Raw genomic sequence first — 114231 nt, 5'->3', positions numbered from 1 at the left:
CGGAACGGCATCCGACGGCGGGTCACCTTCCAGAAGCTGCCGACCGTCGTCCCCGCCGCGCTCGGCGACACCGCCGGCTGCCTGGGCGCGGGGCTCCTGGCCCGCGACCTCCTCGACGCCGCCGGATCCACCGATCCCACCCACTCTGATCCCGCCCACTCTGATCCCACCCGCTCTGATCCCACCCGCTCTGATCCCATCGGTCGCACCGATCCCACCACCCCAGCCGCCCCCACCGGCTCCGCCGGTCCCACCGACCTCTCGGAGGTAACCGCCTGATGGCTCCCCACTTGGTTCTCGCAGGTGCTCGGGTGGTACTGCCCACCGGGGTGGTGGACGACGGGCGCGTGGTCGTCGAGGGCACGAAGATCGCGGCCACGGCCACCGAGGACGCCGATGTCCTCGACGTGACCGGCCACTGGCTGGTCCCGGGTTTCGTCGACATCCACAACCACGGCGGTGGCGGAGCGTCGTTCTCCGGCACGGCGCAGGACGTGCTGACCGCCGTCCGCACCCACCGCGAGCACGGCACCACCACCCTGGTCGCCTCCACCGTCACCGACGAGATGGACCTGCTGGTACGGCAGGCGGGACTGCTGAGCGAACTGGCCGAGCAGGGCGACATCGCCGGCATCCACTTCGAGGGACCGTTCATCTCGCCGTGCCGCAAGGGCGCGCACTCCGAGGAACTGCTGCGCGACCCGGACCCGTCCGAGGTCCGCAAGCTGATCGACGCGGCGCGCGGCACGGCGAAGATGGTCACCCTCGCCGCCGAACTTCCGGGCGGCGTGGACTCCGTACGGCTGCTCGCCGAACACGGTGTGATCGCCGCGATCGGGCACACGGACGCCGACTACGAGCAGACGGTCGAGGCGATCGGCGCGGGCGCCACGGTCGCCACCCACCTCTTCAACGCCATGCCCGCCCTGGGCCACCGCGCACCCGGCCCGATCGCCGCGCTACTGGAGGACGAGCGCGTGACGGTGGAACTGATCAACGACGGCACACACCTCCACCCCGCCGCGCTGGAGCTGGCCTTCCACCACGCAGGTCCGGGCCGGGTGGCTTTCATCACCGACGCGATGGACGCGGCCGGCTCCGGCGACGGCCGCTACCTGCTCGGCCCGCTGGAGGTCGAGGTGCGCGAGGGCGTGGCCCGGCTGGTGCACGGTGGCTCGATCGCGGGCTCCACGCTCACCCTGGACCGCGCGTTCAAGCGGGCAGTGACCATCGACAGGCTGCCGGTGCAGGACGCGGTGACGGCGTTGTCCGCCAACCCGGCCCGCCTACTCGGCCTCGCCGACCGCATCGGCTCCCTGGAGCCCGGCAAGGACGCCGACCTGGTCCTGCTGGACGCGGACTTCGACCTCAAGGGCGTGATGCGCCGGGGCGAATGGGTGGTCGCTCCCCAACTGGCCTGATCCGTCCGTCTTCTTCCCCGGCAGCGGCCGACCCGTGACTGGGCCGGCCGCTGTCTCTTTGGCATGATCGTGACCCCGGAAACCGATGACGGACGCACGGACTTCGAGGGAGGTCGGCCCGGGTGATCCTGACGGTCACACTGAACACCGCTCTCGACATCACCTATCGCGTACGCGCGCTGCGACCGCGCACCTCGCACCGCGTCTCGGCGGTCACCGAGCGGGCGGGTGGCAAAGGGGTGAACGTGGCCCGGGTCCTGGCCGCCCTCGGACACGAGGTGACGGTCACCGGGTTCGCGGGTGGCACCACCGGGCGCACCGTGCGCGACCGGCTTGCCGGCACCCCCCGGCTGGCGGACGCGCTGGTGCCGGTCGCCGGTCAGACCCGGCGGACGATCGCCGTCGTGGACCACGTCTCTGGTGACACCACCCAGTTGAACGAGCCCGGTCCGCAGATCTCACCGGTCGAGTGGGGCGACTTCCTGGACCGGTACGAGGAACTGCTGTCCAGCGCCTCGGCCGTGGCCCTGTGCGGCAGCCTGCCGCCAGGGGTGCCGGTCGGCGCGTACGCGAACCTCGTCCGCGGCGCCCGGGCGCGCGGCATACCCGTGCTGCTCGACACCAGCGGCGCACCGCTGCGGCGCGGGGTGGCCGCCCGCCCCGACATCATCAAGCCGAACTCCGACGAGCTCGCCGAACTCACCGGCGCCCACGAGCCGTTGCGGGCGACGCAGGACGCGCGGCGCCGAGGGGCCCATACGGTCGTGGCTTCCCTCGGCCCAAAGGGGCTGCTCGCCGTGACACCGGAGGGCCGCTGGCACGCCGTGCCGCCAGCCCGGTTCCGCGGCAACCCGACCGGCGCGGGCGACTCGGTGGTCGCGGGTCTACTGTCCGGACTGGTGGAGCACCTGACCTGGCCGGCGCGCCTGACCCGCGCGGTCGCACTTTCGGCGGCGACCGTACGGGCCCCCGTGGCGGGCGAGTTCGACCGGGAGACGTATGAGGAACTGCTGCCGCGGATCGCAGTGACCGAGGAGGCCAGCGCAGCCTAGTGCCGCAACAGGCACTAGCCGTTCCGCTTGACGTGGCCCTTCTTGATCCAGAGCTGGTCGATCAGGACGTTGCACTTGTCGCCGGGCTGGCAGGAGATGGAGATGGTGTTGGGGCCCTTCTTCAGGGTCGGCCACACGTAGGACGTGGTCCAGCCCTTGGCGAAGTCGCCGTCGGCGGCGCTCCGGTAGTTCTTCAGGCCCAGCTTGCTGCCGAACGGCTTGCCGTTGATGGTGACCGACATCGACTGGTCGCTGCCAGCCGCGCTGTAGTTGACGAAGAGCGTGTACGGGCCGTCCTCGGGGAGGTCGTTGACCGTCCAGGTCACTGAGGCACCGACCTGGTTCAGCCCGCCCACATAGCTGCCGTCCGCGGACCGCGCGCCGGACACGTCCGAGGCCACCCCGGCACCGCCGGCCAGTTGGAGGCCCTTGTCGGAGCCGTCAGCCTTCGGTAGCTCACCTGGTTGCGCCGAGTCGCTGCCCGACGGGCTCGGGGAGGGGTTCTGGGACTGGGCCGGGGTCGTGTCCGCCTGGTTGCCCGACGTGCCGTCGCCCGAGTTGCCGTTGAACACCGCGACACCGATGCCGATGACGACCGCCGCGACTACCGCGACCGCACCGATCAGCAGGCCCTTGGTGTTCGGACCGCTCCGGCCGCCGGCACCGGGGGGCGGGGCGCTCTGGCGGCCGGCCGGACCACCGGACAGCGTCTCGGGCGCCTGGTAGTGGGCGTTCGGCTGACCGTAGGCGCCCTGCTGCTGCGGGACGGACGGCTGGCCGTGCGGCGCCTGCGGCTGGCCGTACTGGCGCTCGCCGACCGTGCGCACCCTGCTGACCGAGTTCGGGTAGCCGTAGCCGCCGGACGGTGGCTGGGCTCCCCGGGCCTGGCCGTCTGCGTACAGGTAGCCGAACGGGTCGTCGTCCTCGGGCGTGCTCGCGCCGTTGTCGCCGGGCGTCATGCCTAGGTACTCCTCAACAGGTGCGGGCGGATGCGGGTACGGGTTGGAATGGCGAGCCTACCCGCTCCGGCTGGGCCAAACGGATGCTTCAGCCCGCACCAACTCGCTGACCTGCGGCTTATCCGGCGCGCCGATGCTGTTTGGGACGAGATCGTTTCTCTACGTACATCCGCTCGTCAGCGGACTTCAGCACTTCGTCCGCCGTCATCCCGCAGTGCGCCCAGCCGATGCCGAAACTCGCACCCACCCGGACGGCCCGGCCCTCGGCGCGGATCGGCTGAATGATCTCGTTGCGCAGCCGTACGGCGAGGTCCTGGGCGTCGGCCCGGCCGAGCCCGTCGGCGAGGATCACGAACTCGTCGCCGCCGAGTCGGGCGACCGTGTCCCCGTCCCGTACTCCTCCGGACAGGCGTCGTGCCACCTCGATGAGGACGGCGTCGCCCGCATTGTGACCGAAACGGTCGTTGATCGACTTGAAGCCGTCGAGGTCGCAGAAGAGGACCGCGAGGCCCTTGGTGCCGTCGTCACGACCGTCCTCGGGAGCGACGGTGTGCACGTGGTGGTCGTACGTGTCGTACGCCTCCGCGCCGGCCGTGAAGTCAAAGCCGTGGCCGGTCGGGGCGTCGAGCGCGGGGTGGCCGTAGGCCGCGTCCAGGGACTCCAGGACCCCGGGCTGGGTAGGGCGCCGGCACAGGCGGGCGGACAGGCGGGAGCGCAGTTCGGCGGAGTTCGGCAGGCCGGTCAGCGAGTCGTGGGAGGCGCGGTGGGCGAGTTGCAGTTCACGACGCTTGCGCTCCTCTATGTCCTCGACGTGGGTGAGTAGGAAGCGGGGACCGTCTGCGGCGTCCGCGACAACACTGTTGCGCAGCGACACCCAGACGTAGGTGCCGTCCCGGCGGCCCAGGCGCAGCTCGGCCCGGCCGCCCTCGGCGGAGGTCCTGAGCAGTGTGCCGACGTCCTCGGGGTGGACGAGGTCGGCGAAGGAGTAGCGGCGCATCGCGGAGGCAGGACGGCCCAACAGACGGCACAGGGCGTCGTTGCTGCGCAGGATGCGGCCGTGCTGGTCGCCACCCATCTCGGCGATGGCCATGCCGGAGGGGGCGTACTCGAAGGCCTGCCGGAAGGATTCCTCGCTGGCGCGCAGGGCCTGCTGCTCGCGCTCCAGGCGGACGAGAGCACGCTGCATATTGGCACGCAGACGCGCGTTGCTGATCGCAATGGCGGCCTGGAAGGTGTACATCTGCAGCGCCTCGCGGCCCCAAGCGCCGGGACGGCGGCCGTTGCGCGGACGGTCGACGGATATGACGCCGAGCAGTTCCCCCGACGATCCTCCTGACAAACCGGGGGTGTACATGGGCGCGAAGAGGCGGTCGGAAGGATGCCACTCGTCCTCGAAGCGGGGTTCGGGCCCGTCCGTGTACCACTGCGGAACGTCGTCGTCGTCGAGAACCCAGCCCTCGGTGTGAGGTATGAACACCAGGTCACCCCAGCGTTCGCCCATGCTCAGCCGCCGGTCCCAGGACTCCCGGGAGCCGGCGCGGCCGGTGATCAGCGCCTCGGCGGCGGGATTGCCGGAGAGCGCGGCGACGACGAGGTCACCGTCGGGGCGAACGAGGTTCACGCACGCCAGCTCGTAGCCGAGGGCGTGGACCGCGCCATCGGCGACCGTCTGCAGGGTGTCCGCCAGACTGCGTGCCGTGTTCATGTCGGCCATGGCCTGGTGCAGCTGCCGCAGGGACGCAAGGCGGACATACGGCTCCGACTCGGTCTCCATGCTCGCCCTCCCCCCGAGTCCTCGCAGCGAATCAAGGGTTGTCGTCGGCGCTTCTTCGCGGCGGATTCCAGGTGCTCTTGCGACCTCCCCGCCACTGAATCACAGCGCGCTGCCCACTCGGTACACAGGGTCAACAATTCCCGCCCCTTGTGACTCAAGTCACAGGAAAACGTGAACAATTGAGTGGAGTTTCTGCGTTTGTTATGTACATTTCCTGAACGCAAATTACAAGAGTGTGTGCATATGTTGAACACAGCCCCCTCCGTGTGCGGCATGCACCTCTGGTCCGCGGCATGCACCTCTGGTCCTAGGACCCGGCTCGGGCGGAGGTCCGATGCGTCCCGTGATGATCCAGGGCTAGCGTTTCCGACGTGCTGAAGACGCCCTACCCCATCACTCCCGCCGCTTCCGGGCATGCTGAGGGGGTGAGCAACGACGAGTTCCGGGCCGCGATGTCCCGGCTCGCGGCAGGCGTGGTCCTGGTGACCGCGCAAGAACCGCCGCTGGACCCGGAAGACCCAGGGGCGCCGGGGGTCGAGGACGTCGGCATGACCGCCACCGCCTTCCTGTCGGTCTCCCTCGACCCGCCCCTGGTCCTGGTCAGTCTGCGCGAGGGCTCCCGCATGGACGACCTGCTCGCCGAGCAGCCGTTGTGGGCGGTGTCGGTCCTCGCCGACAGCCAGCGGCACATCGCCGGCCGCTTCGCCATGAAGGGCCGCATCAGCGACCGCCTGCTCTTCCAGGACATCCCCTGCGCCCGTGGCGAGGCCACCGGCGCCCCCCTGGTGGACGGCGCGCTGGCCACCTTGGAGTGCCGTACCGAACAGCGGGTGGCGGCCGGGGACCACACCCTCGTCATCGGCCGCGTCCTGACCGCGCAGGTCCCCGGCTCGCAGGGCGGCCCACTGCTCTACTTCCGGAGCAGGTACCGCCAGCTGGGCTGAGCCGGGGCGGCGAAGCCGTGACTGGTCCCGCCCACCGATCGGATACCACCGAGCAGACACCGCCGAGCAGACACCGCCGGCAGGTACCTCGGGGCTCCACTGCTCAGGCCGGCTCGATGCTCAGCTCCGCCAGTCGGGCCGGGTCGGTGACGACGTCGATGCCGGCGATGCGGTCGGCCGCGAAGGTGAAGGTCAGGACGCGTTCCGGACGGCCGTCGGTGAGCACGACCAGGGCCGTGGCACCGTCGACCAGCGCCGGAAGCGCGACGCCGGCCAGGTGGCCGAAACTCGCCGCGGTGGCGGCGACATCCGTCGCGCCGATGGTCACACCGGCCTCGCCACGGGCCACTACCTCCGGGTCGAGAACCGCCAGCAGCCCGTCGAAGTCCCCGTCCCGCGCGGCGGCCAGAAAGGCGTCCACCACCTCGCGCTGCCGCACCAGATCGGCCTCCGGCGCATCGGCTCCTCGTACCCGGCGGCGGGCCCGGCTGGCGAGCTGACGGGCCGCGGCCGGGCTGCGGCCGAGGATGCCGCCGATCTCCTCGAACGGCACCCCGAACAGATCGTGCAGCACGAACGCCAGTCGCTCGGCGGGCGAGAGCGTCTCCAGCACGACGAGAAGGGCCGACCCGACCGAGTCGGCGCGCAGGGCGTCCTGCGCGGGATCCGGTTCGGCAGAGGGAGCCGGACTCCAGGTGTCCAGGGGCTGCTCGCCCCGCGAGCGGCGCGACCGCAACATGTCCAGACAGACCCGGCCGACGACGGTCGTCAACCAGCCCGCGAGGTTCTGCACCTCCCGGGTGTCGGACCGGCTCAACCGGAACCACGCCTCCTGCACCGCGTCCTCGGCCTCGGCGACCGAGCCCAGCATGCGATGGGCGACGGCTCGCAAGTGCCCCCGGTACTCCTCGAACCGCTCGGCGAGGAAGTCCTCGCGGTGTTGGTCGCCGTGGCGGTGCTGGTCGCCGTCGCTCATGGGCGTGACCGTCCCTCCGTCGCGTTCAGTGTTCCGTCACCGCACTGACGGCCCGGGTGGCGCAGACGTGACCAACCTGGCCGGGCCGCCTCATCCCCAGTCCCGCCGTGAGCGGCCCCGCTTCGTCTCCGCACGGTGCTTCTTCTCCCGCAACCGGCGTTCGTTGATGCCGCGCGGAATCCGGGACGGCTTGCGGGGCTTGGGTGGCGGCGCGGTGACCTCCGCCAGCAGGGCGGCGAGGCGTACGGCGGCGGCCTCACGGTTGCGCCACTGAGAACGGTGCTCGGATGCCCGGACGCTGACGACTCCGCCGACCAGCCGCCCGGCCAGCCGCTGCAGCGCGCGCTCCTTCCACACCGGGGGAAGGGCCTCGGTGTTCGCCAGGTCGAATCGCAACTCCACCTGGGAGTCGCTGGTGTTGACGTGCTGACCTCCGGGCCCGGACGACCTGGAGAAACGCCACATCAACTCGGCCTCGGGAAGGGAGACAGAGCCGCGGATGACGTAGGGACCGGACATGCCCCCATGTTCCCCGCCGAGCCCGGTCCGCGTCACCCTGATTTCCGGCTTGGTAAAAAAGGTAAAGGGGCCAGGAACCACCGGGACCCCTCTCGACGTTCTTCCCCGTGAAGGTAGCTTCGTCGACGCACATGCGCAGGGACATCTAAGGAAGGGACTCCCAACATGGCTGTAAGCCTGTCCAAGGGTGGCAACGTCTCGCTCACCAAGGAGGCTCCGGGCCTGAACGCCGTCACCGTGGGCCTCGGCTGGGACGTCCGCACCACCACCGGCACGGACTTCGACCTCGACGCCTCCGCCATCGCGGTCAACGCGCAGGGCAAGGTCCACTCGGACGCCCACTTCGTCTTCTTCAACAACAAGCAGACGCCGGACAACACCATCGTCCACACCGGCGACAACCGCACCGGTGAGGGCGCCGGCGACGACGAGGCGATCAACGTCAACCTCGCCGGGCTCCCGGCAGAGATCGACAAGATCGTCTTCCCTGTCTCCATCTACGACGCCGAGAACCGCGGCCAGAACTTCGGCCAGGTCCGCAACGCGTACATCCGCATCGTCAACCAGGCCGGCGGCGCCGAGATCGCCCGCTACGACCTGTCCGAGGACGCGGCCACCGAGACCGCCATGGTCTTCGGCGAGCTGTACCGCAACGGTGCGGAGTGGAAGTTCCGTGCGGTGGGCCAGGGTTACGCCTCAGGTCTGGTGGGCATCGCCCAGGACTTCGGCGTCAACGTCTGACGAACGCCGGGTGCAGGGCGGAGGCCTCGGGCCGCGGGTGGCGACCCCGGCCCGAGGCCTCCTGCGCTCCCGGCAACAACGCCGGTGACGTCCCGCGACATCCGCGGATAGGTTGCCTCTGTGATCCTGCAGCCCCTTTCCGCCCCCCAGGAAGTCCCGGCCCGGCTCCTGAGCGAACTCACCGCGCTGTACGCGTCCAACAGCGAGTTGCACGGGCTCGGGAACGGCTTCCCCAACCCTGACGGCATCCGCCCGGAGCAGGTGGCGAAGGTGCTGCCCGACGAGCTCGCCGTGCCGGACTCCGAAGTGCTGCTGGCCCGTACCGAAGACGGACGGCTCGTCGGGCTCTCCGTCACACTGGCCCACCACCCGGACCCCGCCGACCCGGACCCCTGGATCGGGCTGCTCATGGTGCACGCGGCCGAGCACGGCGAGCACGGGAAGGAGTACGGCCGCACCTTCGCGGAACTCGTCGAGAACCGATTCCGCACTCGGGGCCGCACCGCCATACGGCTCGCCGTGCTCGACGACGACCCCGAGGGCCTGTCCTTCTGGAACGCCCTGGGTTACGCGGTGATCGGCCACGACCAGGCCCTCGGCCTGCCCCGCACCGTACTGCGCAAGTCCCTGCGCACACCCCGGCGGGCGGCCCGGATCGCCGTCGTGGCACCGGACGGGGCGGTGCTGCTGTTCCGGTACGACAACGTCGAGGTCGGTGTGCACTGGGCGCTGCCCGGCGGGGGGCTGGAACCGGGCGAGGGGCCGCGCGAGGGTGCCCGGCGTGAGCTGGCCGAGGAGACCGGCTGGACCGACCTGGAACCGGGTCCCCTGCTGCACACCTGGGAACACGACTTCACCCACTCGGGAATCCCCGTACGCCAGCACGAGCGCATCTACGTCAGCCGCGGTCCTCGTCGGGATCCGGCCGGACCCCACCTCGCCGCCGCGCACGCCGCCGACGCCATCCTGACCTGGCGTTGGTGGAGCAGACGCGAACTGGCCGAGGAGGCGGAACCGGTGTGGCCGCCGGGGCTCGCCCGACTGCTGGACGAGTGGGAGGACTGAGCCACCGACGGAGTGGACGACGCTGGCCGGTACGGGGCTGGGTGCGCTGGTCGGTGTGGGTTCGACACTGTTCGCCGACCGGGTGCGCTGGCGGCGCGAGGCCGCTGAACGGGCCCGGCGCGAACGCCGGGAGATCTACGTCGGCTGTCTGACCAGGTACCGGCTGGCGTACGAGGGTATGCACACAGCCGCCGACCGGCACCGCGAGGCGCCCCCGGCGGACCGCGAGACGGCGGTGCGGGAGGCATTCCGCAACTCGGGCTGCGACGAGGTGCGGGAGAGCGTACTGCTGTGCGCCCCGCAGGAAATGGCGACCGTCGTCGAGGACGTCTACGCGACCCTGCGGGAGCTGCTGGAGGTGCTCGCGGCCGGCGAACCGGCCCTGGACTCCGCCGAATTCCAGGAGCACCGGATGAAACACGCGCGGGCCGTCTGGGCCGCCCGGACCGCGATGCGGGCGGAGCTGTCCTCCTAGGGGTGTGACACTCCACGCCCCAAAGACGCTGGCCATAGGGGAAGTTGACTGCCCCCACGACGTCCGCATAACGGATTTCGTGGCATGGATTTCGGACACGAACAAGTAAACTTTTGTCGGCGCTCTGTCAAAGATGCGGGTGGAGGTGCCACTCTCTCCTGACCCGCCGCACCTGTGCATTTCCTGTGATCCGACCTGTGTCTCCACCCCACGAGACCAGTCCGAAGGAGATCGAGTGAGACAGCAGCCCCACGCCGCCCGCACCTCCGGTACTCCCCGCAAGACCGCCGTGCGCGCCGCCGCTCTGGTTGGCTCGGCGGCGATGGTCGTCCTCGCACTGCAGAACGGCCCGGCGAACGCCGCCCCCGCATCACACCCCTCCGGCGCCGCCGCGGTGGCGCTCAACGCTCCGGCCCGCGCCGCGGCCATCAAGTCGGCCCAGCAGCACGCCGACGGGGCGGCCCGCACACTCGGCCTCGGCGCCAAGGAGAAGCTGGTCGTCCAGGACGTGGTCGAGGACGCGGACGGTACCGTCCACACCCGCTACGAGCGCACCTACGCCGGTCTGCCCGTGCTCGGCGGCGACCTGGTCACCCACGTGGCGAAGAACGGTGCGCTCAAGGGCGTGAGCAAGGCGACCAAGGCCCGGATATCCGTACCGACCACCGCCGCTGCCGTCTCCCCGGCGAGCGCGAGGAAGGCGGCCGTCAAGGCCGCCGGCACCGCCGAGGCCAGCGCCTCGACCGCCCGCAAGGTCGTCTGGGCGGCCGGCGCCAAGCCGGTTCTCGCCTACGAGTCCGTCGTCAAGGGCGTCCAGCACGACGGCACCCCGAGCGAACGGCACGTCATCACCGACGCCACCGACGGCAAGGAGCTCTACTCCTACGAGGCCATCGACACCGGCACGGGCACCAGCCAGTACAGCGGCAAGGTCACCATCGGCACCACCGCATCCGCCTCCGGCGGCTACGACCTGATCGACTCAGGCCGCGGCGGCCACACGACGTACGACCTGAACGGCGGCACGAGCGGCACCGGCACCCTCTTCCACGACGCCGACGACATCTGGGGCGACGGCACCGTGAACAATCGTCAGACCGCGGCCGTCGACGCCGCCTACGGCGCCGCCGTGACCTGGGACTTCTACAAGTCCGCGTTCAACCGCAACGGCATCGCGGGCGACGGCAGGGCCGCCTACTCCCGCGTCCACTACGGCAACGCCTACGTCAACGCCTTCTGGGACGACAGCTGCTTCTGCATGACCTACGGCGACGGCACGAACAACACCGACCCGCTGACCTCGCTCGACGTCGCCGGCCACGAGATGAGCCACGGCCTGACCGCGGCCACCGCCGGGCTCAAGTACAGCCGTGAGTCCGGCGGTCTGAACGAGGCGACCTCCGACATCTTCGGCACCTCGGTGGAGTTCTTCGCCAACAACCCCGCTGATCCGGGTGACTACCTGATCGGTGAGAAGATCGACATCAACGGCGACGGCACTCCGCTGCGCTACATGGACAAGCCCAGCAAGGACGGCAACTCCGCCGACTACTGGTCGCGCAGGGTCGGTCACCTCAACGTGCACTACTCGTCCGGTGTCGCCAACCACTTCTTCTACCTGCTGTCCGAAGGCAGCGGCGCGAAGACGATCAACGGGGTCTCCTACAACTCCCCGACCTACGACGGTTCCACGGTCACCGGCATCGGCCGGGACAAGGCCGACCAGATTTGGTACAAGGCCCTGACCACGTACTTCACCTCCTCCACCGACTACGCGGGCGCCCGATCCGGCACCCTGCAGGCCGCGGCCGACCTGTACGGCTCGGGCAGCGCGGAGTACAAGGCTGTGGCGGCGGCCTGGACGGCGGTCAACGTCAACTAGTCGCACCGTCTGGCCAGTACAGACACGGCAGTACCTCGGCCGGGCCGTCCGTCACGGGCGGTCCGGCTTGCCGTCCCCGTAGAGCCAGTCCTTCCAGATTCCGCCGAAGTCCTCGTCCGGAGCCTTGTGCTCCACGTACGAGGTGAAGTCGGCGGTACTCGCACTGCCGTGACGGCGGGCGGCGGCCCAGCCCTGGAGGATGTCGTAGAAGGTGTCGTCACCGACCTTCTGCCGGATCTTCTGCAGGACCATTGCACCGCGCTCGTAGACGGGACTGTCGGAGATGTGCGCGGCGCTGGTCGGCTTCGCGGGCGGGAAGGCCCAGACGGCCGCGTCGTCGCCGTCGTAGAGGTCCTCGAAGGTCTGCTGCGCACTCGGTCCGCCGTGGTCCTCCTGCCACAGCCACTCGGCGTAGGTGGCACAACCCTCGTTGAGCCACATGTCCCGCCAGGACAGGGGCGTGACCGAGTCGCCGTACCACTGGTGGGCGAGCTCGTGCACGAGGGTGCCGATGTCCGGGGCGCCGGGGAAGACCGGCCGGTTCTGGGTCTCCAGGGCGTAACCGGCGTCGTCCGTCCGGTCGACGATCGCGCCGGCGGAGGAGAAGGGGTACGGACCGAAGGTGGACTCCTCCCATGCGAGAACCTCGGGAATCCTGGCGAGCACCTTGTCGCTCGCCGTGGCCTGCGTGGGATCGACGGCGGTGACGATGGGCAGGCCGTGCGGGCCTGTGGTGCGGGTGATGTCGTAGTGGCCGACGGCGACCGTGGCCAGGTAGCTCGCCATGGGCTGGGCGGTGTGCCAGGAGTAGGACGTCCGGCCGTCGTGGGTGTGCCGACCGGTCAGCTCTCCGTTGGAGACGGCCTGGAGGCCCTTCGGGACGCTGACGGTGATGTCGTAGGTGGCCTTGTCGCCGGGGTGGTGGTTGCCGGGGAACCAGGCCATGGAGCCGACCGGTTCGCCGAGTCCGAGCGCGCCGTCGGCGGTGGGCAGCCAGCCCTCCTCAGAGCCGTCGGGGTCGGTGAGGGTCCGCGGGGTGCCCGAGTAGTGGACGGTCGTGCTGAAGGTCTCGCCCCCGGCGAGGTCGTCGTGCGGGCGGATGGTGAGTTCCTGGCCGGTGCGGTTCCAGCGGGCGCTGGCACCCTCGACGGTGACCGAGTCGACGTGGAGTCCGACGAGGTCGAGGTCGAACGCGGACAGGTCCTGCTTGGCCCGTGCGGTGATGACCGCCGTGCCCGTGAGGTGACGGGTGGCGGGGGTGTAGTCGAGGGTGAGGGCGTAGTGAGCGACGTCGTAGCCGCCGTTGCCGGCCTTGGGGAAGTACGGATCGTGTACGCCGGGGGCGCCCGCGGTGCCATGCCCTCCGCCGTCGCACGCGGTGCCAGTCAGTGTCAGGGCGAGGAGCACGGCCGCGGATGGCACAGGGCGCATGGATCTGGACACGTCAGCGATCTTAGGCAGGCGACCTCCGGAGACGGCCGGGCCGGGGAACGTGACACCATCTCCCCGTGCTCGACATCGGCTACGCCCTCTCCAACCGCTTCCCGGACCCGCCGCAGACCGACTACCGCCGCGCGGACGTCCACGCGCTGCGGCACGACCTGTTCTGCGGAGACGTGTACCTCGCGGACACCGAGACGGACCGGGAGCTGGCCACGGCCTGGGGATGGGTGCCGGTGCTGGACTTCGCGTGGGCACTGTGCGACATCGTGGAGCGGCTCGACCGGGACCCGCTGGGGTCCCGTGCCGCCCGGCCGCAGCGGGCGGAGCTGGACTTCACCGAGTCCACCGACCGGATGCTCTTCGAGCGCCGTTTCGGCTGGGTCGACATCACCTCCGACTGGGCGCCGGCCGAGGAGTCCCCGCTGCACTTCCCCCACACAGAACTCCGCCGCGAAGCCCGCGACTTCCTGCACGACCTGATCGCGGACCTGACCGACCTCCACGAGGACCTGGCGGAGAACCCCGCGCTCTGGACGCTCCAGGCCCGCTTCCCCAGGGTGCCGTGACCTTCCCCGGGACCAGTAGACGGAACCAGTAGAACCGTCAGCGGCGGGGCCCGGCCCTCCCCCTGGCCCCCACGGCCCATCCCTTGGACCGCTCGGCCCTCCCCCTGGATACCTCAGTCCTCCACCCGGATGCCCAGCGCAGCCGCCAACTGCGGGGCCAGATCGAAGAGCTGACCGGTGCTGATCACCGCGCCGGAAAGCCGGTCGAGTCCTCGCACGATCTCCAGCGAAGCCGCCCCGCGCAGGTCCACGTCGGTCAGCGTCGCGCCGCCGAAGTCGGCGCCCTTCACGGCGCAGCCGACGAACTCCACGCGCTCCAGGCGCGCGCCGGCGAAGTCCGGCTCGACCAGGACGCACGATTCGAAGACGACGTCTCTGAGCCGGGCCTCGCGCAGGTTGAGGTAATCGATCTTGCCACCGCGGACCACGACCCTCTCCAGTACCGCGCCGTGCATCTGGGTGCCGCCCAGGCGCGGGTCGACCAGCTCGACGTCCCGGAACGTGGACTCGGCGAGGTGTGTGCCGACACCCCGCAGCCCGGTCAGGACCGAGTCCAGCACCCGGGTCCGGCGCAGCCCCGTGCCCTCCACCGCGCACCCCGTCAGCGCGCAGTCCATGAACCGCGCACCCACGCCGTCCTGCCCAGACAGGTCTAGCTCCCGCAGCTCCAGCCCGTCGTAGTCACCGTCCGGCTCCAGCTCGCCCCCGGGCCACGGCTCCAGTGGCGGCAGCCGCACCTCTGGTCGCCGCGCGCCCTTCACCCCCGCCCGGGCTCTTGCCCGGCTCACCGGGCCGCCGCCCGTAGCTCTCCTCACCATGCCCCCCATGCTGCACCCCGCCACTGACAATCCACCCCCGTCCCCGCCCCGGTACCAACCGGCTGGGTTGGTCATGACAGCCCTAGGCCGTCACGAACGGTGCCGAGCGGTCACGAACGGTCGCGCGACCGCCACACACACCCGGATGCAATACGTCCCGATTCATGGTGTTCTGGCCAGATGAGTACCGGCCGAACGGGTGACCTCGGGGCAGCGGCCGGGACCACGGCGGACGGAGCCGATCCGCACCGCTGGTGGGGCCTGGTCGTGATCGCCCTCGCCCAGCTGATGGTCGTGCTGGACGCGACGATCGTGAACATCGCACTCCCCTCCGCCCAGCGCGCCCTCCACATGTCCGACGGCAACCGGCAATGGGTGATCACCGCCTACACCCTCGCCTTCGGCGGGCTGCTCCTGTTGGGCGGCCGGATCGCCGACCTCGTGGGTCGCAAGCGCACCTTCGTGGTCGGGCTCATCGGCTTCGCCGCCGCCTCCGCGCTCGGCGGCACGGCCACCACCTCCGGCATGCTCTTCGGCGCCCGTGCACTGCAGGGCGCCTTCGCCGCCGTCCTGGCGCCGTCGGCGCTGAGCCTGCTGACCACCACGTTCACCGACCCGCGCGAACGGGGCAGGGCCTTCGGCATCTACGGTGCCCTCGCCGGCAGCGGTTCGGCGATCGGCTTCATCGTCGGCGGTCTGCTCACCGAATACCTGAACTGGCGCTGGTGCCTGTACGTGAACGTGCCCATCGCCGCCCTCGCGGTCCTCGGCGCCTTCAACCTGCTGCACGACCGCCCCGGTCACGACGAGGTCCGTCTCGACGTTCCCGGCGCGGTGCTCGGCTGCGGCGGACTCGTGGCGATCGTGTACGGCTTCAGCGAAGCCGAGCCGCGCGGTTGGACCGACCCGCTGGTCCTGGCCCTGTTCGCGACCGGCGTGGTCCTGCTGGTCGCGTTCGTCTGGTGGCAGAACAGGGCTCCCAGCCCCCTCCTCCCGCTGCACATCGTCCGGGACCGCAACCGCGCCGGCTGCTTCCTGACGATGATGCTCGCGATCATCGGTATGTTCGGGCTCTTCCTGTTCATGACCTACTACCTGCAGGTCATCCTCGGCTACTCCCCGGTCAAGGCAGGTCTGGGCTTCCTGCCGCTGACCATCGCGATCATCATCGGCTCCACGCAGATCTCCGCCCGGCTGCTGCACCATGTGGCCCCGCGCCTGCTGATGGTCCCCGGCATGCTCCTCGCCGCCGCGGGCCTGATGCTCCTGACCGGGATGACGGTCCACTCCTCCTACGCCGGAGAGATCCTCCCCGCCCTGGTGCTGTTGGGCCTCGGCATGGGCCTGACCTTCATGCCGGTGTTCGCCACGGCCACCGCCGGGGTCGCCCCGCGCGACTCCGGGGTCACTTCCGCGACCGTCAACACCTCCCAGCAGGTGGGCGGCTCGATCGGCACGGCCCTGCTCAACACCATCGCCACCACCAGCAGCGCCGCGTACATCACGGCCCACCTGCGCAGCCCCGGCGCCCAGAAGTCGGCCGTGGTGCCGGCGGGCGTAGTGCACGGATACACGGTGGCCATCTGGTGGGCAGCCGGCGTGATGCTCCTCGCGGCCCTGACGGCGGGCCTGATGGTGACGGCCAGGGCACCCAAGCACGGAACACAGTCCGGTGCGCCAGTGCCGGAGTCAGTGGGCTGAACCGCCCAGCTCCGCCAACGCCCCGTCGGTGAGCCGATACACCGTCCACTCATCCTGTGGCCGGGCGCCGAGCGCCTCGTAGAAGCCGATCGCGGGCCGGTTCCAGTTCAGCACCGACCATTCCAGGCGCTGGTAGCCCCGCTCCACGCAGATGCGGGCCAGCTCGGCCAGCAGGGCCCGGCCGTGGCCGCCGCCGCGCGCGCCGGGCCGGACGTACAGGTCCTCCAGGTAGACGCCGTGGACCCCGCGCCAGGTGGAGAAGTTGAGGAACCACAGCGCGAAACCGACCGGTTCGCCGCTCTCCTCGTCCACCGCCATGTGCGCGAACGCGGCCGGCCGCTCCCCGAACAGCGCCTCCCGCAGTTGCTCCTCGCTCGCGCGGGCTTCCTCCGGGGCCTTCTCGTACTCGGCGAGCTCGCGGATCAGGGTATGGATGACGGGGACGTCGGCAAGGGTCGCGGCACGAATCATGCGGAGAGGCTAACCGGCCGTCGCCCGGGCGGGTGATCCGGACGAGCGGGTGATCCGGACGGATACCAAGTCCAGCGGCCCCGGCACGCCCGGATGCCGACCGGACGCACCGGCCGGGCAGTGCGTCCGCACCGGTCAGTGCCGTCCCGCAACCCGGTCGGCCGCACGCGCCAGGCGGGAGGACTCCATGCCGGGGCGGAGGCGTTCACGCTGGTCCGCGGCGCGGTAGGTGGCGTACAGGCCCTGTACACCCAGCCAGCGCCAGGGTTCCGGCTCCCACTTGCGCACCTTGTGGTTCACCCACGGCAGGTCGGTCAGCTCGGTCCGGCCGCCCTGCCCCGAGTCTTGTTGGACCAGGTCGCGCAGAGTGCGGGCGGCCAGGTTGGCGGTAGCCACGCCGGAGCCGACGTAGCCGCCCGCCCACCCGAGCCCGGTGGAACGGTCCAGGGTCACGGTCGCGCACCAGTCACGCGGGACCCCGAGGACACCCGACCACGCGTACTCCACCCGCAGCCCGGCCAGCGACGGGAAGAAGCGGGTCAGGATCTCCCGCAGCGCCTCGATCGTGGCCTCCTGGGTACGGCCGTCGTTGTCGGTGCGGGAACCGAAGCGGTACGGCACCCCACGGCCGCCAAGCGCGATCCGGCCGTCGACCGTGCGCTGCGCGTACATGTAGGCATGCGCCATGTCACCAAGGGTCTCGCGGCCATCCCAGCCGATCCCCGCCCACTGTTCCCCGGTCAGCGGCTCGGTGGCGATCATCGAAGAGTTCATCGGCAGCCAGGTCCGCTTCTGGCCCTTCAGGGACGCGGTGAAGCCCTCGGTGCAGCGCAGGACGTACGGAGCACGGACGGTGCCGTACGGGGTGACGGCGTGCTTGGGCCGGATCTCCGTCACCGGCGTCGACTCGTGGACGGTCACTCCGAGCCCCTCCACGACACCCGCGAGCCCCTTCACCAGCTTCACCGGGTGCAGCCGGGCCCCGTGCGGGGTCCAGGCCGAACCGACGGCGTCGGCGATCCTGATCCGTTCCGCCGTCTCCCGGGCTCCGTACAGCTCCCGGTCCTTCTCGCCGTACGCCAGCTCGTGCTCGTGGAAGGCCCGCAGCCGGGCCAGCTGGGCGGGAGTGGTCGCCACTTCGAGAACGCCCCCGCGGTGCACGTCGGCCTCGATGCCCTCCGCCCCGGCCACGGTGATCACCTCGGCCACGGTGTCGTTCATCGCCCGCTGCAGGCGTACGGCTGCCTCGTGGCCGTGCAGTTTCGCGTACCGGTCACGGCCCGCGACGCCGTTGTAGAGCCAGCCGCCGTTGCGGCCGGAGGCACCGTACCCGCAGAACTTCTGCTCCAGGACCGTGATGCGGAGGAAGGGGGCCGCCTTCTTCAGGTAGTACGCGGTCCACAGGCCCGTGTATCCGCCGCCGACGATCACCACGTCCGCCGACGCGTCCCCGGACAGCGGCTCCCGCACCACCGGCAGACCGTCGTCCGCGAACCAGAAGGAGACACCGCCGTTGACGGCACTGCTCGCTGAGCTGCTCATGGCCGGGACGCTAACCCCTCAGGGCGGCCAGTGTCTCCTTCGGATTCCATGCTTTTCCGCGCCCTCTGGTCAGCGGATAGCAGGCCAGTCCGATCAGCACGGAGACAAAGTGCCCGAAGTCGGTGAAGGTCGGCCCGGACGCCAGCGGAAGCCCGAAGTTGGCCAGCACCACGAGCAGGTACCCGTACCGCCAGGGTGAGGCGATCCGGTAGGTGAGCACCGCCACGACCCCGGCCAGCGCGTAACTCACCCCGATGTCCAGGGTGTTGACCGCCGAAGGCGGGGCGATGCCGTCCTGGATCGCCAGCAACAGGCCCAGTTCGCTGATCAGCGAGGCCAGGACGTGCGCGAGCGCGCACACCGCCAGCCAGCGGGCCGTGCCCAGCCAGCGCTCGGCCGGCGCGTGGAACACCGTGTACAGGAAGGCGTACGGCACCCAGTGTCCGCCGTCGATCCACATGGCACTCGCCACCAACACGCGTACCGGGGTGCGCGACAGCTCGTGGATGTTGGTCGACCGCTGCCGCAGAAAGTGCTGCTCGAACTGCGGCGACATGTGGTGCAGGGCGACGGTCGTGACGAAAAGGACCAACAGCCACACGTACGTGCCGGGGGCACTGCAGATGTACCTCCACACAGCGCGCGCGCCCCGGTTGATTCGCATGAGCCGATTCACGCACGCCAGTATCGTCCGGAGCGGGATCGACATCCCCGGCGAACCGGTACGGCACAGCAGGTCCACGGCGGACCCGTGACGACGCCCCGGGCCTGGCCTGGTCTTCGAGCAGCGCCGTCGGTCGCCGCACCCGCCGCCGCCCCGCAGCGACCGGCCGAACGGCGCCCAGATCCCCCGGGGTCGGCTCAACCCGCCTGCGGCCGGGCCAGGCCGTGGTCGTAGGCGAAGATCACCGCCTGGATGCGGTCACGTGCTCCGATCTTGGACAGGACGCGGCCGACATGGGTCTTCACCGTGGATTCCGACAGCACGAAGCGGGTGGCGATCTCGCCGTTGGACCAGCCCTTGCCGATGGCGACGAGGATTTGGCGTTCGCGGTCGGTGAGGGACGCCAGTCTCGGATCCGCGGCAGAGCCGTCGACGTCGGCGGGCACGAGCCGGGCGAATTCGTGCAGCAGGCGACGGGTGAGGGCGGGGGCGATCACCGCGTCGCCGGCAGCCACGGCACGGATACCCGCGAGGAGTTCCTCGGGACGGGCGTCCTTGAGGAGGAAGCCGCTGGCCCCGGCGCGCAGGGCCGCATAGACGTACTCGTCGAGGTCGAAGGTGGTCAGGACCAGGACCCTGGAACGGTCGCCGGCGGCGACGATGCGGCGGGTGGCCTCGATGCCGTCCATGCCCGGCATGCGTACGTCCATGAGGACGACGTCGGGGCGGAGTCCGGCAGCCTTGCGGACGGCCTCGGTTCCCTGCGCGGCCTCGCCGACCACCTCCGTCTCGGGTACGGAGTCGAGGAGCATGCGGAAGCCGTACCTCTGAAGCGGCTGGTCGTCCACGATGAGCACGGTGGTCACCGAGCAGCACCGCCCCGGGGAGCGAGGTCGAGTGCGACCCGCACCGTCCAGCCGGCGCCGGCCGGGCCAGCGCTGATGTGCCCTCCGTAGAGCGCCGCCCGTTCTCGCATGCCCACCAGGCCGTGTCCTTCCTCGTTCGCCGTGCGGGGTCGGCCAACCGGGGCGGGCGGGCCGAAGTCCTCGACGGTGACCGTCAACCGAGTGTCCTCCACGACGATCGCCAGGTTCGCGCGGGTGCCGGCGCCGGCGTGTTTGAGGGTGTTCGTCAGGGCCTCCTGCACGATGCGGTAGACCGTCAGCTGCACCCCGCTGTCGAGGGCGTCGATGTCTCCGGCGGTTCGGTAGACGACCTCCAGGCCGGCGGACCGTACCCCCTCGCACAGCGCGTCGATGTCCGTGAGACCGGGCTGCGGGCTCAGTTCCGGCTCGGTCCGCGGACCGTCCGCCGCACGCAGTACCCCGAGCACCCGCCGCAGTTCACTCAGAGCCTGGCGACCGGTGTCACCGATGAGGTGCAGGGCTTCCTTCCCCCGCTCCGGGGAGGCGGCAGTGGCATAGGCGCCCGCGTCGGCGAGTGTGATGATGACGGACAGGTTGTGGCCGACGATGTCGTGCATCTCGCGGGCCACCCGCGCCCGCTCGGCCGCGACGGCGAGCCTGCCCCGCTGGTCGCGTTCGATCTCCAGCCGGGCTGCGCGATCGCGCAGCCCGGCCAGTTGCGCCCGCCGGATGCGGATCATCAGGCCGAGCGCAAGAGCCGCCGTTGCCGTACTGAGCAGGAAGAAGAGCGCGTCCCACACCGGCACCGCCGCCGAAACCTGCGCCGCGACCAGGCCCAGCGCGCCCGCCATGGCCGCACAGGCCCACGGCAGCTGCCGCAGCCGCCCGTGCAGGGCCAGGCTGTACAGGGCGACGAAGAGGGCGACGTCCGCACGGAGCGCGGCGCCGAGCGACCACTGGAGGACGAACACGGCCGTGATGGCACCGAAGGCGACGGCGGGTGCCCGGCGTCGCCACAGCAGCGGCAGCACCAGCCCCGCTTGCAGGGCAAGCATGCCTGCCACCGGCAGCCGGGTGTGGGCCAGGCGGAAGCGGCGCGGGCCATTGCCGTCGCCGTCCCCACCGATCGCGCCGACCGCGTGCAGCAAGTCCGGCATGCAGAACATCAGGAAGACCAGGGCCACCACTGCGGTGTCCAGTACCCACGGACGGGCCTGGTCGGCGTGCCTAAGCCGCTGGCCGGCCCGGCCGAGCCGGGCGACCAGCGGCCCCATGGCGCTGAGGTCTTCGGGGGTCACGGTGGTCACGGAGGTCACCGACCCATGATGCGGGTGACTGCCGCTCACACGTCGCTGCGCACCAGCCGGTACGCCGCCCCGGCCAGCGCCAGCACCGTCCAGCCGAGGAAGACCAGCAGCCCCGCACCGGGCGACAGGGTGGTCGAGTCGTGCGTGAGGGCGAAGATCGACTCACCCGCGTGGCTCGGTAGGTAGGGGTCGATGTTCCCCTGCCACGAGCTGGGCAGCAGGGAGACCAGCCCCGGTACGAGCATGAGGGCGGCCACGAGCACCGAGATGCCACCGGCCACCGACCGCAGCAGCGCACCCAGAGCGGCGCCGATCACACCGACCAGGCCCAGGTAGAGCCCCGCGCCCAGCAGGCTGCGGGCGACGCCGGCGTGACCGAGGCCCATGGCAGCGGGCGTGCCGGAGACGATCTGGCTGCCGATGAGGAAGGCGACGAACGCGCCGACGGTCCCGACCACCAGCGCGACCAGCCCGTACACCGCCGCCTTGGACCACAGCACGGGCAGCCGGCGCGGCACCGCGGCCAGCGTCGAGCGGATCATGCCGGTGGAGTACTCGCCCGCCGTGACCAGTACGCCGAGCACGCCGAGGGCCAACTGCGCGAAGTTCGTGCCGAAGAGGGACAGGCTCACCGCCGTCGCGGTGGCGAAGTCACCGCGCATGTGGCGGCCGGAGTCGAGATTGGACTTGTAGTGGCTCGCGGCGATGACGCCGAAGGCGATGAGGAACAGCAGGCCCAGGCCGAGGGTGATCCAGGTGGAGCGCAGGGACCAGAGCTTGGCCCACTCCGAGGACAGCACCCGCCGCCCGGTCACCCGGTAGGTGGGCCGGGCCGACGCGGCCGGGGCGGTCTCGGGAGTCTCGGGGTTTGCCGTGAGGGTGCTCATGCCGCGCTCCCAGAGGTCTCGGTGCCGGTCGTGGAACCGTGGTACTCCACGGCGTCCCTGGTCAGTTCCATGAATGCCTCCTCCAGCGACACCGCCTTCGTAGTCAGCTCGAACAGGGGGATCCCGTGCTCGGCCGCCTTCAGCCCGATCTCGCGGGCGGACAGCCCGGACACCTGCAGCTCCTCCGAGCCGATGCGTCCGGTGATCTCCACGTCCGGTCCGGCCAGTACGTCCCGCAGCCGCGCGGGGTCGTCCGTCGCGACCTGCACGGTGTCGCCACCCGCCTCGCGGACCAGGTCCTGCACGGTCGTGTCGGCCAGCAGCCGGCCACGCCCGACGATGATCAGGTGGTCCGCGACCAGTGACACCTCGCTCATCAGGTGCGAGGAGACGAACACCGTCCGTCCCTCGGACGCGAGGGAGGTGAGCAGGTTCCGGATCCAAAGGACGCCCTCGGGGTCCAGTCCGTTGACGGGTTCATCCAGCATCACCGTCTGCGGATCGCCGAGCAGGGCCGCCGCGATGCCGAGCCGCTGCCCCATGCCGAGGGAGAAGGCGCCGGCCCGCTTCTTCGCGACGCTGCTGAGCCCGGCGAGTTCGACGACCTCGTCGACCCGGCGGCGCGGAATGCCGTGGGTGAGCGCAAGGGCACGGAGGTGGTTGTAGGCCGAGCGGCCCGGATGGATGGACTTCGCCTCCAGGAGCGCCCCGACCTCCTGCAGCGGTGCCTGGTGACGGGCGTAACGCTGGCCGTTCACCGTGACGGAACCGCTCGTCGGCGCGTCCAGCCCGACGATCATGCGCATCGTCGTGGACTTGCCCGCACCGTTGGGCCCCAGGAAGCCGGTCACCGTGCCCGGCTTCACGGTGAAGTCCAGACCGTCGACGGCTGTCTTCTCCCCGTACCTCTTGGTGAGCCGCTGTGCCTCGATCATTCGCATTCTCTCTTTCGGACTCCGGCGCCCGAAACGCCCGACGCCTCCTTGACCACGCTAGGTCCGCGTCTTCCAAATCCGGTGGTACCGGGGACTGAACAGTGGGGAGCAGGTGGTACCGGGGTACTACGACCGGGTGCCGTCTACGACCCGGTGCCGTGTGCTCGGAGCGGCTGTGAGCCCGCGCAGCGGCCCTCTGGCACCGGTAGGAGCAGCCTTGACGCCGGTCAGGGACGCCCTTGACGCCGGTCAGGACGCGGGAGCCGATGGGTACGCACGGGGGGCAGGTGACCGCCGTCCGCGCACCACCCTGCTGGCGGCCGTCTTCTGCAGCAGTCCGTAGGCGAGGACCGGCAGGAGCAGGTGCGGTTTGTCGGGCAGCGTGGTCGTGATCAGGACCGCGCTCGCGCTGCTGTTGTTCATGCCGCAGGCCAGCGTGAGGGACGACGCGGCAGGGGCGTCCAGTCTCAGCAGGCGGCCGGCGCAGCGGCCGGCCGCGAAGGACAGCAGGCAGACCAGGGTTGCCACGGCCAGTGCGGCGGCGAACAGCAACGGGCGTGGCCGAGCCAGGAAGGAGCCGAAGGCGCCGCTGGCGTTGACGTAGGTCAGGACGAGCGAGCCGTACAGGGCGACGGGTACGACGGTGCCGAGCAGCCGGCTGAGCCGCGGCACGGACAGCGCCAGGCGGCACAGGATGCCCGCCGCGCACGGCAGGACCACGCCCAGGAGGGCGAATCCGCCGTGGGTGGCGTGCACGGTCCGGGTGAGGGTGTCCGCGTAGTCGTCGCTGAGGAGCGGCATCAGGGCCCTGATGACCAAGGGGATGGTGAGGGGGCTGAGCAGGGTGGAAGCGAGGACGAGCCCCACCATGGTCGGCTGGTCGCCGTCGCCCTTGCCGGTCCACACGGTGGCCCCGGCGGCGACGGGCATCGCCACGATCAGGATCATCGCGGTGACCAGTCCGCTGCCGCCATCGGAGTCGGGAGTCTCGCGCAGCAGGAACGCGACGACTGGAATGGCCAGCAGCGGGATCGTCAAGTGCAGCGCGAGGCCGGCCAGCAGGGCGATCGGGCGTCGCAGCAGGCCGCCCAGCGCATGTACGGGCACCTGGAGCCCGGCCGAGAAGAGCACCAGGGAGAGCAGCAGGGGTGCGGTGGACAGGGGCAGGTGGAACGTGCCGCCGAGGGAGAGCGAGTGGGTCCGGCGCAGCCACAGTCCGGGGCCCGGCAAGAACAGCGCGGCAGCGTAGGACAGGACGACCGCGCGGCCGAGCCGACGTCGCAACCAGTTGGCGGCCCGGTCAACAGGCGGCTGGGAGGTGGGCGGCTGGGAGGTGGTTCGAGGGGCCAAAGCGTCCTTCTTCCGTCACACGGGCAGAGGCGGGAAGGAACGCCGGTATGTGCAAGGGCACGTAAATGATCATGTTCGTGGTGCTCCCGCGGGACGAGCGGCGTGCTCGGTGCCGCAGGGCCGTGCAGGGCGGAGTCGTCGGTGGATGCCCCTTCACCTTCAAGGGCGGAACGGCCGGCGGCGCGGCCGTGTGCGGCGGTGGGGGCATGCTGGAGCCTTTCCCGACGACGGAGACGGGCCTGGGCGGACGGACGGAAACGATTGACTACACAAAAGTAGACGGTCCACTGAGCTCCAGGCCATCGGTGGCCGCGCCGAGTGCCGCAGCGGAGGGCGCCCTTTCGAGTGAAGGCCACCCGTGGTCACGCAGCCGGCCGACCTCAAAGCCGCGTTCCGCGCAGGTGTCGAGGATGCGAGGCAGGGCGCCCAGGGCCGACTGCCAGGCGCCCGGGGCCGAGGTGCAGTCGGAGTCGTGGAGCAGGATGGTTCCGCCGCCGTCCAGATCGCGCGCGACCGTGCGGTGGACGGACTCCGGGGTGGCCCGGGCCGTCCAGTCCTCCCCCCAGCAGGTCCACAACACCGGAGTGAGGCCGAGCCGCCGGGCCGCGAGGTGGGCCGCGGTCGACATGACGCCGTAGGGCGGCCGGAACAACCTGGGCTGGCGCCCGGTGATCCTGGCGACGGTGTCGCGGGCACGGGCCAGGTCGTCGTGGGTGGCGCGGGGGCCGCGCAGCAGCAGCGGGCGGTGCAGCCAGCCGTGGACACCGATCTCGTGACCCGCGCTGGCGATCTCTCGGACCAGGCCGGGCGAGCTGTGCGCCTGCCCGCCCAGCAGGAAGAAGGTGGCACGCACCCCGCGCTCGGCGAGCAGCCGCAGGAAGAGCGGAGTGGAGCGAGGGTCCGGTCCGTCGTCGAAGGTCAGAGCGACGTGGTCCGGACGGCCTCGGCCCGCAAGGTGGGGCATGAGGCGGTTGCGCAGCGGTCCGAAGGTGGAGACCACCGGTGCGGCATGGGCGGCGGCGAGTGCGGGCAGGGCGGCCAGTGCGGCCGTGCGGAGGGGGCCGGCGAGGGTCATGAGTGGCGGCCTTCCGTCCGGGGGGCGTGATGCGGGGCGTGGTCGTCCAGGTCGAGGCCGTGGCCGATGGCGTGCGCCAGCCCCGGGCCGTCGTACGTCGTCGCGATTCCGATGCCGACGGCGCACGCCCATACAGCGCATGCGATCGCGACCGTGGTGCCGAGCCGGCGGGGCGTGGGGCGTCGGCGCGCCTCGGGCCCTGGGCTGGGCTGCAGCCCCGAGTGGTGCACGCGGGCTATCTCGGCCGCCGGGCCTCCACCTGGTGCCCCGGCGAACAGGGCGAGGCCCGTCGCACGCTGGCGTGGCCCGCGCGGGCCCTCGATCAGGTCGTGCAGCGCGGCCTTCAGGTCGGCAGGATCGCGGATCCACACCGCCGCCCCGGCTTCGTCCAGGGCAGCGGCGTTGGTCAGGCCGTGGCCGGGTATGCAGCGGTAGCTGGCGACCGGCAGGCCCGCGGCGAACGCCTCCAAGGAGGTGAGTCCGCCGGCGTTCTGGACCAGTACGTCGGCGGCGTGCATCAGGCCGGGCATGTCGTCCACCCAGCCGTACGTGTGCTCGATGCCGTCCGCGCGCAACTGTTCGGCCAGGGCCTCGTTGCGGCCGCAGACGACGACCGGCACGGCGGCGCCGCACTCACGCACTTCCCGGGCCACCTTCCGGACCGGTCCAACGCCCCAGGAGCCGGCGACCAACAGGGCGAGCGGACTGCGCGGCGGCAGCCCGAACCTGGCCCGCGCGCGATCGCGTTCCCGTCCGGCGCAGGGCGTGAACCGCGGGCCGGTGACCGGTCCGCAGACTCGCACATCCCGGGCGCCGACGGCCCGCGCCTGGGCGGCGGGCACGGCGTGGGCCGCGAGGTGGACGTCAACGCCGTCCGCCACCCACAGCGGGTGCACGGAGAAGTCGGTCAGGTAGGTGAGGACCGGCACGGCCAGCCGTCCGGACAGGCGCAGGTTTCCCAGTACTCGGCTGGCTCCGGGATAGGTGGAGACGACCGCGCCGGTTCCCGGGGCGAGGGCGCGCAGCACCCGGTCCTCGGCGGAGCGCAGCAGTGCCCGCGCTGCCGGGCCACCGCCTCGGGCGCGCTCGGTGCTGGCGTAGATCCGCTGGTAGAGCCAAGGAGCGCGGACCAGCATCCGGTGGTACCCGTCCTGGACGCCTCGGCCGAGTCGGGCGGGCAGCAGGTCCAGCAGATCATGCCGGTCGACGGTGAAGCCGTCCGCGGTCAGGCGGCGGGCGAGTTCGCCGGCGGCGCCGTCGTGCCCCGCGCCGATGCTCGCGGAAATGATCGCGATCCGGCCCGAGGGTGTCGCTTCACCTCTCGGACGTGGCACGGCACCTGCGGGCACCGTCCTGGGAAGGGTGCGTCCGGCGTGGGGCATGGGTCGGTCCTCCGCGCGTCGGGAGAGCTGGGAACTCTACAAGATGTAGTAGTTCGCGTTTCGAAGCCCGGAGCATACCTCCTACAACTAGTAGGAGACGGCCGGGTAGCCTCTCTTGCCGAAGGCGAAGAAAGGCGGACAGTGAGCGACCCGACGGACGAGAACGTCCCCGGCGGATCCGGCAGGCGGGCGCGGGGCGAACTGGAGAGCGACGTCCTGGCCGCGCTGTGGGCCGCCGACGGCCCGCTGACCGCCCGCCAGGTTCTCGACCGACTGTCCGGCGACCTGGCGTACACCACCGTGCTGACCATCCTGTCCCGCCTCTACGAGAAGGGCATGCTCGTACGGAACCGGGAAGGCCGCGGATACGCCTACACACCGGTCCGCGACGAGGCGTCGCACACGGCCCGACGCATGCGATCGCTGCTGGAGGAAGGTACCGACCGCGAGGCCGTGCTGACCCGCTTCGTGTCCGAACTCTCCGCGCAGGAAGAACAGTTGCTGCAGCAACTGCTCTCCAGACACGAAGCCCGCGACGAGCGTTCCGACCGGAGGCAGTGAGCGCCGGTGCTGATCAGCGTCTACGTACCCTTCGTCATCACGGCCGTCCTGACGCTGATCGCGCCGCGTCTCGCACGGCGGCTGACGCCGCGCCCCGCCGCCTGGGCCCTGGCCTGCATCGCACTCGTCACGGCGGTCGGCTGGACCGGCTCGCTCGCCCTGCTGGCGTTCACCGGCATCGCGCAGATCCCCGAGGTCGCGGCCGAGGGCCACTGGTCCGTGACCGCGCTGCGCGCCGAAGACCCGGTGGACGTCGTCGTCGCAGCCGTCAGCGCGCTCGTCCTGGCCGCAAGCGTCGTTTCGCTCGGCGTGGCCGCCCTCCGCCAGGTCCAGCAGATCGTCCGGGCCAAACGGGAGTGCGCAGCACTAAGGGGCGACACGGAGCTGGCCGTCGTCGACGACGCCGCTCCGCTGGCGTTCGCCCTGCCCGGAGCACCCGGACGGATCGTGGTCTCCCGGGGCATGCTGCGCTGCCTCGGCGACGACGAGCGCGAGGCCCTGCTGGCGCACGAGCGGACCCACCTCCGCGGCAGACACCACCTCTTCCTGAGCCTGTGGCGGCTCACGACGGCCCTGAACCCGCTGCTGCGCCCCCTCGCCGACACTGGCGCCTTCGTGTTGGAGCGCTGGGCCGACGAGGAGGCCGCCGTGCGGGTCGGCGACCGCGCGGTCGTCGCCCGCGCGGTCGGCCGCGCCGCCCTCGCGTCCGCCGGAGCGCCCCGCCCCGCCCTTGCCGTGACCGGCGGGGAGGTGCCTCAGCGGGTACGGGCCCTGCTGGCGCCGCCTCCCGCCCGCCGCAGCCTGCCGTTCCTGGCCAACGCTCTCTTGCTGGCCGTGTGCTGCGCGTGCCTGGCCAACGCGGCATCCGACAGCGATCGCATGGTCGACAGCGCGAAGCGAGCACAGTGCGCCGCCCTGGCAGGCACCACAAGTGCGTGGCCGCCGGGTGATCACCGGCACCGGCACGGTCCCGGCTCCTACTGCCACCCTCATCACCGGGGCGAGCGCGCCGGACACCGCCCCTGGGCCGCGGCAGCGTCGTGAACCTGGCACCCATGTCACTGCCCGTTACGGGTGCGGACTCCACCGTCCCTCACGGCGGAGCGGTTCGGCGACCTGGCGCAGCCGGTTGTTGTAGCCGGGTCGCTGGGGCAGGTACGGGAAGAGACGCCGCAGGTGGCAGCGAGCGTGGCGGAGCCACGCCGGTTTTCGCACAGAGCGCGGTCGCAAGGGAGTCCAAGTCGGGCGTCACCACCAAGTCGTGGGCTCCCCCGCCCTGGTGTGCCGGGACGGACCGAGCGTTGTCGGTGGCGACAGATAGCGTGCGCGGACCAAATGGTGCAACGCGATGGGGGAGGTACGGATGGAGTTCTGGATCGAGCGAGGCGCTCTCGCCGAGGCCGTGGCCTGGGCGGCCAGGTCGTTGCCCGCACGTTCGCCCGTGCCTGTGTTGGGCGGCTTGATACTGGACGCGGCGGAGGGACGGCTGCGTATCTCAGGCTTCGACTACGAGGCGTCCGCGACCATCGAGGTCCCGGCGGAGACACTGACAGCCGGTCGAGTGCTCGTGCTCGGGCGCAGACTGCTGGATATCTGCCGGGTATTGCCCGATGAGATGGTGACGTGCGCGCTGGAAGGACGGCGTTTCACGATGGAAGGGGGCGGTACGCGCTTTGGGCTGTCGACCTTGCCCATGCAGGAGTATCCGGCCCTTCCCGAGCTTCCCGCCTTTCGCGGAACGTTGGATGCGGCAGAATTCGCAGCGGCGGTCGCACAGGTCGTGATAGCCGCTGGCCGTGACGACTCCCTCCCGGTGCTCACAGGGATCCAGCTCCGGTTGGATGGCGAGTCCATGACGTTGGCCGCTACGGACCGGTACCGGTATGCCGTGCGTGTGGTGCCGTGGAAGCCGGATGGGGCGGCTTCCGACGCGGTGGAGGTAGTGGTTCCCGGCCGCAGGCTGACCGAGATCTCCCGTGCGCTGGCGAAGTCGGGGCTGATCCGCATCGGGCTGAACGGCACGGGTGGCGCGGGCGGTGGCTTGATCGCCTTCGAGGGAACCGGGATGCATACCACACTGCGGTTGCTGGAGGGGCGACTGCCGCGCTACGACAAGTTGTTCACGCTGGACAGCCCGGCAGTCGCGGTCGCCGAACGGGAGGCGCTCGCCGACGCGGTCCGCCGTGTCGCGGTCGTCGCGGAGCCGAACAGCCCGATCCGGCTCGGCTTCTCCGCCCAGGGAACCGTCCTCCTGCAAGCGGGGTACGAAGACGACATCGCTTCGCAGCAGCTCGCGGCCACGTTGGCCGACGCCGATGACCTGGTTGTCGCCTTCAACCCCGCGTACTTGCTGGAAGCCCTCAGCTCCTTCAACGCCTCCCAAGTGCGCTTTGAACTTCTGGGCCCCGGCCAGCGAGCACTACTCAGTGGCGTCCCGGACGAGGATGATGCGGCACGCGAAGACCACCGTCATCTCCTCATCTCAGTACGGCAACTGAGCTGACGAACAGCCGGAGCGACCCATTGGAATAGATCATCTAGAAGACTGCTGAAGATCTTGTCGTGGGCTGTCCAGCCGTAGGTCGGACAGCCCTTTGAACCGCCCCGTGTCAGGTAGAGACTCGATTCCGTGAAAGGATTGAGTCATGGCACGACCCTCCCGTTACCCGCTTGAGCTGCGCCGTCGCGCGGTGCGCATGGTTGCCGAAGTGCGCGGCGACTACCCGAACGAGACGGCCGCCCTGCAGGCGGTGGTGGACAAGCTCGACATTGGTTCCCGCGAGACGCTGCGGAACTGGGTGAAGCAGTACGAGATCGACGCGGGGCAGCGTCCAGGGACGACGACGGAGGAGTCCGCCCAGCTCAAGGCGTTGAAGAAGGAGAATGCTGAGCTGAAGCGGGCGAACGAGATCCTGAAGGCCGCGGCGAGTTTCTTCGCGGCCGAGCTCGACCGGCCATACACGCGCTCGTAGCGTTCATCGACGAGCACCGGGACCGCTTCGGCGGGGTCGAGCCGATCTGCAGAACGCTCACCGCACACGACTGCCAGATCGCCCCTTCCACGTACTACGCCCATAAGAAACGCCTCGAAACCCCCTCTGCCCGTTCCGTGCGTGACGAGGAGCTCAAGGAGAGGATCCACGAGGTCTACACGTCCAACTACCGTGTCTACGGAGCGAGGAAGATCTGGCGCGAGCTGAACCGGCAGGGGCATGCGGTGGCCCGCTGCACCGTCGAGCGCCTGATGCGCGAGCTCGGCATCCAGGGCGCGGTGCGCGGCAAACGCGTCATCACCACGATCCCCGGCGGGCAGGCCGAGCGGGCCCCCGACCTTGTCGACCGCGAGTTCGTCGCCGGCGCCCCAAACCGCTGCTGGGTAGCCGACTTCACGCACGTGAAGACCTTCGCCGGCGTCGTCTATGTCGCGTTCGTCGTGGACACCTTCTCGCGCCGGATCGTGGGCTGGTCGGCCGCCACGGTGAAGGAGACGGTGTTCGTGCTGGACGCCCTGGAGATGGCGATCTGGCAGCGCGACCGGGACCAACACCCCATACAGCCAGGCGAGTTGGTACACCATTCGGACGCCGGGTCGCAGTACACGAGCTTCCGCCTCGCCGAGCACCTGGACGCCGCCGGCATCGCGGCGAGCATCGGATCCGTCGGTGACGCGTACGACAACGCCCTGATGGAGTCCACGATCGGCCTGTACAAAACCGAGCTGATCAAACCCCAGCGACCCTGGAAGACGCTCTCCCAGGTCGAGCTGGCCACCGCCGAGTGGATCGACTGGTACAACCACCGCGTGCGCCACGAGGCGCTAGGAGATCGTGTGCGGGTGCGAATCCCCACCGCCGGACCGCCGTAGAGGCCCGGTTGAAGCTGGAGGCAGTCCAACTCAGGGAACGCTGAGGAGGGCGGGAAGCAGCCTCGACAACGTCGGGACGAGTCGGCACTGCCAGACGGCTCGGGTCCGGCTAGCAAGGCCAGAAGGCGTAACGAAAGTGAATCAGCGTCCGAAGTCCCGTAACAGTACCTCCCGGCTCCAACCTGGCGGATATGGGCCGGGGTTGCAGTACGCGACCCGTCCTCCAAGGAGATGGGCCGACTCTGAAGCCGCCCGCGGTGAAACGGCTCAGAGGCCACGCTGAATACCTGCGGTGTAGGCGTGGCGATGCTGCCGGGATAGAGCTGGACGCCGACCTGGCCGAACGACTCCTAGTGAACGTGGGAACCACTCCCGGTCGCCCTCTCGCCGGACATCCGGTGCGGTGATGGGCAGGCCCGTTGTCGGCTGTTGGCCGTGGAGTGGGGCGGAGGCCCCGTAGTAGTCCGAGCGCGCGAAAGGCGCGTACACGGCGAAGGGGGCCAGCAAGTCAGCAGGGAGGGAACTGGAATGCCGGGAGGGCGTTGGTGAATACCGACGAACTGGAGTGGGCCTTGATGAAGGCCGAGCGCCGGGTACTGGAGATCCAGACCAAGCTGCACCGTTGGGCCGTAGATGATCCTCATCGGCGGTTTGACGACCTGTACAACCTCGTGACCGACCCCGCGTTCTTGCTTGTCGCATGGGACCGGGTTCGGAGTAACAGGGGAGCCAAAACCGCTGGGGTGGACGGCCGTACGGCTGCGTCCATTTCGCTGCAGCAGGGCGTCGAGGGTTTTCTCGGCGCGCTGCGTTCCTCTCTGAAGGATCGCAGTTTCCTGCCGCTTCCGGCACGGGAGCGACTGATTCCGAAACCGGGGTCGACAAAGCGTCGACGCCTGGGAATCAGTACGATCCGCGATCGGGTGGTGCAAGCATCCCTGAAGCTGGTGATGGAACCAATCTTTGAGGCAGATTTTCTTCCGTGCTCGTACGGATTCCGCCCCAACTATCGGATCCACGACGCGGTGTCCGAGGTAAGACACTTGACTTCCCACTCTTACGAATGGGTGGTTGAGGGTGACATCCGGGCCTGCTTCGACGAGATTGCCCATCCGGCCCTTATGGACCGGGTGCGCCTTCGGATCGGGGACAGACGCGTCCTGGTGCTGGTGAAAGCCTTTCTGAAAGCGGGCATCCTCACGGAACACGGCTCGTTGAAGGAGAGTAGATCCGGTACTCCGCAAGGTTCGATCCTGTCGCCGTTGCTCAGCAACGTCGCCCTCGCCGTCCTGGACGAGCACTTCGCCCAGGCGCCAGGAGGGCCAGCGTCTACACCTAACGAGCGAGCGAAGCGCCGTCGCCGCGGTCTGCCTAATTACCGGCTCTGCCGGTACGCGGACGACTGGGTGATTGCGGTTACTGGCACGAAGGAAGACGCCTACACCCTCAAGGAAGAGGCAGCACAGGTGCTCAGCAGAATGGGGCTGCACCTGTCAGAGGAGAAGACCCTAATCACCCACATCAATGAGGGCGTGGACTTCCTGGGGTGGCGCATCCAACGCCATCGCAAGAAGGGCACGGACCGATGGTACGTCTACACCTACCCAGCCAAGAAGGCACTTCACGCCGTCATGGCCAAGGTCAAGACGATCTGCCGACAGGTCAACACAAACCAACCATTGGACGAACTCCTACGCCGACTCAACTCGGTGTTGCGAGGTTGGACCATGTTCTTCCGGCCGGGGGTGTCTAGCGCTACCTTCCAATACCTGAGCGCCTACGCATGGCGTCGGGTCATCAAATGGATTCGTAGCAAGCACCGCCGAATGAACTGGAAGGAACTGCGTCGCCGTTACTGCGGTGGCGAATGGTGGCCCAGAGGGCAGGAACGGGATCTATTTGACCCGGCAAAGGTGCGCACTACGCGTTACCGCTACCGAGGATCACGAATTCCGTCCCCCTGGCCGCTGGCGATAGCATGAGGACCGGACGCGGGCCCGAACTGGGGCTTGTGGAGAGCCCGTTGCGTTGACGAGGCGCACGGCGGGTTCGGAAGGCGGTCCGGGGAAACGGGCTGGTCGAAAGGCCAGTACCGCGCCCCGGGCCGACCTTACCGACTCCACGGTGAGATAGGGCACATCCCGCCCGTCGAATACGAAGCCAACTACTACACCGAACTCAAAAAACCCCAGGTCATCACCACGATCTGAGATCTCTACCGAACCCGGGGCGGTTCACTTCTTGCTTATGCGGTGGCCGGGGTGAGGTGCCAGCTGCCGTTGGCCCTGGTGAGTCCGAGGTTGATCAGTCGGCGGAGGTTGAGGGCGGCGGCGCGGTGGTGGAGCCAGACGTTGTTGGCGATGACGCCGCGGTAGGGGACCCGGCGGTTTCCCTTGGCGACCAGCCAGGCGATGGCACGTTCGACTGGGGGCCGCCATCTGCGGTATTCGTCCTGCCAGACGGGGTCGGTGGCAGCCTGGTGGCGGGCTGCGGTGAGCAGTTCGTGCTGGGGGTGGACGTTGAGGGTGCGCCCGGTCTTGGAGGTGGTGCAGCGTCCGCGCAGGGGGCAGTCGGTGCACATGCGCTTGAACTGGGCGGTGCGAGCACCGTCCGCTTTGACCTGTCCGAGGTTGGCGGTGTGTCCGGCCGGGCAGGTCGCGGTGCCGGCCGCCGAGTCGACGTGGAAGTCGTCGATGGTGAAGCCGCCGGGGATGGCCTGCCGCAGCGGCGGCGGCTTGATCACCAGGGTGTGGCCGTCGGCCTGCAGGTGTGCGCGCAGGTCGCCGGTGCCGTATGCGGAGTCGCCGAGCACGGTTAACTCCTGGCCCTCGTCCTCGTCGGCCAGCAGATCGCAGGCGACGGCGGCCTCGTGGTTGTCGGGGCCGTAGCCGCTGGTGAGGGCAACCGCGGTGAACAGCCCGGTCTCCGGCTCGAAGGACGCATGCCCTTTGAAGCCGTCCTGGTGGCGGGTTCGGTTTTTGTGGATGTGCCGCGCGTCCGCATCGACGGTGGACACGGTCCGGTCCGCGACCGTGCGCTGGGCGATGCGCCAGCGTCCGTCGCGTCCGTCGGAGTCCTCGGCCGGCTCCACGTCCTGGCCCGCGACCAGGGCCAGCAGGCCCACCGCGTTCGCCGCCCTCTCGCCCAGTTCCTGTTCGGGCAGGTGACCGAGCAGGTTGAGGGCGTCGGTGACCAGCGCGTCGACCAGCGCGGCGCGGGCGGCCTCGTCGTCCCAGGCGATCCTCGGCTTGCCGGGGTCGGTGCGGTAGCTGTCAAGTCAAATGAAACGTATGTGCGGCTATGAGTTGTGTTGCTGTGGTTCACGCCGCCTGGCGGGGTCGTTGATCCATGCCTGCTGGGGAATCGTCGGTGGTGCGGGGCGGCGGTTGAAGCGTTCGGGATGCTGCTCGAAGGCGGCTGTGAGGGTGGCCGCCCGCTGCTCGCGGACGAGTTCGGCGGTGCCGAAGTGGACGCTGGCGGGGGTGTGGTAGCCGATCCCGGAATGCCTGTGCACGTGGTTGTAGTGCGAGATGAACGCGTCCATCCACTCCCGCGCGTGGGCGAGGGAATCGAAGCGTTCTGGGTAGTCCGGCTGGTACTTCGTGGTGCGGAACTGGCTCTCGCTGAACGGGTTGTCGTTGCTGACCCTGGGCCTGGAGTGGCTACGGGTCACGCCGAGGTCGAGGAGCATCTGGGAGACCTGCTTGGACGTCATGGAGGTGCCGCGGTCGGCGTGCACGGTGTGCGGCACGATCCCGTTGCGGTCGATCGCCTCACGGATCAACTCCTCGGCCCGCGCGGCGGATTCGGCCGCCTCGACGGTGTGGCCGACGGCGTAGCGGGAGTAGATGTCCAGGATGACGTAGCCGTGGTACCAGATTCCCTTCGCCGGGCCGGCCAGGCACGTGATGTCCCAACTCCATACCTGCGAGGGGCCGTCGGCCACGAGCTCGGGAACCGTGTGGGGCGGGTGGGTGGCCTGACGGCGGCGTTCACCGTCCTGCCCGGCCTCCTTCAGGATCCGGTACATGGTGCGCTCGGAGCAGTGATAGCGGCCGTCGTCCAGTTCCCGGGCGTAGATCTGCGCGGGTGGCAGGTCCACGTACTCGGGCCGGTTCATCAGCTCCAGTACCGCCTGCCGCTCGGTGTCCGACAAGGCGTTGACCGGCGTGGGCCTCGGCGCCTTGGGTCTGGGCGGGGCCGGGTTCAGCCGCCGGTGATGGGTGGCCCGGGAGCGTCCGGCGATCCGGCACGCCGCCACGATGCCCAGGTACGGGGTCAGCTCCTCCACGGCCTCGTGGAGGAGCGGCTCCAGGGCGTCCTTCAGTCCGCGCTCTTGGAGAGTGCTTCCAAGAGCGCGTGTGTTTTTCCCAGCACCTCCAGCGCGGCATCCCGCTTCGCAACCTCCTTCTCCAGCCGCTCCACCTGACGCCGCAGCTTGTCGTTCTCGGCCTCGGCGGGGTGCTTCTTCGGGCGGGTGGGGCTGGTGCGGTGGTCGGTCAGCTTCTCCAGCGCGCCGGCGTCTCTGGCCTGACGCCACTCGATGACGTGGGAGTGGTACAGCCTCTCCCGGCGCAGAATCGCGCCCTTGTCTCCGGCGGGGGCGGCGTCGTACTCGGCGACGATGCGCAACTTGTACTCGGCCGAGAAGCGACGACGCTTCGGCCGCGGAGCGGGAACCTGCTCGGAAGAATTGGTACGGGACATGCGGATGGGTGCTCCTGTCGTGCACGCCCACAATATCTGATCATTTCAGGGCGTCTCACCCAACGGTGTCAGAGAGGGGTGTAGTCGTGTGCCGTGCACCACTGCTCCGCGGTCTCCTGCGCGCCGGGGACCTCACGGATCACCCGTCGGGCGGCGGAGATGATCTGGGTGACGGTGTCCTGGGTGGCCACCGCGTCATCGAGGACGGTGGAGTCCAGTGCCCGCCGCTGCTTGCCCTTGAGCACGCCGGTCCCGGCCACGACCTCTTTGACCTTGGTGAAGATCCGCGTCGGGTCGGCCGAGTGACGCAGCCGGCGCCGGAAGTACGTCAGCAGCGACGGGTCGAAAGCGGTGTCGTACAGGCCGAGCCCGCAGGCGGCCTTCCACCGCAGGTCACACCGCAACTCCTGGACTGTCTCGAAGTCCGACAGCCCGTGCAGGCTCTGCAGCACCACCGTCACGGCCAGGACCTGCGGCGGCAGACTCGGACGGCCGTTGGACGAGGGGTACATGTCGGTGAACATTCCTGGCGGGAACAGCACCTCGCGATGCTCGGCGAGGAACGCGAACACACTCCCTGCCGGGATCAACTCCCGGCAGGTCTCCCACACATCCGGCCCGACCATCTCTCCGGCCCATTCCCCCTGCATGCCTACAAGACTGGCCCCGACTCCACCGAGCCGGGGCCAGAACCCGAGATTTTCAGCAGTCTTCTAGCTAGTGCCGCATCAGACCACGTCCGCCCCGCAGAACCGCTGGAAAACTCGTCGAAGGAGCCACTCCGGCGCGGCCGAGGATGGTCTCTTTCTGGTCCCTGATCGATGTTTGGACGGACGCGGAGTCGGGGTCTGGAGTGGATTCCTTCCCTTTGCGCTCCGGAGGCCGCAACAGCGTCGGTCGGCGGCCAGGACATCGCCGTGGCGGGCGTTGACGTTTATTCCCCGCTCGATCCGGTGGGCTTGTGGTGCAGGTCTGTGGCCGCGTTACAGCTCGCTGTCCTCACATGCGGGTTGGTGATCGACCGGAAGCGACAGCCTATGAGCGCTGGAGGGGATGAACGCGGGGGTGGACCTTGGCCACCGTCTTCAGGTGCCAGGCGTGCAACGCGTCCCTCTCAGTGAGCCCGCGACGTGCGGAGGCCGTTGCCGCACATCTCGGGCAGGGAGCACAGGGCTGTTGCAAAGTCTTTTGATCTTGCGTGAGAGCGCTGGTCAGGCAAGGCCGAGGAGGTCCAGTGGTCGGCGGAAGCCGTCGTAGGACATCTCGCGGAGTCCGGCCGCGATGTTCGCGTGGCCGGAGGCTCGCAGTGTGTTGATCGCGAAGCTGCGGAGGGTGGCCATGTTGTCCGGGCCGTGTCCGGTTCGGACCGTGGAGGCGTCCTCGGCGAAGGCGGTGTCTCGGACGAAGTGGAGACGGTTCTCGATGATCCACTGCGAACGGACGATCTTCGCGATGCGCTCGGGGGAGGCTTCGCGGCTGGCCAGGTCCGTGATGACGTAGACCGTCTCGCGGCTGCGTTTGCCGGTCTTGCGCTGAGTGCGGTGCCGGACGATCTTCGCGACCTGGACCGCGTGGGGGAAGTCGACGCCGAGGTCGGTGATGGTCAGGGCCTGCACGACGCGGGTCTCCAGGCGTCCGTGGGCATCGGTGCGGTCGTAGAACTTCGCACTCGCCTTCTCCCAGGGCAGGGTGGCGAGTTGGCGGTGCAGGTTCTTCTGGTTGCGCTTCACGGTGAAGGCGTAGTGCGCCTTCTTCTCCTCGACGAGGAACCGGGCGTGATCGCGCTGGCAGTGCAGGGCATCCGCGGAGACCGTGACGCCGGTCAGGTCGTAGGGCGCCAGCAAGGCATCAAAGCAGGTGATTTCGTTCGTCTTGCCGGGGACCCGCAGTTGGGTGACGGTCAGGCCGGCGCCGGTGATCGCGGCCAGCAGATGGGCGGCCGGGATCTCGCCGTGGCGCGAGCCGCGGGCGCTCTTGCCATCCACCGCGAGGGTGTCCGCCCCGGCCGGATCGGATCCGAGCAGGTCGGCGAGCCCGCCGGGGCAGGCGGCGTTCAGGACGCGGCGGATGGTCGCCGCACTCGGCGCGATGCGCACGTTCAAGACCGTCGTGGCGCGGGCGCCGAGCCGGGCGAGCGTGTCCTGCGGGGCGCTCGCTGCCCACTGGCCGATCGCGGCGAAGGAACGGGCTCCGGTCAGCACCGCCGAGCAGGCCACCAGCAGCACGCTCACGAACGAGTGACGCTTCCCGCGCCGATGCCGGGGGTCGGCCAAGGTCCGCAGCCGCAGGGCCAGCGGTCCGATCAACCGGTGCTGACGGGTGGGCGACTTGATCAGACAGACGGTGGCAGACTGACGGCACATCGAAGCTCCGGGCGGTGCGGGCGACTTGATCGGTCACCGGCATCAACCGGAGCTTCGTTGCGTACGGACCGGGCCGACCGCGCATCGTCATACCGTCGCGACCTGCGCACTCACGTGATCACCGGGACTTTGAAACCGCCCTGGCAGGGAGCACCCTCTGAACGGCGTGACCGGGGTTGAACGAGGCAGAGGACTGAGACGGTGGCGTTGGGGGAGGTTATTTCACTCCTCCCCTGGTGTGATGAGGCGATCGGTGCTCTCAGCTCGTCCATCCCGACCACGCAGCGAGCCAGATGGCGGAAGGCTCTCACCCTGAGACCCGATATATCCGTCCATAGCCTCCCGAGACAGAACGACCACCGGGCAAAATGGGCTCATGACAAAGCTGTCCGTACGGTCGATCTGTCGTCCCCCCTCTGGTTCGGTGTTGTCGTTGTGGTCACAGAACTCCGTGCTGTCGATCGGCTCAGTAGGATCGGTCCTTTCCGTGGGTTCTGTCGGTTCTGCTGTGTCAGTCGGCTCGATCGGAAGTGCCCTGTCGGTCGGCTCGATTGGTTCTGCTCTGTCGCTGATCTCAACCGGCTCGTGGCTGAGCACAGGATCGTTGTTTTCCGCGCAGTCGCGGTGGTCCGTGCTGTCCTGGCGTTCCTCTCGCGGTTTCCTGGCCGCGGGAGGGCTGGGGGCAGTGACCGGAGGCGCACTGCTGTTGACCCAGATGCTGCACAAGGCCGACGCCGGCACCCAATAACCCTGATTGGGTGAAAAGATGTTTCGCTCGGCTACTCCAACGGGTCCGAGGCTGTTGAGGATCGAGCGGCCGCCGATGCCGATAGACCGGATGGGGCACAAGCATGGGGCTGACGACGTCTCTGCTGTCGGCGTACTGGCTGAGGGGATCCCGTCCATCATGGGCTTTGAGGAGGTGCCGGTGGGCCAAGCGCAGGAGTGGTCTGCCGGGGAGCGACTGGTTGCTGAGCATCTTCAGGTGCCCGCGCTCGAAGGGCCGCCGTGCTGCACATCGCCTCCCACCACACCTACGGTGTCCCGCGCGTCCACGCCGAACTGCGCCATTTGGGCCGACAGGTGAACCGCAAGCGCGTTGCCCGCGTGATGCGTGAGCGCGACATCCGCGGCATCAACCGGCGCAAGAGGCGTTCACTGCCCCGGTCGCTGGAGAACTTCGCCGCCGCCAACCGGCGCTATCACCTTCGGCGTGGCCTGGTGCGCGTTCGCCGCCTGGTTCCTCGTCCACATCCTCACCTGACACAACGCCCCCTGTACGGCCCATGTCGGCCGTACAGGGGGCGTTCTTTGCTGTTCCCGGGGCATTGACGGCAGCCGTACCCTGACCCCACCGGCACCGGTACCCGAGGGGGCACGCGTGGACCTGTCAGCAGACCTCAGCACCGGCGAGCGTATCCGCGTACTGCGGGAGTCCCGCGGCATGTCCCGGGCCTCCCTGGCCCAGCTCTGCGGACGCGGCACCGACTGGCTGAAGAAGATCGAGTCCGGCGAACGGGAGCTGCGGTCGCACACGTTGCTGCTGCGCCTCGCCGCCGCCCTCCAGGTGCACGACCTGGCAGCGCTCACCGGCCGGGACAGCGGGCCCGCGGCGAGTGTCCCGCTCGGCCGCCTCGCCCACCCGGCCATGCCCGCAATCTGAGCTACCGTCATGCAACGCAGCCTCACCAGCAGCACACCATCACCGGCTGATCCCGCGATCCTGCAGGGCCGGGTGGACCAGACGTGGCACCTGTGGCACACCTCGGAACACAACCGCACCGAGGTCGGCGCGCTACTCCCGGACCTGATCCGGGACGCCGAGACTGCCGTGCGCGCCCTCGACGGCGAGCAGCGCCGCGCCGCACTGGTCGCCCTTTCCGACGTCTACCGGCTCACCGGGCAAGCCACCGCCTACGTCGCCCCCGCCGAGATGGCATGGGTAGTCGCCGACCGTGCCCTGTCCGCCGCGCAGGCCGCCGACCAGCCGGCCGCGAAAGCTGCCGCAGCCTGGAACTTGGGCAACATCCTGCGCGAGACCTCATATCCAGAGGATGCGCTGCGCGTCGTCACCGAGGCCGCCGACCTGATCCGGCCGCACCTCGACGGCGCGCCGGACGACTGGCGCGGCATCTACGGCGCCCTGCAGCTCCACGCGGCCGTCACCGTCGCCCGCGAGGGACGCGACGGCGACGCCTGGCGCTACTGGGACCGCGGCGACCAGGTCGCCAAGAACCTCCCTGCCAACTACGTGCACCCCTGCACCGTGTTCGGGAGGGCCAACGTGGATTTCCATGCCGTGTCCGTCGCAACCGACCTGCAGCGAGCGCAGAAGGCCCTCGGCCTGGCAGCCGACTTGGACCCGGACACGATGCCCTCTCGTGAGCGGCGGGCCCGCCTGTGGGTCGAAGTCGCTCGCGGCCACCTCCAGCGCGGCGACACCACGGCCGCCCTGCACGTCATGCAGATGGCGCACCGCATCGGTGCGGAAACCGTCGCCTACACCCCGTCTGCCCGCACTGTGGCCGCCGAACTGTGGCGTGGCGCCCCCAGGTCGATGCGGCAAGAGGCCGGCCGGCTCGCCGAGATGGTGGGCGTGAGCACCGGCTGAACAAGGGGGACAGTCTGGGACAGGGGGACGAACTGTCCCCCTTCTCTCTTGCCCGCGGCCCTACGGTGACGCTCCGCACGCAGTCACCTACGGAAACGGGGCAGCATGCTTCCCAATTGATTGCACGCGTCCGTGCGCCGCCACGAACCGCTGACCAATCCAGCACTGGCATACGCCGTGAGGCTGAGGGCATGACTCCGAATCGAACACCCGTTCACCCGAACGGGTGATTACCTGCCGCGACCTGCTTTGTTAGACAGGTGATGCAGTCGACGTAGCCGCTCTGCGTCGGCCTCAGACGTGCCGGGCCACCAGGACGGTGCCCCCCTCTTGGCGGTGCCCCGGCACACGACGGCCCCCGTTCCCCTCATGGGAGGACCGGGGTCGTTCGGTATGTCGGCCGTGGCCGTGACCTGCCGAAACAGCAAGATCATTTAGGGGTTATTTGGGAGATCGGCTCTAGCAGTGGGGGTGTAGCCAGCCTGTAGCCAGAGCAGGAGACGCCGAACGAGGAAGAGGCCCCGAACCCTCCCTGACCTGAGATTTCCGGGGCCTTGGCCTGCTACTTCTCGGAGCCCCCTGTCGGATTCGAACCGACGACCTTCGCTTTACAAGTGGGATCGAATCCTTGCCAGGTGGTGCTCGAAGCTGCCGCGTGGTGCTGTTTCGCCTGATCAGCGCCACGCGGCGGCCTGCTCCATCCGCCTCATGACGCCTCGTGCCGGGCGGTCCGCTCACGCATCGCTCACGCATGAAGGGGATGTCACCGGCGGCGTCGGCAAGCTTCAAGACGTGGGAGAGCAGAGTTCTCTTCGAGTACCGAAGGCGGCTGCCGACACGGCGCGAATGGCAGCAGTCCACGCACACGGCGGGACTGTCGGGCCGACTGCGAAGTCCGCTCCGGCGTCGTGGCCACGTTCATCGATGCACCGGGCGCGGGGCTCCGGACGCCGCGCTCCCTGGCTCCACGCAGGGCACGCCACCAGCAGGGCTCGACCGTCAGCCCTGCGATGGGCATCTGTTGCCGTCTGCGCCCTTCCCAGGTCACAGGCCGTGGGCCTTCCTTCTCCGCCGGCTGGCCGGCAACTCTTCCACATCGTCTCCGAGTTCAAGTTGCGGAGCGATATCGAGCCAGGCTTTTACTTCACGCACTATATCCCTGCCGGTGACCTTCTCTTGAAACCAAGACAATTCCGCCAGGAGAACAATTGCCGCGAGGAGCTCTGCTCCACCTTCGAAGCTGACCGCTCTATCGAACGGTCCCCGAGCCCCTGCGCGCTAGCATGTCGCCGATCGGCACGGCGTTCGACGTGCAGGGACGGACTGCTTCGGCGTCTTCCCGGAGGAGGACATGACCCGTCGCACTGTCGTCGGTGCCCCAGCCGTAGACGATTCCTCCGTCCGCGACAGAACCACGCTGGGTGATGTGCCTCGGCGGCATCCACCCCAACTCCTGAAGAGAGGCGCTGCGTTCCAATGCACGCTGGGTGACTCAAAATAGGTGAGAGCCACCCAGCGTGTATCGGCTAGTCCAACTCGGTGAGTCGCAGTTGGCTCAGGATAGCCACATCCTGGAGAGCGGCCAACGTACGATTATCAGGGTTCGTGACGTACACGAGAACCTGCCACTCCGGAAAGTCTGGCTCTGCCAAGTAACCCTCGTCGTCTATCCAGTTTCTTTCCACTGTGACTTCCTGGACTTCGGCACTACTGAACAATAGGTAATCTCCCCCCTTGTAGGAACTGTTGCGGTGCCTAAAGTCACCACCCAGCACTCCAGACAAAGCCGCCTCAACTTCGGGGAGCTCACTGCCACGGTAGCCGAATAAGTAGAACCTCTGCATCACGTGCGACCTCTCGCATCATTTTTTCGCAATGATACTTGGCCCCCGTTCGACCGCCGCGTCAATCGATCCGTAGATCATGAAGGCGACTTTACGGCCCGCAGTATTCGAGAGTTGACTGGCGAGTCCATCCAGGCGCATTTTGCGAAGATCCTCGGGCCGCAGCGGCCCGGTGCGACTACCTCCGGAACGGAGGCCAACGCCCGCCTTTTTCGCCTTTTCAAGCAAGCTCTCGCCAGCAAGGGCAATATCGTAATCACTCTCGTCGTCAAACGGTTCGCCTGTGCGGTAGCGAGCCCCTGTCACTGAACTACCCTGGAATGCCGCTTGGGCGTCCCCGAACCCTGCTTCATTCAATCCATCGTATAGCTCGTGCACGAACTCCTCATACTGCGAAGAACCCCCGAACCCACGCGGGATATAGGGATCTTTCCCCCCAAGAGCCGGGTCGTCGCCATGGGCTGCGCCGGGGCCGAACCTCTTGGGTTGGGCTGCGCCTGCCTCGACCGCGTCCTTTTCCCAGCCGGTGAGTCCGCCGATGCCGACGAGGAGGATCTGCTGGGTGAGCTGGTCGCCGGCCGCGTCGTACTGGTCGGCGAGTTGGTCGCACCCTTGCTGGCGCAGCATTTCAGCGGCGCGGTAGAGGCGGTAGGCGGGGCGGACGGGGAAGTACTTGTCGAAGAAGGCGCCCGCGCCGCCGTTGCGGCCGGAGATGGCGTCGCCGAGGTCGCCGATGAAGGTGAAGGGGAGTTCGGCGCCTTCCTTCAGGCCTCTGCCGATGGCTTTGAGGCGGCTGGTGATCGGATCCCGCCAGCTCTGGCCCGAGAGGTCGACGGCGTAGGTCGGCCGGTCACCCGTGTAGCTGTACGCCGAGGTGTAGGGATCGGCCTGCTGCGGCTGGATGGGGTCGGTGGTGGTGAAGCGGCCGGTGGTGGGGTCGTAGTTGCGGGCGCGGAGGTTGTAGCCGGCGGCCTTGGTGGTGGGTTCGGTGTACTGGCCGGTGTACGTGAAGGGGTTGGCTGGCGGGCTGGTGGCGGTGTTGGTCTGGGTGGATTGGCCGTAGGCGGTGTAAGTCCAGCTGGACTGAAGGCTGCCGGTGGCGTCGGTGAGGTCGGTGGCGGAACCCAGTTGGTCGTGGTGCTGGAAGTACGCGTCTCCGCTGGGCAGGGTCTGGGACTGGATCTGCTCCAGCGGGTTGTACTGGTAGGTGGCGGTGAGGGTGCCGTTGCCGGTGTAGTCGGCGGCTGCCTGCGGGAGGGCGTTGTTGGGGTCCCAGACGGTGGTGCGCAGCAGGCCCGTGCCGGTCTTCGAGGCGGTGGTGCGGTTGCCGTCGGCGTCGTAGCCGTAGGTGTAGGTGGCGCTGGGGGTGGTCAGTGAGGTGAGGTGGTTGGTGGCGTCGTAGGCGTAGGTGTTGGTGCCGTCGCCGGTCTGGTTGCCGTCCTTGTCGTAGCTGTAGGTGCTGGTGGTGGTGCCGGTGGTGGCGGTGGTCAGCTGGTCGGCCGCGTCGTAGGTGTACGTGGTGGTGGTGCCGGCGGTGGTGGAGGTGAGGCGGTTGCCGACGCCGTCGTAGGTGTACGTGGTGGCGGCCGAGGCGTCGGGGCATTGGGTGCCGGCGGTGGCGGAGGTGCAGTCGGTGAGCAGTCGTCCGGCGTCGTCGTAGGTGTAGTACTGGTGGCTGGTGGGTTTGCCGAGCCGGGTGACATCGACCTGGGTGGGCTGTCCGGCGTCGTCGAGGGTGAGCTGCCAGTTGGCCAGGGTGGTCAGGCCCTTGGTGCTGCCGATGGAGGTGAGTCGGCCTGCGTTGTCGTAGCCGCGCTTTTCGGTGTAGCCGTTGGCGGTGGGCAGTGTGGTGGTGGTGAGGTTGCCGGCTGGGTCGTAGGCGTAGTTGACGGTTCCCGCGGGGCCAGTCTGGGAGGTCTGGCGGGAGTCGTCGTAGCCGTAGGTGGTCTTCTGCCCCGAGGCCGGGGCGGTGGCGGTCGCCGCCCCGGTGAGGTGGCCCGCGCCATCGCCGCTCCACCGCCGCAGATGCCCCGAGGTGTCGGGAGCGACGATGTCCAGGGTCTTGCCGGCGTCGAACGTGCCCGTGGCGGGCGTACGGTAGGACGTCCAGTCGTCGGTCTGGAGGATGTAGGTGCCGAAGCCGCCGGTGCCGTTGGCGGGGTAGAAGCGCAGCTTGTTGTGGGCGGTGTCGCGGGCGAGGAAGTCGGTTTTCCCGTCGCCGTTGAAGTCGCCGGGGGTGAGGTACATGCTGCCCCACCCGGCGCCGAGGTCAGTGCGGCTGCCGAAGGCGCCGTCGCCCTTGCCCGGATAGAGATACAGGTGCCCGTCGGCGGAGTTGATGGCGAGGACGTCGGTCTTGCCGTCGCCGGTGTAGTCGCCGGGGGTCAGCCGGTAGGTGGCCCAGCCGCTGCCGATGTCCGTGCGGGTGCCGAAGGTGCCGTCGCCCCTGCCCGGATAGAGGTACATCTCGTTGGCGGTGGAGCTGATGGCCAGCACGTCCGGCTTGCCGTCGCCGTTGAAGTCACCGGCGGTCAGGGTCATCGCACCCCACCCGGCGCCGAGGTCGGCGGCTGCGGCGAAGCCGCCGGACCCGTCGCCGTTGTACCGGTACAGGTGACCGGTGGACTTGTCGATGGCCAGGAGGTCGGTCTTGCCGTCGCCGGTGAACTCGGCGGGCAGGATCTGGTTGAAGCCGGTCCCGCTGCCGGTCAGGGTCGCACGCGCGGTGAACGTGCCATCGGGGCGGCCGAGATAGGTGCGGATGCCGTCCTTGGCGTCGGTGCGGATCACGTCGGTGATTCCGTCGCCGTTCAGGTCCGCCGATGCCGTCTGCGCTGCGCCCGACCAGTCGAGTGCGGCGCCGGCGGTGTAGTCCTGGGCGCGGGAGGTGATCCGGCCGTCGGCGTCGTAGGTGTAGGCGAAGGCGCCCTTGCCGGCGCTCGGCGCCACCGATGTCAGCCGGCCGTCCGCGTCGTAGCCGAAGGTCCGCTTGCCCTTTCCGTCGGTGACGGTCTGCGGCCGGCCGTCGGCGAAGTAGGTGTAGCCGGTCGCCGGGGTGCTGTCGCTGTACGTCGTCCCCGTGGCCAGTCCGCGCCCGTCGAACGCCGTGGTGGCGGTGATGCCGCGGGCATCGGTGGCAGTGGTGGCGTTGCCGTCCGCGTCATAGCCGAACGCCTGCTTGCGGCCCAGCGGGTCGGTGACGGACGTCCGCCGGCCAGCGTCGTCGTAACCGTACGCCGTGGTGTGCCCGCCCGGATCCTTGCGCGTGGCGAGTGTGCCGGTGACGTCGTACGAGTAGGTGGTCGCGGCCCCGTCGGGTCCGGTCACCTTCAAGATCCGGCCCAGTTCGTCGTAGCCCGTCTTCGTGACCCGACCGAGTGGATCGGTCACCGACGTGACGTAGTTCATCGCGTCGTAGGCGGTCACGGTCTTGTGGCCCAGCGGGTCGGTGACGGTCGTCTGGTTGCCGGCCGGGTCGTAGCTGTAGGTCGTCGTGTACTGCGACGCCGTGGCCCCGCTGACGTTGCCCCGCGGGTCGACCTGCGTCAGCATCCGCCCGTCCGCGTCGAACGTCGACGAAGTGGTGTACCCCAGCGGCGATGTGACGCTGGTGCGGTTGCCGTCCGCGTCGTAGCCGTAGGTCGTGACCTTCCCCAACGGGTCCTTCACCGACGTGGGCCGGCCGGCCTTGTCGTAGGCGTACGTCGTCACCTTGCCCAGCGGGTCGGTGGTGGTGGCGACGTTGTCGTTGCCGTCGTAGGTGGTCTTGGTGACATGGCCCAGCGGGTCGGTCACCGACACCACCCGGTTCAGTGCGTCGTACGCGGTGGTGGTGACGGCCCCGCTCGGGTCGGTGACCTTCGTCCGGTTGCCGTCCGCGTCGTAGGCGTAACTCGTGGTGTAGGCAGCTTTGTCGGCGCCGGAGACGTTGCCTCGCGGGGAGACCGTGCTGAGCAGTTGCCCGTTCTTGTCGTACGTGTAGGTCGTGGTGTCGCCGAGCGGGTCGGTCACCGAGGTGAGGTGAGGTGACCGGCCGCGTCGTAGGTGTTGGTGGTGACCTTCCCCGCGGGGTCGGTGCTGGTCAGGACGTTCCCAGCCGGGTCGTAGGTATAGCTGGTCGTGTGTCCCTGGGCGTCCTTGACCGAGGTCAGCTGCCCGGCTGCGTTGTAGCCGTAGCTGGTGACGTTGCCGAGCGGGTCGGTCATGGACGACAGCAGTCCGCGCGGGTCGTAGGCATACGTGGTGGTGTACGCGGCCGCATCCGCCCCGCTGACGTTGCCGCGGGGGTCGGTCTTGGTGAGGATGCGTCCCGAGGGGTCATAGGTGAACGTCGTCTTCTCACCCAGCGGCGTGGTGACCGACGTCCGGTTCCCGGCCGCGTCGTAGCCGTAGGACGTGACCTTGCCGCGCGGTGTGGTGACTGAGGCGAGCGCGCCGAGCGAGGTGTAGGTGTAGCTCACCTTTCCGCCCGCCGGGTCGGTGGCGGTGGCGACCTGGCCGGTGGAGTTGTACGTGTACCCCGTGGTGTCGCCGCGGCCGTCGGTGTGGGTGGCGACGTTGCCCTTCGCGTCGTACGTCCAGCTCTCCTTGTTGCCAACGGACGACGGCGCGGTGCGGGTGAGCATGTTCCCGGCGCTGTCGTACGTCATCGTGGTGGTGTTGCCTAGCCGGTCGGTGATGTCCACCGGGTGCAGCGACTTGTCGTAGTCGTACGAGACTTCGTTGCCATACGGGTCGATGCTCGCCATCAGCACATTGCCTGCGTACTGGTCCGACCACACCCCGCCGTCGGCGTCGGTGGTGTTCGAGGTGCTGTTGCCGTCCCAGGTGAACGTGGTCTTCTTGCCGTTGGGATCGGTCTGGCTGTTGACCCGGCCGTTCGCGTCGTAGGTGTTGACGATCTTCGCGCCGGTCGGATCCGTTACGGTGGTCAGGTGCTGGGCGGAGTCGTACCCGTACGTCGTCGTCTTGCCTGCTGGATCCGTGACCGAGGTCAGCTGCCCGGAGGTGTATCCGTACCCCACCGTGGTGTCGTCCGGCAGGGCCACCTTGCTCAGCAGGCCGTCGGAACCCACCGTGAACGCCGTGCTGCGGCCCGCGGCATCGGTGACCGACGCCAGCCGGCCCGACGTGTACGTCAGCGTCAGACCGTTTCCACTGGCGTCACGTAACGCGGTGAGCCGGCCGCCGCTGTCGAAGACGCTGGCCGAATGGTCCTGATCGGTGACGGTGTACGTGCCTCCGGACACGGTCAGCTTCAGGAACGTGCCAGCGGGCGCGACATACGTGCCGTCACTCCGTTTCCCGAAGGCGACCTTAGAACCGTCCGCGGTGAGCAGCGTGGCAGTGTTCGAGGTGAGCGTCAGTTTCGAGTCGAACGGTGTCGACCAGCCCCGTCCCAGCAGGCCCACGTCCGTGGAATCCGAACGGTAGTAGCGGTCGAGCGACAGCGGCCTACCTGCGCCCACCAGACGTGCGTCCGTGGCCTTCTCGAAGTAGGTACCCGTGGCGGTGTTCACCGGGTCCGCGCGGTCCGACTGTGCGTAACAGGTGCAGATTCCCACCTGAGAACCCGGAATGTCCGGCGTGTAGAAAGCGGTGACGTACGGCGAGTCGGTCCCGTTGGCGCTCCACGTCCCGTCAGTGCTCCGGAGGTAAATCTGGGCGAAGTACTGCTGCCCGTCCCGCAACGGTCCGTCGGCACCGTTCGACGCGGCCCAGAAGCACTCGTTCTTGAACTCCGGGTGACCACCATCGTTGGGCCACCAGTCGTAGCACCACGCAAGGACCGGATCCGACTTCCCGGCCGGGTCATCAGAGGCTCGGGTGACCTCCCTGGCCACCACAGTGGTACCCGAGGAGTCCCGGACCAGCAGCAACACCTCGGAGTAGCTCGCGGCACTGGTACCGGCCGCGAACTGCAAATGTCCGCCGATGTCCACGGTTCCCGGATACGCCACAGCAGAGGCACTGACCCAGGCGGGATCCGGCGGGACCGCGGCCGAGGACCGCGGCACCACCGCCGGGGCATGTGATGGCCGCTCAGCGGAGCGTGGTACAGGCTTGTCCGACGCAGAGTGGCGCCGTGCACGCATGAAAGCACCGGCAGGTGACAGCCGAAGGCGCTCCTTCGCCACCTGGGCGCGCCGCGCAGCCGAGGTCATCGCCTTCGGCGGCTTCGGAAGATCAGCCGCCGTCCGCGACCTCGCAGTGGAAGAGGCGTGCGACGCAGCGAGCCTGTCCGGCAGGGCCCATGACGGTGTCACGCCCCCGATGGCCACGAGCGCCATGGCCAGGACGGTGACGACGAATCGTCGCGCTCGTGTGTGCACTGTGCGCCCCCTGTGGTCAAGCCGTGAAGCATGCGACTAGGGGATCTTTGGCTGATGAGGCCCCAGAGGAACCTGTGATTTGCGGGTTGTCTGAAATCCCCACGGGGGAACTACGAGACCGGCCTGGGAACTGCCTGGCCAGACAGGCGGGATTGGAACGCGACGGATAAGAATGGCGTGAACCCGTCAGGTTCCGGGTGGCTTGGCGGAGAACATCTCAACGCTCCATGGGGAGCCTGCAGTGCTGGGGATGGCGGCCGGAGTCATGGAGACCAGGTGCTTCGCTCCGCTGCTGAGGCGGCGACTGCTGCTGGGCCCCGGCTACTTCCAGGGCATGCACCCACATGCCCTGGGCGGATTTGGCGTTCTGACCACCCTAAAGAAGAACAAAGTGGCTGATGACCTTTCGATGACGGAGGCGGACGATCTTCGCTCTCGTGCTTCGTCACCATGGTCCTTGGGGTCGGAGAACGTCTGGACCCGATGTTCGCTTGGCTTGTGCGATCTTTGGCACCGCCGGTGGAGGGTTCAGGAGCGGAGGTCCTTGACCATGACCGCGTACACCGGTGAGTCGGCGAACGGCTGCTGATCGCCCACCTTGGCATATCCCCACGACTCGTAGAGTGCCTGCACCTTCGGGTGCGTGACGTCGACCAGGAGTGCGGCGAGGTCTTCCGTGCGCTCCTTCAGCAGTGCTTCGTGGAGTCGTTCGGAGATGCCCTGTTTGCGCCAGCGCGGGCGGACCATCACCTCGGAGACCGCGTAGGTGGAGGTGTAGCCGTTGTTCGGCTCGTATCCGGTGGAACGCCACCACTCGCGGCCGGAGGCGAGCGGCGCGCCGTACGCGAAGCCGACCGGTTCGTCGGCGTCGTACGCCACCACGCAGGAGAAGCCCTCCCTGCTCGTCCAGTGGTCGACGAACCAGGCGAAGCGCTGGTGGAAGGGGTCGTCCATCTGGTCTGCGTAGGCGTCGGCGTGTACGTCGATGAGCATCTGCCGGAAGCCCTCGGGGAGGTCTCCGTCCTGGAAGTGACGCAGGTCGGTCACGCTCGGCTCCATTCGGTTCGCATGCGGTCTGCCCAGTCTCGTGCGTAGGAAGTAGAGGGGGCCATGGTGAACAGGCCGCGGTGGAAGTCTCCGATGAGGGTGCGCATGCGGCCGGGCATGGGGTCGCCGTCCATGATCGTGAAGACGTTGGCTGCCGTGGCTGTGGCCTGCTCGGCCTCCCCCTGGTGAAGTTGTGCGAGGGCGAGCTGGGCGGTCGCGAGTGCCCTGTTGCGCCGGAAGGCCCTGGGAATCTTGGCCAGTGCTCGGTAGGCCATGGCTTCGGAGTGAGCATGGCGTCGGCTGTTGAACTGCACGACGGCGGCGAGGTGGTCGAGTTCGGCTTGGCCGTAGAACGCTGTCCAACGCGGGCGTTCGCACTCGACGACCTTGGTGAAGGTGTCCTGGGCCGATCCAAGGGACCGCAGGCCGGCCCGGCCGTCACCGAGAGCCGCGTAGGCGAGGGCCACGCGGACTCGGCCCAAGGAGTCGAAGAACGGATCGCGACGAGCCGCCGGAGAGGCTTGCGCGGCCTGTGCAGCTGCCAGCGCCTCCGGCCAGTTGTGCCGCTGGTACGCGAGGATCGAAAGGTTGACCCACACGCGCATTTCGGTGGGTCCGTCCTGGGAGAGGCCGGCGTACGTCGCTGATTCGTTCAGGTAAGTCTGCGCCTGGTCGAGGTTGCGGGCATCGATGCAAGACCAGGCGGCGATGGTGGTGTACTCGGCGGCCAGTGCGTACAGGGAGCGGCGGACGCGTTCGCCGGCGTTGCGCTGCTGTAGCTCCAGTACCCTGTCGCGCCCCTGTACGGCGGCCCTCTCCAGCGCTGTGTGCCCACCCTGCCGGTCGTCCGCTTCGACAAGGGCATTGACGCCGGCGGCGGCCGTCTTGGCCGTTGCAAGCGCAGGTCAGGGCCGGTACGGCAGGGGCGTGGATGTGCCGTACCGGCGGCGTTCGGGCTCTTCCCGCGTGCGCGGAGGCGGCCTGACGGCGGGCGATCGGCCGATTGCTCTTGGCGTCACCTCTTTGCCGGTCAGGACGGCACTGCTACGTTGTGCCGTCCTGACCGGCGGGGCTGTGACCTGCGGTGATACGGCGAGGACGCGTGGGACGGCACAAGACGGATCCGGGCGGCGTCTCCTCGGCGGCAACGATCACGATGATCGAGTTGCCGTCTTGAAGCGCACCAGAGAGAAGCCCTCGCCGGTGATGGTCTGGACGCCGGAGCACACCGGCCTCTTCCTCGACCATGTCGCGGAGGACCGCCTGTACGCGCTGTGGCACCTGATCGCCTTCCGCGGGCTGCGTCGGGGCGAGGCGTGCGGGCAGAGGTGGACCGACACGCACCTCGACGACGGCCGCATCACCGTCGCCAAGCAGCTCGTCGTGAGCGGCTGGGATGTGTACGAGGACGACCCCAAGACCGACGCGGGCGCCCGCACCATCGCGCTCGACTCCGACACGGTCCGAGCCCTCACGCGCCACCGCGTCCAGCAGGACAAGGACCGAGAGGAATGGGGCAGCGCCTGGGTGGAGACCTGCCGTGTCTTCACCAAGGAGAACGGCGAGATGCTCCACCCCGCCAACGTCACGCGCCGCTTCATCGAGCTGTACGAGGAGATCGGCCTCCCGCCCATCCGGCTCCACGACCTGCGGCACGGCGCGGCGACGCTTGCGCACGCGGCCGGGGCCGACCTGAAGGACATCCAGGAGATGCTCGGCCACTCCTCGATCGCCATCACGGCGGACACGTACACGAGCCTGCTGCCCGAGGCCGACCGTGCGATCGCCGAGGCCGCCGCACGCCTGGTCCCGCGCGCCCGCCGGACGGGTGATGCCGAAACGGCCGAGACCGAGCCAGAGGCCGCCGACGGCGTGGAATCCGGCGCCGAAGACATGCCGGCGGATGCCGAGGAATCCGCAGCCCACCCCGGCCCTGGTGGCGCATCCGCTCACGCACCGCTCACGCAAACGGCCCCGGACGCGGAGTCCGAGGCCGAATAGAGCGCCTCACCTGAGAGAAGCACCAGGTCAGAGCAGGTTTTCCAGAGCCCCCTGTCGGATTCGAACCGACGACCTTCGCTTTACAAGTTCGATCACTCCGCGGCCCTGCCGGGGAGCCACATGGCCACGTTGGCCATGCCAGGTCGCCTAGGAGTGCTGGCGTCCTGCGCCGTTGATGTCACTTATGGATGTCAGAGTGGCCCAACTGCGCGCGTTCGCTGGCACGATGGTCCCGTGGTTGACCTGGAGCGAATCGCGGCAGAGATCATGGCGTACCTGCGAGCACTCGACGAGAGCGCCACGCTGCGGCACCACTTCCGCCACGCTGACGAAGAAGGCGGCCTCTGGTACATCGAGGCCGTACCCGACCGCGGCGAGTTGATCGTCATCAAGCAGGCCGAGCTGACCTCGGCCGGCCAGGTCCACCGGTACAGCTGTGAGCACCTGGAGGACGAGCACGGCGGCCTGACAGACCAAGCGATCGATCCTGAACAGGATCCGCTGGAGGCCATCTCGGCCGAAGAGTTTCTGCGGGTATGGACTCGATGAGCGTGGACAACCACTTTAGGAGAGCGGCTGGGTGATCTGTGGCTTGAGCTGCGGCTTCGTCGGCCGGGGAGGCGAGTGGCTACACGCCCGCAGAGCACCGGTGTTGACCGTGGCTGGCCCCTGCATCTGGCACGGTTGTGGCACGAACCTCAGCCGACGACAGTCAGCCACGACGGCGGGTGCGCTGGCCGACCAGGCGCGCGTATGCCTCGCTGCACCCCCACCGGCCTTCACCGCGTTGCCAGCGCCGTCGACCAGAGCCAGCCACGACGGCCGGCACGTCCCTGACGGTGCTTGTGCCCTCAGCTTGGGAAGCTGAGGGGATACATCGTCGATTCGGTCCCTGAACTGGGCGAACGGCCGCTTCGCGGCTCCGGTTAGGGCCGTCGCTGTCACCGTAGTTCCCCGCTGTTATCCGCCGTATCTGGTGCGCTTGTGGTGCGTCTGGAGCTCTGGACGTCACGGCCGCAGTAGGTGATCTCGATCGTGCACCAGGTGTTGTTTCTGACCGCGCCGCAGCCTGTGGATACGCGCACCTCTAGGCATTGGTCGACGGCGCGGGTTCCCGACGATGCTCCAGCCATGTGCGGCTTAGGTCGCCCCAGATCGCCTGATACTGACCAAAGATCTCGTTCAGATGATCGAACGTGAGCTCGTCGGCGGCCGTTGAGGCCACGAGGTATTCGAGGTCATCGGCAAGTCGCTGGAACCGGTACTGCGCTTCCTCCATCAGAACCCACCGGGAGCGCCAGTTGAAGAACGGTTCGACGGCTCCTAGCAGCGTCACCAGCGCTACACACGCCAGGGCCAGACCAGCCCAGGTGTTGAGGTTCTGCAGGCCCAGGATGACGGTGGACGCAGCGGACAGTACGAGCGTCGCCACCTTGGTGACGGCGGCACTTCGACTGAACCGCTTCTTCTTGCCGCGGGCGTAGCCGTTGCCCTGACGGATCTTGTCCAACAGGAGGGCGGCAACCTCCCTCGGGCTGAGACCAACGCCCAGGTCACTGTCCGGCTGCACTTTGCCCCCAAGCTCTGTCGCCACCCTGCAGCTCGCTGCCCTGGCAATCGCGCCTAGCGTAGCCGCTCGAGGCTCCTACAACGGAAGGTGGTCTGGCGGTCTGAGTGGCTCTGACCTTGTACGCCTGCCCTGCCTGTCACCTGCGCTGATGGTCCGCTGACGTCCGTGGTTGTTCGCGGTTGTGCGTCGTGGCTGTCACGCAGTCAGACACTCAGGACGCCTCGCGCGCCGGCCGTGGCACAAACTCTAGAGGCCGCGTAGTGCCTCATACAGCTCACCGTATGCGGCCCAACAGTCGATGCTGCCGTCGTCGTACAGGCTGCCCATGTACCAGTCCTCGTCATCGACGGGCTTCACGAGGCACAGACCGTGAAACCCAAGAACGATCTCTGGGCGCAGGACCTCGTGGGCTCCGGGGCCAGCCACCCATTTGACCGTCCGTTCAGAGTCCAGGACGACAGCCTCTTGATCCCCGGACACGTCACGGATCCGCCGAAGGGTCCACTGCGCTGGCAGTTGAGCGTCTGTCACTCCCCGATGGTCTCACCAGCCATCGTGCACCACCACATTAGGAGAGAGGGTGGGGCCTCGGTGCGGTGACCTGCCGTTTCGTCGGTCGAGCTAGCGGGCACAGCTGTTGCCCCTAGCCACCCTTGCTGACCGCAGCTGACCCCTGCATCTGGCTTGACTGTGGCACGGCGAGTGTTCAGGTGGCGCTCTGTTCGGGATTCGGCTGCTGGGCTGGGATGCCTCGTTGTACGGATCCGCCTGATACATCGGGCAGCGTGGCATCGGTGAACTTCAAGATCAGGGCTGCTTGCAGCCGACCCTTCAGCTCTTGATCAAGCACGGCTTCAACGAGTCGCATGGCGTTACGCGTTCCGCGCTCTGACCTCATGTCCTGGCGCAGAAGCTTCGTCTGACTGGCTAGGTGGTCCATGGCACCGCGCGCCTGTCTGTGGAAGAGCACACCTACGGTCCCAGTGACGATGCCCGTAACGTTCGTGACCATCGCCGCATACAACTCGCCGGTCGTCTCCGACCGCCAGATGGCCATAGCGACACCGACAAAGAGAATCATGCAACCAAGGCCAGAGAACACGAGACTCATGATCGAACTGCGCTGCGCCTGAGTCAGCCCGTGAGCGTAGTAGTCCGCCAGAAGCACGGAGAAGGTCTGTTCTTCTCGCTCGGCGCGCAGATCCTCGGCAGCCGCTGCCGAATCAACCGTGATGTTGTAGTAGGTGTTGTGTGTGGCCGATTGCCCTGTTCCGCCGGGTTCCTCCGTGTCAGCGCTGGCTTGTGGCTCACGAATGGCCACACTCCCGTCAGCTGAGATCTGAAGTTCCCGCTGCAGCCGTTGGCGATTCTCGGCAACATCCCGCTTGTACGAGCCGAGGGATGCTCTGACGGCTGAGTACAGGGCGCCAACACTCGCTACCGCCCCGAAGGCGGCCGGGACCCAGTCGGAGAGTGAACCCATGCATCGATCTTGCCACCAACGCGTTGATAGCGCTGGGGTTTCGGCGTTGCCCGACGGTGCTCGCAGGTCCTGCAGATCCGCGGCCTACCCCAAGGGTCCGACGTGTCGGGAACGGGGGGCGGAGTCTCAATGGTTCTGTCGCGCCGGTGTCGATCTTGAAAACCGTCGTGGCAGCGATGTCACCGTGGGTTCAAATCCCACCGCCTCCGCTTGATGAGCAGTGAGAACGGCCCCTGACCTGGTTGTCCGGTCGAGGGCCGTTCTCGTGTCCGCGCGCTGTGACTGCCCGGTGTTCCCCGTGGTTGCCCGCTCGATCGGGCACGGTTGGGGCACGGCCACCTACTGATGCGTAGCTCGAAGAACTCGGATCGCCTAGCTGATGGCTGAGGCAGCGATCAGGCAGGCGTGAATAGCTACACGTGCCTCCATGCGTCTCCCTCGGCGTCTAGGATGCTGACCTCAACCTGAAGGGCGGGGGCACGTGGGAGCTTATGAGATCAGCGATAACCAGAGAATTAGGGACAGGGCGGTTTCAAAGTCCCGGCGGTAGCTGTCAAGTCAAATGAAACGTATGTGCGGCTATGAATTGTGTTGCTGTGGTTCACGCCGCCTGGCGGGGTCGTTGATCCATGCCTGCTGGGGAATCGTCGGTGGTGCGGGGCGGCGGTTGAAGCGTTCGGGATGCTGCTCGAAGGCGGCTGTGAGGGTGGCCGCCCGCTGCTCGCGGACGAGTTCGGCGGTGCCGAAGTGGACGCTGGCGGGGGTGTGGTAGCCGATCCCGGAATGCCTGTGCACGTGGTTGTAGTGCGAGATGAACGCGTCCATCCACTCCCGCGCGTGGGCGAGGGAATCGAAGCGTTCTGGGTAGTCCGGCTGGTACTTCGTGGTGCGGAACTGGCTCTCGCTGAACGGGTTGTCGTTGCTGACCCTGGGCCTGGAGTGGCTACGGGTCACGCCGAGGTCGAGGAGCATCTGGGAGACCTGCTTGGACGTCATGGAGGTGCCGCGGTCGGCGTGCACGGTGTGCGGCACGATCCCGTTGCGGTCGATCGCCTCACGGATCAACTCCTCTGCCCGCGCGGCGGATTCGGCCGCCTCGACGGTGTGGCCGACGGCGTAGCGGGAGTAGATGTCCAGGATGACGTAGCCGTGGTACCAGTTTCCCTTCGCCGGGCCGGCCAGGCATGTGATGTCCCAACTCCATACCTGCGAGGGGCCGTCGGCCACGAGCTCGGGAACCGTGTGGGGCGGGTGGGTGGCCTGACGGCGGCGTTCACCGTCCTGCCCGGCCTCCTTCAGGATCCGGTACATGGTGCGCTCGGAGCAGTGATAGCGGCCGTCGTCCAGTTCCCGGGCGTAGATCTGCGCGGGTGGCAGGTCCACGTACTCGGGCCGGTTCATCAGCTCCAGCACCGCCTGCCGCTCGGTGTCCGACAAGGCGTTGACCGGCGTGGGCCTCGGCGCCTTGGGTCTGGGCGGGGCCGGGTTCAGCCGCCGGTGATGGGTGGCCCGGGAGCGTCCGGCGATCCGGCACGCCGCCACGATGCCCAGGTACGGGGTCAGCTCCTCCACGGCCTCGTGGAGGAGCGGCTCCAGGGCGTCCTTCAGTCCGCGCTCTTGGAGAGTGCTTCCAAGAGCGCGTGTGTTTTTCCCAGCACCTCCAGCGCGGCATCCCGCTTCGCAACCTCCTTCTCCAGCCGCTCCACCTGACGCCGCAGCTTGTCGTTCTCGGCCTCGGCGGGGTGCTTCTTCGGGCGGGTGGGGCTGGTGCGGTGGTCGGTCAGCTTCTCCAGCGCGCCGGCGTCTCTGGCCTGACGCCACTCGATGACGTGGGAGTGGTACAGCCTCTCCCGGCGCAGAATCGCGCCCTTGTCTCCGGCGGGGGCGGCGTCGTACTCGGCGACGATGCGCAACTTGTACTCGGCCGAGAAGCGACGACGCTTCGGCCGCGGAGCGGGAACCTGCTCGGAAGAATTGGTACGGGACATGCGGATGGGTGCTCCTGTCGTGCACGCCCACAATATCTGATCATTTCAGGGCGTCTCACCCAACGGTGTCAGAGAGGGCGGTGATCACGTGAGTGCGCAGGTCGCGACGGTATGACGATGCGCGGTCGGCCCGGTCCGTACGCAACGAAGCTCCGGTTGATGCCGGTGACCGATCAAGTCGCCCGCACCGCCCGGAGCTTCGATGTGCCGTCAGTCTGCCACCGTCTGTCTGATCAAGTCGCCCACCCGTCAGCACCGGTTGATCGGACCGCTGGCCCTGCGGCTGCGGACCTTGGCCGACCCCCGGCATCGGCGCGGGAAGCGTCACTCGTTCGTGAGCGTGCTGCTGGTGGCCTGCTCGGCGGTGCTGACCGGAGCCCGTTCCTTCGCCGCGATCGGCCAGTGGGCAGCGAGCGCCCCGCAGGACACGCTCGCCCGGCTCGGCGCCCGCGCCACGACGGTCTTGAACGTGCGCATCGCGCCGAGTGCGGCGACCATCCGCCGCGTCCTGAACGCCGCCTGCCCCGGCGGGCTCGCCGACCTGCTCGGATCCGATCCGGCCGGGGCGGACACCCTCGCGGTGGATGGCAAGAGCGCCCGCGGCTCGCGCCACGGCGAGATCCCGGCCGCCCATCTGCTGGCCGCGATCACCGGCGCCGGCCTGACCGTCACCCAACTGCGGGTCCCCGGCAAGACGAACGAAATCACCTGCTTTGATGCCTTGCTGGCGCCCTACGACCTGACCGGCGTCACGGTCTCCGCGGATGCCCTGCACTGCCAGCGCGATCACGCCCGGTTCCTCGTCGAGGAGAAGAAGGCGCACTACGCCTTCACCGTGAAGCGCAACCAGAAGAACCTGCACCGCCAACTCGCCACCCTGCCCTGGGAGAAGGCGAGTGCGAAGTTCTACGACCGCACCGATGCCCACGGACGCCTGGAGACCCGCGTCGTGCAGGCCCTGACCATCACCGACCTCGGCGTCGACTTCCCCCACGCGGTCCAGGTCGCGAAGATCGTCCGGCACCGCACTCAGCGCAAGACCGGCAAACGCAGCCGCGAGACGGTCTACGTCATCACGGACCTGGCCAGCCGCGAAGCCTCCCCCGAGCGCATCGCGAAGATCGTCCGCTCGCAGTGGATCATCGAGAACCGTCTCCACTTCGTCCGAGACACCGCCTTCGCCGAGGACGCCTCCACGGTCCGAACCGGACACGGCCCGGACAACATGGCCACCCTCCGCAGCTTCGCGATCAACACACTGCGAGCCTCCGGCCACGCGAACATCGCGGCCGGACTCCGCGAGATGTCCTACGACGGCTTCCGCCGACCACTGGACCTCCTCGGCCTTGCCTGACCAGCGCTCCCACGCAAGATCAAAAGACTTTGCAACAGCCCTGGAATTAGGGACGACGCGGAAACTATCGCAGCCCGAGCAAAATATATAGATGAGCTTCGGGCGAATGTGCCGATCCAGAGAATTTCGCGAAGTGAAGATATCCAAGAACTTCAACACTTCCTGAGTATCGTCAACTCTGAACTCGATTTCGCCAGAGCGGAACTCCCGCCACGGATTTACAAGACGGCGGTCTCTCACATCCACCGTAGAAAAGAACTAATCTCGTCGCGCCTCTGGGAGATCACTAACAGGAGGCAGATAAATTCGCTTCGCGAGACGCTAGATCTCATACCGGACTCTGGCAATAGGGAAAGGATTCGAGCCGAGCTGGATGCGCTTGAGCAGTCATCGAAGTCTTTCGCAAGTGAGAGCCGCGAGAGTATCTCCGAACGTTTCGAAGAAGAAAAAACGCGGCGCTGCTGAAGCAGCACATATCTGAGCGCAAGTGGAGTGTTCGTACGCAACTACTTGCGCGTGAATCGGTTGCTACGTTGGTGGGCTCGCTGCTCCTAGTTGGATTGGCGGCCGTCATTACGGTTGCGATGTTTTTGAAGGTGCCGGTCTCGGAAATACTGGCTAACAGTTTCCTGATAGTGCTTGGATATTTCTTTGGGCAAAATAGTGACAGGCGAAAAGCTGGTCCAGAGTCCTGACTTGAATGCTCGCCCTGGACGGCCTTCCTCTTGACATACCCGACATTGGCCGAGCGCACCGCCACCCGTAAACAGGTCCGCGCCCAGGGCTTGCGTCATAACGCATGCAGGAGACTCCCGATCCACCCATCCGGACCGGGAGTCTGTTGACTGGTGTCCAGCCGGAGCCGTCGCGGTTCACAGCTCTTGGTGTCAAGCGGCCGGGCGGGACCTTGACAGGTATCTCTCGTCCCGGCTCGGCTCATACAGCCGCGCCTCACGGGGTACTCTCAGCTGGGGCCCGCTCACCTGACGACGGACAGACGGGGCCTAGCAGCAGACGCTGGGGGCACGGGTCGCCCTGATCCCGCCCGAACGGTAACCACCAGTCCGAAGATCCAGCTACTAAGTTCCTGAGTGCTGACGTTTAGCTCGTCCGCCACCTGGCGCGTTGATATTCCCTTTCCCTGCGCCAAGTTAAAAACCTTCTCCAGCAACTGGGACTTCTCACGAGTCGGCATCCCGCGGGGCTCAGACGACCGATATCCCTGCTTGCTCAACTCGATACAGGCTTTGCGATAATGCCAATCGGATAGCATATCGAGATCATGCAGCCTGTAAGTGAGCGCCATTGCTGCGACCTTCCAAATCTTCTTCGCGCTGACAATCTGCGACGGGAGTGGGGATTTGGGGATGCAGCTTCTCACGCTTGCTTCAGGCATAAGGAAAGCGCTGGCGAAAGCATTTGCTTCCTTTTCTGCCGGCGGCCCCTGTAGACTCCGCTCCTCTCCGTGCAGCACGAGATGGCCCAGCTCGTGAGCCACATCAAATCGCCCGCGCTCCGGACTCTTCAGTGTGCTCAGAAAGATAAACGGCGTGCCATTTCGCCAGAACGAAAATGCGTCGACATCGGCGAACTCTGGCGGCAGGGAGAAAACGCGAACTCCGCGCGATTCGACCAAGTGAACCATGTTGGAGATCGGAGTATCATCGAGACCCCAACGCGTGCGCAAGACATTTGCCGCCCCCTCTGGATCTAGACGCCCCAGAGTCGGAAGTTGGGCAGCCGGAAGCTTGTAGCGAACTTCGATCCACTCATTAAGCTCCAATGCCAGGGTGCTAGCAGCCAATGCGGCATCTCTCGGGGCCGCAGCTAGCTTACTTCGAGCACGGAATGACACAGCATCTGGAGGCAAGATCTCGACGTCAGGTTTCCGGAAAAATGACTCTGGAAAATCCAGTGCAGCTGAGATCTTCGCGAGCGTCTCCCGCGTCGGATCTGTGCGTCCCGTCTCGTAGTTGGACAGGCTTTGGAGGCTCACCCCCACACGCTCGCTGAGATCCGCGAGGGTGAGCCCCCTTCGCTTGCGAGCGATGGCGATACGCGAGGAAGAAACCATCTACTACCGCCACCCTCACATATGACCGGATTGCCCCTATCTCACCACTCTTCAACGGGAACGTCGAAGCCGGTGTCACCGTCAGGGTAATCGAACATCTTTTTGAATCGAATGGCGGGGAGGAGGATCCTCCGGTCCCAGCTGTCGATCTTGCCCTGGACGCCCACCCTACTGGGGAGGGACAGCTCGCTCCGCACCTCGATGAAGCCCTGCTTCCTCGCCGCGTACCGGTAGGTCAACAAGTACCACGTAGTCAAACGCGCATACTCGCCGTCGGTAAGTTCCGCTTCGGCATCATCCTGCGGGGGCAACGGGAAGAGGCCGGGATCAAGATCCTGGTTGCGGGCCACCAGCGACTCCTTCGCCACGCCCGCCGGCCTGTGACTCCGCGGCTGCGGGTTCCCGGGCAGGCCGGTACGAGCATCGCCCAGCAAGACACCGATGGCCATCGTCTTGTCGGGGTTGACGCTGAGCGGAGACTGCTTGGGGTCATACCGCTTCCAATGCTCCTCAGTGCGGAGCAGGTAGCGCAGCGTACGCACTCGGGCGAAGTAGTCCAATGTGCCCGCAGCGTTGTTGGCGTCGTCCTCCGTGGCGCCGGCCCGGGCTTCTTCTCCTTCGCTGATGAGGCGCTCGAAGTACTCGTACTTCAGGCCCAGCTCCGCGAGCTCAACTTCATGGCCACCGCGTTCATCGGGTCTGGCCCAGGCGTTCGCGCTCACACACCCCTCCCGTGGGGTTGTAAGAACGCTCCCTCAGGTGAGGGGCGATTTTTATAAGCGTAGCGTGCGCCACTGACAGTCGAGGGTGTGATGTGCAGTCAAGTACCCTCCTGCGCAGGTCAGTCAGGCAATGGAGGTGAGATCACGACCTCCTCGCCCACCACTCGCCCCGCTCTCATCCCGTCCGCCGTCGACCCACACACCGTGGGGCCGCGTCTGCTCGGCTCTGCCTGGGTCGGCGGTGGACGGGATGAGAGCTCCACACGCACGCCACTACGGACCCGCAGTCGGGAAGGGCGCCCCCTCCATCCCGGTGCCGGCCGATCCCCCGCCGGAGGCATTGCCTTGACCGCAGACCGCACTATGCGGTGATCGGCTCATGGCCTTCGGCCCTACCCACACGTGGGCGCGCGTCGGCGCAGCGCGGGCGGAGCGGGCCGGAGGCAGGAGCGGCGCCCGCAGCGGAGCCGGGAGCGCGCCCGGCGGAGCGGAGCGACGCCGGGGCTTGAACCCGTAGAGAAAGTTGTAACTCACTCTGTCGAGCGGGGCTTGAACTCGTTCGCGCACGCCGGAAGTTCGGCGCCCTGGCGGTGGGCGAGAGGAAGGAAGAGCGCTGGTCGGATCGTCCACGTGATCCGGGTGTTGGCGTGGGTCACTGACACCGTGCACGGTTCCACCCGCAACAGAGCTCGTCGGGTCTCGATGCGGCCCTCGTACAGCCACTCCCACGCTTCGTCCGAAGCATCTGAGTCCAGGGCAGGGGAGATCGTCCGGAGGGCGACCGATACCCAACGGTCGGCCTGCGGTGCCGAGTAGGCGTCGAACGATGCCAGTAGTGCCGGCCGCTGCTGCTCGGCCAGGTCCTCGGTCCAGCACTCACACCAGAAGCCTCGTTTCAGCACGAGCGTCCTCCCAGTCGATGGTCCGCGTACAGCTCCGCGGTGACCGTGTAGCCCTGGTCGCTGCTGTGGACGACCACTCGGTGAGCGATGGTGCTGACCATGTCCAGGCCCCGGCCGTGTTCCGCGTCGTGGTCCTGGTGCTCGATCTTCGGGGCCGTGCCCGTGCCGCCGTCGTCCGTGACCGAGACCGCGATGACCTGAGCCGAGACCGCGACGGCCAAGTGAAAGACGCCGGACTCCAAGCCGCTCGCCGTGTGGCGGATCGCGTTGGTGCTCAGCTCGCTCACGATGAGGGCGGCGTCGTCCGCCAAGGGTGATCCGCGCAGGATGTCACGGGTCCAGCGGCGGGCTCGGCTCACTTCTTCCGGGAATCCTGGGCAACTCAGCCCCCAGACCCGGGCTGTACTCGTATACTCGTGCATACAAGTTCCTTCGTGCTGGTAGGCCGCCATGTGCAGCGGGTTCGGGCTAGACGAGTTTCACGCCGTCGTGGGCGCGAACGGCCGGCGGGGACGCCGCGTCGAGTGCGTCAAGAACGCGGATCGCGTACGCCTCGTCGGCGAGCTCGGTGACCTCTTCACGAGTGGCCCAGCGCAGCGCGCGGGTCTCGTCACCAGTGGTGGGCGTGCCGTCCGCGGCCTCACAGCGGAAGACCAGAGAGACGATCAAGCCCTTCATGTTCTTGTAGACGCCGGTCAGGGTCGCCGGAAGTGCGATCTTGATGCCGGTCTCTTCGAGGACTTCGCGCTGGAGGGCTTCCGGGATGGTCTCCTCCTTTTCGAGGACACCGCCCGGCGGTTCCCAGTGGCCGTTGTCCCGGCGCTGGATCAGGAGGGCCCGGCCTTGGTCGTCCACGACGACCCCGGCGACGCTCACGGAGTGCGGGCGTTCTGTGCTCACGTTCCTCGGCCCTCTCGGCTGGCTAGGCTCTCCACCGTAGCAACACCACTCGCCCACTCGTCTAGATACCTAAAGGAGTACTCGTGAGCCCTCTCTCTTCGGGCCTGCTCGGTGATCTCGACCCCACGAGCGATCGTGCGGTCTTCCGGCAGATCGCCGACCAGCTGCGCGAGGCCATCGACCGTGGGCGATTCCGTGAGGGCGAGAAGCTGCCCTCCGAAGCCGACCTTGTCGAGCACTTCGGCGTGTCCCGGATGACGGTCCGCAACGCCTTCTCCATCCTCCAGGGCGAGGGCCTGGTGCACGCCGAGCACGGCCGAGGGGTCTTCGTACGACCACGACCGCCTGTGCGACGGCTGGCCTCGGACCGCTTCGCCCGGCGACACCGGGAGCAGGGCAAGTCCGCGTTCATCGTGGAAGCCGACGCGGCCGGCAGTCACCCCCAGGTGGACAGCCTGGAGGTCAAGGAGGAGAAGGCCGGCCAGGACATCTCCACCCGGCTCGGGTCCGTCCGGCGGGTTCTCGCGCGTCGGCGCCGCTACCTGCTCGACGGGAAGCCGGTCGAGTTCGCCACCTCCTACCTCCCGCTCGACATCGCCCGAGGAACCCCCATCGCCGAACCCAACCCCGGCCCCGGCGGCATCTACGCCCGCCTCGAAGAACTCGGCCACCACCTCGACCACTTCGAGGAGGAGATCCGCGCACGGATGCCCTCCCCGGCCGAGGTGAAGACGCTTCGGCTGGCGGCCGGCGTGCCGGTCATCCACCTCATCCGGACCGCCTTCGACACGGAGGGACGGGCGGTCGAGGTCTGCGACACGGTGATGGCGGCGGACGCGTACGTGCTGTCGTACCAGCTCCCGGCCACGTGATCAGATGGGCGACGGCACGGCTCTAAGCGGTCGGCTCGTCCTCGCCGTCGGCGGCGGGCGCGGACATGTGGCCGATGTTGGTCCACATGAAGCTCTCTCGCCAGTCGGGCTTGTCGAGCATCCAGCCGAGGAGAGCCTGCAAGACCTTCTCCTGGGACACCGTTCGGGTCTGGTGGTGCTCCGCAGGGACACCGTCGCGGTATTCCAGCTGGTAGGTGTTGTTGTCGCGGAACCAGACCTGGATGTACCAGTCGCCCTCCCGTTCCTCGTCGCGGCGCTCAAGGATCAAGTACTCGTTGCCGCGTCTCAGGTTGGCGAGCATGGTTCCTACTGCCGGCTTCGTGGGGCGCTTCAGCTCGTAGCCACGGCCGTTGGTCGCTATCAGCATGGGTGGATTCTGGCGGGTAGGTCTGACATGGGGCGTAGGGCGCTTCTCCGAACTCGTACACCCCAACACGCCAACTCGTATAGACGAGTGGGCGAGTTGTGTGGCAAGGTGATCCCGCGATCCCGACCAAGGGACTCGCAGGACCCATCTTGTATAGACGAGTAGATAGGAGTGTGCCTTGCGCACCATCCGCGTGGAGACCTCGGCCGCGACGATCCTCCTCACCGAGGCCCCTGAGCCGAAGGTCCGCGACCGGCAGACCGGCGAGATCGCCAAGGACGCCAACAGCGGCGAGGCGCTGATGACCATCGGCGTCGTCTACATCGAGGACGGCGAGTCGTCGCTCATCAAGGTCACCGTTCCGGAAGGCGGCATCTCCGAGGGGCTGACTCTCGGGGCGCCGGTCTCGCTGCCCGGCCTCATCGCCCGGCCGTGGGAGTCCGTCTTCAACGGCCAGCAGCGCCACGGCATCGCCTACCGCGCCGCCGCCGTCACCCCTGCCGCCTTCCCGGCCGCCACCGGGGTCGCTGCCTGATGTCCGACCTGACGACGCTTCTCGAAGTGGGTGGTCCTGTCGCCGTACTCGGCGGCGGGGCCGCCTACGCCCGGGCCAAGCACCCGGCGGCGTACTGGTCCACGATCGGCCTCCCGGTGTCCACGGTCCGGCTGCTCAGCTCGTACGGCTCGGTCATGGAAGCGTGCGGCCTGACCGTGGCGCCCTCCCGACTGCGCGTCCTCGCCATGAAGGCCATGACGCAGCGCGAGGTGCGGCCCGTACCGCCGCGCCGGGGCATCATCCGACCCACTCTGACCGGGTTGAAGCTTCGCCTCCGCCTGGCACCCGGCCAGGAACCCGCCGACATCGCCGCGTCCGCCGAGCGGCTGCGGCACGCCTGGGGCGTTCATTCCGCGTACGTCACCACCGTCAAGCCGGGGGTCGTCGAGCTGAGGCTCGTGGGCTACGACGTCTTACGGCGGGTGCGTATGCCGCGCAAGGCCGCGGGCGGCTTCCTCACGGTGCCGGTCGCACTGCGAGAGGACGCGACGCCGTTCATACGCGACTACCGCACCATCCCGCACCAACTCACCCTCGGCGCAACCCTTTCCGGCAAGTCCATGTACCTGCGCCACCTGATCGCCGGACTCGCCCGACAGCCGGTCGCCCTGGTCGGCATCGACTGCAAGCGCGGCGTCGAACTGGCTCCCTTCGCACCCCGGCTTTCGGCGCTCGCCACGGACCCGGACCAGGCGGCCGAGCTGCTGCCCACGCTGGTCAAGGAGATGGAGGACCGATACGACCTGATCAGGGCCCGGCAGGGCATAGCCCCGGACACCCCGGACGAGGAGATCACCTCCGACATCTGGGGACTGCCCGAGGACGAACGCCCGGTGCCCGTCGTGCTGTTCGTGGACGAGGTGGCAGAGCTGTTCCTCGTGGCCACCAAGAAGGACGAGGAACGCCGGGACGAGATGGTCACCCAGCTCATCCGGCTCGCCCAGCTCGGCCGCGCCGCCGGCATCTACCTGGAAGTCTGCGGACAGCGCTTCGGTGCCGAACTCGGCAAGGGCGCCACCATGCTCCGCGCCCAGCTCACCGGCCGCGTGTGCCACCGCGTCAACGATGAAGCCTCCGCCAAGATGGCGCTCGGCGACATCGCACCCGAAGCGGTGCATGCGGCTTGCTCCATCGCACCCGAACGCCCCGGCCTGGCCGTGGCAGGCGACACCTCCGGCGGCTGGTCCCGCATCCGCACGCCGTACCTCTCCCTCGGCGACGCCGCCGAGACCTGCCAGGAATCGGCGCACATGGTGCCCGACCTGGCCGTGCTGAAGCCCTTCCGGCCGGACGTGCCCGTGCGCCCGGTCGAGTCCGCGGCACCTGTCGTCCTGCCCCACCCGGTCATCGACTGACCTTCCCCGCCCGACTCCGGAAGGAGCCGCATCATGCGCGCCCGCCTGGCCCGCGTCGACGCGGTACTCGTCCAAGCTCTCATCGCCGCCGCGCTGTCCTTCGCCCACCTCCACGACCTCGCCATGGCAGCCGGACAGGATGGGTGGAAAGCCTGGGCCTACCCCGTCTCCGTCGATCTGCTGTTGGTCGCTGCCTGGCGTCGACTGCGCTCCGGTACGACCAAAGCGGCGGCCTGGTGCTGGTTCGTCACCGCGCTCACCGCATCCCTCGGCGCCAACGTCGCCACCGCCGGCCTCCTCGACCTCAGCAATGTCCCGGCCTGGCTGCGCACCCTCGTCGCGGGCTGGCCCGCCGTCGCCTTCCTCGGCGGAACCCTCCTCGCCCACACCGCGCCCGAGACAGACCCCGGCACCGAGGTCATCGAGGACCAGGAGGACGAGCCCGAAACCGCACCCGAACCGCCTGCCCAACCGACCATCGAGGCACCGGCACAGACCCCACCCGTGCCGGTCCCATCCGCCCTGGTCGAACACGCCCGCAAGGTCGCCGCCGAGCATCACGCCCGCACCGGTACCCCCATCGACACCCCGACCCTCCGCGCCCGCCTCGGCGTCCCAGCCCCCATGGCCGAAGCCATCGCCACACACATCTGAGAGGGAGACCCCGTGACCGCCAACCGGCACTTCCGCAACGTCATCCGCATCGGCCCCGTCCAGGTCGGAACCGCCTACGACAACCGGGGCCGCGAGAAGCACACCGCCGCCTGCACCGCTCCGCGCTGCGGCTTCTCCGCCGACTACGACAGCCGCGCCGCCGCCGAACTGGCCGCCCGCACCCACCGCTGCCCTGTTCGCTGAAAGGACCCGGACAACCGTGACCGTCTCGCTGCCGCTCGTCGTCGTCCTCGGCTTCTTCGCCTGGGGAGCGATCAAGTTCCTCGGCGTCCGCCCCTGGATCGTCGTCCTCATCGCCTTGTTCGGCTTCTGGCTCTCGCACAGCTTCCTGGCCCCCGCCATCGAGTCCGGCACGCGGTCCGGCGTGGGCGTCGTAAACGGCTCACATAACTAGACGAGTAGATAAGGAGAAGGCGACCGTGCTCCAGCCCAAGTACCCGGACAACCCCACCCCGCCACCCGTCCACACCCACACCCCGACGGACCCGGCGCCCGTCCGGCGCGGCCTCCCGTCCCTCTCCGTCGATCAGAAGACGGTCGCGGCCGTGCTCGTCGGTGGCGTCGTCCTCACCGCGCTCCTGGCCGCTGTCGCCGTCACGGCCGTCTCCGTGGCCATCGCCGCCGTGGTCCTTCGCTCACTCCTCCGCGAGCACAACCGGCGCTGACACGCCCTGACCTCCGGGGCGGCGCAACACGGCCAAGCATCCGCCGCCCCGGCGGCCCATTCCTCCCGACAACACCCGTCAGAAGGAGACCGCCATCTTCACCCGCACCACCCCGCCCCCGCTCCCGGAACTCAGCAACCTCGCCGCCCACGGCACCCTGCCCGGTATCCTCCGCCAGCTCTCCGGACTCGGCGGCTGCACCAACCCGATCCGCCTCGACGGCCACCGCACCGAGTACGACGTCGACACCACCACCGGCGAGATCGGCCGCGTCCTCCAGCACCTCGACTCGACCACCCTCCCGGCCGGCCAGCTACTCGTCCGCTGCAACAACCGCCGCACCACCCGCTGCCCCGCCTGCGCCGAGGTCTACCGCCGCGACACCTTCCACCTCATCACCGCCGGACTGCGCGGCGGCAAGGGCACACCGGAACAGGTCGCCGCCCACCCCCGCGTCTTCGCCACCTTCACCGCCCCCGGCTTCGGCCCGGTCCACAACCGCCGCACCGACGGCCGCCCCTGCCGCTGCGGCGCCCGCCACGAACAGGACGACCACGCCCTTGGCACCCCGCTCGACCCCGACACGTACGACTACGAAGCGGCCGTGCTGTGGAACGCGCACGCCGGTCTCCTCTGGCGCCGCTTCTCCATCCACCTGCGCCGGGAGATCGCCAAGCGCGCGGGCCTGTCACAACGCCGCTTCCGTGAACACGCCCGCGTCTCCTTCGCCAAGGTCGCCGAGTACCAGAAGCGCGGCGCCGTCCACTTCCACGCCGTGATCCGCCTCGACGGCCCCAGCGGCGGCGACACCCCGCCCCCAGCCTGGGCCACTGCCGAACTGCTCACCGACGCCATCGAGGCTGCCGCCGCCAAGACCCGCGTCGACGGCCCGACCATCGACGGCCGCGACCACACCTTCACCTTCGGCCGCCAGCTCGACGTCCGCACCATCCGCTCCGCCGACTTCAACAACGGCCAGGAGCTGTCCGAGCGGGCTGTAGCCGCGTACATCGCCAAGTACGCCACCAAGGGCGCAGAGACCGCGACGGGCGCCCTCGACCGCCCCCTGAAGTTCGCTGCCGAACTCGCCCAGCTCAACATCAGCGACCACGCCCGCCGCCTCATCCGAACCGCCTGGGCCCTCGGCGCCCGCAAGGACCTGGAACACCTCCGCCCGCGCGCCTGGGCCCACATGCTCGGCTTCCGCGGCCACTTCTCCACCAAGTCCCGCCGCTACTCCACCACCCTCGGCGCCCTCCGCGACGCCCGCGCCCAATGGCGTCGAGCACAGGCAACTGCACCCAACGGTCCGGAGACCGAGACCACATACGTCCTCGCCCACTGGGTCTTCGCCGGCACCGGCCTGTCCGACACCGAAGCCTGGCTTGCCGCATCCCTCGAACCCGCTCCCGGAACGGAAGGAGAACCCACCCATGCATGACGACGAGCTGCTGACGGTCCCGGACGTCATGGCGCGTCTCAAGCTCGGCCGCTCCACGGTCTATGACCTCATCCGCTCCCGGCGTCTTCCCTCGATCACCATCGGCCGGTGCCGCCGTATCCCGGCGCGGGCTGTCCGCGAGTACATCAGCAACGAACTGGAGGCAGCGGCCTGATGGCCCAGCAACGCAAACGGAACCCCAACGGCGCCGGGACCATCACCAAGCGCAAGGACGGCCGGTTCCAGTGCGCGGTCTACGTGCTTCAACCGGACGGCACCCGCGCCCGCAAGTTCGCCTACGGCAAGACCTGGGCTGAGTGTGACGCCAAGCGCCGGGAACTGCTCGACAAGGTGGACCAGGGCGTGCCCGTGCCCACCAAGTCGGCCAAGCTCTCGGAGTGGCTGCCGTACTGGCTGGAGCACTTCATCAAGCCCAACCGCAAGCGCACGACGTACAGCAAGTACGCGATGCACGTGCGCCTCTACCTCGTGCCGTTGCTCGGCTCCAAGAGCCTGGAGGCGCTGGGGCCTCGACACGTGCGGACGTTCGTCGCCGAGGTGTCGCGCCGGGCCTCCCCGGCCACGGCCAAGGAGGCGCACCGCGTGCTGCGGACCGCCCTCACCGCGGCCTGCCGTGAGGAGCTGGTGACGCGGAACGCCGCCTCGCTCGTAGAGGCCCCGAAGGTGCCCCGCCGCGAGCTGACGCCGTGGACGCTGGACGAAACGCTGACGTTCCTGGAGCACGCACGCCGCGATCCGCTGTACGCCGCCTTCGTCCTGGCGGTCTCCATGGGCCTGCGGCGCGGCGAGATCCTCGGGCTTCGCTGGTCGGACGTGGACCTCGAACACCGGGTGCTGCGGATCAGCAAGCAGGTGCAGCGCGTGGGCGGGGAGCTGTACGAGGACACCACCAAGAGCGGCCGGGCGCGTCCCGTACCCCTCCCCCTGATCTGCCTGGCGGCGCTCCGCTGGCACCGGATGCGGCAGACGGAGGCTGCGCGGCTCAAGGGAGAGGAGCTGTCGCCGTCCTCCTACGTCTTCACCACCCGTACCGGTCGCCCGATCGACCCGCAGAACATCAACCGGTCGTTCTTCCGCATCACCGCCGCTGCCGGCCTTCGGCGCATCCGTCTGCACGACGCCCGGCACGGCTGCGCCACGCTCCTCACCGCGGCCGGTGTCGCGCCCCGCGTCGTGATGGAGATCCTGGGGCACAGCCAGATCAGCATCACCATGGACGTGTACACGCACGTGGCCTCGGACACGCAGCGCGAGGCCATCAGCCACATGGATCGCCTGCTCAGGCGCCGTGTCGAACGTGAGTGACCGCCCGCGTTGATGTCACCCGTGGATGTCGAACGCCCCGGACCGATCATCGGCCGGGGCGTTCGCGCTGTTCAACCCAAGAGCCCCCTGTCGGATTCGAACCGACGACCTTCGCTTTACAAGAGCGGCGCTCTGACCAGCTGAGCTAAGGAGGCCTGCACGTGTGCGTGCCGCATACGTGCCTGTGCAGTGTACCCACCTCCTGCTGCGGCCCCGGCGAAAATTTCCATGAAGTTCACAGTCGCCCGGGTAATGACAGACCGAGTGAACGCCAGGTACCGTCTCGATCCGGTTCACTCGCGTGGACTACACCAACCACCTTCCTACAACGGATCGTCCGGCACGTTCCTGCCGGTAGAAGGGGGCCCATTCACCATGGCCACTGTCACGTTCGACAAGGCGACCCGGATCTACCCGGGTTCCGAGAAGCCCGCCGTCGATGCTCTCGAGATCGCGATCGAGGACGGCGAGTTCCTCGTCCTGGTCGGCCCGTCCGGCTGCGGGAAGTCCACCTCCCTGCGGATGCTCGCGGGCCTGGAGGACGTCAACGCCGGCGCCATCCGCATCGGTGACCGCGACGTCACGCACCTGCCGCCCAAGGACCGGGACATCGCCATGGTGTTCCAGAACTACGCCCTCTACCCTCACATGACGGTCGCCGACAACATGGGCTTCGCGCTCAAGATCGCCGGTGTCAACAAGGCGGAGATCCGGCAGAAGGTCGAGGAAGCCGCGAAGATCCTCGACCTCACCGAGTATCTGGACCGCAAGCCGAAGGCCCTCTCCGGCGGTCAGCGCCAGCGTGTCGCCATGGGCCGCGCGATCGTGCGTGAGCCGCAGGTCTTCCTCATGGACGAGCCGCTGTCCAACCTGGATGCCAAGCTCCGCGTCTCGACCCGTACGCAGATCGCGTCCCTGCAGCGGCGCCTCGGCATCACCACTGTCTACGTCACCCACGACCAGGTCGAGGCCATGACGATGGGCGACCGCGTGGCCGTGCTCAAGGACGGCGTGCTCCAGCAGGTCGACTCGCCCCGACACATGTACGACAAGCCCGCCAACCTCTTCGTCGCCGGCTTCATCGGCTCCCCCGCCATGAACCTGGTCGAGGTGCCGATCATCGACGGCGGTGTGAAGTTCGGCAACAGCGTGGTGCCGGTGAGCCGGGAGGCACTGAAGGCCGCCACCGACAAGGGTGACAGCACGGTGACCGTCGGCGTCCGCCCCGAGCACTTCGACGTGGTCGAACAGAGCGGCGCCGCCGCGTCCCTGTCGAAGGACGCGGCTGACGGCCCAGCCGGCCTCGCCGTCTCGGTGAACGTGGTCGAGGAGACCGGCGCCGACGGCTACATCTACGGCACCGTCGAGGTCGGCGGCGAGAACAAGGACATCGTGGTCCGTGTCAGCAGCCGCTCCGTGCCGGAGAAGGGCTCCACCGTGCACGTGGTGCCGCAGCCGGGCGAGGCGCACGTGTTCTCGACGTCCACGGGTGCGCGACTGTCCGACTGACGTCGTCCCACACGTCCTGTGGAGGGGCCCCGCGGCCCGATGTGGCTGCCGCGGGGCCCTCTTGTTTGCCCTGCGACACCCTGGCAAAGCGTTCGTTGTGGGCACTGGGCGTCAAGCCACTACCCGCAAAGCGGCGCGTTCTCATCCCCCGTAAGAGTGACTCATTGTCCCCCGATCATTACTGGGCGCTACCCTCACTCGCGTGAAGCACTCCACCACCCCACAGACGCAACGCGGCCACCGGGGCGGCCCTGCCCGCCGGATCGGCCGCACTCTCGCCCTCGTCCTGCCCGTCGTCCTGGTGCTCTCCGGGACCCTCGCGGTCACCCGGGTCAACTGGACCGGGAGCCCCTCCAGCTCGATGCTGGCCGCCTCGGACGTCTCCTCGGCGGAGGTTTCCCCGGCGAAGGTCTCCTCCAGGACGGCCACCCGTACCCCGCAGGACGTGCTCCGGGACCATCTGATGGCCGAGTTGCAGGACAAGAACCCTGGTGTGGTTCTCACCCATCTCCAGCAGGCCGTGAACGGGCACCCCTCGCTGGCCGAGCACTGCACCTCCATCGCCCGGGCCCTCGGCAAGGCCGCGGTGCGCATCTACGGTGCCTCGCGCGCCCAGTCATACGCGCGCCCGGTGTGCGACACCGCCTTCGCCTCCGGCGTGCTGGCCGCGCACAGCTGAGCCACGCTCCGCTGTTACCGACCCGGCGGTCGGTAACAGCTCCCCAAGGAACAGGTCAGCCGCGGACCAACGGCGGTGGGACGCCACGTACAGTGCGTTCATGACCCATCCGAACGCCGCGTCGCGCCCCACTCAAGCCGTGGTTCTGGCCGGTGGCCAGGGCTCACGGCTGCGTCCTTACACCGACGACCGGCCCAAGCCCATGGTCGAGATCCCCGGCACGGGCGTCCCGATCATCGGCCACCAGCTGACCTGGCTCGCCGAGGAGGGCGTGACGGACGTGGTGGTCTCCTGCGGCCACCTCGCCGAGGTCCTGCAGAAGTGGCTGGACTCGACCGACCTGCCCGTCTCCGTCACCACCGCCGTGGAGACCGAGCCCCTCGGCCGCGGCGGCGGCCTGAAGTTCGCCGCCGCACACCTCCCCCACCCCGACCGGCCCTGGTACGCCACCAACGGCGACATCTGGACCCGCTTCTCGCTGCGGGACATGGCCGACTTCCACACCGAGCGGGACGCCGTCGCCACTCTGGCACTGGCGCGTCCACGCATCCCTTGGGGCGCGGTGAAGACCGACGGCTTCGGGCACATCACCGACTTCATCGAGGCCCCACCGTCCACGTTCGAGATCAACGCCGGTGTGTACGTGTTCTCGCCCGAGTTCGCCGGCCTGCTGCCGGAACGCGGAGACCACGAGCGGACGACGTTCCCCCGGCTGGCCCGGGAGCGGAAGCTCGCGGGGTTCCCCATCCCGCAGGGGGCGTACTGGCGGGCCATCGACACGGCCAAGGATCTGACCGAGGCGGCCAAGGAGCTGGCGGCTCTCGGACGCTGACGGATCCGCGTCCGACGGTCGCGCGCCGTCCGAACGCACCGCAAACGGACCCCGTACCTTCGGTGGTACGGGGTCCTCGTTGTCCTGGCTCGCTAGCCCAACAGACCGCCCACCAGGCCCGGCTGGCCCGTGGAAGAGGCGCCGCCGGAGCTGCTGGTACCCGTCGGCGTACCAGCGCCCGAGGAGCTGCTGGTACCACCCGTGCTGGTCGGGCCAGCCGTCGTGCTGGGGGCGCCGCCGGTCGGGGAGGTCCGGCTGGGCGGGGCCTGCCCCGTAGTGCCCTGGGTCTGGCTGGGGGTTGTCGTGGCGGCGCCGGTGCCACGGGTGACGGCACCCGGCGTCGTCGCCGCGCCGGAGGGGCTCGCGCCAGCCGTGGCGCCGCCGGTGGGCGAGGTGGAGACCACCGGGCCCTTCCGGTGCCGCTTGCCGGGCTCCTGCGGAAGCGGGGAGCCGGGCAGGTTGTTGCGGGGGGCCTCACCCGGACCGGGTACGACCACGCGCCCCGAGTCGCGGACGGCACCACCCAGCAACGAACCGATGAGGAACGTCAGGCCGACGGTGATGGCCGTGATCAGCGCACCGCGACGCAGGACGTAGCGACGCAGTTCCCAGATACCGGCGCGGGGACCGAGACGCCGCCAGGCACCGGCCGCGAGACGGCCGTCCACGGAGTAGACGGGGGCGCCAGCGATGATCAGCGGGGACCAGGCAGCGAGATAGATGATGTCGGGAGCGTCGTAGGCGGGGACCGTCTTCCAGCTGACGGTGACGATCAGTGCGGCGGAGAGCAGGGCACCCAGGACCGCGGCCACCCGCTGCCAGCAACCCAGGATCGTCAGGACACCCACGATCACCTGGAGGAAGGCGATGACCAGGCCGGAGCCGACCGGGTGGTGCAGGGCGAACTGGCGCAACGGTTCGGCGACGTCCCAGGGGTGCAGGGTGTTGAGCCACTTGACCATGGAACCGCGCTTGCCGCCGTCGAAGTAGACGGGATCGCACAGCTTGCCCATGCCGGCGTAGATGGAGATGAAGCCGAGGAAGATGCGCAGGGGGAGGAAGACGACGCCGAGGTTCATCCGGCGGCCGGGGTAGTAGGCGTGCCGGGCCGGGTCGTCACCGTGGCGCCGGGCGGCGTACGCGGCATCGGGGCCGGACTCCCCCGGGGCCGCGTAGCCGTCGTACGGCTCGACGCCGTCGCCCGCGTAGGCGGGTTCGTCGTAGGCGCCGCTCACCGTGCGCATGGTCGGCAGGAGGCGGGTGCCGTCGGCGTCGGCGGCGGTGCGCTGGTGGCCCACGACTGGCGTCTCGACGGTCTGGTCGAGGTCGTCGTAGGTGTCGGCGTAGCCGGTCTCGACGCGTGGGATGACCTGGGTGGCGCCGGCTTCCGCCTCGTCGGCGTGGCGGACGCTGTTGCCCCGCACGGCCTGGAGGAGCCGGTGGGCGCCCGTGTCGTCGGGGGCGGACTTGCCGCTCCACACGACGGGGCGACGGCGGCCGGCGGCACCCGCCCGGCCCGCCGTGCCCACGGCGGGCATGCGCGCGGTGTCCTGGGCGGCGCTCAGGTGCCGGGCGATCCGCGGAGATGGGGTGCCACGCGTCGCCGATCCGCCCAGCTGCACGCGGAAGCTGGCGTGATTGACGATGACCTGCGCCGGATCGCTCGGCACCTTCACCATGCTCAGCGCGGGAGCGTCGTCGAAGCCCGACGAGCGGTCCCCCGTGGGTGTGCGGGGTGTTCTGGTGTCCACACTCATCTAACCGAGTGACGTGGAGTTAGGACACTGCTTGGACCGATCGGATGTGTCCGGACCGCGTCAAAGCCGCCCTACACGCCGTATGGACGCCGGAATTGCCTCGCACGGGTGAGATCGGGCACGGGTGTTCAGCCCCGTCGGCGCGCCGCCTCGTACAGCACGATCCCCGCCGCGACGCCCGCGTTCAGCGACTCCGCGCCACCCGGCATCGGAATCCGGACACGGAAGTCACAGGTCTCGCCGACCAGGCGGGACAGGCCCTTGCCCTCGCTGCCGACCACGATGACGACCGGCCCCGCGAGGGCTTCGAGGTCGCCGAGTTCGACCTCGCCGTCGGCCGCCAGGCCGGCCACCATGATGCCGGCCTTCTGGTAGGCCTCCAGCGTCCGGGTGAGGTTGGTGGCGCGCGCGACCGGGGTGCGGGCGGCCGTACCGGCGGAGGTCTTCCAGGCGCCCGCGGTCATGCTGGCCGAACGGCGCTCGGGCACGACCACTCCGTGGCCGCCGAAGGCGGAGACCGAGCGCACGACCGCGCCGAGGTTGCGCGGGTCGGTAACGCCGTCGAGCGCCACGATCAGCGGGTCCTCACCCTCGTCGTAGGCCGCGTCGGTGAGGTCCTCGGGGTGCGCGTACTCGTACGGTGGGACCTGCAGGACCAGGCCCTGGTGGTTCAGGCCGCCCGTCATGCGGTCCAACTCGGGACGCGGGGCCTCCATCAGGTTGATGCCGCCGCGCTCGGCGGCGAGCTGCAGGGCCTCGCGGACGCGCTCGTCGTTGTCGATGAACTGCTGGACGTAGAGCGTCGAGGCCGGCACGCCCTCGCGGAGCGCCTCGACCACCGGGTTGCGGCCGACGACCAGCTCGGAAGCGGACTTGCCGCCACCCCGACGCTGCTGCGGGCGGCCCTGCCCGCGGCGGGCCTTGGCCGCGGCGACACGCTGTTTGGCGTGGCCCTTGCGCATCTCGGCGGGCGGGGTCGGCCCCTTGCCTTCCAGGCCCCGGCGCCGCTTGCCGCCGCTGCCGACCTGCGCGCCCTTCTTGCCGGACATGCGGCGGTTGTTCGCGGCCATGAGTTACCTGTCTCTACTCTCGGGAAAAGCGTTTCGTACGTATGTCTTATGCAGTGTGCCGCCCGGAGGGCCGGGCGGCACAATCGATCAAGGGTGGGTGCTCAACGGGCTCCGAGGCTCCAGCGCGGACCCTGCGGGCTGTCCTCGATGACCAGACCCGACTGCCCCAGCTGATCGCGGATGGCGTCGGCGGTGGCCCAGTCCTTGCGTGCGCGGGCGGACTCGCGCTGGTCCAGGACCAGGCGCACGAGGCCGTCGACCACGCCGTGCAGGTCTTCGCTCCGGTCGGCCTCGCCTGCCCAGTGCGCATCGAGCGGGTCGAGACCGAGGACGCCGAGCATGGCCCGCACCTCCGCGAGCCGGGCCACGGCGGCTTCCTTGTCGCCGGCGGCCAGCGCGCTGTTGCCGTGCCGGACGGCGGTGTGCACGACCGCGAGGGCCTGCGGCACGCCCATGTCGTCGTCCATCGCCGCGGCGAAGGCGGACGGGACCTCGGCGGCGGGCTCCACGGTCTCCCCGGCCAGTTCGGTGACCCGCTGCACGAAGCCCTCGATCCGGGCGAACGCCGACTCGGCCTCGTGCACCGACGCCTCGCTGTACTCGATCATCGAGCGGTAGTGCGGGGTACCGAGGTAGTAGCGCAACACGATCGGCCGCCACCGCTTGACCATCTCGGAGACCAGGACGCTGTTGCCGAGCGACTTCGACATCTTCTCGCCGCTCAGGGTGACCCAGGCGTTGTGCAGCCAGTAGCGGGCGAACTCGTCGCCGAACGCCTTGGCCTGGGCGATCTCGTTCTCGTGGTGCGGGAAGATCAGGTCGACGCCGCCGCCGTGGATGTCGAAGGCGCTGCCGAGGTACTTGTGGGCCATCGCCGAGCACTCCAGGTGCCAGCCGGGCCGACCCGGGCCCCAAGGCGTCGGCCAGCTCGGCTCGCCCGGCTTCGCCGCCTTCCACATGGCGAAGTCGCGCTGGTCCCGCTTGCCGGTCTCGCCCTCGCCCGAGGGCTGGAGCAGGTTGTCCAGCTCCTGCCGGGACAGCTCCAGGTACTGCGGGAAGGACCGTACGTCGAAATAGACGTTGCCCTCGGCCTCGTAGGCGTGCCCGCGCTCGATGAGGCGCTGCATCATCTCGACCATCTCGGGCACGTGCCCGGTGGCGCGGGGCTCGTAGGTGGGCGGGAGGCACCCGAGGGCGTTGTAGCCGTCGTTGAAGGCGCGCTCGTTCTCGTACCCGATCGACCACCACGGCCGGTCCTGCTCGTGGCCCTTGGCAATGATCTTGTCATCGATGTCCGTGACGTTCCGGATGAACGTCACGTCATAACCGCGGTACGCGAACCAGCGACGCATGATGTCGAAGTTGAGGTACGAGCGGATGTGACCGATGTGCGGCGGCGCCTGCACGGTCGCGCCACACAGGTAGATCGAGACACAGCCCGGCCTGAGCGGGGTGAAATCACGGATCTGCCGGGCGTTGGTGTCGTACAGGCGAATAGTCACCACTCCAGGGTAGTGGGCGCCGGGACGTGCCTGACGCCCCTTCCCCACAACGCGGGTGACTCACCTCGTCCCGGTGACGTTCCGGGCCGTGATCCGCACGACCACCCGCTGGGCGTCGTGCACGGAGGCGCGGTTGAAGTCCACGTACTTCTCTCCGTGTACTTCTCGTTCAGCTCGTTGATGAGTTCCGGGCCGCCCCCGGTGGTCACCTCGACGGTGCCGCGGACCTCGGCGTACGCGTCGGGCTGCTCGGGTTCATGACGACGACCGTCACCCGCGGGTCGCGGTCCAGGTTCTTCTTCGTGCGGCGGTTGACCGTGGTGGAGAAGAGGATCTGGTCGCCGTCCCGTTTCACCCGGACCGGGGACATCTGCGGGCTGCCGTCGGGCTAGGACGGTGCCGACGACGATGAACACCTTGCCGTCGAGCAGGGACTTGAGCCGGTCGGACCGGGCGGCCGACCTGGATACCTCCACACGACCACGGTCGGCGGTGACTCTTCCGGTGCCCCCGCACGCTCTCCACTCCCCCGCACGGCGAACAGGCCACGAACGCGCCGCCGCGCCCCGGGGCCCGCCCACCCCGGGAACACCGCCACGCCCCGGCAGTCCGGTCGCCGCGGGCCCGGGAGCCCCGACTGCGGCGACCCGGTGCCGAACGGTCAGCCGGTCCGGGCCACCAGGGCCGTCGCCACCGCCATCAGGCCCTCGTCGCGGCCCGGGAAGCCGAGGCCGTCCGTGGTCGCGCCGGAGACCGAGACCGGTGCGCCGGCCGCTTCGGAGAGGATCTCCTCGGCCTCGTCCCGCCGCTTGCCGATCTTCGGTCGGGGACCGACGACCTGTACGGCGATGTTGCCGATGGTGAAGCCCGCCTCACGGACGATCCGGGCCGCCTCGGTGAGCAGGGTGGTCCCGGACGCGCCGGACCACTCAGGGCGGCCGGTGCCGAAGTGCCGACCCAGATCACCGAGACCGGCGGCGGAGAAGAGGGCGTTGCAGGCGGCGTGCGCCACGACGTCGGCGTCGGAGTGCCCAGCCAGGCCCGGCCCCTGCCCCTCCCACTTCAGGCCGGCGCACCACAGCTCCCGCCCCTCTTCGAAGGCATGGACGTCCGTGCCGATACCGACCCGGGGAAGCACCAGGGGCCGCTCGGAAGCCGGCCCAAAAGGCGGCTCGGGAGACCGTTCAGAAGCCATCGGTGAGCCTCCTGCGGGCCAGGACCGCCTCGGCGAGGACCAGGTCGAGCGGGCGGGTGACCTTGAAGGCCTCCTCATGGCCGGGTACGGCGACGACGGTCAGCCCCAGCTGCTCCACCATGCTCGCGTCGTCGGTGACGTTCTCGGTGACGGTCTCGTGGGCGCGGACCAGGGTCACGCGGTCGAAGCCCTGGGGGGTCTGTACCGCGCGCAGCCGGGCGCGGTCGGGCGTGGCGACGACCGGTTCGGGGTCGCCGGGCACGGCTGCGGGCTCGACCTCCTTCACGGTGTCGGCCAGTGGCAGTGCGGGGACGACGGCGAGGGCACCGTCACGTACCGCCTCGACGACCCCGTCCACGGTGTCGACGGGGACGAGCGGGCGGGCAGCGTCGTGGACCAGGACGATGCCGTACTCGGGCGGCAGGGCGTCGAGACCGAGCTTGACCGATTCCTGGCGGGACTCCCCGCCGGGGACGACCAGGAAATCGGTGCGCTCGGGGAGTTCGTGCGCATCGAGCAGGGACTTGACCTCGGCGGCGCCGTCCGGCGGGGCCACGACGATCACCAGGGAGACGTAACGGGACGCGGCGAGCGCGTGCACCGCGTGGATGAGCATGGGCGTGCCGTTCAGCGTGCGCAGCGCCTTGGGGGCGCCTGGGCCGAGGCGTACGCCGCGGCCGGCGGCGGGAATCACGGCGGCGACAGAGGTCTGCGCAGGCGAAGGGCGCGGTTCGTCAGACATCGGTTCCTGTCAGGTTTGTGTGCTCGACCTAGGTGGGTATGGCCTGGAGGAGTGCCGAGCGCGACGCCTTGACCGGACCCTTTCCGTGACCCTGGTCGAGCCATCCGCCCGGGCCCGGCACGTCACGTATCGGGGGCCGTAGGTGAAGACCCTCGGGGAACATGCGAGGCACTGCGGGGACGAACATGCCGCAGCGCCCGGCGACAGGGTGAGTGTCATCGGGCACCGCGGCATTTCACTGTGCTGAGCGTGCTGAAGCTGAGCGTGCCGGAAGCGAGGGATCGCTGCCGCCGCGCCTCAGGAAGCGAGCACCTCGTCGAGCAGAGCCTCGGCCTTGTCCTCGTTCGTGTTCTCAGCGAGAGCCAGCTCGCTCACCAGAATCTGGCGGGCCTTGGCTAGCATGCGCTTCTCACCGGCGGAGAGTCCGCGCTCACGCTCACGACGCCACAGGTCACGCACGACTTCTGCGACCTTGATGACATCGCCGGAGGCGAGCTTCTCCAGATTTGCCTTGTAGCGACGGGACCAGTTCGTGGGCTCTTCGGCATACGGCGCACGCAGCACCTCGAAGACCCGGTCGAGCCCGTCCTGACCGACCACATCACGCACGCCGACGAACTCCGCATTGTCCGCTGGCACACGCACCGTCAGGTCACCCTGGGCGACCTTCAGCACCAAGTAGGTCTTGTCCACGCCTTTGATCTGGCGAGTTTCGATGGCCTCGATCAGCGCGGCCCCGTGATGGGGATAGACCACGGTGTCGCCAACCTTGAACGTCATGTGACAGGTACCCCTTCCGTGGCTATCCAGGGTAACACGGATACGGCGTCTTCTGAATGGCGTTTTCGCAGGTCAGGGCATATCTCGGGGCTTGACAACAGCAACCGGAACGTGCTGCGAGGGGCCTGCGGAAGCGGGTATTCGCAGGTCGGAGGGGCTCTCCGGGCGAGGCGAAACGCGCACCGTACACGCCCCAGAAGCTCACTCCAAGTGGACGAACGCCCCACTTTGTCCGGTTCCAAGCGTACGACTTCCGCTACTCCGTTCGGTGACCCGAGATGGATGTGAGACGAATCCGAAATTGATCAACGATGGCCGGCGGGGGTGGCCCGCGTTCAATATCGGGGCTCCCGCGCATTCCTTCGCAGAAATCCCGTGAGCGATGTTGCCGCAGTGTTGCGAGACGCCTTCCGGGTGATGGCAAGAGCCGAGTTACCCGAGCCTTGGTCGGGGCCCGAGAGGGGGGCGCTGCCGTGTTATGTGAATGACGGACCAGCCGCCGCGGAATGTGACCGGCGGGTCACCTGTGGCGGCCGGGGTACCCCCGCCCGGAGGGACGCCCGGCACTCGGGGGAGGGTCGGGTGCGGCCGCGCGGGAACGGCTCGGTAACCTAAGGTCGCCGACAGACATTTAGGGTGGCTTTACAAGGAAGCCGCCCGTGCGTTCAAGGAGTTGCCGCCGCCGTGAGCAGCAGCCTTCGACGCGGCGCCCTCGCCGCCTCCGCCATCGTCTTCTCGATCGCCTCGCTCGCCGCCTGTGGCGCCGGCAACAACGCCCAGACCCTGCAGATCAAGCCGGACAACGCGGCGACCAGTGTGGGCGACATCAAGATCCAGAACGCCACGATCATCACGCAGCCCGACCTGAACTCGACGGGTCCGGCCGTGGTCTCGGCGACCCTGTTCAACGTGGGCGGCAAGGACCAGACGCTGCAGTCGCTCACGATCCCGGGCACCAGCGAGGCCGTCAAGCTGACGCCGGCCAAGGGTCAGACCCTGACCGTCCCGGCGCACGGCTCCCTGGTCATCGGCGGCAAGGGCAACGCCTCCGCCATGGTGAGCAGCGGTCGTGAAGCGGTCCAGGACGGCAACGCCCAGAAAGTCACCTTCACCTTCAGCAAGACCGGTGACGTGAGCCTGCGCGCCTTCGTCGTCCCGGCCACCAGCTACTTCGGCGAGTGGGGCCCGAGCGAGATCCCGTCCGCCCCCGCCACCACCTCCGGCGCCCCGGGCGCGACCGCGTCCAGCAGCAGCAAGCCGGCGAAGGGCAGCACCGCGACCCCCTCGTCCACGGCTTCCGAAACGGCCGCCACCCCGAGCGACTCGGCCTCGCAGTCGGCTGCCGGCAACTGAGCGGTCGCACCGCAGCCACGCCGAAGGGCGGCACCCCGGTCCGGGGTGCCGCCCTTCGGCGTGGCTGGCGCCGCGGCTGTCGCGGCACCAGGAGCCCTGCCCGGCCTACGGCTCGAACTTGTAGCCCAGACCGCGGACCGTCACCAGGTAGCGCGGTGCACCCGGGTCCGGCTCGATCTTGGCGCGCAGGCGCTTGACATGGACGTCGAGAGTCTTGGTGTCGCCCACGTAGTCGGCGCCCCAGACGCGGTCGATGAGCTGCATGCGGGTGAGGACGCGCCCGGCGTTGCGCAGGAGCATCTCCAGCAGGTCGAACTCCTTGAGGGGAAGGTCGACCTTGGAGCCGGCCACCGTCACCACATGGCGGTCGACGTCCATACGGACCGGTCCCGCCTCCAGAGCGGCCGGGGTGACCTCCTCCGGCTCGCCGCGACGGCGCAGCACCGCGCGGATCCGGGCGACCAGTTCACGGGAGGAGAACGGCTTGGTGACGTAGTCGTCGGCTCCTATTTCCAGGCCGACCACCTTGTCGATCTCGCTGTCCTTCGCGGTCACCATGATCACGGGGACATTGGAACGGCCGCGCAGTTGACGGCAGACCTCGGTGCCGGGCAGACCCGGCAGCATCAGGTCGAGCAGGACGAGGTCGGCGCCATTGCGCTCGAACTCGTCGAGTCCGTCCGGGCCGGTCGCCGCCACGGCGACCTCGAAGCCCTCTTTGCGGAGCATGTACGACAGGGCGTCGGAGAAGGACTCCTCGTCCTCGACGACGAGCACTCGGGTCACGGAAGGACCTCCGGGGCGGGAAGCGGTTCGTACGGGGATGAGTCGGGGGTGCCCGCCTCGTCGTCGAGGTCGGGGTGCTGTTGCGCGCGGTCGCGGGCCGCGCCCGCCTCCGGCAGCCTGAGGGTGAAGGTGGAGCCCTGACCTTCGGCGCTCCAGACCGTGACCTCCCCGCCGTGCGAGGCGACCACGTGTTTGACGATCGCGAGACCCAGACCGGTGCCGCCGGTGGCCCGGGAGCGGGCCGGATCGACGCGGTAGAAGCGCTCGAAGATGCGCTCCTTGTCCTTGTCGGAGATGCCGATGCCCTGGTCGGTCACGGCGACCTCGATCAGATCGCCGCCGGGCGCGGACACCCGCCGGGCAGCGATACCGACCCGGGTGCGGGCCGGAGAGTAGTTCACGGCGTTCTCGACCAGATTGCCCAGGGCGGCGGCCAGCTGGCCCCGGTTCCCCCAGACGTGCAGTCCGGCCGTGCCACCGGAGGCCATGGTGATCTGCTTCGTCCCCGCCTGGTGCCGGCAGCGGTCGATGGCCTCGGCGACCAGTTCGTCCACACCGACCGGCTCGGCGTCCTCCAGCGGGTCGTCGTTCTGCACCCGGGAGAGGTCGATCAGCTCCTGGACCAGGTTGGTCAGACGGGTCGCCTCGATCTGCATCCGGCCGGCGAAGCGCTCGACGGCCTCGGGATCGTCGGAGGCGTCCATGACCGCCTCGGACAGGAGGGACAGCGCGCCGACGGGCGTCTTCAGCTCATGGCTGACGTTCGCCACGAAGTCGCGTCGTACGGCCTCGATCCTGCGGGCCTCGGTCAGGTCCTCGACCAGCAGCAGGACCAGGCGGGAACCGAGCGGGGCCACGCGCGCCGATACGGCGAGGGCCTCGCCGCGTCCAGTGCCGCGCCGGGGCAGATCCAACTCGACCTGGCGTATCTCGCCGTCCCTCCTCGTGTCCCTGGTCATCTGCAGCATGGGCTCGATGGCGAGCTTGCCGCCGCGCACCAGCCCCAGGGCATAGGCTGCGGAGCTGGCCTTGACCACGGCGTCGGCCTCGTCGAGGACGACGGCCGAGGAGCGCAGCACCGACAGCACGGTGTCCACGCCGGGCGGGAGCACCGGGTCGGTGTGCAGGGAAGTCCTGGTCGGTCGCCTCTGGTCGCGTTCGCTCCAGCGGAACGCCAGCATGGCGATGACACCGGTGAGCACCCCGGCGATCGCTGCCGCTGCGGCGACCGCCGCGTTCACGTCCATGCCTCCAGGTTAGGCACGGGCCACGACATGACCACAGCCGTCGGGGTGCGACCTCGGACACTCGTCGCTCAGAGTTCACCTAGGAGCCAGTGTTGATTCATTTGTGGTGGCAGAAGCCGACGCGTAGGTGGCAGAACGTGGGAGCGTGGGGAGCGTGGGGTTCGCACCGCCGGTCCGTGCCGGGCGCGAGGTGTCACGGCCCCCGGAGCCCCCGAAGCACACGTAGGAGAGGGAACCCTGATGCGGGACGCGTACCACGAGGAACTTGACTCGATCGGCGACGGACTGGTGGAGATGGCCCGGCTGGTCGGATCGGCGATCGGGCGCGCCACGACCGCCATCCTGGACGCCGACCTCAAGCTGGCCGAAAGCGTCATCGAGGCGGACCAGAAGGTCGACGAGCTCCAGCACGACCTGGAGGCCCGGGCGATAGCCCTGCTGGCACGCCAGCAACCGGTGGCGACCGACCTCAGGATCGTGGTCACGTCACTGCGCATGTCCGCCGATCTGGAGCGCTCCGGCGACCTCGCCCAGCACGTGGCCAAGCTGGCCCGGCTGCGCTTCCCCCAGCGAGCCGTCCCGCAGGATCTGCATGCCACCATCCTGGAGATGGGCCAGCTCGCGCAACGTCTGATGGCGAAGGCCGCCGAGGTGATCGTGACGAAGGACGTCGACCTCGCGCTGCAGCTGGAGCAGGACGACGACGAGATGGACCTCCTGCACCGCACCCTCTTCCAGCACTTGATCGACGACCGCTGGAAGCACGGCATCGAGACGGCCGTGGACGTCACCCTGCTCGGCCGTTACTACGAGCGCTACGCCGATCACGCGGTGGCCGTCGCCAAGCGCGTCGTCTACCTGGTCACGGGTGAGCACGCGGACGAGCTGCAGCCGGACATCCAGCCGGTGACCGGCGTCGAGGGCCCGTAGCACCGCCGGGAGCCCGCGGACGGCCTGCGGACGAGGGACCGGAACGGGCGTACGGGCGTGTGGGCGCCTCCGTGCGCCGTTGATGCGCCCAGCGGAGCGGGCATGGAATGGGCGAGGGCACCCCTGCCCCCGCGTCTAGGAGGGACCCATGGCCGAATCCCCCAGCACCAGCAGCACCACACCCGACCCCACGCAAGAGCGCCAGACCGAGCAGCCCGCCGAGATCAGGAGCCTTCCGCTGTTCGGCGCGTGCGGCTGCGGCTCCGGCTGCGGTTGCGGCTGCCAGTCGGGCAACCCCTGCCAGTGCGGCTGACGCTACGGCCGTCCGGGGCAAGGGCCGGTGTGCACCCGATTCGCACCGGCCCTTCCCGTACCGGATGCCACCGCCGGACGCCAGGCGCACCATGGACATAGGCAGGTGAGAAGGAGGTGTGGAGCCATGGGCAGGTTCATGGACGTCCACCACGGAATGAAAGGCATTACGGCCGACCAGCTGAAGCAGGCGCACGGTGCCGACCTCGCCATCGAGGAAGAAGAGGGCGTGCACTTCGAGAAGGCATGGGCGGACCCGGAGTCCGGCGTCGTCTACTGCCTCTCCGAGGCTCCCTCGGCCGAGGCCGTCCAGCGCATCCATGAGCGCGCCGGGCACCGTGCGGACGAGGTACACCCGGTACCTCTGTCAGTCTGAGCGCGCCCTACCGGACTCCTCTGCGGGGCATCCCCGCAAGCGCTCCGTGGACATCGCGCCGACGTGCTGAGGCGCTCCCGTCCGCCGGCGACGTACTCCGCCGCGCGACCCGGCCGCCCTGAGACGATGCCACGGCCTTTGGAAGGCGTCCCGGCCGGCCCCGGGGCTCTCGGCTGTCACCCGGGCGATCATCCCGCCTGACCGCTCGCCGGAGCCCGCCCGACGCCGGACACCGTCACACGGCCGGTCGGACCGTGCGAGCGATCATCCCGTCCGCCTGACCGCTCGCCGGAGCCCGCCCGACGCCGGACACCGTCACACGGCCGGTCGGACCGTGCGTCTGCCCGCCCGACGGCTGCCGTGGGTCTCGCACCCGTACGGGGGGCCGGCACAACACCAGGTCCTGCTGTCGGCTCGCAAGGGGTCTGGCACATTCTGCGGCCATATGCAGCATGATCGAAATGCGGTCGGCGTCGGGCACCGTGACGATGGCGCTGAAGGGGCGGAGCGCGAGGCCGGCCTGTGTCGGCCAAGCACTCCGCCGAGTCATGCGTCAGAGAAAGAGGAAACAATGACGGCAGCGACGGAGACTCCCACTCGCGAAAAGGGCGCAGTAGGCCAGGAAGAGTTCGGCGAGGAATCCGCCTTCGGACCGCTTCTGCTGGCGGCCTTGCTGGCCCGGCGTGAGGAGCGCGGCGAGGAACCGATCATCGAGCACCCGCTCCTCCTGGCCGCACTCGCGCGCCGCCGCGAGGAGAGCAACGACGAGTCGATCATCGAGCACCCACTGCTCCTCGCCGCACTCATGCGCCACCGCCGCGAGGAACGTGACGAGGAGTCGATCATCGAGCACCCGCTGCTCCTCGCCGCACTCATGCGCCGCCGCCGCGAGGAACGCGGCGAACCGCTGATCCAGCACCCCCTCCTCCTCGCCGCACTCATGCGCCGCCGCGAGGAGAGCAACGACGAGTCGATCATCGAGCACCCACTGCTCCTCGCCGCACTCATGCGCCGCCGCCGCGAGGAACGCGGCGAACCGCTGATCCAGCACCCCCTCCTCCTCGCCGCACTCATGCGCCGCTGACAGGAAATAGCGACACTCTGCCCTCCGATCCCGGCAGTCGCCGACATCGGGGGGCAGGTCCCGTACGGCAACCGAAGACCTGAGGAAACACAATGGCAGCTGAGTCCGGCGAAAAATCGGAACGGGATCCCTTGGAGACCTTCGTCGACGAGATCTTCGAGGAAATCGTGCGCGATGCCGGAATCCCCCATACCGGCACCGGCATCAAGCATGGAAAGGACCCGATGGCGGGAGCCCTGATGGAAGCGGCCGTGGCGTTCCTTTCCAAGCCGCCCTCCCGATCCTCGGAAGTGGAAAGGGTGCTGCTCGCGCAGACCCTCGCGACCGCACTGGCAGAGTCTCTCGCGCCCGCACTGGCAGACGCGCTGGCCTCGGAGATCATGAAGGTGCTGAATCACCACGCGGCCTCCCAGGGGGGCGGCGCCCACGAAACCGTTGGCGGATCCGGTCGCAGCCGCCGCTCTTCCGGCGAGGGCGGGCGATAACAGCGTCGTGATGTCCACCACCGGGGTCGGCGGAGCGGCTTGGGGCTGGAACTGCCTCGGCGCCGGCGGCCATGCTCGGACCCCGGCCTGGCACCCGCGTGTACGCGCGCCTCATGCCGGCGAGCCGGGATCGGATCTGCAAGGCCGTGGCCGTGGTCTTCGACGCGGCCCGGCCGGGGCCTCTCACGCCCGACGGCCCAAAGACGGCCCCAGGCCAGCATCAAGCCCCCTTCCTGCGGGAAAACAGCAGGCAGGGGGCTTGATCCATACGCTTACTTCTTCTTGCCCTGGTTCTTGACCGCCTCGATCGCTGCCGCAGCCGCCTCCGGGTCGAGGTACGTGCCGCCGGGCGTGACCGGCTTGAAGTCGGCGTCGAGCTCGTAGAAGAGCGGGATGCCCGTCGGGATGTTCAGGCCCGCGATGTCGGCGTCGGAGATGCCGTCCAGGTGCTTGACCAGGGCACGCAGGCTGTTGCCGTGGGCCGCGACCAGGACCGTGCGACCGGTCATGAGGTCGGGGACGATGGCGTCGTACCAGTACGGGAGCATACGGAAGACGACGTCCTTGAGGCACTCGGTCCTCGGCCGCAGCTCCGGGGGGATGGAGGCGTAGCGGGCGTCGTGCGCCTGGGAGAACTCGGAGTCGTCCGAGAGCGGGGGCGGCGGGGTGTCGTAGGAGCGGCGCCAGAGCATGAACTGCTCCTCACCGAACTCGGCCAGGGTCGCCGCCTTGTCCTTACCCTGCAGGGCGCCGTAGTGGCGCTCGTTCAGACGCCAGCTGCGGTGGACCGGGATCCAGTGGCGGTCGGCGGCCTCCAGCCCGAGCTGGGCGGTGCGGATCGCACGCTTCTGGAGGGACGTGTGGACCACGTCGGGCAGCAGGCCGGCGTCCTTGAGCAGCTCACCGCCGCGGACCGCCTCCTTCTCACCCTTCTCGTTGAGGTTGACGTCCACCCAGCCGGTGAACAGGTTCTTCGCGTTCCACTCGCTCTCGCCGTGGCGGAGGAGGATCAGCTTGTACGGTGCGTCGGCCATGGAAGAGAGCGTAATCCACGGATTCGGACCCTTGCCCGGGCCGGTCAGTGGGTGGACGGGTGGCGGCGTCTGTTAAACGAGTGGCCGCCGTCGGACCCCATCTGTAAGTTGTGCCTGCCATTTTGACTACTTACAGTGTCGCGCTGAGGCGCGTACGTCCCAGGGGGTCCCGTCATGTCCGCCGCCGTCCGTCTCAGACGCGCCACCCGGGAAAGCGTCTCCGGGCTGCCCCGTGAGTTCTGGTGGTTGTGGACCAGCACCCTGGTCAACCGGTTGGGCGCGTTCGTGGCCACCTTCATGGCCCTCTACCTCACGCTCGACCGTGGGTACTCCGCCTCGTACGCCGGTCTCGTCGCCTCGCTGCACGGGCTCGGCGGGGTCGTCTCTTCGCTCGGCGGCGGGGTGATGGCCGACCGGCTGGGACGGCGGCCGACCTTGCTCCTCGCCCAGAGCGCCACCGCAGGCTCCGTCGCGCTGCTCGGGTTCATGACGGACCCGGGCGCCATCGCCGGCGTCGCCTTCCTCGTCGGCATGGCCTCCAACGCCTCCCGGCCGGCCGTGCAGGCGATGATGGCCGACATCGTCCGGCCCGAGGACCGGGTGCGGGCCTTCTCCCTCAACTACTGGGCCATCAACCTCGGCTTCGCCGTCTCCTCCATGGCCGCCGGGTTCATCGCCGAGTTCAGCTATCTCGCCGGGTTCCTGATCGAGGCCGGGATGACCGTGGCCTGTGCGCTCGTCGTCTTCCTCAAGGTGCCGGAATCACGGCCCACGGTCCGGGTCAGGGACGGGAGTGGCGACGTCAGCCTCAAGACCGTGCTGCGCGACGGGCGGTACATGGCCGTCGTGGGGTTGTCTTTCCTCGCCGCCCTGGTTTTCCAGCAGGGCTCGGTCGGACTTCCGGTGGCCATGGGGCGGGCCGGTTTCTCGCCCGCGGACTACGGCCTGGCCATCTCCGTCAACGGCATCCTGATCGTCGCCCTGCAGATCCCCGTCACCCGGTTCATCGAGCACCGCGACCCGCGCACGCTCCTGGTCGTCTCCTCGTTGCTCGCGGGCTACGGCTTCGGGCTCACCGCCATCGCCGGATCGGTCGGCGTCTTCATGCTCACCGTGTGCGTGTGGACCCTCGCCGAGATCGTCAACGCGCCGACCCAGACCGGGCTCGTCGTCCGGCTGTCACCGGTGCACGGGCGCGGGCGCTACCAGGGCGTGTACACCCTGTCCTGGTCCGTCGCCGCGCTGGTCGCGCCACTGGTGTCCGGCACCGTCATCGACCGGTTCGGCGCGCAGTGGCTGTGGGGGACGTGCGCCGCAGTGGGCACGGTGGCCGGGGCCGGGTACGGGGTGCTCATGCGACGGCTACCGGAGGAGAGCCCGTCGAGTCCGGCGCACCGGCCGCGGCCCTCGAAGCCCGCGCCGGAGCAAGGTCGGGCCGCCTGAGACTGCCGAGTGACTCGCGTCATACGCGGGTCGTGTCACAGTTCGCCGAGCCGTTCCGTCAGTGGGGTGTAGCCAACCGCGACCACACCGGAGCACACATTGGACGCTCGTATGAACCTGATCGCCAGCCCCCTCAGCGGCGCCTTCATGAAGCACATCAACTCGGCGGGCAAGGCGCTCACCGGCTCCACTCTGCCGCCCGCGACGCAGGAACTGGTGAAACTGCGCGCCAGCCAGATCAACGGCTGCGGGTTCTGCACCGACATGCACAGCAAGGACGCCGCCGCCGCAGGGGAGAGCGCGACCCGGCTCAACCTGGTCGCGGCCTGGCGGGAGACCACGGTGTTCACCGAGGCCGAGCGGGCCGCCCTGGAGCTCACGGAGCAGGGCACCCGCATCGCCGATGCGGCCGGCGGGGTCACGGATGAGGCCTGGGAGGAGGCCGCCAGGCACTACCACGAGGCCCAACTCGCCGCCTTGGTGGGCCTCATCGCTCTCATCAACGCCTACAACCGGGTCAACGTCATCGTCCGGCAGCCCGCCGGTGACTACCAGCCCGGCATGTTCGGCTGACGGAAGTCCGCCGCGGTGCGGCCGGCCAGCCGCACCGCGAAGGAGGCGGCAGGCCGGGCGGCCCTCGCCCCGCAGCAGCTGCGGGTTCATCCACCGCGTCGGGTACCACCGTCCGGGGCGAGCTGTGCCCCGGACGGTGGTACCCGACGCCCGGTTGCGGGAGCTGCTGGAGCCGTGGCTCGCCCGCGGTCTCTTGCCCGGCGCTGGCCGCGCGCCCACCGAACCCCCAACCCACCTATCTGGTGGGGGTGTTCAGTGGCGCTTACCACGTCGCCCCGTCACCCCAGGTACGCGGGTCCGGGGGCGCACGCCGACCGAACTCTCCGGGGGCGCCGCCCAGTCGAGAAGAGTCGGGTCAGTCCGTCGGACGCTCGATCAGATGCATGAACGCCTCCAGGTTCCGGGTGGATTCGCCACGCGACACCCGCCAGGCGTACTCCTTGCGGATCGAGGAGGCAAAGCCCAGTTCCAGAAGGGTGTTGAAGGCACCGTCGGCCGCCTCCAGGACCTGACCGAGCAGGCGGTCGATCTCGTCGGTGGTGACACAGGCGAGGGGGAGGCGGGCGGTGACGTACACGTCGCCCAGGTGGTCGACCGCGTAACTCACCCCGTAGAGCTTGAGGTTGCGCTCCAGGAGCCAGCGGTGGACACCCGCCTCGTTCTCATCGGGGTGACGGATGACGAAGGCGTTGAGCGAGACGGAGTGCCGGCCGACGAGGAAGGAGACCGTCGTCGAGAGCTTTCGGGTACCGGGGAGCCTGACCACGTAGCTTCCGGGCTTGGGACACTCCCACTCCAGCTCGGCGTCCTTGAGGACGGCCTCCAGGACCTGCCCGGCCTTCTCGACATCACCCATGGTGGGAGCGTACGCGACGGCGGTGGGACTGGGCCGCGGCCGTGTAGACGTCGGCGGTGGCGGCGGCGGCCGTGTCCCAACCGAAGGACTGGGCGTGCCGGGCGGCGGACCGGCCCATGCGCACCGGCAGAGATGGCTCGTCGGCGAAGCGGCGCAGCACGCGTGCGTAGTCGGCGGGGTCGTGGCCGTCCACGAGGAAGCCGGTGTCACCGTCGCGAACGGCCACCGGCAGGCCGCCCACGGAGGCCGCGAGCACCGGAGTGCCCGCGGCCTGCGCCTCTATGGCGACCAGGCCGAAGGACTCGCTGTAGGACGGCATGACGAGGACGGACGCGGCCCGGAACCAGTCCGCGAGCTGTTCCTGACCGACCGGTGGCCGGAACCGCACGACGTCCGCGATGCCGAGCCGGGCGGCGAGCTTCTGCAGCCCCTCGGGCTTGGCCAACCCGCTGCCGCTGGGGCCGCCGACGACGGGTACCAGGACGCGGGAGCGCAACTCAGGATGCCCGTCGAGCAGGACGGCCACCGCCCGCAGCAGCACGTCCGGAGCCTTCAGTGGCTGGATGCGCCCCGCGAAGAGGGGGATCAGGGCGTCCTGTGGCAGGCCGAGACGGGCACGGGCGGCGGCCCGGCCGTCAGCGGGGCGGAAACGGTTCAGGTTCACGCCGGGATGGACGACGGCGACCTTGGCCGGGTCGGCCGCGTAGTGCCGGACGAGTTCGTCGCCCTCCTCGGCCGTGTTGGCGATCAGCCGGTCGGCGGCGGCCACGATCTGGGTTTCACCGATGACGCGGGCCGGGGGCTCGGGGGTGTCGCCGTCGGCCAGATTGGCGTTCTTGACCTTGGCCATGGTGTGCATGGCGTGCACCAGAGGCACACCCCAGCGCTGGGCGGCGAGCCAGCCGACGTGACCGGAGAGCCAGTAGTGGGAGTGGACGAGGTCGTAGTGACCGGGACGATGACCGGCCCAGGCCTGCATCACGCCGTGGGTGAAGGCACACAGCTGGGCCGGGAGCTCCTCCTTGGCGAGGCCCTCGTAGGGGCCCGCGTCGATGTGCCGGACGAGGACACCGGGGGCCAGTTCGACGGCGGGGGGAAGTCCGCCGGCCGTGGCCCGGGTGAAGATCTCGACCTCGATGTTGATCGCGGCGAGCCGCTGGGCCAGCTCCACGATGTAGACGTTCATGCCTCCGGCGTCACCCGTGCCGGGCTGATGGAGTGGGGAGGTGTGCACGGAGAGCATGGCGACCCTGCGTGGCCTGCGGTGCAGCCGGAGCCGGGGGCCGACCGGCGAAGAGTGGCGCCCGAGCCTGCTGACGTACTGGCTCACGTGGCGTTCCTCCTCGCTGCGGCAAGCCTGCCGGAGGGGCGTCCCCCGCCCTCCGAGGGAGTGCAACAGCGAGCGGGGGGCCCGGCATTTCCCGACCAAGCACCTTTACCCAATCATTACCCTTCGTCGATCAGTCGTTCGGCGGAGTACCCCGCGGGCGCGCACCCCGCCGAGCCCTCCGCCCGCCAGGCACGGACAGCACGCCCGCACCGGCCGCCCCGACTCCCCCCGCCCGGTCGGGCGGGCCGGGCGGGGGTCCACCGGGCGTCCGGCACCCGGAGCCTGGTGCTGGCGACCGGGACACCCGCCTACCCTCGTAGCCATGACAGCCCGCGCGACGACCCGCCCCGTGGGAACGGTGACACGCGGGACGACCAACCCCAACCGGCTGCGCCGCATGGACCGCTGGATCGCGGCCACGCACGGCGCCGAACTCCGCCGCGCCGCGGACCCGGTGGCGATCGACCTCGGCTACGGCGCCGCGCCCTGGACCGCCGTCGAACTCCTCGACCGGCTACGCACCGTGACTCCGCGCGCACGCGTGGTCGGCATCGAGATCGAACCGGACCGGGTGGCCGCCGCCCGGCCGTACGAACGGGTGGGATTGACCTTCCGGCACGGGGGCTTCGAGGTCCCCGTACCCGGCCGCCCGGTGCTCATCCGAGCCGCCAACGTACTGCGGCAGTACGACGAGACCGAGGTCAGCGATGTCTGGCAGCGGTTGTGCGCACGCCTCTCCCCGGCGGGCGGCGCCTCGCACGGCGGACTCCTGGTCGAGGGGACCTGCGACGAGATCGGCCGACGGCACGTATGGGTGGCGCTCGGCCCGGAGGGGCCGCGCACGGTCACCTTCGCCACCCGTCTGGGCTCCCTGGACCGGCCCTCCGACCTCGCCGAGCGCCTGCCGAAGGCGCTGATCCACCGGAACGTCCCCGGCGAGCCGGTGCACACCTTCCTCGGCGACTTCGACCGCGCCTGGGCCGCTGCCGCGCCCTACGCCTCCTACGGCACCCGCCAGCGCTGGCTGCGCGCGGTACGGGACCTGGCGGCCGACTGGCCGGTGACGGACTCCCCGTCCCGCTGGCGCCAGGGCGAAGTGACCGTGACGTGGGAGGCGTTGGCTCCCCGCTCCTGAACTCCCCCCCTCATCCCGAACACCCCGCCCGCCAGACCCGGAACGCCTCGGCCGGGACCCCGAAGACCACGCCACTCCAGTCCCGAACGCATCACGGCTCCGGAGACGGAACGAACGGCGTGCGTCGTTCGTCACATCGGCGGAGAGATCGTCGCTCCCGGCGGTCATCGGGGGGGAATCCGGCTTCCGACGACCTCTGTCGCTTTGTGCGCGGCCGTGGCACGATCCCTCAGGCACCACAAGTTACTGACGGTAAATCAGTTGGGGGGAGAGGTATGGGCTCGGGCGAGCGCGGCCTGCTCACGGCGGCCCTGACCGTGGTCTGCGCGGTGACCGCACTCGCGGTACCGGGTACGGCGTTCGCGGCTTCCGCGTCCGTACCCGCGCCGACAACAAGCGGCTCGCCGGCCGACTCGACGAGCCCGACAGGCCCGACCGATTCGCCTGGTTCACCCGTTTTGCCCGGTCCAGCGCAACAAACTCCCCCGCCCAACAAGGATCTTGAGCAGGTCCGGGAGAAACTCGACAAGCTCTACCACGACGCGGCCGTCGCCACCGACGCCTACAACGCGGCCGAGGAGAAGGCGAACGACCAGTCCGCCGAGATCGTCGCCCTGGCGAAGAAGATCGTCGAGGGCCGACGGAAGCTGGACAGGCTCAAGGACCAGGCGGGCGCGGCAGCCCGGGCCCAGTACCGCACCGGCGGACTGCCTCCCACCGCCCAGTTCCTGCTCAGCAACGACCCGGGACAGTTCCTCGACGGCGCCGGGCTGATTCTCGAGGGACAGCGGGCGACGAAGAAGTTGCTCGACGACATGACCCGCACCCAGAAGGAGCTGCGGGAGTACGCCGACGACGCGTCCGAACAGTGGAAGAAGCTGGAACGCAACCGCAAGAACAAGGCCGCCGCCAAGAAGAAGATCGAGCAGGAGATCGGCGCCGCCAAGAAGCTTGAGTCGAAGCTGGAGAAGAAGGAGAAGGAGCGGCTCGCCAAGCTGGAGGAACAGGCCGCGCTGAAGGCGCAGACTGCCTGGCTTGACACCGGTGTCCTCAAGAAGATCGACGGCAAGGCGTCCGCACAGGGGAAGAAGGCGGTGCAGTACGCCACCGCCCAGCTGGGAAAGCCGTATGTCTGGGGTGCCGAGGGGCCGAACTCCTTCGACTGCTCGGGACTGACCTCACAGGCCTGGGCGGCGGCTGGACACCCCATCCCGCGCACCTCGCAAGAGCAGTGGAAACAGCTCAAACACGTCAGCGTCAAGGACATGCGTCCCGGCGATCTGATCATCTACTTCGACGACGCCAGCCATGTCGCGATGTACGTGGGCGATGGCGCGATCATCCACGCCCCGCGCCCCGGACGGACGGTGACGATCGCGGGCGCAGGCTCGATGCCGATCCTGGGGGTCGTACGGCCGGGCGGGTGAAGCTGGCTGCCGGCCACGCCCGCCGCACCCCTGGTGATATGGGTCATGTGACCCATTGCATGCCCAACCCCCACCCAAACCCGGCCAGGACGTGAGCTTTGTCATCCCCAAGAGGGTGTCGTCCTGTCCAACTGCGTTACGGAACGCGGCATATGACGGGGTCCTGCGTGGGAGCGACGCGGCTCACACCATTCCATCGGGGTGGCCACTGCCGCTATGGTCACCCGTCGGTGGGTCGAGGTCCCTCGTCACCGCCGTGCCCTTGGGGGAGGGAAGGTCGGGGGGAGGGAAGGAACCCAGGACGATGCCCGTACCCGTACCGCGGCAGAGAGCGATCCCGGCCGTGGAGAGTGGTCAGGCGCAGGCCGCCTCCGCAGTCGGCGGTCCCTTCATGGAAGAGGCCCGGCGCGACGCCATGCCCACCAGTGGCACCGGCACCACTCTCACCCTGCTGCTGATCGAGGACGATCCGGCCAACTCGCCGATCGTGCCGGAACTGCTGGACTCAGCCGGCAAGCCGATCCGCGTGCGCACCGCCCGCAACCTCACCGAAGCCGAACGACTGCTCACCGACGACGTCCACTGCATCCTGTTGGACCTCGCGCTCCCGGCGCCGGGGGGCCGCGACGCCGATGACGAGCTGGCCGTGCTCCGGCACGTACTGCAGCTCGCGCCCCGACACGCCGTGCTCGTGCTGACCGCCTCAGGGGACGCCGAACGCGGCGCCGAGGCCGTGCGCGTCGGCGCCCAGGATTACCTCTTCCGGGACGAACTGGACGGTCGCCTGCTCAGCCGCGCCATCCGTTACGCGGTGGAACGGAAACGATCCGACTCGGCCGAGCGGCGGCTCGCCGAAGGCAGGCTACGCGCGCAGGAGAACCGCAGGCTGGAACGCGGCTTGCTCCCCACCCCGCTGCTGGAGGGCTCCTCGCTGCGCTTCGCCGCCCGCTACCGCCCCGGCCGTTCCCGGGCCCTGCTGGGCGGCGACTTCTACGATGCTGTGCGCACCCCCGACGGCACGGTGCACGCCATGATCGGCGATGTCTGCGGCCACGGCCCGGACGAAGCCGCGCTCGGTGTGGAGTTGCGCATCGCCTGGCGGGCGCTGACCCTGGCCGGACTGTGCGGTGACGAACTGCTGGACACGCTGCAGCAGGTGCTGGAGCACGAACGCGCCGACGAGGAGATCTTCGCGACGCTGTGCACCGTGGACATCGCCCCCGACGGCCGCCGTGCGGGCCTGTGCCTGGCTGGTCACCCCGCCCCGCTGGTCTTCCGCCCTGGTCGACCTGCCCGGCTGCTGCCGTACGACAACAACGGTCCCGCCCTCGGCCTGCTGTCGGGAGCCCGATGGCCGCGCATGCAGGTGGAGCTGGGCGCCGAATGGAGCCTGATGCTCTACACCGACGGCCTGATCGAAGGCCGGGTCGGCGCGGGCGGGGAGCGACTCGGCCAGGACGGCATGCTGGAGATGATCCGCCGCCAGCTGACCGAGGGCCTACGCGGCGAGAATCTGCTGCGGGCGGCGGTGCACGAGGTCCGCGACCTCAACGGCGGTGAGCTCACTGACGACGTGGCGGTCGTCCTGTTGGACCGGATGGCGTAGGAGGAGCGGCTTGGACCGGATGGCGTAGGAGGAGCGGCCCGCTCGCCAGATCTCCGGCGGGCGCTGCTAACGGCCACCGTTGTACGGCCCGTAGGGACCGTCGCTGCTGCTTCCGCCGCGGCGGCGCCCCCAGCCGCGACCGCCACCGACGTGCTGGAGCGCGGGACGAACGTCGACGAAGAAGACGATCGTGGCGACCAGGCCGGCGAGCTGCAGGAACAGCATCGGAACGAGCAGGTTCACGGCAACCGTGACACCCAGGATGATCAGCCAGAAGCCCTTGCTCTGCTTGCCCGCGGCACGGTAGGCGTCCTCGCGGTACAGCGCGGCCACCACGAAAGCCACCACGGCGAGCGCCAGCATGGCGGTGAAGATCAGCCACATAAGGCCGCCGAATGCCGTCATCAGCACAATGCCCACCACCTGTGTCGAATCGTCCGTACAGCCACCGTACCCATAGAACGGGCCGGACCCCCGAAGGTGCCCGGCCCGAGCTCACTTCGTCAGCCGTGATCACTTGGCCGGCGGGGTCGTCTTCTTCGCGGTGGTGGTCTTGCGCGGGGCCGGCGCCTTCTTCGCCACGGGCTTCTTCTCGGCGGCGGGCTCGGTCTGCGCCCCGGCCGGCTTCGACTCGACGTCGTCCTGGACCGGTTCGGGCGCGCCCTCAACGACGATGGCCAGGTCCTCGATCTCCTCGGCGGCCTCGCCGCGCCAGGTCTTCACGGCCTGCTCACCGTGCTCGGCCACCTTCTCGTAGGTCTCACGGGCCTTGACGGCGTACTCGGCGGCGACGCCGACCCCACGCAGTGCGAGGTCCTGGGCGGTCTCGCCGAACTTCTTGAGGTCTCCATCGAGGACACCGAAGAACTCGTTGACCTTGGTCTGGAGAATCTCCTGCGCCTCCCTGGCCCGGGTGGCGGCCTTCTCCTGTACGTCCTTCGGGTCGGTGTTGCGCACCGCCTCGATACGGGCCGGCGCATCGGCACGCAACTGCTCGACCAGGGCGGGCACCTTCTTGGCCTGCTGGTATGCGAGATCGGCGGTGCCGGCGGCGAAGTACAGCGGAGTCGGGTCGCTGAAGGTCTTGCGCAGGTCGTCGGTGATGGCCATGGTGGTGGTCCTCCCGGATGTACGTTCGGCTGAGGTTGGTGTGGTCCGCGGCGGGGCGGCCGGTGGCTGGTTTTCGAGGGCCTGCGTCACCCCTCCGTCCGCCGCGGGCCGGCATCGTCTCCGTCGGCCGTGCGGGTGCCGCGCACTTCGGTGTCGCCGGGCGCTTCCTCCGTCACTCCGTCGCCGTCCTCGTCCGCGGCGGGCTCGCCGACCCCGAATCCGTTCTCCTTGCGAAAGGACTCGTAGATCTGGAGCAGCACCTGCTTCTGCCGCTCGTTGAGCGAGGGATCGGCGAGGATGACGGCGCGCGTCTCCACTTCATCCCGGTCCCGCTCGGCGTCGAGGATCCCGGCGCGGACGTACAACGTCTCGGCCGAGATGCGCAGGGCCTTGGCGACCTGCTGGAGCACCTCCGCGCTGGGCTTGCGCAGCCCGCGCTCGATCTGACTGAGGTACGGATTGGACACCCCGGCGGCATCGGCGAGCTGCCGCAGCGACAGCTGGGCATTACGCCGCTGTTCGCGCAGATACTCACCGAGATTGCCGACGTTCAGTGATGCCATGCCTCCACCTTGCCCCAACTTCGCTAACAATTGCAAGCACCCGCTAGCAAAAGTGCGCCATCGCGCCGCCCGGGTTGTTGAGCCTGAGCACGCTAGTTGTCACCTGAGCAGGACAACTGTCACCGTGCGGCTTGACGGACTCCCGTGCAGGCGATGACTGTGTTGGCGTCGTCAGCGAGAAAGAGCATGAAGGCCCACGTCCGGTCTGGTGAGAAGATGCAGCCGATCTTGACCTGATCGACTTCGAGCCGGGTGAGGATGTCGACGGTGGACGGCAGGGCGAGAGTCTCAGTGCCGCGCTTCCTCGCCCGTCGGAGGCGAGCCGCGTAGATGCCGGCGAGCTGCTGGCTGGGAACGCGGCCGTCCCATACGACGAAGTCACCTCCGGCCAGAAGCGCCTCCCTGGCGGGTTCGCAGGCCGTGGTCTGGTCGCCCAGCATCACGGCAAGTTCCGCCCGATCCATCTTTCCTCCTCCCGCCTGCTGTCCCGCTGTCCGCTCAGTCGTCGAAGTGAAGGCCGGGCCGGGTCCAGAGTGTGAGGTCACTGCTGGTGGCGACCGCCAGGGTCAGGCCGGAGGGAGAGAACCCGGCCGCGCGGAGTTCTGAGTACTCGGAGTGGAAGACGTGCCACCACGTCCCTCCCGCCGGGCCTTTGTGGGACCCGCCGTCGGCGGAGAGGATGACGCGGTCGTGGGGCCACTCTGGGCTGACGACGTCCAGGGTCCAGCCGTCCGGCGTGGTGCTGTGCAGACCGCCGGTGAAGAGTCCGGCTATGTGTACCGGGACGCCCGCGATGGGGCCGAGCCCGGGGCAGGTGAGGTCCGGGTGGGCGTCGGGGGTGCTCGTTTCGGGGTCAGGGTCCCGGTCGCGGGCGATCTTCTCGCCGGTGACCGCGTCGAAGAGTCCATGGCCGTCGCTGGACACGACCATGACGAGATCATGGCCATTGTCGGGATGGACCGCGAATCCGATACCGAGGAGACCCCCGATGGGAGTCCTGCGGTCCAGCACCGGCTGCCACGGCTCGGGAGCCGACATGACGACGGCGGCGAGGTAGCGCTCGCGCAGCTTTTGCTGGTACTCCGTGATCAAGTCGTCTCCTCGGTGCGATCAGTCACGCAAGACGGTCCCGTCCGCGTCCAGGATGCGCGTGGCCTGCCCCTCGGGGCGCGACAGCGCCTGGAACTCCGCTAGCAGCCCCGCCTTGTCCAGCGCGAGCTGGCCCATCCCTTTGTGCAGGTCAAGCGTGCCGCCCGGGGGGCGGGCGTCGGGGGTGGGATCACGTTCGAGGACGGTGACAGGGTGATCATGGCGGTGCAGGACGCGGGCCAAGGTAAGGCCGGCAGGACCGCTCCCCACCACTGCGATACGGTGCCTCATATCGATACACTGTATTTTTCCATGCGTCGCATCGCAACGGTACGGTGACACGATGACCGTGTGGGACCGGCCGGAGCCGCCGACTCGCCCCGTGCCGCTCAACCGGGAGCAGATTGTCGCCGCCGCCATCGCGCTGGCCGACGAGGGCGGGCTGGAGGCGGTGTCGTTGCGCAAGGTCGCCGCCCGCCTGGACGCCGGCCCGATGCGGCTCTACAGATACATCTCCACCAAGGAGGAGCTGTACGACCTCATGGTGGACGAGGTCCAAGCCGAGATCGTCCCCGAGGAGCAGCCCGGTGACTGGCGGGAGGCATTGCGCGTCCTGGCCCAGCGCACCAGGCAGGCCGCTCTCCGTCACACATGGCTGGCCGACCTTCTCGGCGGTCGCCCGGCCCTGGGGCCGAACGGCCTCGCCGTGACCGAGGCCACGCTGGCTGCCCTCAACGGCCTCGCCGATGTCGACACCGTCATGCGCGCCGTGGAGACGGTCAGCGCCTACTCCATCGGCGCGATCAGGCGCGAGATCGCGAACCTGCGGGCCGAGCGCACCACGGGCCTGTCCAAGCGCGACTGGCAGCGGGCCTCCGGCCCACACGTGACGAGAATGTTGGCCACGGGTCGTTTCCCGGCGCTGGCCAAAGTCGTACACGACGGCACGGACGTGGACGCCGAGGCTTCCTTCACGACCGGCCTGGACTGGGTCCTCGACGCCGTGGCCGCCAAACTCACCCAGCCGTCGGCGTGACGCTGGCACGAGCCGGGCGCGGGAATTCGACGACGGTCTCGATGACCACGCCGATGGAGCGCACTCGCTCGGCCACTCCCTTTCCCGCGAGGGGCCCATCTCGGGCAGCACGATCGGCGTTCCGTCCGTGATGGCCATGGGCTCCCAGGATTCGGAAAGCTGGACGGGTTGCCCGTCGGCGAGGAACGCGTACTGCGTAGTGACGCAGAGGTCCCCGGGGCCGATGGCGTGGCGCTCGGCGATCGCTTCAGGAGCAGGGACGCGCGCCTGACTGTGCGCATCCCAGGCGTCGGCTCTGCCTCGCTCCCCCGTGCCGGTACGGGAGCGGGAACGGTACCGCGAGCGGACCACCCGCAGGCGCTCGCGCGGCGTGCGCACCTTGGTGCCCGAGCCCGCGCATCCTTCCAGGACAGTTCTCCGCCAAACGGGGTGGAGCGGAACGTCGTTGACCTTCACCTTGGGGAAACCCGCAGCATCGGTGGGGCCGGGCGGCGTGCCCGGCACGAGGAGGAACGAGTATGGGGTTGTTGACCATCGGGTCGTTCGCAAAGGCGTCCCGGCTGTCGCCCAAGGCGCTGCGTCTCTACGACGAACTCGGCCTGCTGCCCCCCGCTCGCGTCGACCCGGTGACCGGTTACCGCCTCTACGCGTCGGAGCAGTTGGAGCAGGCCCGGCTGGTTGCGTGGCTCCGACGCCTGGGCATGCCCCTCGCCCGCATCCAGCACGTCTGCACGCTGGGGGCGACCGCCGCGGCTCAGGAGATCCGCGCGTTCTGGGCCCGAGTGGAAGCCGACACCGCCGCCCGACGGGACCTGGCCGCCTTCCTCATCGACCACCTGTCCTGGGAGGAACCCACCATGTCCCCGACCGCCGTGCCCCTCGGCATCCGCTACGCCGCTCTATCCGACAAGGGCCTCGTCCGTGAAAGCAACCAAGACACCGCTTACGCCGGTTCCCATCTGCTCGCCGTCGCCGACGGCTGCGGCGGGAGCGGTGCCTCTGCGAGCGCTGCCGCCGTCGGGGCGCTCCAGCGCCTCGAAGCGGACGGCATCCCGGCGGATGATCTGCTCAACGTCCTCACCGACGCGATCGACCAGGCCAGGCGGGCCGTGCACAGCGTCGCCGGTACCGGTCCCTCCCCCGAAAGCACCGGCACGACACTCACCGCGATGCTCTGGACCGGATCGCGATTGGCCCTCGTGCACATCGGTGACTCCCGCGGCTATCTGCTGCGCGACGGCGAGCTGTTCCAGATCACCCACGACCACACCATGGTGCAGTCGATGGTCGACGAAGGACGCCTCAGCCCGGAGGAAGCCGCATCCCACCCACAGCGATCACTGTTGGTACGCGCCCTGGGCCGAGGAGCCGACACCACCGTCGACATGCGCCTGCACGACCCCCGACGGGGAGACCGGTACCTGCTCTGCTCCGACGGTCTGTCCGCCGTCGTACCGGCAGGAGAGATCCGCCGGGTGCTCGCCGAGACCGGGGAGCCCGAGCAGGCGGTCCGCGAACTCGTCGCCCTCGCCAACGGCTCCGGAGGTCCGGACAACGTCAGCTGCGCGATCGCCGACGTCGCCGAAACCGCCGGCTTGCGGCAGTAGGAGGAGCAGACCACGCCCCGGGGACGCCGGGATCGGTCACCGGCCGGGGACGCCGGGATCGGTCAGGATTCGAGAAGCGGCGGCCGACGGATCGCGGCTAGCGTGGCCTCGGCGGCCTTCCGAAGAAGGAGACGGGGCGTCGGCTGCCCGCAGGGACGGAGAGACGACGACGATGACCACGACCACCGGGGCGGGCGCGGGGTCCACCGTGCCGCACGTTGCCGACGGCCACGATCTGATCCGGGTGCACGGCGCACGGGAGAACAACCTCAAGAACGTCAGCGTCGAGATTCCCAAGCGCAGGCTGACGGTGTTCACCGGAATCTCCGGTTCGGGCAAGAGCTCGCTGGTGTTCGACACCATCGCCGCGGAGTCACAGCGGCTGATCAACGAGACGTACAGCGCCTTCGTGCAGGGGTTCATGCCCACGCTCGCACGGCCCGACGTCGACGTCCTCGACGGACTGACCACCGCGATCATCGTCGATCAGCAGCGCATCGGGTCCGACCCACGCTCCACCGTGGGCACCGCCACCGACGCCCACGCGATGCTGCGGATCCTCTTCAGCCGGCTCGGCAAGCCGCACATCGGCTCGCCCAAGGCGTTCTCCTTCAACGTCGCCTCGATCAGCGGGGCGGGCGCGGTCACACTCGAACGCGGTGGGAAGACCGTGAAGGAACGGCGCGACTTCAGCATCACCGGTGGCATGTGCCCGCGGTGCGAGGGCCGCGGCTCGGTCACCGACATCGACCTCACCCAGCTCTACGACGAGGACAAGTCGCTCGCCGAGGGCGCACTCACCGTTCCCGGTTACAAGGCGGGCGGCTGGAACTACCGGCTCTACAGCGAGTCCGGCTTCTTCGACCCGGACAAACCGATCCGCACGTACACCAGGAAGCAGCTGCACGACTTCCTGCACCGCCAGCCGGTACGGATGAAGATCGCGGGCATCAACATGACCTACGAGGGTCTGATCCCTCGGATCCAGAGGTCGATGCTGGCCAAGGACCGGGAGGCGATGCAGCCGCACATCCGGGAGTTCGTGGACCGCGCGGTCACCTTCACCACCTGCCCCGAATGCGACGGCACCCGGCTCAACGAGGGCGCCCGGTCCTCGAAGATCGAGGGGATGAGCATCGCCGACGCCTGCGCCCTGCAGATCAGCGACCTGGCCGAATGGGTCCGTGCTCTCAACCAGCCCTCCCCAAGCTCTTCGAGCAGGGGGTACCCCACGGTGGCTCCGCTACTCACCGCGCTGGGCGAGACCCTCGACTCCTTCGTGGAGATCGGTCTCGGCTATCTCTCCCTCGACCGACCCGCGGGCACGCTGTCGGGCGGCGAGGCGCAGCGCGTCAAGATGATCCGTCACCTCGGCTCCTCGCTCACCGACGTCACCTATGTCTTCGACGAGCCCAGCATCGGCCTGCACCCGCACGACATCCAGCGGATGAACGATCTGCTGCTGCGGCTGCGCGACAAGGGCAACACGGTGCTCGTCGTGGAGCACAAGCCGGAGGTCATCGCGCTCGCCGACCACGTCGTGGACCTCGGCCCCGGCGCCGGTGCGGCCGGCGGCGAGGTGGTCTTCGAGGGCACCGTCGAGAGGCTGCGGACCAGCGGCACCCGCACCGGCCGTCACCTCGATGACAGGGCCGCTCTCAAGGAGAGGGTGCGGAAGCCGGTCGGCGCACTGGAGGTCCGCGGCGCCACGACGCACAACCTGCAGGGCGTCGACGTCGACATTCCGCTCGGTGTGCTGACCGTCATCACCGGCGTCGCCGGTTCCGGCAAGAGCTCCCTCGTCCACGGGTCGATCCCGGCCGGCTCGGACGTGGTGTCGATCGACCAGACGCCGATCCGCGGCTCGCGCCGGAGCAACCCGGCGACCTACACCGGACTGCTGGAGCCGGTCCGCAAGGCGTTCGCCAAGGCCAACGGCGTGAAGCCGGCACTGTTCAGCGCCAACTCCGAGGGCGCCTGCCCCACCTGCAACGGCGTCGGCGTCATCTACACCGACCTGGCGATGATGGCTGGCGTCGCCACCACATGCGAGGAGTGCGAGGGCAAGCGGTTCGACGCGTCGGTGCTGGAGTACCGCCTCGGTGGCCGGGACATCAGCGAAGTACTGGCGATGCCGGTGGCCGAAGCCGAGGAGTTCTTCGCCGCGGGAGAGGCCCGTACCCCCGCCGCCCACCGGACCCTCCGACACATGGCCGACGTGGGCCTCGGCTACCTCACCCTCGGCCAGCCGCTCACCACGCTGTCCGGCGGCGAGCGGCAGCGGCTCAAGCTGGCCACCCACATGGCGGAGAAGAGCAAGGACCGGCACATCTACGTCCTCGACGAGCCGACCACCGGTCTCCACCTCGCCGACGTGGAACAACTGCTGGGTCTGCTCGACCGGCTGGTGGACGCCGGCAAGTCGGTGATCGTCATCGAGCACCACCAGGCAGTTATGGCGCACGCCGACTGGATCATCGACCTCGGCCCCGGTGCCGGCCACGACGGCGGCCGCATCGTCTTCGAGGGCACACCCGCCGACCTGGTCACGGCCCGCTCCACGCTCACGGGCGAACACCTGGCGGACTACGTCGGCGCCTGAGCCCCGCGCGGCCGGCACCCGTGCCTCCTTCCCCGAGGGCAGCGCCCCTCCGGATCGCGCCCCCTCAGGACCGCGGTCCGGACGGCAGTACTCGCACGCCGACCAAGCTGGTTCGCCCACGGGCCGGGGCACGGAGCACCGGCCGGTGGCCGCTCAGGCCTGGCGCCCGGCCGCCTCCAGCCACTTTTCCAGCGCGCTGAAGTCGGCTCGCGTCAGCCCGTAGTGGTGGTCGACGCGGTGGAGCAGGGCCGCGGACGAGTGGTGGACGGCGACCCAGGAACGGTCGGCCTCGGTTACTTCGTCATCGATCCAGATGAAGGGCCGGCCGGCAGCCCAGGCGACCAACGGGCGGGTCTTCCAGTGCAGCAGGTCGGGAGGCGCGTCCTCATCAGGCCACTCCACGACCGGCAGCGCGGGCAGGCCCAGCCAGGGGGCGAGGCAGGCGTTGGCATCGTCCATCCAGGTCGTGGCCCACACCAGCTCGCAGCCCAGCGCGGCCAGCCGCGGGCCGAGCGCCGGGTCGACACGGGACAGCAGCGGGTGTCCGACCGTGTCCGGCAGCAGAGTGGAGCCGCGGTCGTAGACCGGGTAGGCGCCGTCCGCCGCCCCGAACGGGATCAGCGGACCGTCGACGTCGAGGAAGAGCAGCATCAATCCCAGGATCGGTCATGAGCCCGCTCTCGGCGAGGGCCGTGGTGATCCGGTCCCGGCGGGCCTTCTCACAAAGCAACGGACCGGAACGGCAGCGGACCAGAACGGCAGTGGACCGGAACAGCAGTGGACCGGAACAGCAGCGGTCAGAACGGCAGTGGAAGGGCGTGCACCACGTCCAGTCGGGACACGGCACGGGTCAGCACCACGTAGAGCCGGTGGGCGCCGCGCTCCTCCGCCGTCAGGACCGCGGCCGGCTCCACGGCCACCACGTGGTCGTACTCCAGTCCCTTGACCAGGCTCGCGGGTACCACGGTCACGCGGGCGCCGAGCACGTCGGGGCCCGCGTGGTCGACACCGGCTCCGGTGAGCGCCGCACGCACGCCGGCCGCGTCCGCGTCGGCCACCACCACCCCGATCGACCCGTCCCGGGTGAGGGCGCCCCGTACGGCGGCCACGGTCGTACCGAGGACGTCGTCGGTCGGGCGGAGGGTCAGTTCCCCGTCCGTACGCATCGACTCCGCCGCGGGTACGGCCACGTCCAGGCGGGCGAGCAGGCGGTTGGCCAGTTCGACGACGGCCACGGGGACCCGGAACCCGGTGGTCAACGGCACGACGGCCGCGTCCGGCTTGCCGAGGTGGCGCAGTTGGACGGACCAGTCGCGGGCCGCCCAAGGGGTGGTGCCCTGAGCGAGGTCACCGAGGACGGTCAGCGAACCGAAGGCGGCCCGGCGAGCGATCGCCCGGCACTCCATGGGCGAGAGGTCCTGTGCTTCGTCCACGATGATGTGACCGTAGCCCTCGGGGCGCTCGACCAGCCCGGCGATCTCGTCCAGGAGGACCAGGTCGGCCGCTGACCAGCGGGCAGACCGGTACGAGCGCGGCGGGTACGGCCACAACAGCGCGGACTGTTCGTCGAGGCCCAACAATCCGTCGGCTGCGCGGGCCAACACCGCCCGATCGCTCAGGAGTTCGGCGAGAAGCTCCTCGGGGCGGGCCTTCGGCCAGACGGAGTCGAGGTGGGCGGTGAGCGGCCGGGCCCGCTCGATGCGGCGCGCCCAGGAGGCGGGGCGGGCACCGGCACGCCGTTCGGCCTGGTCGCGCAGCCGGCGCACCACCCGGGTGAGCACCCGGTCGCGACCCAGGGCGTACGGCGGCTGTTCGGCGCGCACCTCCTCGACGATTCCAGCCAGTTCACCGGCGGCCACTCGCCACCGGTAGGAGCCGTCCGGTACGGCGAGGTCGGCCACGCCCTCGGTGGTCACCCGCGCGTACAGTGCCCGGCGCAGCACCTCGGCCATACGCGGATCATGTTTGACGGTGGCCGTGGCAGCAGGATCGGTCCCGGTGACCGGATGGCGGGCGATCTCCTCCTGGAGGGTGGATTGACGGTGACCGCCACCGGTCGCCAGGTGGCCGGCGGTCTCCCCGAGGGCGGGCAGCACCTCGGCGATGTAGCCGAGGAAGGTACGGCTGGGGCCGAGGACGAGCAGGCCGGAGCGTTGCAGCCGCTTGGGATGGGTGTAGAGCAGGTACGCGGCCCGGTGCAGGCCGACGGCGGTCTTGCCGGTGCCCGGAGCGCCCTGCACGCAGACGGATTCGGCGAGGTCCGCCCGAACCAGGTCGTCCTGCTCGGGCTGGATGGTGGCGACGATGTCCCGCATGGGTCCGACCCGGGGCCGCTCGATCTCACGCGCCACGATGTCGCTGGCCCGGGCTTCGCCCCGGCCCAGGTGTTCGTCCTCCAGCCCGGTGAGGTCGGCGGACTCCCCCCGGCTGCCCGGCGCCCAGCCGAACCGGCGGCGCACCTCGACGCCCTGGGGATCGCCGGCGCTCGCCTGGTAGAAGGCGCGGGAGACGGGAGCGCGCCAGTCGATCACGAGGGGCGGGGCGGCCGGGTCCTCGGTGATCCGCACACGGCCCAGGTGGTAGCGCTGCCCGCCGTGTCCGGGGGCATGGTCGGCGAAGTCGAGGCGGCCGAAGTACAGGGGACCGGGGGGAAGTGCGCCCAGTGCCTTGGCCTGGCTGCGCAGCCGGCGGCCGAGCACCTCGGCGTCGGCACCGGAAGCGGAGACGTCTTCACCGGTGACGACCTGTGCGTCGGCGCCCTCGACCATGGCAGCGAGAGCGGCACGACAGGTGTCGTGGTAGGCCCGCTCGACGCGGAGGGCGTCCGCCGTGTCCGTCACGTCCCCCGCTTCCCCCCTGCCTCTCGCTTCCCCGGGGGTCTGCGCGCACTCGGACGGCTGCGCGCACTCGGTCTCCTGCACGTTCTCGGCGTACTCGGCGTGCTCTTGCGCGGGGTGGAGTGGCGTCATGGCGTCACCCTACCCAAATAATGTTACTCAGTTATATTTTTAACCGGGTTTTATGAGGCAGGGTCGGCCGTCAGACCCGGCAGCCCCGTGGCCAGACTCCAAAACGCCCGCTCGGCCGCCCGCACCGCATCCGGTGCCACCTGCGCAGCACGCTCCCCGGCTGCGATCCGCAGCCAGTTCTCCTGCGCCAGGACCCGCTGGACGGCGACGATCTGCCCGGCCGCCAGCCGGGCGTCCAACCCCCCGCCCAGGGCTCCGGCGAGCGCCACCTCCGACCGCTCCAGATGACCGTGCAGCCTGGCCACCAGGGCCGGCGTCCCGTACAGCAGGGCGTGGAAGGCGAGCACCGCGGGGTCGTCGTTCAGTCCGGTGACCGGATCGCGCCGCTCCAGGCCGGAAAGGAAGTTCCGGCGCAGCGCATCCACCGGGTCGGCCGCCCCGGCGACCACCCGAGCGGCCTCCCCCTCGTGATCCGCGATCCGGTGCAGGACCAGGTCTTCCTTGGCTGGGAAGTACCGGAAGAGGGTCGGCTTGGAGATCCCGGCCGCGGCGGCGACCTCGGCCACGGACACCGCGTCGAAGCCCCGCTCCAGGAACAGCCCCACGGCGAGGTCCGACACGTCCTGGTACATCTGCCGCTTCTTGCGCTCACGCAGGCCCATCTCACCCATGGGGCGAGCCTACGCAGCACCGCCCGGCCCGGTCGGCCGGACCAGGGCGCGGGTCAGCCGCGGGCTGCCACGCACACCGCTGCGCCGCCGGGAGGACAGGCCCAGCGAGGCGGTGGCAGCGGCGAGGGTCATGGCGTACGAGTCCAGCGCGCGGCGCACGTTGGGGGCGTCCAGGCTCGCGCCGGTGACCAGCCGGTCGAGGTCGACGTAGGCCGAACGGACGATCTCGATCCACCGGTACACCCGCCAGTCCTCCCGCCAGTTCCGGGTGAACCGGGCGGGCAGGCGGGCATCCCAGCGCCGGAACATGCGGTCCCGGATCTCCGACCGGGTCGGGGTGAGGTGCATGTGCCGGACCAGTTCGTACAGCGGGTCCCCCACCAGGGCCATCTCCCAGTCGATGAGGGTGAGGGCTCGGTGGTCGTCCCGGCGCACCAGGTTCCACGGGTTGAGGTCGCCGTGCAGCAGGGCGGGGTCCCGGTCGGCGACGTGGTGCCGGGCGAGGATCTCGCGCAGCCGGGGGGCGTCGGGCAGGCCGAGGAAGCGGGCCAGCCGCTGCGACTCCTCCGGCAGACCGGCGACCAGCAGCACGAGCTGTTCGCTGAGCCAATCGTAGAAGGGGGGTCGCCCTCCCACCGGGTCGACCGGGGCGTGGTCGACCTCGGTCAGCGCCGCCAGTTGGTCGACCAAGCGGTCCGCCTCGTGCGGACGCAGTCCGTGCACCGGGTGGTCGGGGCGGCGGCCGAGGTCGCGGGCGCCCTCGTAGGTGTGGACGGCAAAACGGTCCCCCCAGTACCGCAGCCCGGGGTCCGCGGCGTGGCTCTCGCCCAGTGCCAGGACCCGGGGCGCGGCCACCGGCACGCCGGACCGTTCGATCGCCCGCAGCACGGCGTGCTCACTGAGGAAGCTGCGTTCGCGCCGCAGCACGACGGTCGCCTCACGGCGGACCACGACGGGGAACGGCGTCCCGGGCACCTGAAGCACCGTGTTGAGGTGCGCAGCACCCTTGAAGACCCGGCCGGGCGGGGCGGCGCCTTCCAGGAACAGCGCGTCGGCGACCGCGCGGTGCGGAAAGCCGGGGTGCTCGGGCACCCTCTGGTCCGGTGTCCAGTCCAGGGCCCGGACAGCCCTGGCGCCAGCACCGGCGGACGCTCCCCGCCGGAACAGGATGCGCCGGATCTCGTCCCGCCCGGGCACCCGCCCCAGCCGCAGCGGCTCGGCGGCGGCACACAGGGCGGCGCGCACCACGGCCGTCGCCTCGTCCAGGCTCCGCCGGTCGAAGGAGTCCTCCAGGGACCGCACGGCCCGAATCACATCGGCGTAGAGGGCCCGGGCGTACTCGAACGCGAGGTAGTGCCGCAGGTCCTTGGCCAGACCCGCCACGGCGGCCGGCCGCACCCGGTGCACGGCGTCGGCCCAGGCGTCAACGACCTCGCACCACTGGTGGTCCGGATACCGCATCCGCACCAGGTGGACGGCGAGATCGTGCAGCGGGTCGCCGTAGCCGGCGAGTCCCCAGTCCAGGCAGTGCAGCGGCAGGTCACCGGCGGACGGCCGGACCAGGTTGCCGCGGTGCAGGTCACCGTGGAGCAGCCCGTACGGGCGCCGGGTCATCGCCGGTACCCGTTCGGCGAACCGGAGCAACGCGCCCTCGGGCACGCCGAGGGCGACGAACAGGCCGCCGTACCGGTGCCCGCCGGGCCCGCGGATCTGGTCGTCCGCGAGCCGGGCGAGGATGCGCAGGAAACCCTGGGAGTCCGTGTGGTTGTCGGGCCAGCAGGACGGCAGAGGTGGCAGGACACCGCCGCGCACCTGGACGATCGACGCCAACAGCTGGGCCAGGTCCCTCAGGAGGAGCGCGTCGACGGGTTTGCCGGAACCGCAGACGTCACCGAGCACGTCGCCGTCCACATGACTGTGGACGGCGTACCCCTCCCCCGCCACCAGGCACTCCGGCACCGGCAGGACGCCGCGCAGTGCCCGCAGGACCTCCGGCTCGCTGTGCCAGGTCCGGACGGCCACCGGCGCCGTGTCCATGTCCATGCCCGACACCCGTACGGTCACCAGGGTGCCGGGCTCCCGGTCCAGGAGTCCGGCCAGTGGTTCGGTCAGCGGCAGAACGCGGTCGCGGTGACGCAGGCCCCCGCGGGTCCGCCCCGCCGCGACCGCACGGGCCACGAACTCCCGGACGACGGTGTCCGTCCGAACTCTGCCGACGTGTCCCCCGGCCGTGGGTCGGGGAACAGGCGGTGCGCCCACTGGCCGCTCCGGGTAGATCGCGTGAAATGAAGGACGGGTCGGGAGGAAGGAGACTCGGGACCGAGGCGGGTAGGGACCGAGGCGGGTAGCGGACGGCATCGGGGAACGCGTAGGGGACGATGCCGTTCCAGGTGCCGACGGGCACTACCAGGCCGGGGCGAGTGGCCCAACGGGCGTCCGCCGGTCGTCCGTGCCGGGCCGGCGGCCGAGGACCGGCTCGTTGCCGTTCCTCGCGCATGTTCCGAGCGGTGGCTCGGACGTGTCGGCATGCTAGCCCACCGGACGTCCGCTCCGGAGCACTCTGAGCAACGGCTCCAGCGACCGCACCACATGCTCGGCGCCCGCCGCGCGCAGGCGTTCCTCCCTGCTCTCGGCACACGCGTAACCCAGGAACGGGACACCGGCCTCGCGGGCGGCAGCCACGTCCGAGCCGGAATCGCCGATCATCAGGGCGGTGGATGCCGTCGCGCCCATCGCGTCAAGGGCGCGGATGAGGCATTGCGGATGTGGCTTGAGGTGGTCCAACTGCCGTGTACGGCCGTACAGGTGGGTGGCGAAGCACCGGGTGAGGCCCCGCGCTTCGAGGTACGCACCGGCCGCCTGGGGCGAGTTGTCGGTGGTGACGGCGAGGCGGGCGCCGACGGCGGTCCAGGTACGGATGAGTGGGTCGGCGTAAGCGGTCGGCAGCGCCGAGGCGGCGGCTCGCAGCTCCTGCTGGGTGAGCTGTTCCTCCAGCCCGGCGACGAGGCCGCTGTCCGGGCTCCGGCGGCCCACGGCCCGCAGGACGACCTGTGGATCCGGTGAGACCCGTTCGGCGTCGGTGAGCAGCTCGCGCGGGCCCTGCCGCTCCAACCACCCCACCAGGTCCGCGGCCACCCGCTCCGCGCGGTGTCGGGCGAACAGCCGGCAGATCGGTCCGTCGAAGTCCCAAAGAACGAACCGGACCGATGCGATCAGTTCACGTAGCTTCTCGATCTCGCTTGCGTCAGACGTCGCTGCAGACGTTGCATCAGAAGTCACCAGGAGAGTGTCAGGTCCGAGGAGATGGTTTCCCAGAGGGCGTCGAACCACTTCTGTGATTGCGCCACGAAGGCCGCGTCACGCTGCCCGGCCCGCTCCTCGAAGGAGAAGAGCAGGGATTCGGAGCCGAGGGCGTCATACATCTCCAGCATCCCGCCGTCGGTGGGCTCCGCCCGGCGCGTGATCATGTAATACGCGTACAGCGCCTCCGTCCCATTGAGCAGGTACAGCTTCGCCGGCGGGGTGAACGGCAGTGCCCGGAAGGAGACGTGAACGTCGATGCCGTGGGTGCCGCGCAGCGCCTGGAGGTTGTACTGGAGCACCTGGCCCTGGGCGTTGCGCATCCCCAACCACCGCTGGTGCACGGCGGCGGCGTCGCTCCCGGCGTCGGCCGAGACCGGGAAGGCGAGGTCGATGTCCCGGGAGGGGAGCAGGACCCGGACGTCGATCCGCTCGGGGCGGATACGCCCCTCGTGGATCAGGCGCAGCGGCTCACCGAGGGCGGGGATCAGGCTCTGCGCGGTCAGACAGACCGCGTCGATGCGCACCTGGGGTGCCGAAAAGGCCTCGCTCAGGCGGGGGGCCAGGGCCACCATGGTCGGCTGGGGATCCTCCCGGGCCGGGCGTGGCGGCTCGGCCACCCGCGGCGGGCTGCCCTTGCTGACGTTGCTCAGCAGCCTTTCCTCCCGGAGCGTCCGCAGCGCCTGGCGCACGGCACCACGCTCCACGCCGAACTCCTCCGCCAGTTCGGCCTGGGTGGGCAGCCGGTCACCGGGCCTCAGGACGCCGGTGCGGATGCGCTCGCGCAGGGCATCCGCGATCTCCTGGGGCGTGATCCTTCTGCCGCCGCTCGCTGCCACGTTCTCCTGGGTCACAACCAAACGCTACAACTATGATCCATCTGAGGGGAGTTGCAGGAAAGTTGTTTATTGGTGAGACCAAGTAGCAGCACATGGGCCGAGTTGGCTGCCAACTTCTGCAGACCTGACGAGGAACATGGATCGTGTGTGCGATTCGTTACGACGCCAGCACCAGGTCCGAGCTGATCGTCTCCCACAGCGCGTCGAACCACAGCCGCGACTGCTCCACGAACGCCGAGTCCCGCCGCCCGGCCCTCCGCTCGAAGGCGAACAGCATCGACCGGACTCCGTCGGCGTCGTACAGCTCCAGGTGTTCGTGCTCGATCTCCCGCTCCTGACGCGCCAGCGTGTAGTACGCGAGCAACGCCTCGGTCCCGTTGAGCAGGTACAGCTTGACCGGCGGGGTGAACGGCACTGCGCGGAAGGAGACTTGCACGCCGATGCCGTGCGTGGTGCGCAGGGCCAGCAGGTTCTGCCGCAGCACCATCCCCTGGGCGTTGCGCTGGGCGAGCCAGCGCCGGCGCAACAGGCCGCCGTCATCGGTCGCCACCGGCGTCGGGAACGCAAGCTCGATGTCATCACTGGGCAGCAGGACCCGGACATCGATCTTGGCTGGTTTCAACCGCCCCGCGTGGATCAGCCGGAGCGGCTCGCCGACGGCCAGCGTGAGCGAGACGGACGTCAGGCACAACGCGTCGATCGCCACGTGCGGGACCGCGAAGGCCGCCGCGACACGCGGCGTGAGCCCCACCACGGTGGGCTGCGGCGACGCAGCCGGACCGGCCGCGGAACTCGTGCACCCGGGCTGCGCCGCCACTGTGGCCGGGCTGCCCTTCGAGGCACCGGTGAGCAGGTGTTCGGACCGCAGGATGCGCAACGCCTGCCGTACGGCCCCCCGGTCGACGCCGAACTCGTCGGCCAGCTTGGCCTGGGTGGGCATGCGCTGACCCGGCCGCAGCTCACCGGACCTGATCCGGCTGCGCAGTTCGTCGGCGATCTCGCAGTGGGACGAGCGTGACCGACGTGACCTCGTCCGTCCACTGGCCAAGACGTGCTCCGGGTCCACAGACGAACCGTACAACTTCTCGCCATCTTGCGGCAGTTCGTCGACAGCTGGTTATGAGACGGTTCCCGACGGAGATAACTACAGTGGAGTTGGCAGCCAACTCGCATGACATGGTCAGGCTTCCCAAGTGGTTGGCCGAGACCGGGCTTCCGTTCCGGAGGGGAGCCGGGAGTCAGGACAGGGGACGGCCAGCGAAGCGCACAGCCACAACTGAACAAACCGCACAGCCACAACTGAACACCGACATCGCACAGCCACAACTGAACAGCTCGCTACGGATGATCAGGCACGGTTCGCGGTTCGACGGACACAAGACCAGCGGTCACGGGCCGACGGACACGAGCCACGGCCGGCGCGTCACAGGGGGAAGGGAGCCGTCAGAAGAGGTCCGGGCACCATGGGCGCCCGGCCGAGCGGAACAGGGCGTCGGCCTTCCTGGCGGCGCCCTCTCGTTCTTCCTGGACCCGGCCGAGCGCCGCGAGCCTCAGCGCTGACTCGCCGCCGAGCCACAGCCGCGCCAACTCGCCCACGTCCAGGGTCAGATCGACGCTCCCGGCACGCGTGGGCGTACAGGACGCCCCCTGGGGGCCGGCCTCCAGCCGGAACCGGCCCCCGGGCAACACGCCCCCACCGTCCACGACCTCCAGCACCAGCGCGCCCTCCCCCTCATACGCCCGTGCCTCCAGCGCCCGTACAACGTCCAGGATCCGCACCCACAACCAGTCCGTGTACGTGGTGAGCCGGGCAGCACGCGGGTCGGGCAGCAAGTCGGGCAGCAAGTCGTCCGGCCCGCGCCGGCCGCTCTCGACCCTCGTGATCCAGTCGATGGAGCAGACGTAGTGCCACAGGGCTCCTTGGGCTGCCGGGGTCGAAGCGGTCAGCCAGTTCACCGTGGCGGTGCAGTCCGGCTGGTTGCCGC

106 protein-coding genes, 1 tRNA gene and 6 pseudogenes (2 of these 113 only partly in view) are annotated in these 114231 nt (G+C 69.2%); 49 read left to right on the top strand and 64 right to left on the bottom strand.

What is annotated here, in order from left to right; all coding sequences use genetic code 11:
• From LK06_RS18250 to LK06_RS18240, 3 genes are all read left to right on the top strand, one after another.
• On the top strand, positions 1-279 hold the final stretch of the coding sequence (locus tag LK06_RS18250; protein WP_267894087.1) for an ROK family protein. The gene continues 795 nt to the left of window position 1, outside the view; the window shows 279 of its 1074 coding nt (coding positions 796-1074); the start codon falls outside the window, past its left edge; it ends in the stop codon at positions 277-279.
• The gene (nagA, locus tag LK06_RS18245; protein ID WP_039654783.1) at positions 279-1421 is read left to right on the top strand and encodes an N-acetylglucosamine-6-phosphate deacetylase; all 1143 of its coding nucleotides are present in this window, start codon (positions 279-281) and stop codon (positions 1419-1421) included. The genes LK06_RS18250 and nagA overlap by 1 nt, the downstream gene beginning before the upstream one ends.
• Positions 1422-1543: 122 nt before the next feature.
• The gene (locus LK06_RS18240) at positions 1544-2473 is read left to right on the top strand and encodes a 1-phosphofructokinase family hexose kinase (RefSeq protein ID WP_039654782.1); all 930 of its coding nucleotides are present in this window, start codon (positions 1544-1546) and stop codon (positions 2471-2473) included.
• A gap of 14 nt (positions 2474-2487) precedes the next feature.
• On the opposite strand, the gene LK06_RS18235 is transcribed toward LK06_RS18240, so the two are convergent.
• Both LK06_RS18235 and cdgB read right to left on the bottom strand, forming a co-directional pair.
• Positions 2488-3432 carry a carbohydrate-binding protein gene (locus tag LK06_RS18235; protein ID WP_039654781.1) on the bottom strand — a complete coding sequence of 315 codons (945 nt, stop codon included), beginning with the start codon at positions 3430-3432 and terminating at the stop codon, positions 2488-2490.
• Positions 3433-3550: 118 nt separating this feature from the next.
• Entirely contained in the window at positions 3551-5206 is a 1656-nt protein-coding gene (gene cdgB / locus LK06_RS18230; RefSeq protein WP_039654780.1) for a diguanylate cyclase CdgB, read from the bottom strand.
• 371 nt (positions 5207-5577) lie between these two features.
• Between cdgB and LK06_RS18225 the strand changes: the two genes are divergently transcribed.
• Positions 5578-6150 carry a flavin reductase family protein gene (locus LK06_RS18225; protein ID WP_039654779.1) on the top strand — a complete coding sequence of 191 codons (573 nt, stop codon included), beginning with the start codon at positions 5578-5580 and terminating at the stop codon, positions 6148-6150.
• A 103-nt stretch (positions 6151-6253) separates the two neighbouring features.
• Here LK06_RS18225 and LK06_RS18220 read toward each other — a convergent pair whose 3' ends face one another.
• Both LK06_RS18220 and arfB read right to left on the bottom strand, forming a co-directional pair.
• Complete coding sequence (locus tag LK06_RS18220; protein ID WP_039654778.1) at positions 6254-7126, bottom strand: sigma-70 family RNA polymerase sigma factor; 873 nt, start codon at positions 7124-7126, stop codon at positions 6254-6256.
• A gap of 90 nt (positions 7127-7216) precedes the next feature.
• Positions 7217-7645: an alternative ribosome rescue aminoacyl-tRNA hydrolase ArfB gene (gene arfB, locus LK06_RS18215; RefSeq protein ID WP_039654777.1), complete on the bottom strand. Its 429-nt coding sequence runs from the start codon at positions 7643-7645 to the stop codon at positions 7217-7219.
• 165 nt (positions 7646-7810) lie between these two features.
• On the opposite strand from arfB, the gene LK06_RS18210 reads away from it, so the two are divergent.
• The 4 genes from LK06_RS18210 to LK06_RS18195 all read left to right on the top strand — a co-directional run bounded on the left by LK06_RS18210 (position 7811) and on the right by LK06_RS18195 (position 11808).
• Positions 7811-8386, top strand: a complete 576-nt coding sequence (locus tag LK06_RS18210; RefSeq protein WP_039654776.1) for a TerD family protein — start codon at positions 7811-7813, stop codon at positions 8384-8386.
• 120 nt (positions 8387-8506) lie between these two features.
• The gene (locus LK06_RS18205) at positions 8507-9451 is read left to right on the top strand and encodes an NUDIX domain-containing protein (RefSeq protein WP_039654775.1); all 945 of its coding nucleotides are present in this window, start codon (positions 8507-8509) and stop codon (positions 9449-9451) included.
• 55 nt (positions 9452-9506) lie between these two features.
• Positions 9507-9926, top strand: coding sequence for a hypothetical protein (locus LK06_RS18200; RefSeq protein ID WP_052318865.1), 420 nt, complete (start codon positions 9507-9509; stop codon positions 9924-9926).
• 322 nt (positions 9927-10248) lie between these two features.
• Positions 10249-11808 carry a M4 family metallopeptidase gene (locus LK06_RS18195; protein ID WP_234367615.1) on the top strand — a complete coding sequence of 520 codons (1560 nt, stop codon included), beginning with the start codon at positions 10249-10251 and terminating at the stop codon, positions 11806-11808.
• Between the two features lie 51 nt (positions 11809-11859).
• Here LK06_RS18195 and LK06_RS18190 read toward each other — a convergent pair whose 3' ends face one another.
• Positions 11860-13239 (bottom strand): M1 family metallopeptidase, encoded by a 1380-nt coding sequence (locus tag LK06_RS18190; protein ID WP_078858752.1) that lies wholly within the window; start codon positions 13237-13239, stop codon positions 11860-11862.
• A gap of 77 nt (positions 13240-13316) precedes the next feature.
• Between LK06_RS18190 and LK06_RS18185 the strand changes: the two genes are divergently transcribed.
• On the top strand, positions 13317-13817 hold the full coding sequence (locus tag LK06_RS18185; protein WP_039654773.1) for a hypothetical protein: 501 nt from the start codon (positions 13317-13319) through the stop codon (positions 13815-13817).
• A gap of 113 nt (positions 13818-13930) precedes the next feature.
• Here the strand turns inward: LK06_RS18185 and LK06_RS18180 are convergent, their stop codons facing one another.
• Positions 13931-14635: a pentapeptide repeat-containing protein gene (locus tag LK06_RS18180; protein WP_174673893.1), complete on the bottom strand. Its 705-nt coding sequence runs from the start codon at positions 14633-14635 to the stop codon at positions 13931-13933.
• 180 nt (positions 14636-14815) lie between these two features.
• Between LK06_RS18180 and LK06_RS18175 the strand changes: the two genes are divergently transcribed.
• Entirely contained in the window at positions 14816-16336 is a 1521-nt protein-coding gene (locus LK06_RS18175; protein WP_039654771.1) for an MFS transporter, read from the top strand.
• Here LK06_RS18175 and LK06_RS18170 read toward each other — a convergent pair.
• The 10 genes from LK06_RS18170 to LK06_RS18125 form a co-directional block, all read right to left on the bottom strand.
• Complete coding sequence (locus tag LK06_RS18170) at positions 16325-16807, bottom strand: GNAT family N-acetyltransferase (protein ID WP_039654770.1); 483 nt, start codon at positions 16805-16807, stop codon at positions 16325-16327. The two genes, LK06_RS18175 and LK06_RS18170, sit on opposite strands and share 12 nt — an antisense overlap.
• A gap of 135 nt (positions 16808-16942) precedes the next feature.
• On the bottom strand, positions 16943-18349 hold the full coding sequence (locus tag LK06_RS18165) for an NAD(P)/FAD-dependent oxidoreductase (protein WP_043432731.1): 1407 nt from the start codon (positions 18347-18349) through the stop codon (positions 16943-16945).
• 10 nt (positions 18350-18359) lie between these two features.
• Complete coding sequence (locus tag LK06_RS18160; protein WP_174673892.1) at positions 18360-19013, bottom strand: rhomboid-like protein; 654 nt, start codon at positions 19011-19013, stop codon at positions 18360-18362.
• Between the two features lie 197 nt (positions 19014-19210).
• On the bottom strand, positions 19211-19879 hold the full coding sequence (locus LK06_RS18155; RefSeq protein ID WP_039654768.1) for a response regulator: 669 nt from the start codon (positions 19877-19879) through the stop codon (positions 19211-19213).
• Complete coding sequence (locus LK06_RS18150; RefSeq protein WP_174673993.1) at positions 19876-21153, bottom strand: sensor histidine kinase; 1278 nt, start codon at positions 21151-21153, stop codon at positions 19876-19878. Before LK06_RS18150 ends, LK06_RS18155 begins: the two co-directional genes overlap by 4 nt.
• A 68-nt stretch (positions 21154-21221) precedes the next feature.
• Entirely contained in the window at positions 21222-22073 is an 852-nt protein-coding gene (locus LK06_RS18145; protein ID WP_039654767.1) for an ABC transporter permease, read from the bottom strand.
• Positions 22070-23008 carry an ABC transporter ATP-binding protein gene (locus LK06_RS18140; RefSeq protein WP_039654766.1) on the bottom strand — a complete coding sequence of 313 codons (939 nt, stop codon included), beginning with the start codon at positions 23006-23008 and terminating at the stop codon, positions 22070-22072. The genes LK06_RS18145 and LK06_RS18140 overlap by 4 nt, the downstream gene beginning before the upstream one ends.
• Before the next feature lie 249 nt (positions 23009-23257).
• A complete protein-coding gene (locus LK06_RS18135) occupies positions 23258-24358 on the bottom strand; it encodes a bile acid:sodium symporter family protein (protein WP_052270094.1) in 1101 nt (366 codons plus the stop codon).
• Between the two features lie 265 nt (positions 24359-24623).
• The gene (locus LK06_RS18130; RefSeq protein ID WP_078858750.1) at positions 24624-25433 is read right to left on the bottom strand and encodes a polysaccharide deacetylase family protein; all 810 of its coding nucleotides are present in this window, start codon (positions 25431-25433) and stop codon (positions 24624-24626) included.
• Positions 25430-26767 (bottom strand): glycosyltransferase, encoded by a 1338-nt coding sequence (locus LK06_RS18125; protein WP_234367446.1) that lies wholly within the window; start codon positions 26765-26767, stop codon positions 25430-25432. Before LK06_RS18125 ends, LK06_RS18130 begins: the two co-directional genes overlap by 4 nt.
• Positions 26768-26956: 189 nt before the next feature.
• Between LK06_RS18125 and LK06_RS18120 the strand changes: the two genes are divergently transcribed.
• Positions 26957-27376 carry a BlaI/MecI/CopY family transcriptional regulator gene (locus tag LK06_RS18120; RefSeq protein WP_052270093.1) on the top strand — a complete coding sequence of 140 codons (420 nt, stop codon included), beginning with the start codon at positions 26957-26959 and terminating at the stop codon, positions 27374-27376.
• A gap of 6 nt (positions 27377-27382) precedes the next feature.
• Entirely contained in the window at positions 27383-28420 is a 1038-nt protein-coding gene (locus LK06_RS18115; RefSeq protein WP_071659272.1) for a M56 family metallopeptidase, read from the top strand.
• A 51-nt stretch (positions 28421-28471) separates the two neighbouring features.
• On the opposite strand, the pseudogene LK06_RS35315 reads toward LK06_RS18115, so the two are convergent.
• Positions 28472-28576: pseudogene (locus LK06_RS35315) on the bottom strand (IS982 family transposase); the annotation flags it as partial.
• Positions 28577-28739: 163 nt separating this feature from the next.
• Here LK06_RS35315 and dnaN point away from each other — a divergent pair.
• From dnaN to ltrA, 3 genes are all read left to right on the top strand, one after another.
• Positions 28740-29879: a DNA polymerase III subunit beta gene (gene dnaN, locus LK06_RS18110; RefSeq protein WP_039654763.1), complete on the top strand. Its 1140-nt coding sequence runs from the start codon at positions 28740-28742 to the stop codon at positions 29877-29879.
• A gap of 142 nt (positions 29880-30021) precedes the next feature.
• A protein-coding gene (locus LK06_RS18105) for an IS3 family transposase (protein ID WP_411572778.1) occupies positions 30022-31241 on the top strand; the annotation gives its coding sequence in 2 pieces (ribosomal slippage) (positions 30022-30304 and positions 30304-31241; 1221 coding nt in all).
• A 545-nt stretch (positions 31242-31786) separates the two neighbouring features.
• Positions 31787-33223 (top strand): group II intron reverse transcriptase/maturase, encoded by a 1437-nt coding sequence (gene ltrA / locus LK06_RS18095; protein ID WP_086083388.1) that lies wholly within the window; start codon positions 31787-31789, stop codon positions 33221-33223.
• 263 nt (positions 33224-33486) lie between these two features.
• Here the strand turns inward: ltrA and LK06_RS18090 are convergent.
• From LK06_RS18090 to LK06_RS18075, 5 genes and pseudogenes are all read right to left on the bottom strand, one after another.
• Positions 33487-34500, bottom strand: a pseudogene (locus tag LK06_RS18090) (transposase); the annotation flags it as partial.
• A gap of 39 nt (positions 34501-34539) precedes the next feature.
• Entirely contained in the window at positions 34540-35532 is a 993-nt protein-coding gene (locus tag LK06_RS18085) for an IS3 family transposase (RefSeq protein WP_411572777.1), read from the bottom strand.
• Positions 35533-35564: 32 nt separating this feature from the next.
• On the bottom strand, positions 35565-35948 hold the full coding sequence (locus tag LK06_RS35310) for a transposase (protein ID WP_043404360.1): 384 nt from the start codon (positions 35946-35948) through the stop codon (positions 35565-35567).
• A 68-nt stretch (positions 35949-36016) separates the two neighbouring features.
• Positions 36017-36598: a transposase gene (locus LK06_RS18080; protein WP_411572776.1), complete on the bottom strand. Its 582-nt coding sequence runs from the start codon at positions 36596-36598 to the stop codon at positions 36017-36019.
• A 561-nt stretch (positions 36599-37159) separates the two neighbouring features.
• Positions 37160-38311 carry an ISAs1 family transposase gene (locus LK06_RS18075; protein ID WP_234367286.1) on the bottom strand — a complete coding sequence of 384 codons (1152 nt, stop codon included), beginning with the start codon at positions 38309-38311 and terminating at the stop codon, positions 37160-37162.
• 376 nt (positions 38312-38687) lie between these two features.
• On the opposite strand from LK06_RS18075, the gene LK06_RS34430 reads away from it, so the two are divergent.
• The 4 genes from LK06_RS34430 to LK06_RS18060 all read left to right on the top strand — a co-directional run bounded on the left by LK06_RS34430 (position 38688) and on the right by LK06_RS18060 (position 40922).
• Positions 38688-39059 (top strand): hypothetical protein, encoded by a 372-nt coding sequence (locus tag LK06_RS34430; RefSeq protein WP_043404991.1) that lies wholly within the window; start codon positions 38688-38690, stop codon positions 39057-39059.
• Positions 39060-39319: 260 nt separating this feature from the next.
• On the top strand, positions 39320-39643 hold the full coding sequence (locus tag LK06_RS34890) for an IS3 family transposase (RefSeq protein WP_078858989.1): 324 nt from the start codon (positions 39320-39322) through the stop codon (positions 39641-39643).
• A gap of 49 nt (positions 39644-39692) precedes the next feature.
• Positions 39693-39974, top strand: a complete 282-nt coding sequence (locus LK06_RS34425) for a helix-turn-helix domain-containing protein (protein ID WP_234367445.1) — start codon at positions 39693-39695, stop codon at positions 39972-39974.
• Positions 39975-39983: 9 nt separating this feature from the next.
• Positions 39984-40922 carry an XRE family transcriptional regulator gene (locus LK06_RS18060; RefSeq protein WP_234367444.1) on the top strand — a complete coding sequence of 313 codons (939 nt, stop codon included), beginning with the start codon at positions 39984-39986 and terminating at the stop codon, positions 40920-40922.
• 1862 nt (positions 40923-42784) lie between these two features.
• Here LK06_RS18060 and LK06_RS18050 read toward each other — a convergent pair.
• From LK06_RS18050 to LK06_RS18035, 4 genes and pseudogenes are all read right to left on the bottom strand, one after another.
• On the bottom strand, positions 42785-46777 hold the full coding sequence (locus LK06_RS18050) for an FG-GAP-like repeat-containing protein (protein ID WP_052318994.1): 3993 nt from the start codon (positions 46775-46777) through the stop codon (positions 42785-42787).
• Entirely contained in the window at positions 46774-48708 is a 1935-nt protein-coding gene (locus LK06_RS18045; RefSeq protein WP_234367443.1) for a DUF6531 domain-containing protein, read from the bottom strand. Before LK06_RS18045 ends, LK06_RS18050 begins: the two co-directional genes overlap by 4 nt.
• A 918-nt stretch (positions 48709-49626) precedes the next feature.
• A complete protein-coding gene (locus LK06_RS18040) occupies positions 49627-50157 on the bottom strand; it encodes a GNAT family N-acetyltransferase (protein ID WP_043405000.1) in 531 nt (176 codons plus the stop codon).
• A pseudogene (locus LK06_RS18035) lies at positions 50142-51023 on the bottom strand (NsdA family TPR-like regulatory protein); the annotation flags it as partial. The pseudogene LK06_RS18035 and the gene LK06_RS18040, both read right to left, overlap by 16 nt.
• A gap of 295 nt (positions 51024-51318) precedes the next feature.
• Between LK06_RS18035 and LK06_RS18030 the strand changes: the two are divergent.
• Positions 51319-52146, top strand: a complete 828-nt coding sequence (locus LK06_RS18030; RefSeq protein WP_374208188.1) for a site-specific integrase — start codon at positions 51319-51321, stop codon at positions 52144-52146.
• A 234-nt stretch (positions 52147-52380) separates the two neighbouring features.
• Entirely contained in the window at positions 52381-52695 is a 315-nt protein-coding gene (locus LK06_RS18025) for a hypothetical protein (protein WP_039654761.1), read from the top strand.
• Positions 52696-53233: 538 nt separating this feature from the next.
• On the opposite strand, the gene LK06_RS18020 is transcribed toward LK06_RS18025, so the two are convergent.
• The 4 genes from LK06_RS18020 to LK06_RS35305 form a co-directional block, all read right to left on the bottom strand.
• Positions 53234-53656, bottom strand: a complete 423-nt coding sequence (locus tag LK06_RS18020; protein WP_245081014.1) for a DUF4231 domain-containing protein — start codon at positions 53654-53656, stop codon at positions 53234-53236.
• A 766-nt stretch (positions 53657-54422) separates the two neighbouring features.
• Positions 54423-55199: a TRADD-N-associated membrane domain-containing protein gene (locus LK06_RS33245; protein ID WP_159025310.1), complete on the bottom strand. Its 777-nt coding sequence runs from the start codon at positions 55197-55199 to the stop codon at positions 54423-54425.
• 579 nt (positions 55200-55778) lie between these two features.
• On the bottom strand, positions 55779-56771 hold the full coding sequence (locus tag LK06_RS18005) for an IS3 family transposase (protein ID WP_411572771.1): 993 nt from the start codon (positions 56769-56771) through the stop codon (positions 55779-55781).
• Positions 56772-56803: 32 nt separating this feature from the next.
• Entirely contained in the window at positions 56804-57187 is a 384-nt protein-coding gene (locus LK06_RS35305) for a transposase (protein WP_043404360.1), read from the bottom strand.
• 202 nt (positions 57188-57389) lie between these two features.
• On the opposite strand from LK06_RS35305, the gene LK06_RS18000 reads away from it, so the two are divergent.
• On the top strand, positions 57390-58541 hold the full coding sequence (locus tag LK06_RS18000; RefSeq protein ID WP_234367286.1) for an ISAs1 family transposase: 1152 nt from the start codon (positions 57390-57392) through the stop codon (positions 58539-58541).
• Between the two features lie 979 nt (positions 58542-59520).
• Here LK06_RS18000 and LK06_RS17995 read toward each other — a convergent pair.
• The 5 genes from LK06_RS17995 to LK06_RS17975 form a co-directional block, all read right to left on the bottom strand.
• On the bottom strand, positions 59521-60615 hold the full coding sequence (locus LK06_RS17995; protein WP_043433909.1) for an XRE family transcriptional regulator: 1095 nt from the start codon (positions 60613-60615) through the stop codon (positions 59521-59523).
• Between the two features lie 41 nt (positions 60616-60656).
• A complete protein-coding gene (locus LK06_RS17990) occupies positions 60657-61337 on the bottom strand; it encodes a hypothetical protein (protein ID WP_043433910.1) in 681 nt (226 codons plus the stop codon).
• Between the two features lie 530 nt (positions 61338-61867).
• Complete coding sequence (locus LK06_RS17985) at positions 61868-62239, bottom strand: hypothetical protein (protein WP_043433912.1); 372 nt, start codon at positions 62237-62239, stop codon at positions 61868-61870.
• Positions 62233-62661 carry an ATP-binding protein gene (locus LK06_RS17980; protein ID WP_039654757.1) on the bottom strand — a complete coding sequence of 143 codons (429 nt, stop codon included), beginning with the start codon at positions 62659-62661 and terminating at the stop codon, positions 62233-62235. The genes LK06_RS17985 and LK06_RS17980 overlap by 7 nt, the downstream gene beginning before the upstream one ends.
• Positions 62662-62707: 46 nt before the next feature.
• Positions 62708-63115: an NUDIX hydrolase gene (locus LK06_RS17975; RefSeq protein ID WP_039654756.1), complete on the bottom strand. Its 408-nt coding sequence runs from the start codon at positions 63113-63115 to the stop codon at positions 62708-62710.
• Between the two features lie 107 nt (positions 63116-63222).
• Here LK06_RS17975 and LK06_RS17970 point away from each other — a divergent pair, with 107 nt between their 5' ends.
• Positions 63223-64011: a GntR family transcriptional regulator gene (locus tag LK06_RS17970; protein WP_039654755.1), complete on the top strand. Its 789-nt coding sequence runs from the start codon at positions 63223-63225 to the stop codon at positions 64009-64011.
• 22 nt (positions 64012-64033) lie between these two features.
• Here the strand turns inward: LK06_RS17970 and LK06_RS17965 are convergent, their stop codons facing one another.
• A complete protein-coding gene (locus LK06_RS17965) occupies positions 64034-64399 on the bottom strand; it encodes a hypothetical protein (RefSeq protein WP_234367440.1) in 366 nt (121 codons plus the stop codon).
• Between the two features lie 178 nt (positions 64400-64577).
• On the opposite strand from LK06_RS17965, the gene LK06_RS17960 reads away from it, so the two are divergent.
• The 9 genes from LK06_RS17960 (at position 64578) to LK06_RS17920 (ending at position 70417) form a co-directional block, all read left to right on the top strand.
• Positions 64578-64934: an SCO3933 family regulatory protein gene (locus LK06_RS17960; RefSeq protein ID WP_043433916.1), complete on the top strand. Its 357-nt coding sequence runs from the start codon at positions 64578-64580 to the stop codon at positions 64932-64934.
• Positions 64934-66310, top strand: coding sequence for an FtsK/SpoIIIE domain-containing protein (locus LK06_RS17955; RefSeq protein ID WP_039654754.1), 1377 nt, complete (start codon positions 64934-64936; stop codon positions 66308-66310). The genes LK06_RS17960 and LK06_RS17955 overlap by 1 nt, the downstream gene beginning before the upstream one ends.
• Before the next feature lie 33 nt (positions 66311-66343).
• Positions 66344-66964, top strand: coding sequence for a DUF2637 domain-containing protein (locus LK06_RS17950; RefSeq protein WP_043433919.1), 621 nt, complete (start codon positions 66344-66346; stop codon positions 66962-66964).
• 12 nt (positions 66965-66976) lie between these two features.
• Positions 66977-67168, top strand: a complete 192-nt coding sequence (locus LK06_RS17945) for a mobile element transfer protein (RefSeq protein WP_039654752.1) — start codon at positions 66977-66979, stop codon at positions 67166-67168.
• A gap of 16 nt (positions 67169-67184) precedes the next feature.
• Positions 67185-67379, top strand: coding sequence for a hypothetical protein (locus tag LK06_RS17940; protein ID WP_043433922.1), 195 nt, complete (start codon positions 67185-67187; stop codon positions 67377-67379).
• 25 nt (positions 67380-67404) lie between these two features.
• Positions 67405-67650, top strand: a complete 246-nt coding sequence (locus LK06_RS17935; RefSeq protein ID WP_039654750.1) for a hypothetical protein — start codon at positions 67405-67407, stop codon at positions 67648-67650.
• Positions 67651-67807: 157 nt separating this feature from the next.
• Positions 67808-69091, top strand: a complete 1284-nt coding sequence (locus tag LK06_RS17930; RefSeq protein ID WP_043433925.1) for a replication initiator — start codon at positions 67808-67810, stop codon at positions 69089-69091.
• On the top strand, positions 69084-69266 hold the full coding sequence (locus tag LK06_RS17925) for a helix-turn-helix domain-containing protein (RefSeq protein WP_043433928.1): 183 nt from the start codon (positions 69084-69086) through the stop codon (positions 69264-69266). Before LK06_RS17930 ends, LK06_RS17925 begins: the two co-directional genes overlap by 8 nt.
• Positions 69266-70417 carry a tyrosine-type recombinase/integrase gene (locus LK06_RS17920; protein ID WP_043433930.1) on the top strand — a complete coding sequence of 384 codons (1152 nt, stop codon included), beginning with the start codon at positions 69266-69268 and terminating at the stop codon, positions 70415-70417. The genes LK06_RS17925 and LK06_RS17920 overlap by 1 nt, the downstream gene beginning before the upstream one ends.
• A gap of 81 nt (positions 70418-70498) precedes the next feature.
• Here the strand turns inward: LK06_RS17920 and LK06_RS17915 are convergent.
• Positions 70499-70572, bottom strand: a tRNA-Thr gene (locus tag LK06_RS17915).
• A gap of 220 nt (positions 70573-70792) precedes the next feature.
• Between LK06_RS17915 and LK06_RS17910 the strand changes: the two genes are divergently transcribed.
• The 3 genes from LK06_RS17910 (at position 70793) to LK06_RS17900 (ending at position 73437) form a co-directional block, all read left to right on the top strand.
• Entirely contained in the window at positions 70793-71926 is a 1134-nt protein-coding gene (locus LK06_RS17910) for an ABC transporter ATP-binding protein (protein ID WP_043405016.1), read from the top strand.
• Positions 71927-72128: 202 nt separating this feature from the next.
• Positions 72129-72605 (top strand): hypothetical protein, encoded by a 477-nt coding sequence (locus LK06_RS17905; protein ID WP_039654745.1) that lies wholly within the window; start codon positions 72129-72131, stop codon positions 72603-72605.
• Between the two features lie 100 nt (positions 72606-72705).
• Positions 72706-73437, top strand: coding sequence for a nucleotidyltransferase family protein (locus tag LK06_RS17900; RefSeq protein WP_039654744.1), 732 nt, complete (start codon positions 72706-72708; stop codon positions 73435-73437).
• A 92-nt stretch (positions 73438-73529) separates the two neighbouring features.
• Here LK06_RS17900 and LK06_RS17895 read toward each other — a convergent pair whose 3' ends face one another.
• From LK06_RS17895 to LK06_RS17860, 7 genes and pseudogenes are all read right to left on the bottom strand, one after another.
• Entirely contained in the window at positions 73530-75194 is a 1665-nt protein-coding gene (locus LK06_RS17895) for a DoxX family protein (protein ID WP_174673890.1), read from the bottom strand.
• Between the two features lie 128 nt (positions 75195-75322).
• Positions 75323-76264 (bottom strand): 23S rRNA (guanosine(2251)-2'-O)-methyltransferase RlmB, encoded by a 942-nt coding sequence (gene rlmB / locus LK06_RS17890; RefSeq protein WP_039654743.1) that lies wholly within the window; start codon positions 76262-76264, stop codon positions 75323-75325.
• A 101-nt stretch (positions 76265-76365) separates the two neighbouring features.
• Positions 76366-77766 (bottom strand): cysteine--tRNA ligase, encoded by a 1401-nt coding sequence (gene cysS / locus LK06_RS17885; protein WP_039654742.1) that lies wholly within the window; start codon positions 77764-77766, stop codon positions 76366-76368.
• Between the two features lie 60 nt (positions 77767-77826).
• Positions 77827-78242: pseudogene (locus LK06_RS17880) on the bottom strand (PPOX class F420-dependent oxidoreductase).
• Between the two features lie 185 nt (positions 78243-78427).
• Positions 78428-78961 (bottom strand): 2-C-methyl-D-erythritol 2,4-cyclodiphosphate synthase, encoded by a 534-nt coding sequence (ispF, locus tag LK06_RS17875; RefSeq protein ID WP_052270089.1) that lies wholly within the window; start codon positions 78959-78961, stop codon positions 78428-78430.
• A complete protein-coding gene (gene ispD / locus LK06_RS17870) occupies positions 78951-79703 on the bottom strand; it encodes a 2-C-methyl-D-erythritol 4-phosphate cytidylyltransferase (RefSeq protein WP_039654740.1) in 753 nt (250 codons plus the stop codon). The genes ispF and ispD overlap by 11 nt, the downstream gene beginning before the upstream one ends.
• Before the next feature lie 297 nt (positions 79704-80000).
• Positions 80001-80483, bottom strand: a complete 483-nt coding sequence (locus LK06_RS17860; protein WP_003953493.1) for a CarD family transcriptional regulator — start codon at positions 80481-80483, stop codon at positions 80001-80003.
• Positions 80484-81167: 684 nt separating this feature from the next.
• Here LK06_RS17860 and LK06_RS17850 point away from each other — a divergent pair.
• A complete protein-coding gene (locus tag LK06_RS17850) occupies positions 81168-81836 on the top strand; it encodes a copper chaperone PCu(A)C domain-containing protein (RefSeq protein ID WP_039654739.1) in 669 nt (222 codons plus the stop codon).
• A 105-nt stretch (positions 81837-81941) separates the two neighbouring features.
• Here LK06_RS17850 and phoP read toward each other — a convergent pair whose 3' ends face one another.
• Positions 81942-82613, bottom strand: a complete 672-nt coding sequence (phoP, locus tag LK06_RS17845; RefSeq protein WP_466437636.1) for a two-component system response regulator PhoP — start codon at positions 82611-82613, stop codon at positions 81942-81944.
• Between the two features lie 5 nt (positions 82614-82618).
• A complete protein-coding gene (phoR, locus tag LK06_RS17840; protein WP_039654738.1) occupies positions 82619-83869 on the bottom strand; it encodes a two-component system sensor histidine kinase PhoR in 1251 nt (416 codons plus the stop codon).
• A gap of 240 nt (positions 83870-84109) precedes the next feature.
• On the opposite strand from phoR, the gene phoU reads away from it, so the two are divergent.
• From phoU to LK06_RS17820, 5 genes are all read left to right on the top strand, one after another.
• Positions 84110-84799, top strand: a complete 690-nt coding sequence (gene phoU, locus LK06_RS17835; RefSeq protein WP_039654737.1) for a phosphate signaling complex protein PhoU — start codon at positions 84110-84112, stop codon at positions 84797-84799.
• A gap of 148 nt (positions 84800-84947) precedes the next feature.
• Entirely contained in the window at positions 84948-85112 is a 165-nt protein-coding gene (locus LK06_RS32675) for a hypothetical protein (RefSeq protein ID WP_107068009.1), read from the top strand.
• 126 nt (positions 85113-85238) lie between these two features.
• Positions 85239-85487 (top strand): SCO4226 family nickel-binding protein, encoded by a 249-nt coding sequence (locus tag LK06_RS17830; protein ID WP_039654736.1) that lies wholly within the window; start codon positions 85239-85241, stop codon positions 85485-85487.
• Positions 85488-86058: 571 nt separating this feature from the next.
• On the top strand, positions 86059-86571 hold the full coding sequence (locus LK06_RS17825) for a hypothetical protein (protein ID WP_043405019.1): 513 nt from the start codon (positions 86059-86061) through the stop codon (positions 86569-86571).
• A gap of 92 nt (positions 86572-86663) precedes the next feature.
• Positions 86664-87056, top strand: coding sequence for a hypothetical protein (locus LK06_RS17820; protein ID WP_039654733.1), 393 nt, complete (start codon positions 86664-86666; stop codon positions 87054-87056).
• A gap of 272 nt (positions 87057-87328) precedes the next feature.
• Here LK06_RS17820 and LK06_RS17815 read toward each other — a convergent pair whose 3' ends face one another.
• Entirely contained in the window at positions 87329-88090 is a 762-nt protein-coding gene (locus LK06_RS17815; RefSeq protein WP_039654732.1) for a phosphoglyceromutase, read from the bottom strand.
• Positions 88091-88264: 174 nt separating this feature from the next.
• Between LK06_RS17815 and LK06_RS17810 the strand changes: the two genes are divergently transcribed.
• Both LK06_RS17810 and LK06_RS17805 read left to right on the top strand, forming a co-directional pair.
• Positions 88265-89533, top strand: coding sequence for an MDR family MFS transporter (locus tag LK06_RS17810; protein ID WP_039654731.1), 1269 nt, complete (start codon positions 88265-88267; stop codon positions 89531-89533).
• A gap of 99 nt (positions 89534-89632) precedes the next feature.
• A complete protein-coding gene (locus LK06_RS17805) occupies positions 89633-90106 on the top strand; it encodes a carboxymuconolactone decarboxylase family protein (protein WP_043433933.1) in 474 nt (157 codons plus the stop codon).
• Between the two features lie 355 nt (positions 90107-90461).
• Here the strand turns inward: LK06_RS17805 and LK06_RS17800 are convergent, their stop codons facing one another.
• Positions 90462-90962: a type III secretion system chaperone family protein gene (locus LK06_RS17800; protein WP_039654729.1), complete on the bottom strand. Its 501-nt coding sequence runs from the start codon at positions 90960-90962 to the stop codon at positions 90462-90464.
• The gene (mshA, locus tag LK06_RS17795) at positions 90955-92292 is read right to left on the bottom strand and encodes a D-inositol-3-phosphate glycosyltransferase (protein ID WP_039654728.1); all 1338 of its coding nucleotides are present in this window, start codon (positions 92290-92292) and stop codon (positions 90955-90957) included. The genes LK06_RS17800 and mshA overlap by 8 nt, the downstream gene beginning before the upstream one ends.
• Before the next feature lie 322 nt (positions 92293-92614).
• On the opposite strand from mshA, the gene LK06_RS17790 reads away from it, so the two are divergent.
• The 3 genes from LK06_RS17790 to LK06_RS17780 all read left to right on the top strand — a co-directional run bounded on the left by LK06_RS17790 (position 92615) and on the right by LK06_RS17780 (position 96460).
• Entirely contained in the window at positions 92615-93427 is an 813-nt protein-coding gene (locus tag LK06_RS17790) for a class I SAM-dependent methyltransferase (RefSeq protein WP_078858918.1), read from the top strand.
• Between the two features lie 275 nt (positions 93428-93702).
• The gene (locus tag LK06_RS17785) at positions 93703-94854 is read left to right on the top strand and encodes a C40 family peptidase (protein ID WP_043405031.1); all 1152 of its coding nucleotides are present in this window, start codon (positions 93703-93705) and stop codon (positions 94852-94854) included.
• Positions 94855-95158: 304 nt separating this feature from the next.
• Complete coding sequence (locus LK06_RS17780) at positions 95159-96460, top strand: PP2C family protein-serine/threonine phosphatase (RefSeq protein ID WP_039654725.1); 1302 nt, start codon at positions 95159-95161, stop codon at positions 96458-96460.
• 66 nt (positions 96461-96526) lie between these two features.
• On the opposite strand, the gene LK06_RS17775 is transcribed toward LK06_RS17780, so the two are convergent.
• The 6 genes and pseudogenes from LK06_RS17775 to LK06_RS17750 form a co-directional block, all read right to left on the bottom strand.
• Positions 96527-96871 carry a DUF2516 family protein gene (locus tag LK06_RS17775; RefSeq protein ID WP_039654821.1) on the bottom strand — a complete coding sequence of 115 codons (345 nt, stop codon included), beginning with the start codon at positions 96869-96871 and terminating at the stop codon, positions 96527-96529.
• Between the two features lie 102 nt (positions 96872-96973).
• Complete coding sequence (locus LK06_RS17770; protein WP_039654724.1) at positions 96974-97570, bottom strand: hypothetical protein; 597 nt, start codon at positions 97568-97570, stop codon at positions 96974-96976.
• Between the two features lie 86 nt (positions 97571-97656).
• Entirely contained in the window at positions 97657-98133 is a 477-nt protein-coding gene (locus LK06_RS17765) for a helix-turn-helix domain-containing protein (RefSeq protein ID WP_039654723.1), read from the bottom strand.
• A gap of 119 nt (positions 98134-98252) precedes the next feature.
• On the bottom strand, positions 98253-98597 hold the full coding sequence (locus LK06_RS17760; protein ID WP_039654722.1) for a hypothetical protein: 345 nt from the start codon (positions 98595-98597) through the stop codon (positions 98253-98255).
• A gap of 34 nt (positions 98598-98631) precedes the next feature.
• Positions 98632-99225 carry a hypothetical protein gene (locus LK06_RS17755; RefSeq protein WP_039654721.1) on the bottom strand — a complete coding sequence of 198 codons (594 nt, stop codon included), beginning with the start codon at positions 99223-99225 and terminating at the stop codon, positions 98632-98634.
• Positions 99226-99246: 21 nt separating this feature from the next.
• Positions 99247-99513, bottom strand: a pseudogene (locus LK06_RS17750) (FAD-dependent oxidoreductase); the annotation flags it as partial.
• Positions 99514-99565: 52 nt separating this feature from the next.
• Between LK06_RS17750 and LK06_RS17745 the strand changes: the two are divergent.
• On the top strand, positions 99566-100258 hold the full coding sequence (locus LK06_RS17745; RefSeq protein WP_043433937.1) for a TetR/AcrR family transcriptional regulator: 693 nt from the start codon (positions 99566-99568) through the stop codon (positions 100256-100258).
• 1 nt (position 100259) lies between these two features.
• On the opposite strand, the pseudogene LK06_RS35300 reads toward LK06_RS17745, so the two are convergent.
• Positions 100260-100669, bottom strand: a pseudogene (locus LK06_RS35300) (GntR family transcriptional regulator); the annotation flags it as partial.
• A 107-nt stretch (positions 100670-100776) separates the two neighbouring features.
• On the opposite strand from LK06_RS35300, the gene LK06_RS17735 reads away from it, so the two are divergent.
• Complete coding sequence (locus LK06_RS17735; protein ID WP_039654718.1) at positions 100777-101865, top strand: MerR family transcriptional regulator; 1089 nt, start codon at positions 100777-100779, stop codon at positions 101863-101865.
• Between the two features lie 172 nt (positions 101866-102037).
• Positions 102038-104467: an ATP-binding cassette domain-containing protein gene (locus LK06_RS17730; protein ID WP_039654717.1), complete on the top strand. Its 2430-nt coding sequence runs from the start codon at positions 102038-102040 to the stop codon at positions 104465-104467.
• Between the two features lie 153 nt (positions 104468-104620).
• Here LK06_RS17730 and LK06_RS17725 read toward each other — a convergent pair whose 3' ends face one another.
• From LK06_RS17725 to LK06_RS17690, 8 genes are all read right to left on the bottom strand, one after another.
• Complete coding sequence (locus tag LK06_RS17725) at positions 104621-105118, bottom strand: HAD domain-containing protein (RefSeq protein ID WP_039654716.1); 498 nt, start codon at positions 105116-105118, stop codon at positions 104621-104623.
• Between the two features lie 146 nt (positions 105119-105264).
• Positions 105265-107436, bottom strand: coding sequence for a HelD family protein (locus tag LK06_RS17720; protein ID WP_234367439.1), 2172 nt, complete (start codon positions 107434-107436; stop codon positions 105265-105267).
• 50 nt (positions 107437-107486) lie between these two features.
• On the bottom strand, positions 107487-108107 hold the full coding sequence (locus tag LK06_RS17715; RefSeq protein WP_039654715.1) for a TetR family transcriptional regulator: 621 nt from the start codon (positions 108105-108107) through the stop codon (positions 107487-107489).
• Between the two features lie 9 nt (positions 108108-108116).
• Positions 108117-110366, bottom strand: coding sequence for an aminoglycoside phosphotransferase family protein (locus LK06_RS17710; protein ID WP_039654714.1), 2250 nt, complete (start codon positions 110364-110366; stop codon positions 108117-108119).
• Positions 110367-110636: 270 nt separating this feature from the next.
• Positions 110637-111386 (bottom strand): HAD family hydrolase, encoded by a 750-nt coding sequence (locus LK06_RS17705; protein WP_234367437.1) that lies wholly within the window; start codon positions 111384-111386, stop codon positions 110637-110639.
• Entirely contained in the window at positions 111383-112267 is an 885-nt protein-coding gene (locus LK06_RS17700) for a winged helix-turn-helix domain-containing protein (RefSeq protein WP_052270088.1), read from the bottom strand. Before LK06_RS17700 ends, LK06_RS17705 begins: the two co-directional genes overlap by 4 nt.
• 136 nt (positions 112268-112403) lie before the next feature.
• Positions 112404-113312 carry a winged helix-turn-helix domain-containing protein gene (locus LK06_RS17695; protein ID WP_043405044.1) on the bottom strand — a complete coding sequence of 303 codons (909 nt, stop codon included), beginning with the start codon at positions 113310-113312 and terminating at the stop codon, positions 112404-112406.
• 377 nt (positions 113313-113689) lie between these two features.
• Positions 113690-114231, bottom strand: partial view of a GNAT family N-acetyltransferase gene (locus LK06_RS17690; protein WP_039654713.1) — the final stretch only. Its footprint extends 700 nt past the window's final position; 542 of the gene's 1242 nt are visible here — the last part of the coding sequence; its start codon lies beyond the right edge, outside the window — the gene reads right to left on this strand; its stop codon occupies positions 113690-113692.

This window comes from Streptomyces pluripotens, from assembly GCF_000802245.2.
GTDB lineage: Bacteria > Actinomycetota > Actinomycetes > Streptomycetales > Streptomycetaceae > Streptomyces > Streptomyces pluripotens.
This window is presented reverse-complemented; position numbering and strand designations above follow the sequence as displayed.

Bases quoted from the DNA above. Each gene is read 5' to 3' on its own strand.
- nagA (WP_039654783.1), top strand. From the start codon at position 279: ATGGCTCCCCACTTGGTTCTCGCAGGTGCTCGGGTGGTACTGCCCACC.
- LK06_RS18235 (WP_039654781.1), bottom strand. From the start codon at position 3,432: ATGACGCCCGGCGACAACGGCGCGAGCACGCCCGAGGACGACGACCCG.
- cdgB (WP_039654780.1), bottom strand. From the start codon at position 5,206: ATGGAGACCGAGTCGGAGCCGTATGTCCGCCTTGCGTCCCTGCGGCAG.
- LK06_RS18220 (WP_039654778.1), bottom strand. From the start codon at position 7,126: ATGAGCGACGGCGACCAGCACCGCCACGGCGACCAACACCGCGAGGAC.
- arfB (WP_039654777.1), bottom strand. From the start codon at position 7,645: ATGTCCGGTCCCTACGTCATCCGCGGCTCTGTCTCCCTTCCCGAGGCC.
- LK06_RS18210 (WP_039654776.1), top strand. From the start codon at position 7,811: ATGGCTGTAAGCCTGTCCAAGGGTGGCAACGTCTCGCTCACCAAGGAG.
- LK06_RS18195 (WP_234367615.1), top strand. From the start codon at position 10,249: ATGGTCGTCCTCGCACTGCAGAACGGCCCGGCGAACGCCGCCCCCGCA.
- LK06_RS18190 (WP_078858752.1), bottom strand. From the start codon at position 13,239: ATGCGCCCTGTGCCATCCGCGGCCGTGCTCCTCGCCCTGACACTGACT.
- LK06_RS18180 (WP_174673893.1), bottom strand. From the start codon at position 14,635: ATGGTGAGGAGAGCTACGGGCGGCGGCCCGGTGAGCCGGGCAAGAGCC.
- LK06_RS18175 (WP_039654771.1), top strand. From the start codon at position 14,816: ATGAGTACCGGCCGAACGGGTGACCTCGGGGCAGCGGCCGGGACCACG.
- LK06_RS18170 (WP_039654770.1), bottom strand. From the start codon at position 16,807: ATGATTCGTGCCGCGACCCTTGCCGACGTCCCCGTCATCCATACCCTG.
- LK06_RS18165 (WP_043432731.1), bottom strand. From the start codon at position 18,349: ATGAGCAGCTCAGCGAGCAGTGCCGTCAACGGCGGTGTCTCCTTCTGG.
- LK06_RS18160 (WP_174673892.1), bottom strand. From the start codon at position 19,013: ATGCGAATCAACCGGGGCGCGCGCGCTGTGTGGAGGTACATCTGCAGT.
- LK06_RS18150 (WP_174673993.1), bottom strand. From the start codon at position 21,153: ATGGGGCCGCTGGTCGCCCGGCTCGGCCGGGCCGGCCAGCGGCTTAGG.
- LK06_RS18145 (WP_039654767.1), bottom strand. From the start codon at position 22,073: ATGAGCACCCTCACGGCAAACCCCGAGACTCCCGAGACCGCCCCGGCC.
- LK06_RS18140 (WP_039654766.1), bottom strand. From the start codon at position 23,008: ATGATCGAGGCACAGCGGCTCACCAAGAGGTACGGGGAGAAGACAGCC.
- LK06_RS18130 (WP_078858750.1), bottom strand. From the start codon at position 25,433: ATGACCCTCGCCGGCCCCCTCCGCACGGCCGCACTGGCCGCCCTGCCC.
- dnaN (WP_039654763.1), top strand. From the start codon at position 28,740: ATGGAGTTCTGGATCGAGCGAGGCGCTCTCGCCGAGGCCGTGGCCTGG.
- LK06_RS35310 (WP_043404360.1), bottom strand. From the start codon at position 35,948: ATGTCCCGTACCAATTCTTCCGAGCAGGTTCCCGCTCCGCGGCCGAAG.
- LK06_RS18080 (WP_411572776.1), bottom strand. From the start codon at position 36,598: ATGCAGGGGGAATGGGCCGGAGAGATGGTCGGGCCGGATGTGTGGGAG.
- LK06_RS18075 (WP_234367286.1), bottom strand. From the start codon at position 38,311: ATGTGCCGTCAGTCTGCCACCGTCTGTCTGATCAAGTCGCCCACCCGT.
- LK06_RS34430 (WP_043404991.1), top strand. From the start codon at position 38,688: ATGACAAAGCTGTCCGTACGGTCGATCTGTCGTCCCCCCTCTGGTTCG.
- LK06_RS18060 (WP_234367444.1), top strand. From the start codon at position 39,984: ATGCAACGCAGCCTCACCAGCAGCACACCATCACCGGCTGATCCCGCG.
- LK06_RS18040 (WP_043405000.1), bottom strand. From the start codon at position 50,157: ATGGAGCCGAGCGTGACCGACCTGCGTCACTTCCAGGACGGAGACCTC.
- LK06_RS33245 (WP_159025310.1), bottom strand. From the start codon at position 55,199: ATGGGTTCACTCTCCGACTGGGTCCCGGCCGCCTTCGGGGCGGTAGCG.
- LK06_RS35305 (WP_043404360.1), bottom strand. From the start codon at position 57,187: ATGTCCCGTACCAATTCTTCCGAGCAGGTTCCCGCTCCGCGGCCGAAG.
- LK06_RS18000 (WP_234367286.1), top strand. From the start codon at position 57,390: ATGTGCCGTCAGTCTGCCACCGTCTGTCTGATCAAGTCGCCCACCCGT.
- LK06_RS17995 (WP_043433909.1), bottom strand. From the start codon at position 60,615: ATGGTTTCTTCCTCGCGTATCGCCATCGCTCGCAAGCGAAGGGGGCTC.
- LK06_RS17980 (WP_039654757.1), bottom strand. From the start codon at position 62,661: ATGCACGAGTATACGAGTACAGCCCGGGTCTGGGGGCTGAGTTGCCCA.
- LK06_RS17965 (WP_234367440.1), bottom strand. From the start codon at position 64,399: ATGCTGATAGCGACCAACGGCCGTGGCTACGAGCTGAAGCGCCCCACG.
- LK06_RS17955 (WP_039654754.1), top strand. From the start codon at position 64,934: ATGTCCGACCTGACGACGCTTCTCGAAGTGGGTGGTCCTGTCGCCGTA.
- LK06_RS17950 (WP_043433919.1), top strand. From the start codon at position 66,344: ATGCGCGCCCGCCTGGCCCGCGTCGACGCGGTACTCGTCCAAGCTCTC.
- LK06_RS17925 (WP_043433928.1), top strand. From the start codon at position 69,084: ATGCATGACGACGAGCTGCTGACGGTCCCGGACGTCATGGCGCGTCTC.
- LK06_RS17920 (WP_043433930.1), top strand. From the start codon at position 69,266: ATGGCCCAGCAACGCAAACGGAACCCCAACGGCGCCGGGACCATCACC.
- LK06_RS17910 (WP_043405016.1), top strand. From the start codon at position 70,793: ATGGCCACTGTCACGTTCGACAAGGCGACCCGGATCTACCCGGGTTCC.
- LK06_RS17900 (WP_039654744.1), top strand. From the start codon at position 72,706: ATGACCCATCCGAACGCCGCGTCGCGCCCCACTCAAGCCGTGGTTCTG.
- LK06_RS17895 (WP_174673890.1), bottom strand. From the start codon at position 75,194: ATGAGTGTGGACACCAGAACACCCCGCACACCCACGGGGGACCGCTCG.
- rlmB (WP_039654743.1), bottom strand. From the start codon at position 76,264: ATGGCCGCGAACAACCGCCGCATGTCCGGCAAGAAGGGCGCGCAGGTC.
- ispF (WP_052270089.1), bottom strand. From the start codon at position 78,961: ATGGCTTCTGAACGGTCTCCCGAGCCGCCTTTTGGGCCGGCTTCCGAG.
- ispD (WP_039654740.1), bottom strand. From the start codon at position 79,703: ATGTCTGACGAACCGCGCCCTTCGCCTGCGCAGACCTCTGTCGCCGCC.
- LK06_RS17860 (WP_003953493.1), bottom strand. From the start codon at position 80,483: ATGACGTTCAAGGTTGGCGACACCGTGGTCTATCCCCATCACGGGGCC.
- phoR (WP_039654738.1), bottom strand. From the start codon at position 83,869: ATGGACGTGAACGCGGCGGTCGCCGCAGCGGCAGCGATCGCCGGGGTG.
- phoU (WP_039654737.1), top strand. From the start codon at position 84,110: ATGCGGGACGCGTACCACGAGGAACTTGACTCGATCGGCGACGGACTG.
- LK06_RS32675 (WP_107068009.1), top strand. From the start codon at position 84,948: ATGGCCGAATCCCCCAGCACCAGCAGCACCACACCCGACCCCACGCAA.
- LK06_RS17830 (WP_039654736.1), top strand. From the start codon at position 85,239: ATGGGCAGGTTCATGGACGTCCACCACGGAATGAAAGGCATTACGGCC.
- LK06_RS17825 (WP_043405019.1), top strand. From the start codon at position 86,059: ATGACGGCAGCGACGGAGACTCCCACTCGCGAAAAGGGCGCAGTAGGC.
- LK06_RS17820 (WP_039654733.1), top strand. From the start codon at position 86,664: ATGGCAGCTGAGTCCGGCGAAAAATCGGAACGGGATCCCTTGGAGACC.
- LK06_RS17815 (WP_039654732.1), bottom strand. From the start codon at position 88,090: ATGGCCGACGCACCGTACAAGCTGATCCTCCTCCGCCACGGCGAGAGC.
- LK06_RS17810 (WP_039654731.1), top strand. From the start codon at position 88,265: ATGTCCGCCGCCGTCCGTCTCAGACGCGCCACCCGGGAAAGCGTCTCC.
- LK06_RS17800 (WP_039654729.1), bottom strand. From the start codon at position 90,962: ATGGGTGATGTCGAGAAGGCCGGGCAGGTCCTGGAGGCCGTCCTCAAG.
- LK06_RS17790 (WP_078858918.1), top strand. From the start codon at position 92,615: ATGACAGCCCGCGCGACGACCCGCCCCGTGGGAACGGTGACACGCGGG.
- LK06_RS17785 (WP_043405031.1), top strand. From the start codon at position 93,703: ATGGGCTCGGGCGAGCGCGGCCTGCTCACGGCGGCCCTGACCGTGGTC.
- LK06_RS17780 (WP_039654725.1), top strand. From the start codon at position 95,159: ATGCCCGTACCCGTACCGCGGCAGAGAGCGATCCCGGCCGTGGAGAGT.
- LK06_RS17770 (WP_039654724.1), bottom strand. From the start codon at position 97,570: ATGGCCATCACCGACGACCTGCGCAAGACCTTCAGCGACCCGACTCCG.
- LK06_RS17765 (WP_039654723.1), bottom strand. From the start codon at position 98,133: ATGGCATCACTGAACGTCGGCAATCTCGGTGAGTATCTGCGCGAACAG.
- LK06_RS17760 (WP_039654722.1), bottom strand. From the start codon at position 98,597: ATGGATCGGGCGGAACTTGCCGTGATGCTGGGCGACCAGACCACGGCC.
- LK06_RS17745 (WP_043433937.1), top strand. From the start codon at position 99,566: ATGACCGTGTGGGACCGGCCGGAGCCGCCGACTCGCCCCGTGCCGCTC.
- LK06_RS17735 (WP_039654718.1), top strand. From the start codon at position 100,777: ATGGGGTTGTTGACCATCGGGTCGTTCGCAAAGGCGTCCCGGCTGTCG.
- LK06_RS17730 (WP_039654717.1), top strand. From the start codon at position 102,038: ATGACCACGACCACCGGGGCGGGCGCGGGGTCCACCGTGCCGCACGTT.
- LK06_RS17725 (WP_039654716.1), bottom strand. From the start codon at position 105,118: ATGCTGCTCTTCCTCGACGTCGACGGTCCGCTGATCCCGTTCGGGGCG.
- LK06_RS17720 (WP_234367439.1), bottom strand. From the start codon at position 107,436: ATGACGCCACTCCACCCCGCGCAAGAGCACGCCGAGTACGCCGAGAAC.
- LK06_RS17715 (WP_039654715.1), bottom strand. From the start codon at position 108,107: ATGGGTGAGATGGGCCTGCGTGAGCGCAAGAAGCGGCAGATGTACCAG.